Consider the following 92,153-nt stretch of genomic DNA (forward strand, 5'->3'; position numbering starts at 1 on the left):
GACACGGTGCAACCCGTAGCCACGACCGGGGGCGGTCTCAGCGATCAGGCATTGCTCGATTCGATCGACCCGGCACTCCTCGCCAAGCTGATAGATTCGGCGAGGCCCAAATCGGACATTCCGCCGGCCGGACGGCGCAGCCTCGATGTCGTGGGCGTGATCGACCAGAGCGATGGCGGTTTCCCGGTCGGCTCGACGCATTACCTCAACGGCCCGTTCGTCGAGGGCGTGATCACGAAGATGCGCGGACGCTTCGTGTCGCGCTGGGGCCACATCCTCGCACGCAGGGTGATTGCCAGCAGGCTGGCAACACCTGTCGGCATGAACGGGGCGGACTGGGCGGCGATGCGTGCGCAGCTGCTGCTGCGCATGGGCGAAGCGGACGCGGCGCGGGCGATGGTGCAATCGGTCGACAGCGGAAATTTCACCCGTGGCCTTGAGGACGCCGCGATGGCGAGCTTCCTTGCCACGGCGGATCCCGTCGGGCTGTGTCCCATCACAGCGCTAACTGCCGCAGGCCGGCCCGGGTGGGACTGGGAACTTTCGCGTGCGATCTGTTCTGCCTTCACCGACGAAGGGTCGACCGCGATGGCCACGCTCGACAAGGCCTTGCGCAGGGGAACCGGAACCAAGATCGACATCTTGCTGGCACAGAAGTTCGCCGGAGCGGCAACGAACGCGCGGCGTGCTGTCAAGATCGAGTGGAACGATGTGGAGGCACTGACGCCCTGGAGCATCGGCATGTCCTTTGCCACGGGGCTCGAGCCTCCGGAGGACCTGCGCAAGAAGGCTGGCGAGAATTATGCCTTGCTGGCGGCGCGGGCGCCGATGCTCTCCATCTATTCACGGGCCGCGGCTGCCGATGTTGGCGCTGCACGTGGCGTACTGTCGTCGCGGTCACTGATCGACCTCTACAGCGCGATCTATGCTCAGCGCGATGCCGAGGCAGCAGACGCCACTGAGGATGAATGGACCCAGCGGGCAGCGACCCTGCGCACCGCCTATGTGGCCGAGGCGCAGGAAGACCGGCTTGACGCGATCCGCAGCCTGTGGGGCGATGGCAATGATCCGGAGCGGGCCTATGCAAGGCTGGTCCTGACATCTCATGCATCAGCACGGATGGTCCCCTCCGAGGCACTGGCCGATAGCGCGGCGCCCTTGATTTCGTCGATGCTGACCGCCGGACTCGATCGCAACGCGATAAAATGGGCACCGTTCTGCCCGGTTGGAACGGAGGCCTGGGGATTGCTGGTCCTGTCAAATCCGGGCCGGGCGAACCGGACTGGGTCTGAAGGGCTGAACGCATTCGCTGACAATGACGACTCCGATAACGCGATCAGATCGCGCTTCCTGCTTGCGGGCATGATGGGGCTCGAGCGGGTCGACCCTGCCGCCGCGCGCGACTTTGCAGGCAAGCTGGGCGTTGATTTCAACCGGCAGACTCGTTGGACCCGGGCGATCGATCAGGCTGCGGCGTCGAACAATCAGGCCTTGGTGGCTTTGCTTGCGGCCTTTGGCATGCAGGGCGATGGCTGGGGCCGGATGACCCCGTTGCACCTCTATCATGTGGTGTCGGCCCTGCACCGTGTCGGGCTCGGTAACGAGGCACGCATGATTGCTGCCGAAGCCGTCGCTCGCGTCTAAGGGGGTGAAAGCCAGGGCAGAGCCTGCAGTCGAAGATTTTCTGTCGATGCTGGCTGTCCAGCGCGGAGCGGCACCCAATACAATCGCCGCCTATCGCCGCGATCTTGCGGGTGCGGCCGAGGCGATCGGGTGCTTGTCGACAGCAACGCGCGAAGACATTTCGCGGCTTTCGGTCGCCTTTGCGGACCTGGCGCCAGCCTCGCTGGCACGAAAGTCTTCGGCTTTGCGGCAGTTCTACGGCTTCCTTGTCGACGAAGGGGTGAGAGAGGACGATCCGTCCGGCGCCTTGCCACGGCCAAAGACCCGTCGCGCTCTCCCCCGCCTGCTCGGCCATGAGGAGATCGGCGCTCTTTTCAGGCAGGCGGAAGAGGATGCCGCGTCCCGGACTCCGGAGGGTCTGCGGATGCTGGCGCTGTTGGAGCTTCTCTACGGGTCTGGCCTGCGAGCGACTGAGCTGGTTTCGCTCCCATTGGCGGCGGTGCCTCGTGATGCACCGTTCCTGACGATCACGGGAAAGGGAGGGACGCAGCGGATGGTGCCGGTTTCCGCCCGGGCCGTGAAGGCGTTGTCCGATTGGCTGGTAGCGCGGGGAGGGGGCGGGCGATTCGTCTTCCCATCGCCGCGAGGTGGGTTCCTGTCGCGCGTTCGATTGTTCCAGTTGCTAAGGGATTTGGCGCTTCGGGCTGGCCTGGACCCGGAAAAGGTCAGCCCGCATGTGCTGCGCCATGCCTTCGCCACCCATCTCCTGGAGGGCGGCGCTGACCTGCGCGTGTTGCAGACCTTGCTGGGCCACGCCGATATCGCGACCACGCAAATCTATACACACGTTGACTCCGCGCGTCTGGTCGCCCTCGTAAACCAGCGTCATCCGCTTGCCCGGAGTTGACCAAATCCGCGCTCGCGCCTAGCGGATTGGCCATGATTTCCTACCTCGAGTTCGAAAAGCCGGTCGCCGCGCTGGAAGCCCGCATCGCCGAACTGCGCCAGACTGCGCAGGGCGGAGACATCGACATCTCGTCCGAGATCCGCAGGCTTGAAAGCAAGTCGGCCGAATTGCTTGCCAGCACGTACAAGGCCCTGACCCCTTGGCAGAAGACGCAGGTTGCACGGCACCCTTCACGTCCGCATTTCAAGGACTACGTCGAGAAGATCTTTACGGATTTCATGCCCTTAGGCGGGGATCGTCTGTTCGGTGAAGATCAGGCGATCGTCGGTGGTTTCGCCAAGCTGGATGGTCGCCGGGTCATGCTTATCGGCCATGAAAAGGGCAACGATACCCAAAGCCGCATTCGCCACAACTTCGGCATGGGCAAGCCCGAAGGCTATCGCAAGGCGATCCGGCTGATGGAAATGGCGAGCCGATTCGGGCTGCCTGTCGTGACGCTTGTGGATACCTCTGGCGCCTTCCCGGGCGTAGAGGCGGAAGAGCGCGGTCAGGCTGAAGCAATCGCAAGGTCAACGGAGGCCTGTCTTGCGCTGGGCGTTCCGATGGTGGCGACCATTGTGGGCGAGGGCGGATCGGGCGGCGCAGTGGCGCTGGCAAGCGCAGAACGCGTCCTGATGCTTGAACATGCCGTTTATTCGGTCATTTCTCCCGAAGGATGTGCCTCTATCCTGTGGCGTACGGCCGAGAAGGCTGCAGATGCGGCAGAGGCCATGAAGGTGACGGCGCAGGATCTGCTTTCGCTTGGCGTGATCGACCGCATCGTGCGCGAACCTGTTGGTGGAGCGCACCGCGATCCTGACGCGACCTGTGCGCTCCTGGGCAAGGCCATCGGCGAAGAGCTCGATGCCCTCGTCGGAAAGCCGGCGGACGAGCTGCGCCAGATCCGGGCAGAACGCTTCCTGCGCATCGGCGCCTGATCGCGGGCGCCATCTGGCGCTCGGGAACCGGATTTGCGACAAGACGGTTATCGGACCAGTCCCGTAGCGGGCGGGTGTTCTGCACTCGCGTCCCGCTAGACCTTCGCCTTGGGGAGTTGAAGATGCCGTTATTCCGCCGTTCGCGTGCAGCGTTTCTGACTGTGTCAGTCATCGCGATGTCGTCTCTGCCTGCATGTGTCAGTCAAACTGGCAGCCCGGCAAGCGCGCAAGGCGCGACGCAGGCTATCAGCGCAGCCGACAAGAAGCAGGGCGCTGAGGCGCATCCACAACTGCTTCAGGAATTTGGCGGAGCGATGACGGGGGCGCAGGCGACCTATGTCGAAACGGTGGGCAAGAATATCGCGATCCAGTCCGGACTCAGCAACGCGCGCGGTGATTTCACCGTCACCTTGCTGAATTCCCCGGTCAACAATGCTTTCGCCATCCCCGGTGGCTATGTCTACGTAACGCGTCAGCTTGCGGCGCTGATGAACAACGAGGCCGAACTGGCCGGCGTGCTGGGGCATGAAGTCGGTCACGTGGCCGCACGCCACGCGGCCAAGCGCGAAAGCCAGGCGACTCGCAATTCGTTGCTCGGAGCGCTTGGATCGATCCTGTCGGGTGCCTTGCTCGGTAACAGCGCCCTCGGCCAGCTTGGCCAGCAGATTTTCTCGACCGGCAGCCAGTTGCTGACTCTCAAGTATTCGCGCGGGCAGGAAACCGAAGCGGACAACCTCGGGATCACCTATCTTCAGCGGGCAGGCTACGATCCTCGGGCGATGTCGACGGTTCTGCAGAGCCTTGCCAACCAGAACGCACTCGATGCCAGCGTTAAGGGGACGACGAATCAGGTGCCGGAATGGGCCAGCACCCACCCTGACCCCGCGTCGCGTGTCCGGGCAGCATTAACCCGAGCGGGCAACACCACCGGAAGAACGAACCGCGATACCTTCCTCGCTGGCATCAACGGGCTGACCTATGGGGATGATCCTGCCCAAGGCATCGTCGACGGTTCCAGCTTCGTGCATCCCGCTCTGCGGCTTGCCTTCCGGGCCCCCAATGGCTTCTACCTCGTGAATGGCACGCGGGCCGTCTCCATCTCCGGGCAAAGCGGGAAGGGCGAGTTTTCGACCGCAGCATATAGTGGAAATCTCGAGAATTACGTGCGCTCGGTCTTCACCAAGCTGTCAAGCCAACAGCAGCTCGCGCCTGCAACGCTTGAACGGACCACGGTCAACGGCATCCCCGCCGTCTACGGTACAGCCCGCGTAAACAGCGGCAATGGGCAGGTTGATGTTGTGGTGTTCGCGTATGAATTCGGCCCGCAACAGGCCTATCACTTCACGACCATCAGCCAGGCTGGGCAAGCCTCACAGTTCGATACGATGTTCCGGTCCATCCGGAGAATCAGTGCAACCGAAGCATCGGCGGTCAAGCCTCGCCGTCTGTCGGTGGTCACTGTAAAATCGGGCGACACTGTCGAATCCCTGGCGAAGCGGATGGCTTATGCCGACCAGCCGCTGCAACGGTTCCTGGTGCTCAACGGTCTTTCCTCAGGGAGCCGTCTGGTTGCGGGGCAGAAGGTCAAGCTGGTCGTCTATTGACGCTGCTTCTTCTGAATTTTCGACGAACATACGAAAAGAGGCAGGTGCCATGGCACCTGCCTCTACAAATCCTCTGACGAGGAGCCGACTATTAGTTGGCCTGGTCAGCGGTGTCCATGTCGTTCGACACGTCGGTGAAGGTGTTGCTCAGCGAGTTGCCCAGCGAGGTCATGGCGCCGATGGCAGCGACAGCAACGAGAGCAGCGATCAGGCCGTATTCGATCGCGGTTGCACCTTCGTTGTTGGCGAGCAGGTCACGGAAAAGCTTCATGTTCGGTCTCCTAGAGGTGGTGCTTCATTCTTCCCGTCCCGCCCCATTTTGTCCCCGGAGCGAGCATTCGTACTCTTACTTACAAAAGACTAAGGATTCGTTAATCCGTATTCGTCTTCTGGTTAGTGTTTTCATCTACAGTGACGTACAAGTTGTACAAAGCTGCGGTGAAGTTCTTCATGCCAAAGGTGGCAGCAAGGCCGATCAACGAGATAAGTAAACCGTATTCGACAGCTGTAGCGCCGCAATGGTTACGGAAGATTTTCAGAAGAAGGGTCTTCATTTCCGTTTCCATGGTTGCAGCGTAGGTTGGTCTACGTTGCCATTCCTAAGAAAAGGTTGATAGGCGCGCGAAATGGAAAAATTCTCGACAGTCATGATCGTCGTGGCGGTAGCGATCCTTGATCGGGCAGGGCGCGTGCTGATGCAACAACGCCCCCCGAACAAGCCGCACGGCGGCCTCTGGGAGTTCCCCGGCGGCAAGGTGGAGGCGGGGGAGACCCTCGCTGCCGCGGTTGTAAGGGAAATCGACGAAGAACTCGGCCTTGCGATCGACGCAGAAGCCCTGTTCCCGATTTGCTTTGCCAATGATGCGCTGGCCTCCAGCTCCCGGCAGATCCTCCTTCTGCTCTATGGCGCGCGAATCTGGGGTGGCGTGGCAATGGCCAAGGAAGCTGGGAGCGCCATCCGCTGGGTAGACGCCAAGGAACTGGCAGCTCTGCCGATGCCCCCGTTGGACATTCCGCTAGCCCAGGCGGTAATTCCTCTGCTTGGGGGTTGCCAAAGGTGAATCAGCCCCCTAAAGGCGCGTCTCCCAAGCACCCGTAGCTCAGCTGGATAGAGCATCAGACTACGAATCTGAGGGTCGGACGTTCGAATCGTTCCGGGTGCGCCACCTTCCCCCGGGAAGGTGATTCGGGAGGGCTGTGCCGCTGGTTCAGCCACGACATGATGGTGAGCACCCGTAGCTCAGCTGGATAGAGCATCAGACTACGAATCTGAGGGTCGGACGTTCGAATCGTTCCGGGTGCGCCATCACCGTCTCTCGAAAGAGCCCGCCTTTGCGCGGGCTCTTTTCGTTTCTGGCAGCCCATGCATTTGTGCGACCGCGAACTGCGAGCCAGAACGGTTCGCGGAATTTGCATAGGTATCCATAATAGCTTCGTATTGACCGAACAGCGTTGCGAACGGGCTGTGCTAAGGTATAGGCTCGCCTGTGCGTTCCTGACCCTACGGAACCCGAGGCTGCCAGAAAAGGAAACCCAGACTTGGCGAAGTCCCCGAGGCCCAGAGCCAATACATCTGCCACGAAACCAGCCGCTAAGCGTGCGACCACTTCCGTGGTCGGGACCGAGCCGGTGATTGCGTCCGACGTAGCCGAAGAAGCGGCCTTCGCCTTGCGGAGTCTCCAGCAGGCGCATGCGAACAACAAGCGCTACGATGCCAGTGATGAGGAACTGCTCAAGTTCTACGAACAGATGGTTCTGATTCGCCGCTTTGAGGAAAAGGCGGGTCAGCTTTACGGTCTCGGCCTGATCGGCGGGTTCTGCCATCTCTACATTGGCCAGGAAGCTGTCGCCGTTGGCCTTCAGTCCGCCCTCAAGGAAGGGCACGACAGTGTGATCACCGGGTATCGCGACCATGGCCACATGCTCGCTTACGGCATCGATCCCAAGGTCATCATGGCAGAGCTTACCGGACGCGGCGCTGGCATTTCGCGCGGCAAGGGCGGCTCGATGCATATGTTCAGCACCGAGCACAAGTTTTACGGCGGTCACGGCATCGTCGGGGCACAGGTTCCGCTTGGCGCAGGTCTCGCCTTTGCGCACAAGTACCGCAATGACGGCGGCGTCTGCATGGCGTACTTCGGCGACGGTGCGTCGAACCAGGGCCAGGTTTACGAGACTTTCAACATGGCGGCGCTGTGGAAGCTGCCGATCATTTTCGTGGTCGAGAACAACGGTTACGCGATGGGGACGGCGGTAAAGCGCGGTTCGGCGGAAACGCACTTCTATCGCCGTGGCACGGCGTTCCGGATTCCGGGCATGGACGTGAACGGCATGGACGTTCTCGAAGTCCGTCAGGCAGCGGAAGTTGCGCTTGAGTACGTCCGCGCCGGCAATGGCCCGGTCCTGATGGAACTCAAGACCTATCGCTACCGTGGCCACTCGATGTCTGACCCTGCAAAGTATCGCAGCCGTGAGGAAGTGCAGGAAATGCGCGACAATCACGATCCGATCGAGGGCGCCAAGGCCGAACTTCTCAAGCGCGGTGTGACCGAGGAGAAGATCAAGGAAATCGACAAGCGCATTCGCCAGGTTGTCGCCGAGTCGGCGGACTTCGCCGAAACATCGCCCGAGCCGGATGTGGCCGAGCTTTATACCGACGTGCTGGTGGAGAACTATTGAGATGGCCATCGAACTGAAGATGCCTGCGCTCTCCCCGACGATGGAGGAGGGCACGCTTGCCAAGTGGCTGGTCAAGGCCGGAGACGAAGTGAAATCGGGTGACATCCTCGCCGAGATCGAGACCGACAAGGCAACGATGGAATTCGAAGCTGTCGACGAGGGTACGATCGGTGAAATCCTCGTGGCAGAGGGCACCGAGGGCGTGAAGGTCGGCACTGTCATTGCGACCATCAAGGGCGAAGATGATTCGGCTGACGCGGCACCTGCAGCTGCAGCCGCACCCGCAGTCGAACAGAAGGCAGCCGAAAGCGAAGCGCCTGCCGGACAGGACGCCAAGGCCAAGGCAGCGGCCGCGATCGCGCCCAAGAGCGATGCCAAGCCGGCCGCCGATCCCGAGCTTCCCGCTGGCACGGCGATGGTTCCGACCACGGTTCGCGAAGCGCTTCGCGATGCCATGGCCGAAGAAATGCGTGCCGACGATCGCGTTTTCGTGATGGGCGAGGAAGTGGCCGAGTACCAGGGCGCGTACAAGGTAACGCAGGGTCTGCTCGAGGAGTTCGGCCCGCAGCGCGTCATCGATACTCCCATCACCGAGTATGGCTTTGCCGGTATCGGCGCAGGCGCTGCCATGGGCGGCCTTCGCCCGGTCATCGAGTTCATGACGTTCAACTTCGCCATGCAGGCGATCGATCACATCATCAACTCGGCCGCGAAGACCAACTACATGTCCGGTGGCCAGATGCGCTGCCCGATCGTGTTCCGCGGCCCCAACGGTGCTGCCAGCCGCGTCGGTGCGCAACACTCGCAGAACTACGGTCCGTGGTATGCCAACGTCCCCGGCCTCGTCGTCATCGCGCCCTATGACAGCGCCGATGCAAAGGGCCTGCTGCGCGCGGCCATTCGCAGCGAGGATCCGGTAGTCTTCCTCGAGAACGAACTGGTCTATGGCCGCACTTTCGACGTGCCGCAGATCGACGATTTCGTCCTGCCGATCGGCAAGGCGCGCATCGTTCGTCCGGGCAAGGATGTCACGATCGTTTCGTACTCGATCGGCGTCGGCTTCGCGCTCGAAGCAGCCGAAGCGCTTGCCGCCGAGGGCATCGATGCAGAAGTGATCGATCTTCGCACGCTTCGCCCTCTCGACAAGGAAACGGTTCTCGCCTCGCTGGCGAAGACCAACCGCATGGTCGTGGCCGAGGAAGGCTTCCCGGTCTGCTCCATCGCTTCCGAGATCATCGCGATCTGCATGGAAGAGGGCTTCGATCACCTTGACGCCCCCGTCCTGCGCGTATGCGACGAGGATGTGCCGCTGCCTTACGCGGCGAATCTTGAAAAGCTGGCCCTGATCGACGCCAGCAAGATCGCGGCTGCCGTGCGGAAGGTCTGCTACCGCTGAAGTGGTTGATCCGCTGAAAGTTCAGGGGCGCCGGAGCGATCCGGCGCCCTTTTGCATTCAGTCGTATCCGTCATAGACGTTGCATCGTGCGATGGGGTTCGGCGCGGCGGCGTTGCGTTGGTAGATCTGGGTCAGGTCCCGATCCGCACGGACGTTGAAAGTTGCGGTGGTCCGTATCACGGCATCGGGTACGAAGCGTTGGCTTACGAGCGGCTGGTAAGCGTACTCGATCTCGACGAAAATGACCGCATCGCCTTCGGTCGCGGTCACTTCCTCCCCTGCTGGCCCCATTCCTGACAGCGAGCCATCGGTTCCCGTTCCTTCACCACCGTACGAGGATTGAAAGTTCCGCTTACCCTTGCACCGCTGCCAGTGGATGTATTGGGTATCTTCAGTGCCCGGCACCACCTCGAGGCTGCTGATGACCACGCGGCCATGCTCGAACAGATCAAGCTTGCCCGCCTGGATGTTGGCGCCAACCAGCAGGTCGTTGATGTCGCTTTCGTAGATCTTCAGGTTTTCGAGCATCGACTCGTCGCCAATGCGTGACCCGTTATCGGCCAGTTGCATGGCAAGCTGGCTGACACGCATATGAGTGATGGCAAGATTGCCCAGTTCCGCTCCCCACAGCCCGAGAGTTAGCACAAGTGGCGCCCCAAGAGCGAGCTCCACCGCCGCGACGCCGGACCTGTTGCGGACCAGGCCCGCCAGGCGTTCGACAATCAGCTTCATGTACAGTTCCCGAGTTTCGCCCGGCTTTTCTGGGCATCGTAGGGCTGGTTCCGGAGTACCGTGCTGGCGCTGTTGGTCGCTGTTTCGCTCAGGCCAATCAACGACGCCATCGGGAATTTGCGACTGTAGGTCATGGTCGCGGTGTAGACGACAGCGTCGCGCGCTCCTCCCAGACCATTGGCGCCTCTGTCGCGATCCCATGTGCCGCTGCCGTTGGCGTCCTCGTAAGGCTCTCCGTCATCGCAGACGCCGTTTTCGTTGGCGTCGGTATAGTCTTCTTCCAGCCCGATATCCGTGAAGTTTGCATAAGCCTTGCGCGAAAACGCGATGGAAGCGTCGGGGACTACGCGGTGGACCTCTGCCTTCACCGCATCATCCAGCGTGGTCAGCGTGCTTGCTGCCCCTTCGACAGTGGAATCGCGCGCGGCGCGCTGCAGCGCCCCTTGCAGCATGGTGTTTGCATATACCGAGTACCCCATGTCGAAGAGCCCCATCAGCAGGAGCACCAGAACAGGAGATGCCAGCGCGAATTCCACCACCGTTGCGCCATCCGCATCCGTGCCGAGGCTGTGCAGTTGGCGCCTGATCATTGGGCCAGTCTCAGGTCACCGATCGAACGGGCGATCTTCCGGAAGGCGTTCTGCAGCTCTTCGGCATTCTTCGCGCTGAAATAGTGGCCGCTGCCCGCACAGTCGGTCATGATTGGGTTGAGATCGGTGCCGAATGCGACGAACCAGACCGTGACGTTGCGCTTCTTTATTTCCTCGCAGACGAAGGAAAACCGCTTTTCGATCGTCTGCGTGAGCGTGAGGGGCGAACTGGGATGCCAGCGCCGCTGCGCGATCGGTTCCACGCCATAGGAACTGTAACTGATGTCCAGCGAGGAGGTCTGCCCGTCAGTCAGGAAGATCAGGTGGCGACTGGTCCTCTGACGGGTGGAGACATCGGCGTTCTCGGCCGCGAAGATTCCGCTCGGAGACAACAGTCGCGCCGCCCAGATCATGCCGATGTCGTGGTAAGTGCTGCCTGCGGCAACCAGTCCGTCGATGTAGCCGTCGAAGGCGCTCTGGTCCCAGACCTGCAGTTTGCGCGCTGACGTGGGGCAGGCAGCGAATCCGGCAATGCCGGGAGCAAGGAACTCGCTGTTGGTGGTGACTTCGCTGGTGGTGAAGCTGCCCGAGCCATCCCAGAGCCTGGCGCGCTCATAAATCATGGCAGGATACATCGGCCGCCACTGCGTGTCAGGCGCGCCGGCGGTCGGCACGGTGTCGATATCGAGATCGAGAGCGCGATCGAGATCGACATTGTCGTAGTCGTCGATCTCGTAGGTGGATCGCTCTTCAATGCAACCGTTAGACGCTGTGCGCCAGTCGCTCGTGTCCTTCAGCACATCCTTGTAGAGCCAGGAACTGCCTGAAGCGAGACTGGGCTCGGTGATATACTTGAAGGTGTCGACGTAGCTTGCGTAGGTCGTGGTGGAAAGCGTGCAGGTACTGCCTGAACGAGAGACGGAGTAGGTGTTGCCGTTCCTCGTACGATTATAGGTGTAGGTTGTCCTTGTGCCGGACGGATTGCTCACTTGGGCGGTCGTCGTGGACATGAGTTGCGTCGACGTTGTCAGCGTGTTCGCCGGTGCGGAACAGGTATATCCGCCACCGGCCTCCGTCGCGGCAAACGTCGAGGTGGTGGTGTAATAGGTTCCGGAGACTGGAGAGACCGCACTGTAATAGCCATAAAGCCCGCCGCTTCCACTGGTGCCAACCAGGGTCCGCGATGGATAGCGCCACTGCGGGACCACCCACTCGTCCTTGAGCAAGCCGCCGACGTTCACGTTCGTTGAATAGGGAACGAAGCCATAGCGAATCCGGCTTTGTGGCTGGCGATTCGCTTCCATGGTGGCGTAGAAGCCCTTCACCACCGATTTCAGCACGGCGATCTTGGGCGAGGTGTCGTCGGGGTTGCTCTCGGCCATCGAGCCGGTGACATCGAGAGCCATCATGATGTCGGTGTTGGGCACGCTCAGTTCGGCGCGGCAATTTACGGAAATGGCAATTTCGTCCTTGCCGAAGAACTGCATGATGTCGGTGGGAAGGATGACGGACGCAATGCCGCCGACGGATTGATCGTCCTCCAGCGTCATCACGAAGTCTCGGTCGACGGAGTTGTAGATGCCGTCGGCAAAGTTCGCGTTGAAGAAGCGCGTGCCCTTGCTGATGACCGCTGCTCCGTCGATGTCCGGGTCGAAGTCCACGATCGCGCCCAGTTCCTTGCGTGCACCCAGGACGCCGGCATCACAGGCCTGTTGAAGTCGGGATTCGACGAGATAGGCGCGCCCCATGTCTATGCTTGAGCCAACCAGGGCAAGCAGCGGAACGACCGACATCGCAAGCATGATCAGGGCATTGCCTGACTCATCCCGGCAGAGACTGCGCAGGCATCTGACCGTCGAACGATAATGCGTTCGAAGCCACGAATGACGGCAGGAAAGATAAGCGTCTGACGACATGATTAGACGACTACGCAGAAACCCCTAATATTAAGGATAACTTTCATCGTAAAATATTTCCTAAAGTGTCCGGCGCGCACAGAGGAAATCGTATAAGGCGTGCTTAACCCAAAGCCGTGTACGCGATTTCGTGACGCCCCAACGGATATTCAGCTTTCCATCAAAAAAAGGGGCTGAGTATATGTGATGGGAAATGCATCAACCCCAATAAACGACAGCACTGTCGGTATGCTGTAAGTCATGGTTACGGTTTTCTCGACAGTCCCATCTATACGCGGATCGATTACATTCGTTACGCTGATCGCCAGACGCGCGCTTTCCAGCTTGTAGGGGCTCTTTATCGCGATGGAGCGCAGGTAAAACCGGATCTGATCGTTGGTAAGCTCATTTCCGGTCTGATAGTTCACCACAGCATAACGCATCACGTCTGACGCAACCGAACGCATCGCGTTGTAGTTCTGCATGCCAATGCCGATCTGCAAAACCCCGAGCATCAATGCGAGGATCGTGGGTGCGAGAAGAGCAAACTCCGTTACCACGGAACCCTGCTTCTGGCGCAGCAATGCACGGAGCGTTCTGGCCAAGCGTCCGGTAGTCATGCCTTTGTCCTCTGACCGTAGAGAACATAACGATTGACTTGGAGCGAAATGGTCGAGCCCAAGCCGAACTCCGTCCAGATCGGCACGTAATCGTAAGACAACGTGACCTGCACATAGCGCGAAACATTGTCGCCTGTCGCGCAGGTGCTTTCCAAGGCGACATAGGCGTTCGAGGAATTGCAACGATAAGCCGCCGCCACCATCACCTGTTCGGGTTCAAGTCCGGCTGTGGCAACAACCACGTTCTTGAGTGCGTTCAGTTCGTCCGACGTGTCAGGGTCGGTGGCAAGTGCGACGGATTCGGCCAGCGTCATGGCGCTCTGCAACTCGCTTTGCCGCGCAACCAGGCTGCTTACCTGGTAGGCGCCAAGGCTGAACAGCACCATGAGCGGGGCGATGATGGCGGTTTCCACGGCCATCGCCCCGCTTGGATCGCGGATCAGGCGTTGCAGAAGCGATCGGGCTGGGATCATACGATCAGCTTCACCTTGCTGACTTCTTTCGCCACCACGGTGTCTTCAGTCAGTCCGGGCGGACAGAAAGAGCTCATGTTGGCCGTGCCGGAGATCGCGATCGTGTCAGCCGCGATCATCAGGCATTGACTGGTGACCTTGGCGGTCCCGGTAAAGTCGATGCCGCTGTTTGGCAGATAGATGGTCCCGTTCAGAACCGTGTCCGAATCGCCATTGATCTTGCTGCGGTCAGTCCCGGTGGAGTTGCGATCCTCGAAGACCAGCATGCCTGCCAGTGCGTTGGCATCCGTTTCGGACACACCGCGGCTGACCAGTTCCGAAGCCTGAATGGCAGTGAGGTTGATGTTCGAGCCGCCATTGATCTTGATGTACGCACCATTCTTGAGCACGAACATCACACCGCTGCCGACGACGGCGTACTGACCGCTGATCTCGACCCCGCCACCGTCGATGATGTAGACGCCCGGCGCAAACGTCGTGGCGCAAGACACCTTTATGCCCCCGACATAAGTCCCGGGCAGCGCAGAGGCCAGGTCGGCGGTGGTCGTCTTGCTGATGTTGGACAGGGTGGTGGCAACAACCGTTTCCATCTTTTCCCAGACGGTGTTGTTCCCCGAACCGCTGTTCGTCTGGGTCCAGACTACGGTGGTCGCATAGGTCGTGCCCGCCACTACCGTGTTCTCGACAATGACATAGCTGTCGTTGTTCTCGGTCGAATAGTCCTTCTTCGCGTTCTTGTTGCCGCTGACCTGCTCGGTCGCAGTTTGCCAGGTCGCACCCTTCCAGTAGGTATAGGTGACAGTGGTCTTCTTGTTTCGGTCGGCTCGGGTCGTGGTCGTTCCTTTCACGCAGTAGTAGCTGCGTGCCACCTGGCTTTCAGTCGGGTTCGGCGGCGAAAGGTTGGCATAGGGATCGAACAGGCCTTCGAGATAGTCGTGGACCTCGTCGTCCGTGTGGTTGCTGAACCATTCGTCGATGCCGCCGCGAGAAAGCACCCAACCGGCATCGATGTCGGGATTGCCGTCGACGAGGATGGACGAGTCGGAGGTCGAAAGGGCCGCAATGCCGCACTTGGCCTTCAGCACGGAAGTGCCGCCGATCGTGACGGCGCCGCTATCGTCTTCATCAAGCGCAAGCAGGCAGGACGTAAAGGACGTGCCGGACGTATAGGCTGCCTGCGCCGATGCTGTGACCGTGGTGCCTTCTCCCGTCAGAAAGCTCGAGAAGGGCAGGGTGTCCCGCACCGTCGCGCTCACCGTGACGCTGTTGTTGCTGCCACCGGCATAGCTCGACAACGTAACCGAGGGCGGGCCCACGGTGATGTCGTTAACGGTTGAGATGTTGGCGTTGAATTCCTGAAGCGCCCGGTCCGAATAGATGGCGCGCGTCGCGCTCTGCGTTCGGGCCCAGGCGCCGGCCAGAGCTGCCTGATCCACGGCGAACTGCAATTCGCGCTTCCACATGTACCACTGTGCGGTATCGACCGCCAAACCCGCCCCGCCAATGAATGCCGGCATGCCCAGGGCAAGCAGCAGCGTTGCATTGCCGCCCTTGTGCCGGGCAAGGCGCTTGCACAAGTGGACCAACCCCGAGAGTGATCGAAATGCTGAGAGCATGCTGCTACCGTTTTCTCATTCCGTCGGCGGCTGCCGATGCCAATCCCGCGAATCGTTAAGTAGATTGTCGTGGTAAGTTCATCTTGAAGCCATCTGGTTGACGGCCCGTTAAATAATACGGGATTTGCGAGAGTTGTTTCTTAATGTCGAAGTTACCATCGAAACCCGCCGAAACCCTGGATATCACGCGTAAAATTGCCCTTGCCTATGCTCCTGCGGCGGCGCGCCCTGCGTGGCTGGCCCTGTTCATGCTCGAGCAGAAACTGGCCGAGACCGCCCGCCCCGGGCGCGAACCCTTGATGGTCCAGTTGCGGCTGTCGTGGTGGCGGGATCGCTTGAACGAGAGCGGTGAGGCATGGCCGGTCAGCGAACCGGCACTGGCATCGCTAAGGGCGTGGAAGGGGCAGCACGGTCGGCTGGTGGAACTGGTCGACAGCTGGGAGGCTCGCGCCATGGGCGAGGAACAGGAAGACGAATTCGCCTTGGCCCTGACCAATGCCTATCTCGCACTGGCCGAGGTGCTTGACGTTCGAGACAACGGCGCGATCGCGGTTCATGCGCGATATCTGGCGGGTGAGGCAACCTCAGGCGGGCGGAGAGGTGCATTGCCCCGCGCGATGCGGCCACTTGCCGTGCTTTGCGCCATGAAGGACAGTGCCGATAACCCGGGAAAGGGACGCAAACTTATCGATTTCCTGCGGGTGGTCCGCGCAGGGACGCTGGGCTTCTGAGTTCGTGCCAAAGCGGTAGCATCTACCGCTGCCGCAACAAGCCTGCGGCGTTAGACCCTTCATAAAGGAGGGTGAAAAATGGTTCGTGCCTTGCTTGGTGGGCTCGCTGCCCTGATGCTTTGCGCTGCAGGCGTCTTCTGGTGGCAGGGCCGTGCCGAAACACGCGAAGGGACTGCCCCGCCATTGCCGGTCGCCGATGCTGCAGTCGCTCCGGAAGGTCTGCCAAGCGCCGACATCGAAGGGCTTACCGGTGTCGCCCCTCCCGAAGCAACGTCTGTCGGCAAGGAGACCCGCAGGTTCAATCTGGTCGACAAGGACCGGGACAACCGGATCAGCCGCACCGAAATGCTGAGCCTGCGCGCATCGGCGTTCCGCAAGCTCGACAAGGACGGCAACAATCTGCTGACCTTCGAGGAATGGGCCTATGTCACTGTCGACAAGTTCAAGTCGGCCGATGGGAATGGCGACCTGTTTCTCACCCGTGAGGAGTTTGCCACCACGCGGCCGAAGGCAGCACCCAAGCCAAAGCAGAAATGCTCCTGCAAATAGGGGCTTACGCCAGAGAACCGAGCCACCCGGCCATGTCCGCCTTGGCCCGCTCGGTATAAGCTTCCTTACGCGCCTTCTTCTTCACGTCGTGCAACGGCGGGAAGAGGCCGAAGTTGACATTCATCGGCTGAAAGCTCTCGGCATCGGCATCGCCGGTGATGTGCGACAGCAGTGCTCCCAAGGCCGTCGTTTGCGGAGGCGGTGTCCACGCGCGCCCTGCAATCTGCGCCGCCGTCATCAGGCCGGCCAGCATCCCGACCGAACCGCTTTCGACATAGCCTTCGCAGCCCGTGATCTGACCGGCAAACCGGATGTGCGGCGCCGATTTCAGTCGAAGCTGCCGATCGAGCAGCGTTGGCGAATTGAGAAAGGTGTTGCGGTGCAAGCCGCCCAGTCGGGCGAACTCGGCATTTTCAAGGCCGGGGATCGTGCGGAACACGCGAACCTGTTCGGCGTGCTTCAGCTTGGTCTGGAATCCGACCATGTTCCATAGTGTGCCGAGCTTGTTGTCCTGGCGAAGTTGCACCACGGCATAGGGCCAGCGCCCATTGGGGTGTTCCGCCGTCGCCCAATGCGGATTGTCGAGTCCTACCGGCTTCATCGGTCCGAACCGGAGCGTCTCTTCGCCCCGCGCGGCCATGACCTCGATCGGCATGCACCCGTCGAAGTAGGGGGTGTTGGCTTCCCACTCCTTGAACTCGGTCTTCTCACCGGCGAGCAGCTCTTCCCGGAAGGCGAGGTACTGCGGCTTCGTCATCGGGCAATTGATGTAATCGCGCCCGTCGCCGCCGAGCGCGAGCGAGGCCTCCGCGCCCTTGTCCCAGCGCGAGGCCATCCACGCCACATCCATGTCGATGGAATCGCGGTAGACGATCGGCGCGATGGCATCGAAGAAGGCGAGGCTGTCGGCGCCGGTGGTGCCACCGATGCTTTCGGCAAGGGAAGGGCTGGTGAGAGGCCCAGTCGCCACGATCGTCAGCCCCTCTCCGGGCAGTGAATCGATGCGTTCCCTTGCAATCTCGAGCGTAGGCTGCGCGCGCAGGGCCGCCTCCACTTCAGCGGAGAACACGTCCCTGTCGACAGCCAGCGCCGATCCTGCGGGCACCCGCGCCTTGGCCGCTGCCGCCATGAGCAGGCTATCGCACTGGCGCATTTCGTAATGCAGCAGCCCGACGGCGTTCTTCTCATCATCATCGGACCGAAAGGAATTCGAGCAGACCAGTTCGGCAAGGCCATCGCCGTTGTGTGCAGGGGTAGTGTCACCACTGCCGCGCATTTCGGAAAGTCTTACGCGAACCCCGCGACGGGCAAGCTGCCACGCCGCTTCGCTGCCGGCCATGCCGCCGCCGATGATATGGACCTGATGCGTCATGGGCTTGCCCTTGGCATTGCCGCGCCGTTGCGGCAAGAGCGTCCGCAGGGCAAAGGGAGAAGACGCCGGGTGCCGGGACGCGCATTGATCGAGAAACGGCCCTGGCTGGTCGCCAGTCTGATTGCCGGAACGAGTTACTGGCTTGCCGCAAAGGGGCAGGTGCCCGGCCTTTGGCTGATACTCTGGAAAGGCGCGGGCGTTGCCCTGCTCGCTGCATATGCCTGGGCGCACCATCCCTCGCGCAGCGCCCACCTGCTGGCGCTGGTCATGGCGCTGGGCGCGATTGGCGACATGGTGCTGGAAGTGGACTTCACCGGTGGTGCTGCAGCCTTTTTCGCGGGCCACATCGCCGCAATAGCGCTGTATCTGCGCCATCCCCGCGCCAGCCTTTCAGGGCTGGACAAGGCCGTGGCAGTTGTATCTGTCATCGGCGTCCCGGCGCTGTCGTGGGCGCTGTCCGGCCGGATGGACGTTGCAGGCTATGCGCTGTTGCTCGGCGGAACGGCGACGGCCGCATTTGCCAGCGATTTTCCGCGCAGCCGGGTGGCGCTGGGCGCCGCCATGTTCGTCGTGTCCGATCTGCTGATCTTCGCGCGGATGGGGCCGCTGGCGCGCAGCGCGGTCCCGGGGCTGCTGATCTGGCCGCTCTACTACTTCGGCCAGTTCATGATCTGCACCGGCGTGATCGCCACTCTGCGGAGGAGGGGCGAGTTCCCGGCCGTCCGGTAAGGTTCAACCCTGAAGGAGGGCGCGGGTTGCCGCTTCAACGTCTGGCTGACGCATGAGGCTTTCACCGACGAGGAACGTGCGCGCGCCGCAACCTTCAAGGCGCAATATGTCGGCGTGGGTGTTGATGCCGCTTTCGGCAACCAGCAAGGTGCCTTCGGGGGCCAACGGAGCAAGGCGCTCGGTCGTGCCAAGATCGGTCACGAAGCGCTTGAGGTCGCGGTTGTTGACGCCGATCAGGCGCGACTTCAGGCGGCTTGCGCGCTCCATTTCCTCTTCGTTGTGGACTTCGACCAGCGCATCCATGCCCTGTTCTCGGGCAGCGGCTTCGATCTCGGCCATCTGGCTGTCGGAAAGACAGGCGGCAATGATGAGGATGGCATCGGCCCCGATGGCGCGCGCTTCAAGACACTGCCAGGGATCGACCATGAAGTCCTTGCGGATCACCGGCAGTGTGCAGGCAGCACGCGCCGCGACCAGATAGTCCTCATGCCCCTGAAAATACGGCGCGTCGGTCAGCACCGAAAGGCAGGCGGCGCCCCCGGACTCATAGGCGCGGGCATGGTCTGCAGGGGCGAAATCGGCGCGGATCAGTCCCTTTGAAGGGCTGGCCTTCTTGATCTCGGCGATCAATGCATAGCCGGTCTGCGCGCGGGCACGCAGTGCCGCCTCGAACCCGCGCGGGGCGCTCTGCTGCGCGGCGCGCGCGGCCAGCTCGCCGATGCTGACAGCGGCCTTGCGGGCGGCGACTTCAACGCGCTTGGTGTCGCAGATTTCAGTGAGCTTGTCGGTCATGGCAGGGGCGCCTTAGCGAGGTTGAACCCGTTGGGGCAAGTGTATCGTGTGACCTGTAGCGCCAAGCGCTACTTCAGCGCCGCAATCCAGCAATTGAGCAGCGCGTTGGCCAGGCCCTTGTCAATCGCTTCGGCGGCCTCTTCGATGCCCTCGTGCCAGTCGCGTGCCTCACCCGCAACGATCAGCGCGGCGGCGGCGTTGAACAGCACCGCGTCACGGTACGGACCTACTTCACCTTGCAGCAGGGCGCGCAAGGCTGCGGCGTTGAAAGCAGCATCGCCGCCACGAATGGCGTCGACCGGGGTTTGCGGCAGGCCGACATCTTCCGGGCTGACACGGCGCATAAGCACTTCGTGCCCACGCACTTCGGCCAGTTCATTGCCGCCGGCAAGGCTCAGTTCGTCCAGCCCCTCGTCGCCCGAGATGACCATGCTGTGATCTGTGCCAAGGCGCCGGATTGCTTCGGCATAGATCGGTACATAGGCGGGACGCGCAATGCCGACCAGCTGGCGGCACACGCCTGCCGGATTGGCCAGCGGCCCCATAAGGTTGAAGATCGTGCGGCGGCCCAGCGCCTTGCGGATCGGCATGATGCGGCCCATCGACGGGTGATGGCGCGCAGCAAAGAGGAAACAGATGCCAAGGTCGGCCAGCGTTTCCTCGGCAGTTTCGGCGGCGCGATCGAGGTTGAGGCCGAGCGCCTCCAGCGTATCGGCGGCGCCTGCTTTCGAACTCGCCGCGCGGTTGCCATGCTTGGCCACCGGCACCCCGCACGCGGCAACAACGAGGCTGACTGCGGTAGAGACGTTGAGCGTGTGGTGACCGTCGCCCCCGGTACCGCAGACGTCTATGGCATTGGCGGGTGCGCTGACCGGGATCATCCGCGCCCGCATCGCCCGGGCTGCACCGGCAATCTCGCCCGCCGTCTCTCCCCGGTCCGAAAGGGCGACGAGGAACTTCGTGATGGCTTCGTCCGCCACGGTGCCGTCGAGGATCGCTGCGAACGCGGCCTCTGCCTCGGCTTCCTCCAGCGGATGGGTGACGTCAGGCAGGCTCATGCCGGAAGCGGGTTGGTCTTGATGCCGCAGAGCTTCAGGAAATTCGCGACCATCGCGTGGCCGTGCTCGGTGGCGATGCTTTCCGGGTGGAACTGCACGCCATGGATCGGCAGCGAGGTGTGGCGAAAGCCCATGACGTGTGTGTCATCCGACCGCGCGTTGACAGCAAGGCATTCGGGAATGTCGGTCACGATCAGCGAGTGATAGCGCGTGGCGATGAAGGGCGAGGGCAGGCCCTCGAACACGCCCGTGCCATCATGGGTGACCGGCGAGGTCTTCCCGTGCATCAACCCGCCGCGCACGACCTTCCCGCCGAAGTACTGCCCGATGGACTGGTGCCCGAGGCAGACGCCAAGCAACGGCACTTTCGCATCCGCCGCCGCGCCGACGAGATCGAGACTGACTCCCGCTTCATTGGGGGTGCAGGGCCCCGGCGAGAGCAGGAACCCCTGCGCCCCGGTGTTGATCGCCTGTTCAGCGGTGAGCGCATCATTGCGCACGACTTCAACCTCCGCGCCCATTTCCATCAGGTAATGGACGAGGTTCCAGGTAAAGCTGTCGTAGTTGTCGATGACGAGGATCATTGGCCAAACTTCGCTTCTGTTGCCACCCGCACAGCCTCACGCGCCGCTGCGAACAATGCGCCTGATTTCAGTTCGCACTCGCGCTGTTCGTATTCGGGGTTGCTGTCGGCGACGATGCCTGCGCCTGCCTGCGCGTGGAGCACGCCGTCCTTGATCACGCCGGTTCGCAGGACGATGCAGCTGTCGACCGAGCCGTCAGGGGCGAAGTAGCCGACGCCGCCGGCATAGGCGCCGCGGGTTTCGGGTTCGAGTTCGGCGATGATCTCGCAGGCGCGGACTTTGGGAGCGCCGCTGACGGTGCCTGCGGGGAAGCCTGCGAAAAGCGCGTCTACGCAGTCAGCCCGCGAGGTGTCGAGTTGGCCGACCACGTTCGAGACGATGTGCATGACGTGGCTGTAGCGCTCGACGGTGTAGCTTTCAGTGACCTTGACCGTACCTGCCTTGGCCACGCGGCCGACGTCGTTGCGGCCGAGGTCGAGCAGCATGAGGTGTTCGGCGCGTTCCTTGGGATCGTCGAGCAGGCTCAACTCGTTGGCGCGGTCTTCCTCTGGCGTCTTCCCGCGCGGGCGGGTGCCGGCAATCGGGCGGATCGTCACTTCGCCATCGCGGATGCGGACGAGGATTTCCGGGCTCGATCCGGTCAGCGCGAAGCCCGGCATGTCGAGGAAATAGAGGAACGGTGAGGGGTTGATGCGGCGCAGGGCGCGGTAGAGTGCGATCGGCGGCAGGGGGAAGGGCGCGGTGAAGCGCTGGGCCAGTACGACCTGGAAGATGTCGCCTGCCTCGATGTAGTCCTTCGCGGCACTCACCATGCGCGCATAGTTGGCGGCAGGCATGACGGGTTGCGGGGTCACGTCCACCGCCTCGGCCAGACGGGCATCGACCGGAACAGGCTCCGCCAGCTTGCGCAAGGCGTTGTCGATGCGTTCGGCCGCGGCTTCAAGCAGCCGCTCGGGCGCGCCGCCTTCGGCCCAGACCGGGGCAATGGCGAAGAGTTCGTCGGACAGGCGGTCGAACACCAGCACCACGGTGGGGCGGGTGAACAGCATGTCGGGCAGGACAAGGTCGCTCTGCGGAGCACGCGGCAACTTCTCGACAAGGCCGATCGTCTCGTAGCCGAAATAGCCGACAAGACAGGCCAGCGCCGACGGAAGCGCGGCAGGAACATCGATCCGGCAGGCAGCGACAAGGGCCCTCAGCTCTGCAAGTGCGTCGCCGGGAAGCGGCGCGAAGGCGGCCTTGTCGTGCCGCCAGATGCGATTGATCTCGGCGCGTGTGCCGGTGGCGCGGAACACCAGATCCGGGTCGATGCCGAGCAGGCTGTACCGTCCCCGCACTTCGCCGCCTTGCACGGATTCGAGCAGGAAATCGCCCCGCCCGCTCTCCATGAGCTTCAGCGCGGCGCCCACGGGAGTCTCGGTATCGACAATCAGCTTGCGCCAGATCAGCGCAGGCTTTCCGGCAGACAGCTGCGAAAGCGCAGCTTCATGGTTCTCGGGGAGTGCGACGGCAGTTTCGGCGAGGTCGATGGTCATGGGATTTACTGGGCGTTGCTGCCGGTCAGCTGGTCACGGACGGCCTTGATCCCGGCGTCGTTCCGTTCGACTCCAACATCCTTGCGGATCGCCAGGCGGAGCTGCTCGGCATATTCGCCGCCGGCATCCTGTCCGAAGGAGCGGGCAGCCTGCTGGAAGATCTGATCTCCGCGCTTGACCTGGCCGAGGACGATTTCCTTGAGCGAAACGACGTACCAGCCGCCGTTGTTCGGCCCTTCGAGCCGCTTGTTGCTGCCCTTGGCCATGGCAAACATCAGCGCAAGCGGTGCAGGAACCTGTCCCTGCATTTGGGTAAGCGCCTGACGCGGCAGGTCCACGGGCTGAGGAGCGGGCAGAGCGGCGCCGGCGAGCTTGAGAGCTTCGGCCAGCGGCGTGCCCTTGTTCAATGCTGCCAGGATCTTGTCGCTGGCAGCCTTGGCTTTCGCTGCGCCCTGCTGAACGGCCCAGTCCCGGGCAACGACGCTCTTGATCTGATCCAGCGGGGCGGGCGTGGCGGCGACGAGCTGGCCGACATCGTAAACGGCAAACTTCTCGCCAGGCTTGATCTCTGCCAGCTGGGCTTCGCCTTCGCGCTCCATCGAAAACGCGGCCTGAACCAACGGGGCGATGTCGGCAGACACCTTCTCGTCCTGCTTGCCGAACACGCTGCCATTCGCTGTCAGCGGAGCCGTGGTGGAGACGGTCAGGTTCAGCGTCTTGGCGATATCGGCAAGGCCGGTGCCATTGTCGATTTCCTGCTCGACCTGTGCGGCAAGATCGGACAGCGCTGCGCGGCGCTTTTCTAGGGTCAGGGCCGCGACGATCTCGGGGCGCGCCTGTTCGAGAGTCTTTCCGGCATTGCGCTTGACGGCATCGACCTTGAGTACATGCCAGCCGAGGCCCGACTTCGCAGGTGTTGCCAGCGTGCCCGAAGCCGCGGCGAATGCGGCATCGGATACGGCACGCGACGTCTGGTTGGCGAGGGTATCGCGTGTCTGATCGGCAAGCTTGCTGGCGACCAGGCCCTTGGCACGAGCGGCATTGTCGAGCGAGCCGTTGGCGCCGACTTCTGCGGCAAGCGCCTTGGCAGCGGCCTCGGTAGGGACAATGACCTGCGTTACCGAGCGTTGTTCGGATGCGGAGTAGACTGCGCTGTTGAGCTTGTAGCGCTGGGCCACTTCGGCGTCGCTGGGCGCTGCCACGGTCTTCAGGCTCGCCTCGTCAACGATCGCATAGCGGATCGTGCGGCGTTCGGGCTGCATGTAGCGGCTCTTGTTGGCGGTGTAGAACGCGGCAAGAGTGCTGTCGGCCGGGGGCGACGTCGGCGCAAAGGCGAGCGATGGCACCGAAACGATCGTGCCGACGCGCTTCTCCGTCAGCAGCGCAGCATAGCGCTGGACCGCTTCGTCAGCCATCTGGGCGCCGAATGCAGCTGGCAACAGGATCTGGCGGGCCAGCAGGCCCTGACCGAGATCCTTGCGGACGTCCTTGTCTGTCAGGCCGCGCTGGGCGAGCAGCTGCTCATAGGCCGACTGGCTGAACTTGCCATCAGGACCCTGGAAGGCCGGGATCTTGGTGATTTCGCTGTCGATCAGGCGGTCACCTGCCATCAGACCATGCTCGCGGCCCCACTCGGCCATGGCCAGCCGATCGGTCAGGCCGGTGAGCACGGTGTCCATGCCGCCAGCGTCGAGGAATTGCTTCATCGTCAGGCCAGGCTGCTTCTGCCGTTCCTGCTCGAACGCGTTGGTCAGCGCCTTGCCGAGTTCAGCCGTGCCGATGCGATTGGAGCCGACCTTGGCGGCGCGGTCGCCTCCGGCGATTCCGCCAAAGCCACTGCCGGTGACGTCGGCACTGGCGAATGCCAGCGCGATCAGGCCAAGAAAGATCAGGGCAACGGCAACGCCGATGCGCGACTTGAGGAACGAGCGGAAAAAGCCGAGCATTTGTGTAGTTCGTCTCTCGTCTGGGCACGGCAACGCACCCGAAGGTTCGGTTAGCGGTTGCCTTAGGAGGCAAACGCAATTCTCGCAATGGCTCCATGCCATCGATCATCGGGCAATAGGTCGCGTGTGGCAGCGGCGCCTGCGGCAACCGGCGCTATGCCCGCTTATGCGATCAGGCGTTTTGCAGAATCAGTCCGGGTTTGATAGCCGCGCCGACGAAGCAGGGCGATCGATGTCCTGCAACCGATTGTATCTGCGAAATTCAGGGGAACGCGCCGATCATGCCGCACCGTCCTTACATTGTAGGCAACTGGAAGATGAACGGGACGCGCGCCATGCTCGCCGAAGCGCGGGCGATTGACCGGGCGGCAGGGCGCTATCCGGACGTTCAGGTTGCCATTGCCCCTCCGTTCACCCTGATTGGCGCTCTTCGCGAGGCGGTGAGCGCAATGGGGGTTGGCGGGCAGGATTGCCATGTCAACGCAAAGGGCGCGCACACCGGCGACGTCTCTGCGCAAATGCTGGTCGATACCGGAGCCGACTTCGTTATCGTCGGGCACAGCGAACGTCGCAAGGACCATGGCGAAGGCGACGACCTGATAAAGGCGAAGGCCGAAGCCGCACTTGCTGCCGGGCTCGGAATCATCGTCTGCGTGGGTGAGACGCTTGAAGAGCGCGATGGCGGAAAGGCCGAAGCGGTCGTTTCCGCTCAGGTCACTGCCTCGATGCCGGATGCCGATGCTGCTGCAGACGCAGTAGCGTCAGGCAAGGTGGCGGTTGCCTATGAGCCGGTCTGGGCGATTGGGACCGGGCGCGTGGCCGAAGTTGCAGACGTTGTCGCCATGCATGCCCAGATTCGCCAGCAACTGCTTGCTCTCTACGGCGAGATCGGTGCGAAGGTGCGCATCCTTTATGGCGGTTCGGTCAACGCCGGAAACGCCAGGGACTTGCTTGCTGCAGAAGGCGTGGGCGGTGCGCTGGTCGGCGGGGCGAGCCTGACGGCTGAAGCTTTCCTGCCGATCGTGGCCGCGGCCGACAACGGAGAGGCTTGAGCGCCGCAACGCGCGGGTTGCGCCGACGGCGCAGCAAGCCTACATGCCGCTCAAGATTCCCGCGCGGTTTCGCGCACGAGGTGTGATTCATGTCGTTGTTCATTTTTCTAACCGTGGTCCAGGCCATTGTCGCAGCGCTGCTGGTGGTCGTGATCCTGATGCAGAAGTCCGAGGGCGGTGGCCTGGGCGTGGGCGGAAGCCCGGCCGGCTTCATGTCTGCTCGCGGTGCGGCTGACTTCATGACGCGGTTGACGACGATTCTCGCCACAGCCTTTGTCGTGCTCAGCATTGCCTTGGCTGCTCTTGCGGTTGGCACAAACTCGAGCCGCGAGATTGATACTTCGCTGGAGCGCACCACGCCCGTGCAGAACGCACCGGCAGCGGATCCCCTGGCTCCGGCGCAGGGCGTGCAGCCTGGCACGGCTCCGGTCCAGTCGGCCCCGGCCAATGATCCGCTGAACGGCGCCGCCGGCCAGTAAACGGAATACCGCAGAGCGGCTCGCCGCCCCGCGACCGGACAGGTCGCGGGTCGGTTATCGTTTTGCTTTCGTCCAAGGCTTGTGGATTGTGGCGAAGATTGCAGCCGCAACCGCTTGCCTAGTTGCAACTTCTGACGCTAAGGCCCGAATCCCATGGCGCGGTACATTTTTATCACCGGCGGCGTGGTTTCCTCGCTCGGCAAGGGACTCATGGCAGCAAGCTTGGCGGCTTTGCTGCAGGCACGCGGTTTTCGCGTGCGCATCCGCAAGTTCGATCCCTATCTGAACGTCGATCCGGGGACGATGAGCCCCTATCAGCACGGCGAAGTCTACGTGACCGACGACGGTGCTGAAACCGATCTCGACTTGGGCCACTACGAACGCTTTACGGGCGTTTCAGCCCGCCAGGCAGACAACATCACCTCGGGCCGCATCTACCGCGACATCATCGCGAAGGAGCGCCGTGGCGATTACCTTGGCGCGACGGTGCAGGTGATTCCGCACGTGACCGACGCGATCAAGGATTTTGCGCAGGCCGAAACCGAGGATCTCGATTTCGTGCTGTGCGAGATCGGCGGGACAGTGGGCGACATCGAAGGTCTGCCGTTCATCGAGGCGTTGCGCCAGATGCACAACGAACTCGACCGGAACGAGACCTGCTTCGTCCACGTCACGCTGGTGCCCTACATCGCGGCTGCCGGTGAATTGAAGACCAAGCCGACGCAGCATTCGGTGCGCGAACTCACCGGCCTTGGCATTCAGCCCGACATTCTCCTGTGCCGTTGCGAGAAGCCGTTGCCCGAAGGCGAACGGGCCAAAATCGCGCAGTTCTGCAACGTGCGAAAGTCTGCGGTCATTCCGGCTCTCGATGCCTCGAGCATCTACGCCGTGCCGCTGCAGTACCATGCAGAGGGCCTCGACAGCGAAGTGCTGCGCCATTTCGGCCTGACTGCGCCGGAGCCGGACCTGACGCGCTGGGACGATATCGTCGATCGGCACCAGAACCCCGAGGGCGAAGTGACCATCGGCGTCGTCGGCAAGTATGTCGGCCTGCAGGATGCCTACAAGTCGCTCAACGAAGCTTTGGTCCATGGCGGCATGGCAAACCGCGTAAAGGTGCGGATCAAGTGGCTCGACGCCGAGCTTTTCGAGAAGGACGATGCGGAAATCGCAGCGCATCTCGAACCGATGCACGGCATCCTTGTGCCGGGCGGCTTCGGAGAACGTGGCACCGAGGGCAAGATTGCCTCGGTGCGCTTTGCCCGCGAACGCAAGGTACCGTTCTTCGGCATCTGCCTTGGCATGCAGATGGCCTGCATCGAAGGCGCCCGCAACACCGCCGGCATTCCCGGGGCTTCGTCGACCGAATTCGGCCCCACCGATGAACCGGTCGTCGGCATCATTACCGAATGGATGACTGCCGAGGGTCTCGAGAAGCGGTCGGAAGGCGGTGACCTTGGCGGAACGATGCGGCTGGGCGCCTATGATGCCAAGCTTGCAGGCAACAGCCATGTTGCCAACATCTATGGCGCGACCGAAATCAGCGAGCGCCATCGCCATCGCTACGAAGTGAACATCGCCTACAAGGAGCGGCTCGAGCAGGGCGGTCTGGTGTTCTCGGGCATGTCTCCCGACGGTCTCCTGCCGGAAATCGTCGAGCGTCCGGATCACCCGTGGTTCATCGGCGTGCAGTTCCATCCGGAGCTCAAGAGCCGTCCGTTCGAACCCCATCCGCTTTTTGCAGGGTTCATTGCCGCGGCCGTCAAGCAGGCGCGTCTGGTTTAAAAGCTCTTAAGGGACTGGTCATGGCGAGGTTTCCCTGATTATCTGCGCTGCAGCAATCTGGGGGACCTCGACATGGATGCGGCCAAGCTGGCTGAAGCGCTGACGGCACAAAGTCTTTTCGCGGACTGCGAACCGGCCGAGCTGTCCGATATTATCGCGCGTGGCCAGGTCCGCCAGTTCAAGCCAGGGCAGGAGTTGATGGCGCAAGGTGAAGAGGGCAAGACTCTCTTCATCATCCTCAAGGGGCTCGCGCGGGTCAGCATGCTGGCGGCAAACGGGCGCGAGATCATCCTCGACTATGCCGAGCCCGGCCATGTCCTGGGCGAGATCGCCTTTCTCGATGGCGGGGATCGCACCGCCACGGTCGAAGCCATCGAGCCGATCGAGGCGCTGATCCTTACCCGCGGGGCCTTTGGCGATATCATCGACAAGCACAAGGGTCTGGCCCTGCGCCTGCTCAAGGCGATGGCGCGCCGGTTGCGGCAGAACAACGCCGTGATCGAGGCCGACCGGGCCTATACCTCCGGGCCAAGGCTGGCGCGTTTCCTGTTGCGCCTGATGATGGGGGACACGTCTGACACCGGCAATCAGCTCAAGATTGCCCTGAGCCAGGGCGAACTCGGAAACTTTGCCGGCATGTCGCGCGAACAGATCAATCGCCAGCTTTCCGCCTGGGTCGACAATGGCATCATTGCCCTGAAAGGCGGGCGCGTGACCATTCTTGATCGCGAGGCGCTGATAGACGTGGCCGAAGCCTGGTGATTCAGAAAGAGCGGACCGTACTGGCCCGCTCTTCCCTGTTTTTCCTGTAAGAGATCAAGCGGCGGCGGTATTGTCGCCTTCGATCACCTTGAGCTGGTTCTGCGCGCCGATCAGCACCTTCTTGGGCTTCATCGCCTCGGGCACCTCGCGCACGAGATCGATGGTCAGCAGGCCGTCGGCAAGGTCTGCGGCTTCAACGCGGACGAAATCGGCGAGTTCGAAGCGACGCTCGAAACCGCGGTTTGCGATGCCGACATGCAGGAATTCGCGGTCCTGCGGTTCGGGGCGCTGGCCCTTTACCACGAGCAGGTTCTGCTGGGCGGTGATGTCGATGTCCTCGGACTTGAATCCGGCGACCGCCAGCGTGATGCGGTAGGCATCTTCCCCGCTACGCTCGATATTGAAGGGCGGATAATTGTCACCGGCATTGGCGCGGGCCTGGCGTTCGAGCAGGTCGAACAGGCGGTCAAAACCCACGGTGGTGCGGCGATAGGGGGTAAAGTCAAAACGGTTCATGGCAATATCCTCTGATAGAGCAATCTGCACTTGCCTTTGCGAACCCGGAACCCGGCGCCCGCATCGGCGGTTTTACGAACGTATTCGTGATCAGGCCCGGCTTGCGGCGCATGACACGAAAACCCATGTGTGTTAGCGAAAACCGCATTTCAAGACCCAGATAGAGGTACCGATGTCCGATACGCCCAAGGTCGAAGTCTATACGAAGTGGGGTTGCCCCTACTGCGCGCGTGCCAAGCAGTTGCTGGACAGCAAGGGCGTGTCCTACGAAGAATTCGATGTGACGATGGGCGGACCCAAGAAGGCGGAAATGCTGGAACGCGCTCCCGGCCATACCACCGTCCCGTCGATCTTCATTGACGGCATTCATGTTGGCGGATCCGATGATCTTGCCGCGCTCAATGCGCAGGGCAAGCTGGACATGATGCTCGGAAAGTGACGGATCCCTTAAAGGTTGCGCTGTTCCAGATGACCAGCGGGATCGATCCGCTGGCCAATGCAGATGCGATCGTCGGCGCAGCGCGGAAGGCGGCGGACGAGGGGGCGGCGATGCTCTTCACCCCCGAAATGTGCGGGCTTCTCGATCGCGACCGGGCAAGGGCAACCCCGCATATCGTGACCGAAGCTGACAATCCGGTCCTTGCCGCCGCGCGATCGGCGGCACGGGATCTTGGGCTATGGATCGATCTTGGTTCGCTGGCCGTGCTTCGCGATGACGGCAAGGGGGCCAATCGCGGCTTCATCATCGATTCCGACGGGGAAATCGCCGCGCGCTACGACAAGATCCACATGTTCGATGTCGATCTGGCAACGGGCGAGACCTGGCGCGAATCCGCAGCCTACACGCCCGGCGATGCAGTGGTGACTGTCGAGACGCCGCTGGGCCGCCTCGGCATGGCCATCTGCTACGACATCCGCTTCCCGGCCCTGTTCGAGGAACTGGGCCGTCGCCGCTGCGACGCGATCCGCATCCCGGCGGCATTCACCGTGCCGACCGGCAAGGCGCATTGGCACCTGATGCAGCGCGCTCGCGCCGTGGAAGCCAGCGCCTGGGTCATTTCCGCTGCACAGGGCGGCGTTCACGAAGACGGCCGCGAAACCTTCGGTCATTCGCTCGTGGTCGATCCCTGGGGCGAGGTTGTCTACGATGGCGGTGAAGGCAGCTCGCTTGGCTTTGCATATGTCGACCCTGCCCGAACGGGCGAGGTTCGCGCACAGCTTCCCAGTCTTGCCAACAAGCGCGAAATCCCTAGATCGGCGGCATGATTGTCTTTGATCTGCAATGCGGGCCGAACGGGCATCGCTTCGAGGGCTGGTTCGGCTCCTCGCAGGACTATGAAAGTCAACTTGCTCGGGGGCTGGTCTCCTGTCCCTCGTGTGGATCGCCCGATGTCGCCAAGGCGGTCATGGCGCCCAATGTTGGCCGCAAAGGCAACCAGCTTGCGGCACCGGTGCCGGCAAAGCCTGCGGAATCCGCGCCCGTCGCCAATGTCCCGCTGCCGCCCGAGGCCGTGGCCATGCTGCAGGCCGTCGCTGCGATGCAGGCGGAGGCGATCAAGTCATCGACCTGGGTAGGGGACAAATTCGCCGACGATGCCCGCGCAATGCACTACGGCGAGAAGGACCCCGGCGCCATCCACGGCCGTGCGACGCCCGATGAGGCGCGTGAATTGCTTGATGAGGGCATTGCGGTTGCTCCCTTGCTTATTCCCGTCGTTCCGCCGGAAGAAGCCAACTGAAAGAGCGTTGCCAGCGCCCGCGCCCCTGCCTAAAGGAGTGCGCGGGCGCCCGTAGCTCAGCAGGATAGAGCACCAGATTCCTAATCTGGGGGCCATGGGTTCGAATCCCGTCGGGCGCACCATTTTCCTAGAGCATTGATGTCATTGCCGTGGTCGGGGACGCTGAGGTCCCGCCTTCGCGGGGACGCCGCGAGGTGGCGCGAGAGATCATCCGCTGGCGAATGCGGACCATAACGCCTGTGGGAGTTCACAGATCGCGCGACCGGTGCGGTGCCGTTGTGGCACGCAAGGGATGGGGCGCGGGACCGGTTGCGAGTGGCCGGGGGCGGTTCCGGGCCCCTTGTCGGCTCAGCCTGATGGTCGGACACATGCGAAAGGACGAAGCCTTGGCAGCGGCTCGCGTACTGCCTTGGCTTCTGGCAAGCGGCTGCGTGAAAAGAACCTGTCGTTTGTGCTGACACAGTCGCACAATCATGGCGGGTTCCGCATCCGCAGCGTCGCTCAGGGTTCGGCGCCGTGCTATCAGCCCTGGGTTGTCCTGTCTGTCCTTGGGTAACGGCAGGGTTTGCCCGGTGGGTCTTGGGGCTCGCCCCTCGTTGAACCCGCTGCGCACCTGCCGCACCGATCGCGCCGGAAGCTTCGGCAACAGCGTCGGCTTCCGAAGGAGAGGAGCGGGTTGGCCTTGTGCCCTCTCCTGACCTGTGGGCGGAGCATGTAACCTATATGGTTCGTTTTGTCAAGCTTGTCCGCGCCCCTTTCCTTGTCATCCCGTGCTTGACCCGGGATCTCGCTTCCTTGGTTCACAGGAAGCGCAGAAGAAAAGCGGGGCCCCGGGTCAAGCCCGGGGCGACGATTGTGTTTGTAGTGTGGTGGTGGTGTGCAGATTACATTTTTGTCTGTGCCGTTTTACCTATTGTGATGCGGGTGAAGGTGAAGGTCCTTGAAACGGCGCGGGATTTGTGATTCAATCGTGACATGAAATCCCGTCGCCCACTTCTCCCGAAAGACAGCCTTGCGCAGTCGATGGCGCTTGTCGTCCTGCTTGTGCTTGCGGCGGTCGGCGTTGCCGGGCCAAGCGGTCTGCTGGCCTGGGGCGAGAACGCGCGGGTGCTCGAACAGCGGCAGAAGGAAATCGCGTCGCTGACGGCCGAACGGGACCGGATAAAGAACCGTGTCGATCTGCTCGATCCTCGCCATGCCGACCCCGATCTTGTCGGCGAATTGCTGCATAGCAATCTCAACGTGACGCATCCTGACGACGTGGTGATGCAGCTCAAGGATTGAGCGGGTCTCCGCCAATGCAGCGGAGGCTTACCGCCGCTTCTGGAACATGGCGTCACTGTAACTCCCGTCCATGCGCGCATCGTCGGGTCCGTAGAGCAGAGTCATCGGATCGGCGCGCGTGAAGCGAAGGGAGCGCGCATGATAGCGCGCAGCGACGGGAGTATCGCTGAAGCGGAAGTGCGCATTCCAGATCGTGAGCCAACCGCCCGGGGCAAGATGGCGATCCAGCGCGGCAACCGTCTGCGCAAAGCGGGAGAAGGGCAGCCAGGCCGAACAGGACTGCGGCGCCTGGCTTTCCAGGGCGCCGTGTCGAAACACTGCCATGGCCAGAATGGCATCGAACGTCTGGCCTTCAAGCACCCCGACGTCGGCGGCCTCGATGTAGGAAATATCGGGGTCAGGGTGCAGCGCGAGGTGCGCCCGCGCGGTCCGGATCATTGCCGGGTTGGGGTCCAGACCGACAATGCGGGCGTTGGGGAACCACCGCCGCAGGCTGCGGACTTCGCTGCCATCACTGCACCCGAAGGAGAGGATGCGCGGGTTGGCGAGGGTCCACAGATGCGCGTCGAGCGCCGTGAAGATCTCGGGGTAGCGATCCTCGCAGGTCGTCGGCCAAGGTTGCAGGATGGCGCTGGAATGGGTGCGCTTCATGCGCGCGATGGCGCGGCGATCGGGGTCTGCCAGGTCCCTGATCCGATCGATCGTCGAACGCACTTGTGGAACTGCAAGCAGCCCGGTGCGTAGGGACGATATCAGGGTTGAGCCGCTTGCCATGGCTTCTGCATTGCGGTTGAGTTCGCTGCGGTAAAGCTGAAACGGACTTTTCCTTACTAGTGACAAAAAGATAGCAATCTATCGGTATGCAGGGGAATGTCGGTGGTGTGTGCTGGTAACATAATCGAAGTAAGTTTTTGTGGCTGAACACGAAGGCGTGACCGAGCAACAGGCCGGCGGCCTTGCCCGGATGCAGTCGGAATCCGAATCAGTCTGGCGCTATGCGATGGCCGACAGGGCGCATGCGGTGATCGATGCTGCAGATTACTTCGCGCTCATGCGCGAGGCGATGATGCGCGCGCAGCAACGGATTTTCCTGATTGGATGGGATTTCGATACGAGGATCATCATCGGCGGCGGCCGGCGATGGTGGAACCTGCCGCGAAGGCGCGTTTCGCCGGCGCGGCTTGGCCCCTTTGTCGTCTGGCTGGCCAACCGTCGCAAGCAACTCGATGTCAGGGTTCTCAAGTGGAACTTCGGCGCCTTGAAGGCCGTCTTTCGTGGCTCGATGATGCTTGATCTGTTGCGCTGGTGGAGGCACCCGCGCATCGTGTTCAAGCTCGACAGCGCGCATCCGCTGGGGTGCAGCCACCATCAGAAGATTGCGGTGATCGACGATCGCTTTGCCGTGTGCGGCGGGATCGACATGGCGGGCGATCGCTGGGACACGCGACAGCACATCGACGACGACAAGCGGCGCAGACGGCCCGGAGGCAAGCTCTATGGCCCGTGGCACGACTGCACCATGCTGATGGAAGGCGAGGCTGCCGCTGTCCTCGGAGCCTTCGGCAGAAAGCGGTGGGAACAGGCCGGGGGTAAGCCGTTCGAGCCTTGCGAGCCGCAACGGGCCTCTCCCTGGCCAACCACGGTGGAGGCTGAATTCCGCAATGTCGAGATCGGCATCGCGCGGACGCGATCACACTTTGCCGAAGCACGCGAGGTGCGCGAGGTGGAAGCGCTGTTTCTCGAGCATATCGCGCGGGCGAAGAAGTTCATCTACTTCGAGAACCAGTATTTTGCATCGCGCAAGATTGCAGAAGCCATCGTCAGGCGGATGGAGGAGCCGGATCCCCCCGAGATCGTGCTCATCAACCCGCAGAGTTCGGATGGCTGGCTGGAGCAGACGGCGATGGACGGGGCACGCATCCGGCTGGTGCGGGCGATCGAGCAGGTCGATCACGCAGGTCGCTTCTCGGTCTGGCATCCCTTCACCGCGAAGGGCACGCCGATCTACGTGCATTCCAAGCTGACTATCGTCGATGACGAGATCCTGAGGATCGGATCTGCAAACCTGAACAACCGGTCGATGGGTCTTGATAGCGAGTGCGATGTGTTCATCGACTGTGCAAGGCCTGCCAATGGTCACTGTGGCGAGGCAATCCGCCGGTTGCGCGTTTCCCTTCTGGCCGAGCATTGCGGTATCGGGCCAGAGCGGGTAGCGGAACTTCTGGACCAGCACGGTTCGATGGCTGCGGCCATCGCTGCTGCTCCGCAGGAGGGCAAGAGACTGGGGCGGTTCGTGCCGCACGACCTTACCGATGCGGAGAAGGCGCTGGCCGACAACGAGGTACTCGACCCAGAGCGTCCGGAGGAAATGCTGTCCTTCTACCGCCGGGGTCTGTTCAGGAGTCGCTTCCTGCGACGGCCTGCAAGGTAGCGGAGGAACGTGATGAGCAGTCTGGTGGGGCCTGATGAAGATGACGATCTGGCCCAGGGCAAGTCACCTGTTCCCGAAGATGTCCAGGACGCCATCCGCACGCTGATCCGGTGGTCGGGTGACGATCCGGCGCGCGAGGGACTGCTTGATACGCCCAAGCGCGTCGCCCGTGCCTGGAAGGAATATTGTCTGGGCTATGGCGAGGATCCTGCCAGCCATCTGTCGCGCCAGTTCGAGGAAGTAGGTGGCTACGACGAGATCGTGCTGCTGAAGGACATTCCGTTCCAGAGCCATTGCGAGCATCACATGGCGCCGATCATCGGCAAGGCGGCGATCGCGTATCTCCCGCGGCACAAGGTCGTCGGCATTTCCAAGCTGGCGCGGGTCCTTCATGGGTTTGCGCGTCGCCTGCAGATTCAGGAGCGCCTGACCGCCGAAGTCGCGCAGTGCATCTGGGACAACCTCAAGCCGCATGGTGTGGCGGTGGTCATCGAGGCGAGCCACGCCTGCATGACCGCGCGCGGCGTGCGCACGCCTGGTGTTGGAATGGTGACGAGCCGGATGATGGGCACGTTCCTTGACGATACGCGAAGCCGCAAGGAAGTGCTCAGCCTGATGGGCTATTGAGGCAACCTAGCAAAGAAACATTACAAGTCGGTCGGTTGGTTGCACACAATCGCGGTTCTATCTTGCTTGTGTCACCGGAAAAAAGCCGGGACGTTTGCAGGAGACACAACATGAAGACGCTTGGCTTTGCAGGTCTTGCCGTTGCGCTGGGCTTCAGCGCTCCGGCGATGGGCATGGAGCACTCGACCGTCATCGAGCATGCTGCCGGCCCGATCACAGCCGATTACAGCGGAAAGACAAGGGTCGAAATGAAGCAGGTCGGTTCGGCAGGCGGTGCCGGGCGGGCTTCCTCCTTGCGCTGCCAGTGGTCCGTATCGCTTTCGGTCGAGCGGCAGGCACGGGTTGGCGCAAAGATGCAGGCAAGTCGTTCGATGCTGCGCGATGACGTGCTTACGGGATCGTCGCCGGGCTGGTGCTCGGAGCGCGGCAATGGCATCGACCGCGTGATCGAGGCGCGCCGAGATGACTTGCGCAGTGCGATGATGGCCATGGTTGCGCAGGATCGCGAAGTGATCCTCGTTGAAGCAGAAGGAGCCCACGCAAGGCAGCGCGAGGGCTGAGGAGAAATGAGTACATGACCCGCATCCACACTCTGAATGGTCTGGCAGTTCTTGGCGTGATCGCCTCGGTGCAAGCGCCGCAAGCGCTGGCCCAGTCGGTGGAAGTGGGCGTGGAGGCAACCACGGACGAAGTCCGGCGCGGGCTCAGCTGGAGTGATGGGGAAATCTCCGCCTCGGCTGATGCCAGCGTCGGCTTTGCCGGGCTCGATGCCTCGGTGCGCATGGCGGCGCTGCGCAAGTCTGACCGCCATGCTAATGCCGATGTCGTCGGCGACGTGGCTATCGGCAAGGATTGGGAAGCCGGGGCGATCACCCTGCGGACGGAAGCTATCGGGCATTTCTTCGGCGGCGCGGATATCGGTGCCGACTACGGGGAAGTGGGCCTTGGTGCGCGTTATTCGATCGGACCGCTGCAAGTGCGGGCCGATGCGTTCTATGCGCCGAAACAGGACGCGATCGGCGGGGACAATCTCTATCTGAGAGGGTCAGCGAACTTCGGCGTGCCGGCGCTGCCGATCAGTCTTGCCGCATCAGTGGGATACACCACGGGGGACACGAAGGATCTTCGCTCGGCAAGGCTGCGTCCGGCCGGGGACTATGCAGACTGGAGGCTGGGCGTGGAATACAACCAGTTTCCGTTCACGATCGGGCTCGACTACGCTGGCACCGATATCGACACTTCGGGTGTCTCGGTTTCGCCCTATGCCGATCTCAAGCACGCCGGTGACCGGGTGCTGGGGAGGGTCCGGCTTTCGTTCTGAGTGCTCAAGGAAAAAGGCCCCCGCTTCCGGGGGCCTTTTGATAGATCAGATGTTCTCGATCATGTGCTCGGCGGAGCTGACCTTGAAGTCGCCCGGAGCTTCGACGAACAGCTGCTCGACGACGCCATCGTTGACGACCATCGAGAAACGCTGGCCGCGCTTGCCGAGGCCGAAGCCCGAACCGTCCATGGTAAGGCCGAGCGCTTCGGCGAGGTCACCGTTGCCGTCTGCCAGCATGGTCACGTCGCTCGATCCCGAAGCGGCGCCCCAGGCCTTCATCACGAAGGGATCGTTGACGGCGGTGCAGGCGATCTCGTCGATGCCCTTCGCCTTGAGATCGGCGGCCTTTTCCACGTAGCCGGGGAGGTGCTTGGCCGAGCAGGTCGGGGTGAAGGCACCGGGGACGGAGAACAGCGCAACGCGCTTGCCCTTGAAGTAATCGGCTGACTGCACGGCTTCCGGACCTTCGGCAGTCGCCTTGACGATCTTGACGTCGGGCAGCTTGTCTCCAACAGCGATTGTCATCCCCATCTTCCTTTCGTTGCGCCGGGCGAGGGGGCCCGGACGAGTATGGCGGGTTGGATATAGGCGCGCTGCGGTGGTCTGCAACAGTCCGGCAGTGCGGTAATCCCGAATAGCGATATAAAGACATCTTTATATTAAGTTTGCAGAGTGGGGGCGGGCACGCTATGGGCCCTGCAGGAGCGCGCCGGTACCTTGGTCTGCCGCGCAGATGATTTTTCAGGAGAAAGCTTCGTGGCCAGCGTGCTTGACGCCAAGAACGACTACGTGATCGCCGATATCGGCCTTGCCGACTTCGGTCGCGCCGAAATCAAGATCGCCGAAACCGAAATGCCCGGCCTGATGGCCCTGCGCGAGGAATTCGGCGCATCGCAGCCGCTCAAGGGCGCGCGCATCACCGGATCGCTGCACATGACGATCCAGACTGCCGTGCTGATCGAGACGCTGGTCGCGCTGGGCGCCGAAGTGCGTTGGGCCACCTGCAATATCTTCTCCACGCAGGACCATGCTGCGGCTGCCATCGCCGCTGCCGGCATCCCGGTCTTCGCGATCAAGGGTGAAACCCTTGCGGAATACTGGGACTATGTCGGTTCGATCTTCGACTGGGGTGACGACCAGACTGCCAACATGATCCTCGACGACGGCGGTGATGCCACCATGTTCGCCCTGTGGGGCGCGCGCGTGGAAGCTGGCGAGAAGCTGTTCGAGCCTTCGAACGCCGAGGAAATCGAGTTCGTCCGCGCGCTCAACGCTTTCCTCAAGAGGAAGCCCGGCTACCTCACGCAGTCGGTCAAGAACATCAAGGGCGTTTCGGAAGAGACGACCACGGGCGTCCACCGCCTGTATCAGATCGCCAAGGACGGCAAGCTGCCTTTCCCGGCGATCAACGTGAACGACAGCGTTACCAAGTCGAAGTTCGACAACCTGTATGGCTGCAAGGAATCGCTGGTCGACGCCATCCGTCGCGCCACCGACGTGATGCTGGCCGGCAAGGTCGCCTGCGTTGCCGGCTTCGGCGACGTCGGCAAGGGCTCGGCCGCATCGCTGCGCCAGGGCGGCGCGCGCGTGATGGTCACCGAAATCGATCCGATCTGCGCACTGCAGGCGGCGATGGAAGGCTATGAAGTTGTCACCATGGAAGAAGCGGTCAAGCGCTGCGACATCTTCGTGACCGCGACCGGCAACGAGGACGTAATCACCGCCGAGCACATGAAGGCGATGAAGCCGATGTCCATCGTCTGCAACATCGGCCACTTCGACAGCGAGATTCAGATCGCTGCGCTCGACAACTACAACTGGACCGAAGTGAAGCCGGGCACCGACCTCGTCGAATTCCCCGATGGCAAGCAGATCATCATCCTTGCCAAGGGTCGCCTGGTAAACCTGGGCTGCGCCACCGGCCACCCGAGCTTCGTGATGAGCGCCAGCTTCACCAACCAGACGCTGGCCCAGATCGAGCTTTTCACCAAGGCCGAGAACTACAAGAACGAAGTCTACGTGCTGCCCAAGCACCTCGACGAGAAGGTTGCGGCGCTGCACCTCGAGAAGCTCGGCGTGCAGCTGACCAAGCTCAGCAAGAAGCAGGCTGATTACATCGGCGTGCCGGAAGCTGGGCCGTTCAAGCCGGACCACTATCGCTACTGATCGTGCGATAGCAGCCAGAACACCAGAGGGCGGCGCGGGAAACCACGCCGCCCTTTCGGTTCTCGAAATGAGTGATACCGGATCGATCAGTATTGTAGAGCGCCGGATTGTAATTCTTGGGGGCAGGCCCTAGCGAGAGGACGATGCCGCTGCTCAACCAGACCATCATGGTGTTGATCGGATTGCTGCTTGCCGCCTGGACCGCAGGGGCAGGCTGGCTGGTGCTTGTTGCACGAGCGCGCGCGCGCAAGGGCGAGGCGGTGCATCGCCAGGCGCGCCGATTGGCGAGGATGGTCGATGAATCGCCCGCCCTGCCATTGCTGGTGCGCGCCGATGGCAGGATTGAAGGCCCTGCGCGGCTTGCCGGATGGTTCGGCTTCGAGACGATGCCCGGCTACCTGACCGAACTGGACGCAGAAGGTGCAGGCTTTGACGAGGTGCAGCTTTCGCAATTGAGCGACGCTGTGCGAAAGGCGCAAAAGACTGGCGCGTCCTTCAGGCTGGCGCTCACGCCCAAGGATGGCAAACGCAGCCTTTCGGCCCAGGGACACCTGGCCGACCCCCAGATCTCTCCGGGTGGTGCAGCCTTGGTCTGGTTTTTCGACTTCTCGGAAAGCCAGGAAGAGCTGGTCCGGTTACGAAGCGAGACGACTGCGGCACGGGCGGATTTTGCCGGGCTTTCGGGCCTGATCGAGGCGGCTCCCTTGCCGATGTGGTTTCGCGGGCCGGACCTGCGCCTGCGTCTTGTCAACAGCGCCTATGTGAAAGCCGTTGGTGCTGCGAGCGCCGATGTGGTTATCGCTCAGGGCATCGAACTGATCGAACCGGTGGATGGTCTCTCCGCATCCCAGGTTGCCCGCCAGGCGCAGTCTCGCAAGGTGCCGATCGAGCGTTCGCTGCTGGCAACGATCAAGGGGCAGCGCCGCGCGGTGCGCGTGACGGACCTGCCGTTGGGCGAGGACGGCATCGCCGGATACGTCGTCGACATCGAGGAAATGGAGGAGCTGATCCGCCAGTTCCGGCGCTTCCGCGAAGCGCAGCGCGAAATGCTCGATACGCTCTCGGCGGGCATTGCCCAGTTTGACGAGAAGCGAAACCTGGTCTTCGCAAACCAGCCTTTCCTGCGCATATTCGGTGTGCCCAAGGCCTGGGTGGTGGACACACCGCCGTTCGACCGGGTCATTGACCGGATGCGAGATGCGGGCCGGTTGCCGGAAGTCCGCGATTTCCCCGAGTGGCGCCGCGAAAGGCAGGCCTGGTTCCTCGCCCGCGTGCCAATCGAGGAATCCTGGCACCTTTCCGGCGGGACCCATCTGCGCGTGGTCGGCCAGCCCATGCCGGATGGCGGGCTGTTGATGATCTTCGAGGATCGAACCGAACAACTGCAGCTCTCGGCGACGCGGGACACCCTGCTGCGGACGCGAACGGCAACTTTCGACAATCTGTTCGAATCGCTCGCCGTTTTTGCACCTGACGGCAAGCTGCAGCTGTGGAACCGAAGGTTTGCTGCAGATTGGGGGCTTGAGGAGGAGTTTCTCACCACCCATCCGCGGGTCGACGTTCTGCTTAACAGGCTGGCAACGCAACTTAAACGTCCCGCGCAGATTGGCACGATAGCGCAGGTTATCCAGGCGGCGACGCTGGAGCGCAAGCAGCGTTCCGGCCGGTTGACGCTTGCGGATGGACGCCATTTTGCCCTCGCTGGCGTGCCGCTTCCGGACGGGAACGGGATGCTCACGGTCCTGGACATCACCGACAGCCAGAAGGCCGAGGCGGCGCTGCTCGAACGCAATGCGGCGCTGGTCGAGGCCGACGCGGTGAAGACGCGGTTCATAGCGAACATGAGCTACGAATTCCGCACGCCCCTCACTTCGATCGGAGGCTTTGCCGAGCTTCTGCAAAGTGGCATCGCCGGGGATCTGACGCCCCAGCAGGACGAATATGTTTCGGCAATCCTCACTTCGGTCGCGCGGCTTGGGGAGCAGATCGAGAACGTGCTCGACCTTTCGCAGAGCGAGGCCGGAACGCTGCCGCTGGAACAGGAGCCGGTGGAGATATTCCCGTTGCTGACCGAAGTTGTCAGCGAACGCGGAGAGCGGATCACGGCTGCTGGCCTTGCCCTCGATCTGCGCGGCGACAAGAGCGCCGGAACCGTGATCGGCGATGCCCGCAGGTTGCGTCGGGCCTTTGGGCAACTGGTTGACAATGCCGTGGCCGCTACACCCGAGGGCGGCAGGATCCTTGTCGTTGCCTCCCGAAGCAAGGGGGGACCGCTCCAGGTGGTCGTGTCCGACAATGGCCGCGGCATGGAGCCTGCGGTCCTTGCCCGCGCTCTTGAGGGGCTGAAGCTCGATGCCGAAGGCAAGGCGGTGGAGCGCCGGCAGGGGCTCGGCCTGCCGCTGGTTCGCCAACTGGTGGAAGCGCATGGCGGAACACTGGAGCTTGTGTCCGAGCCCGGCCTTGGCACCAGCGCCATCGTGGTGCTGCCGTGATCTTCGAGTTGCCCGACCTGGACAGTTCGGCTGTTCTCGCCCGCGAGATCGCCGCGAAACTGCGCCCGGGCGATGTGATTGCCCTCTCTGGCGGCCTGGGCGCGGGAAAGACAACCTTGGCGCGATCAATCATTGCAGCACTGGGACACGCCGGAGAAGTGCCCAGTCCCAGCTTTGCCATCATCGAGCTTTATGATCCGCCGTCGGTGCGTCTGCCCCTGGTCCACGCAGACTTCTACCGTCTGGACGATCCGTCCGAGGCGGAAGAGATCGGTCTGGATGACTATCGCGAAGGCGCGGCGCTGCTCGCTGAATGGCCGGAAAATGCCGGGGGCTTCGCGCATGAGCCCGGATGCCTTTCGATCGTGCTGGAATCCACGGAAAACGGCAGGCGGGCCATTGTAACGCCGGGGCGCGATTGGATAGAGCGAGTACCATGGACCTGACTATTCCTTCGGGCGTCGACGCCTTCCTGAACAAGGCAGGCTGGATCGGCGCTACCGTCGAGCCACTGCCTGGCGATGCATCGTTCCGTCGTTACTTTCGTATTCGCCGATCAGCGGGCAATGCGATGCTGATGCACGCGCCGCCGCCCAACGAAGATCCCGAGCCGTTCCTTCGCGCTGCCAAGTGGCTCGATGCAAATGGCCTGCGCGCGCCCCATGTCCTCGCCGAGGATCCGGCGCAGGGCTTTGTCCTGCTGGAGGATTTCGGTGACGTGCGCATGCGCGAATACCTCGATGCCTGGCCGCAGGATGAGGAAGAGGTGTATCGCCATGCCATCGACGCCCTGCTGCAGCTGCGCAAGCTGCCTGCGGGGCCTTTCACGGGATATACGCTGGCCGAGTATCAGCGCGAGGCTCGCCTGTTCATCGAGTGGTACGTGCCTACCCAGTCCCTCTATGTCGATGGGCGGGGCTGGAACGCAGCCTGGGAAGAGGTCCTGTCGCACCTTCTTCCGCGTCAGCGCCCCGGGGTCACTGTCCTGCGCGATTATCACGCCGAGAACATCATGCTGCTCAACGGCCTGGATCGACAAGGGCTGCTGGACTTTCAGGATGCCCTGAACGGCCACTCGGCATACGATCTGGTCTCGCTGCTGCAGGATGCGCGCAGGGATGTCTCGCCTGACCTCGAAGCCAGCATGCTGGACTACTACCTGCGCAAGACAGGTGAAGGCGACGATTTCCTCGCGGATTACGCCCGGCTTGGCGCGCAAAGGAATGCCAAGATCGTCGGCATCTTCGTGCGGCTTTGGAAGCGCGATGGCAAACCGCGCTACCTTGACTACATTCCTCGCGTCTGGGCTCTGCTGGAACGCGATCTCGCGCATCCGGCACTGGCTCCGGTTGCCGCCTGGTTCGATGCCAATATTCCGGCAGACCTGCGGGCCAGCATGGGCGGAACGTTTAGGGTATGAGCAAGCCTCTTGTGAGCGACGTGGCCATGGTTCTTTCGGCGGGCCTTGGCAAAAGAATGCGCCCGCTTACGGCCACGCGGCCAAAGCCTCTGGTGCAGGTGGCGGGCAAGCCCTTGATCGACCATGCGCTGGACAAGCTTGAGGAAGCCGGCCTGGCCCGGGCCGTGGTCAACGTCCATTATCTTGCCGACGCGATGGAAGCGTATCTGGCGCAACGCAAAAGCCCGGCCATCGCCATTTCTGATGAGCGGGCACAGTTGCTGGAAACCGGCGGGGGCATGGTCAAGGCATTGCCCTTGCTTGGCACCGATCCGTTCTTCTGCCTCAACTCCGACAATATCTGGCTAGACGGGCCGCGGAACGTCTTTGCCCACCTTTCGGATCACTGGGACGCCGAAAGGATGGATGCGTTGCTGCTGCTCGTGCCCCATGCGCGGGCGTTCAACTATCGCGGGAAGGGGGATTTCCACATGGATGCCCTGGGTCGGATATCGCGCCGTCGGACCGGTCGTGTGGCGCCTTTCATTTACAGCGGCATCCAGATTGTTTCGCACCGCCTGCTCCGTGACGCGCCGGAAGGTCCGTTCGGAACTATGGTGCTGTGGCAACGGGCCATCGAAGAGGGGCGGCTTTACGGATTGTCCCACCAGGGACTGTGGTATGAAGTGGGCGAACCCCAGATGATCGCCCCAACCGAGGCTGCGCTGAAGCGCGACTGACATGGCCGAGTTCTCCACCCGTCCGCGTGTCTGGTCCATCGCGGCGCACAGGGGTTTTGCCGACGCCTTGGTCGCCGGCCTGGTCCCTCGTTATCGCGAGGATCGGTTTGGCCTCGCGCGCCTGACGCTGCTGCTGCCAAGCCAACGCGCAATCCGCACGGTCACCGAAGCTTTCGTTAGGATAAGCGGGCAGGGACTGTTGCTGCCGCGCATGGCGGTAGTGGGCGACCTTGACCTCGACGAGACGCTGGGACCGTTGCTTGACCCGATCGGTGCCGGGGCGGGGATTCCCGATGCCGTGGACCCAGTACACCGGCTGCTCAAACTCTCCGCGCTGATCCGCGACGAACTGGGCGACGAAGCGCCCGGTGAAGCTGCCTTGCTGCGACAGGCCAGAAGCGTGGCACAAAGCATCGACCGGCTCCTCGTTGAAGGGGTGCGTCCCGAGGACATGCTCGACGAAGGCATCCTCGGCCTCTCGTCGGAACTGTCGGAGCACTGGCGGGAAAGCACCAAGCTGTTCGCCACCGTATTCTTCAAGTGGAAGGACGAACTGGCGCGGCTGGGCAGGATCGATGCGCCCGAACGACGCAATCTGCTTTTGGCCCACGCGGCGCAGGTGTGGAGGGAAACCCCGCCTGCCCATCCCGTGATCGCTGCGGGCGTAACCTCGGCCTCGCCTGCGGTCGCGAATTTGCTTCGGGTGATTGCGGATCTTCCGGACGGCGGCGTCATTCTGCCCGATCTTGATCTTGCGATGGATGTATCGGTCTGGGACGCGCTCGGGTCTGCAGGCGGACCTGACGGCAAGGTATTTCAGCGCGGGGATGTCGTAACGCATCCGCAGTATCACCTGAAGCTTCTGCTGAATCGCATGGGCATCGGGCGAGGCGAGGTTGAGCCGTGGCACCGCTCTGGCCTTGCGCCTGCGCCGCCGGAACGCAGCCGCGCAATCTCAAACCTCTTCCTGCCGCCGGAAGCCAGTGCTGCTTGGGCTTCGCTCGAGGCGAGGGAGCGCCGTCTTTCCGGCGTTCGGATGATGGAGAGCGCCAACCAGGATGAAGAAGCGCAGGCCATTGCCGTGTTGGTCCGCGAAGCTCTTGACGAGCCAGAGCGCCGCGTGGCGGTGATCACGCCGGACCGCAGTCTGGCGGCGCGGGTCGTGGCGCATCTTGGCCGCTGGAATATTGGCGTGGACGATACAGCCGGCCGGCCATTGCCGCAGACGGCGGCAGGCAGGGTGATCCTTCAATTGGCCGAAGTCGTTGCCGAGCGGGCCGCACCCGTCCCGCTGCTTGCCTTGCTTGGCCACCCGCTGGTCTGCGCAGGCGAGGGCAGGGCGAAATGGCTCGAGCGGGTGCGACAGCTGGATCTGGCCCTGCGTGGCCCCCGACCCGGCCCCGGACTGGCTGCCATCCGGAGCAAGGCGAAGGAACATGAAAAGCGATATCCGGGTCTTGCAGACTGGTGGTCGGGCGTCGAGGATCTCCTGTTTCCGCTGCTGTCGCTCGATGGCCACGTGTCGCTGGATGCGGCGCTGATAGCTCTGTCCGAAGTGGGAGAAGCGCTGTGCGGGCAGGGGCTGTGGGCACAGGCCGATGGGCGCTGTCTCGCGCAGTTCATCGAGACCTGGCGCGAAGCTGCTTCAGAGCATCCAGGCCTTTTGCCGCCCGAAGAACTGCCGGCACTGTTGCGCGATGCCATGGAGGAAGTCTCCGTCCGCCCGCCCTATGGGGGGCATCCGCGTCTGGCGATCTACGGCTTGCTCGAAGCGCGGATGAGCCGCGCCGATCTTGTCATCTGCGCTGGCCTGACCGAGGGCTCCTGGCCAGGCAGCCCGGCGACTGACCCGCTGCTGGCACCTGCCATCCTCCGCGCGTTGGGCATCCCGGGTGCCGATTTCCGCATCGGTCTTTCTGCACACGACCTTGCTGCTGCATTGGGAGCGCCCGAAGTCGTGCTCAGCCATGCGCACCGCGATGCAACCGGTCCGGTCATTCCTTCGCGCTTCCTGCTGCGAATTCACGCAATGCTTGGCGAGCAGCTTCGGCGCGAGACGCGCGCGGTCAGCCTTGCCCAAGCGTTGGCCGATCCCGAACCGGAGCAGCCTCACCCCCGGCCGCACCCCATGCCCAGTGCGGAGCAGCGGCGCGTTCCGATTGCTGTTACGGCACTGGATCGGCTGCGCGGCGATCCGTACCAGTTCTATGCCTCGGCGATTCTTGGTCTGCGTAGCCTGGATCCGGTCGATGCCGATCCGACGCCTGCCTGGAAAGGCACCGCAGTTCACGATGTGCTGAAGGCATGGCACGATGGCGGCGGCCGTCCCGGCGAACTCGTGCCGCTTGCCGAACGCATGTTCGACGAGATGAGCGCCCACCCCTTCATGCGGGCGATGTGGAAGCCGCGCCTGATCGATGCCTTGCTGTGGATCGAGGAGGAAACGGACCGCCTTGCCGGCGAAGGCCGCGACGTTCTGGCGATCGAGCGCAAGGGCGAGATCATGGTTGACGGCATCCGCATTCACGGCCGTGCAGATCGTATCGACAGGCTGGCCGACGGAACGCTGGCCGTAGTCGACTACAAGACCGGCACGCCGCCATCGGGCAAGATGGTCGCGCAAGGATACGCCCTTCAGCTTGGCCTCATTGGCATGATCGCCCGTGGCGGTGGCATGGAAGACGTCTCGGGCGAGCCAACGAAGTTCGAGTACTGGTCGCTTGGCCGGAACAAGGATCGCGGCTTTGGCTACATGAAATCTCCCGTCAAGGAAACGGCGCGGCAGACCGGCCTGTCGCTTGAAGACTTCCTGCCCGAAACCAAGCGTTTCCTGCGTGAAGCAATTGCGCGTTGGTTGCTCGGCAGCGAGCCGTTCACGGCGCGGCTCAATCCCGATCTTCCGGGCTACAGTGATTTTGACCAGCTGATGCGTCTCGACGAATGGCAGGGTCGCGAAGAGGAAAGCGGCCGGTGAGCAAGGTCTATCCCCTCAGGGACAATCAGGCGCATGCGGTCCATCCGCAGCGCACCGTCTGGCTATCTGCGTCCGCAGGGACCGGCAAGACGCAGGTCCTTTCCGCGCGCGTTCTGCGCCTGCTTCTGCAGGAGGGTGTCGAACCCGAGCAGATCCTTTGCCTGACTTTCACCAAGGCGGGTGCCGCCGAAATGGCGACGCGCGTCAACGAGGTTCTCGCCAGCTGGGTGCGTCTTCCCGAGATCGAGCTCGCCGCGCAGTTGAAGGCGATTGGCGCGCCGTTCGGACCCGAAACCGTGGCCCGCGCGCGCAGCCGCTTTGCCGCCGTGCTCGATTGCCCCGGCGGCGGTCTCAGGATCGAGACCATTCACGCCTTCTGCCAGTGGCTGCTTGCATCTTTTCCCGTGGAGGCGGGATTGCGACCGGGCAGCCGAGCCATGGAGGACCGCGACAGGGCACTGCTGGTTCGGCAAGTGCTGGCCGAATTGCTGGTTTCGGCCGAAATCGAGGGCGACGAGGCATTGATCGACGGTCTTGCCTCGCTCTCGCGCCGGATGAGCGAGGATCAGGTGGAAGCCTTTCTGCTGCGTTGCGCCGGTGCACTGGATCTGTGGACAGGGCCGGGCGCATGGCAACCGCCACTGCGCCCGCGGATCAACCGCGTGATCGGGCTGGGCGAGGATGACGGGCCGGAGAGCCTTGCCGCCATGTGCGCCGATGATCGGTTCGATTGCGAGTCCGTCCGGCGCTGCATGGAGATGAACAGCGCCTGGGGCACCAAGAGTGGTATCGAAACCGCGAACACCCTTGGCGACTGGCTCGCCGCGGGCCCGGAAGGGCGCCTGAACACCTTTGCCGCGCTGAAGAGCCAGTTTCTCACGGCCAAAGATGAAGCCAAGTCGACCACGAACATCGAAAAGAAGCAGCCCGGATATGCCGACTATGCCGCGCGGGTCATTGCCTGCGTCGAGGCAGTAAAGGCCCGCAAGGCACAACTTGATCTTGCCGACCTGCTCGAGACAGCGCTTACCATCGGTCGCCGTTTTTCCCTGGCCTGGAGCGATGCCAAGGCGCGCGAGGGCTTCATCGATTTCGATGACCAGATCCGCACCGCCGCCGACCTTCTGACCAAGCGCACCAGCGCCGAATGGATCCGCTTCAAGCTCGATCGCCGCTTCGACCACATCCTTGTCGATGAAGCGCAGGACACAAATGCCTCGCAGTGGGAGATCGTGCTCGAAGGGCTGGTGTCCGACTTCTTCACCGGCGAAGGCCAGCGTGGCCCTGCCGTGCGCACGCTGTTCGTGGTGGGCGATTACAAGCAGGCCATCTTCGGTTTTCAGGGGACGAGTCCCGAGAACTTCGCGCAGGCGAGCCTTCGGGTCAGGGAGCAACTCGATCAGGTCGCGCAGATCCTCTCCGACCCGGACCGCAAGCTGCTCGAACTCGGGCTGGGCCAATCGTTTCGCACGTCAAGGCCGATCCTCGAATTCGTCGACCGTGCCATCGATCATCTGGGGTGGGATCGGCTGGGCCTTGATCGCAAGCCCGAGCGCCATGTCGGTCTGGATATCCCCGGCACGGTCGGCCTCTGGAAGATCGTCGGCGATGATGCGCCGGACGAGGAGGATGACGGTGGCGGGGGCGGGGGCGACCAGGGAGGGGGAGACGAGGGCGCCGAAAGCTGGCTCTCGCGCCCTGATCGCAAGCTGGCGGACCAGATCGCGCTGCAGGTGAAGGCGTGGATCGACAGCGGCTTCCCACTGGGCAAGGCTCAGCGCCATGCCGGTGCGGGCGACGTCATGGTCCTGGTGCGCAAGCGCAAGGAACTGGCGGGGCTGATCGTGGCACGTCTCCACGCGCGCGGCGTGCCAGTGGCGGGCGTGGACCGGCTGCGGCTTGGCGCTCCGCTTGCGGTGAAGGACCTGGTGACCGCGCTGCGCTTTGCCGCGCAACCACTGGATGACCTGAACCTGGCTGCGTTGCTGGTTTCTCCGCTGATCGGGTGGTCGCAGGAAGACCTGCTCGAACACGGCTATCGCAGGCAGGGCGTGCGGCTGTGGGACTGGCTGCGCCAGAATGAGGGGCCTGCGACTTTCGCAACGATGGAGCAATTGCGCAGCCTGCTTGCCCGGGCCGATTTCGATCCGCCGCAAGTGCTGCTGCATTGGTTGCTGGTGGGGCCTTGGGATGGCCGTCGCAGACTGGTCGCACGCCTTGGGCGTGAGGCCAACGATCCGATCGACGAACTGCTCAACGCAGCGATCGCGTTTTCCAGCGCCAATGTGCCCAGCCTGATCGGCTTCCTGCAATGGTTCGATGCAGGTGAGGGAGAATTGAAGCGCGAGGCAGGCAAGGCTGATGGCCTGGTGCGGGTGATGACCGTGCACGGATCGAAGGGGCTGCAGGCGCCGATCGTGATCCTCGCCGATGCTGCGGATGATCCGGACCTGTCTCCACCCCGCGGTCTTGAGCTTGTCGAAGACGTTCTGGGGTCCGTGCGCAAGGTCCCCCTGCCGTCGCTACGAAAGGAGGAGAAGGCACCCGCTGTTCTCGAGGCGGAGGCAGAAGCCAAGCGCGCCGAGCGCGAGGAGCATTGGCGTCTGCTCTATGTGGCGATGACCCGTGCCGAGGAAGCCCTGTTCATTGCAGGGGCGAAGGGCAAATGGCGCAAGAAGGGGGCGGGCGACCTTCCCGAAGACAGCTGGTACGCACAACTCGAGCCGCTTTTCGAGGGCGATTGGCGCAGCGATCCGCTTTGGGGCGCGGTCAAGCAGATCGGCGGTCCAGCCAGCCTGAAAGGCCAGCCGGCCGAGCGATCCGGACGTTCTGCGCGGATTGAGGTCCCGGAGGTGTTGCGCACTGCAGTCGGCCCCGAACCTCGCCCGCCGCGCCCGCTTGCACCTTCATCGCTGGGAGAGGACGAGGCCCCGGATCCGCCGGCGCCGCCCGGTCCTCATGCCATGCTGGCGGCAAGACGCGGGACGCTGCTGCATCGCCTTATCGAGCGCCTTCCGGAACTTCCGGTCGAGCGGCGACAGGAGGCCGGTCTCGCCTGGCTTGCCCGGATGGCGAGCGATTTCGACAATTCGGACCACGTGGCCATGGTGGCGGATGCCACAGCGGTGATCGACCAACCGGGCTGGAACGACGTCTTCGGCCCGGATTCCCTGGCTGAAGTGCCGCTGGCAGCGGTCGTCGGAGGCCGCGTCGTGAGCGGCACGGTGGACCGCCTTGTCATCTCCGACAACGGCATACGGATCGTGGATTTCAAGACAGCGCGCCGCCCTCCGGCCTCGCTCGAGGAGATTCCTGCGGCCTACATCCGCCAGATGGCCGCCTATGTTGCCGCGCTTGAAGCAATCCACCCCGGCCTGCCGGTTGAAGCTGCGCTGCTCTATACCCACACGCCGCAATTGTTCGTTATTCCCGATGACGTGATCGCAGCGCAAAAGCTGCGCCTTGCCGGGGTTCAGGAATCCTTGTCCGGCTGATCTGTTGCACCGCGCGCGCGAGTGCCTAGATTGCCCTCAACCACACAGGAGTTTCACGCAATGTCGACCAAGGCCGTTTCCGACGCCACTTTTGCCTCCGAAGTTCTGGGCAGCAGCAAGCCCGTCCTCGTCGATTTCTGGGCGGATTGGTGTGGGCCGTGCAAGATGATCGCCCCCGCGCTTGAGGAGATTTCCGAGGAACTGGCCGACAAGGTCGAGATCGCCAAGGTCGACATCATGGAGAACACCGATACGGCCAGCCAGTTCGGCGTGCAGTCGATCCCGCTGCTAATCCTGTTCAAGGACGGTCAGCCGGTCGCCCAGAAGCTGGGTGCTGCGCCGAAGAGCCAGATCAAGGGATGGCTCGAAAGCGTTCTTTGATTTCGAAGCAATTGCCCCCGCGAAAGCGGGGGTTCTTGTATCAGGCCGGCATGCGCGAAAGACGCTCGGCCAGTTCGTCGAACAGCCTGGGACTTGCCGCGCCGATCAGGCCGGGTTCCAGATGGCGATCGACGCGGTAGGCTGAACCATCAGGCCGCGCTGCCTTGCCGCCTGCCTCGTTCAGGAACAGCACGCCTGCGGCGTGATCCCACGCCAGTGTCTTCTCGAACAGGGACACGTCATTCTGGCCAAGAGCTATGCGGGGATACTGCTCGGCGGCGCAACGGGGGATATCGACCAGCGTGTAGTGCGGCGCGATATGCTCCATCAGCGACGCGCGCTTGGACTTGTCGACAAAGACCAGCGAGATCGCGGCAATCGGCGTGTCATTGCCGCTGCCTTGCGCGGTCAGCTTCTCGCCGTTGACCCGAGCGCCCTGGCCGCGATGCGCGGTGCACAGACGGCCCGAGAGCGGGTCGTAGATCCAGCCTGCAACAGTTTCGCCGCCCTGCGCCAGGGCAACCAGGATACCGAACGGCGGCTTGCCGACCGCATAGTTGTTCGTCCCGTCGAGCGGGTCGATGATCCAGCACAGCTTGTCGGACAGGCGCTCGAAGATTGCCGGATCTGCATGGGCCGCTTCCTCACCGACGATCGCCGCCTCGGGCAGGATCCTTGCCAGCCCTTCGGCCAGCATGATTTCGCTTTCGGTGTCGGCAATGGTGACGACATCGTCGACCGCCTTGTTGCTCACCTCTTCAATGGCCAGCCGCTGGTAGTGCTTCAGCAGCGTCTTTTCCGCAGTGTCCCGCATGAGGGCGGCCACTGCATCGTCAAGGGACCGGCTCAAGACCGGTAATCCGCATTGATCGAAATGTAGCCGTGCGTCAGGTCGCAGGTCCAGACCGTGGCCGAGCCTTCGCCCAGGCCGAGATCGACCTCTATCGAAATCTCGCTGCCCTTGAGATGCGCGGCGACGGGCGCTTCGTCGTAATCGGCCAAGGGCTGACCGTCACGCGCTGCCCAAGTGCCGCCGAACCCGATCGAGAGGCGGTCGCGATCGGCTGGTTCGCCAGCCTTGCCCACGGCCATGACAACCCGGCCCCAATTGGCGTCCTCGCCTGCGATGGCGGTCTTGACCAGCGGCGAGTTGGCGATGGCAAGCCCCACCTTGCGGGCGCTCTCGTCGGACACCGCGCCGGTAACGCTGACGGCGATGAATTTCTGCGCGCCTTCGCCATCCTTGACGACGAGGTGGGACAACTCGCGACATACCTGTTCAAGCGCGGCGGCGAAGGCATCGGCACCGGGGCTGTCGAAGCTGATCAGTTCGGCGTTTCCTGCCTTGCCGGTGGCGAAGGCGAGCACGGTGTCACTGGTCGAGGTGTCGCTGTCGACAGTGATGCATGAAAACGTCCTACGGTTTGCGGCCGAAAGGCACTCCTGCAGGAATGCCGGGCTGACGGCGGCATCGGTGAAGATATAGCCCAGCATCGTTGCCATATCGGGCGCGATCATGCCGCTGCCCTTGATGATTGCACTGAACGTCACACGGGTATCGCCGATCATCGCCGAAGCGGCCGCGCCCTTGGTGAAGGTGTCCGTGGTGCCGATGGTCCGGGCGGCGTCTTCCCATGAGCAGACTTCGGCCTGGAGTGCGGCTTCGATCCCCGCACGGGCCTTGTCCTTGGGCAGCGGCACGCCGATCACGCCGGTGGAGGAGACGAAGACCTGCTCCTTTTCGCAGCCGAGGTGTGCGGCGACTTGCGACATGATCTGCTCGACCGCCTCGCGGCCGCGATAGCCGGTGAAGGCGTTGGAGTTACCGGCGTTCACCACCAGCGCGCGGGCCTTGCCCTGCTGGACGTTCTGCCGACCAAGTTCCACTTCTGACGAGCAGCACACGTTGCGCGTGAAGACGCCCGCAACCGCCGTGCCCTCGACAAGTTCGACATAGGTGAGGTCGCAGCGGCCCCAATCCTTGTACCCGGCGCGCGCGATGCGCGGGGTTGCGCCTGCAATGGCGGGCAGGGCGGGGAAGGGCGTTGCGAGCGGGGAAACGGCGTCAGACATGGCGATGCGCCTAGCGCGCAGGCGCTTCCGGTTCAAGTTATGCGCAGAACGCGGGTTTGTCGGCTTGTGCTTTGCAATGCACCTTGTAGCCTCAGTGGATGAATTCGATCCGATATCTTGCGGCCTGCGTGGCCTTTGTCGTTGTTCAGCAGAATGCATCGGCCGCGGAGCCACAATCCCCCAAGCCCATGGGAAACCCGGGCGAGTGGGTTACCACCCAAGATTATCCTTCCGAAGCCCTTCGGAACGAACAGGAGGGCACCGTCGCCTTTCGCATTCAGGTCGGAACGGACGGAGTTCCGTCCGGCTGTGAAGTCACCATGAGCAGCGGAAGTGCATTGCTTGATAGTGCCACGTGCGACCTGATCCAGTCACGGGCGCGTTTCAGCCCTGCCATGGATGGGCAGGGAAGGGCCGTCGTCGGGACCTATTCGAATTCGGTACGCTGGACGATCCCGGATGATCTTGTCCCGGCCTCGATTTCACCCACAACGCAAGTGCTGGCGTTTGTCGCTGACGAGCAGGGCAACGTGATCAACTGCCGCCAATCCATCACTACGCCGTCAGGTACGAGGGAGTTGCCAGGCGCCGGACCGTGTCCCGGCGGGCCCCCGAAAATGGCTCCGTTCAAGGACAAATCTGGAAAGCCGGTAAAAAGGCAGGTGCAGGTCACCACGAAGATAGAGGTGTTTGACGTCGCGCCTTGAGAGCTTTCCATATGGACGAACCGCGACGGAATGCCTATCTGTTGCGGCAATGCGCATGCTTCTTGCCCTTTTGGCCCTGATTACGGGTCTTTCCCTGCCCGAGGCGGCGCTTGCCGTCTCGCGCACGGAAGTGGCCGAAGCAGGCATGGCGACAGGCGCTTCAACTTCTGTCGAGCAGCGCCAGCAGCGTTGCGCGGCCCGCGGTGGCGCGGTGCCGCAGAAGCGCACGAATGCCCGCCGCAAGACGGTGTGGCTGCCCGCTCCGGCACTGATCCGGCCTTGCGGCATTGAATTGACTGACCGCGCGCGCGAATAGCGCCACGGACAGCATACCTTTACCGGCACGACACTGTCCGACGCTGCGCGCCGATGATGCGCATGGCCAACTACATCACAGATTCAACAGGAAAATCCGCCCATGTTCGGCTCTATCGCCAAGGCCTTGTTTGGCTCTTCCAACGATCGTTACGTCAAGTCGCTCGACAAGCTCGTTCGCCAGATCGCGGGTTATGAACCACACCTCCAAGCGCTTTCCGACGAGGAACTGGCTGCCCAGACGCCGAAGCTGCGCCAGATGCTGGCCGAGGGCAAGACGCTCGACGACATCATGCCCGAAGCGTTTGCCACAGTCCGCGAGGCTTCGGTCCGCACGCTCGGGATGCGTCACTTTGATGTGCAGATGATTGGCGGCATCGTGCTTCACCGCGGCGAGATCGCCGAGATGCGCACCGGCGAAGGCAAGACGCTGGTTGCGACACTGGCTGTCTATCTCAACGCGCTGGAAGGCAAGGGCGTCCACGTCGTCACCGTGAACGACTACCTCGCCCGCCGCGACGCCGAGACCATGGGCGTGCTCTACAGGTTCCTCGGGCTGACGGTTGGCGTGATCGTGCCGAACCTCAACGAGGAGCAGCGCCGCGAGGCTTACAATTCGGACATCACTTACGCGACGAACAACGAACTCGGGTTCGACTACCTGCGCGACAACATGAAGCACGAACGATCGCAGATGGTGCACCGCCCGTTCAACTTCGCGATCGTCGACGAAGTGGACTCGATCCTTATCGACGAGGCGCGCACGCCGCTGATCATTTCGGGGCCGACCGACGACAAGAGCGATCTCTACATCTCGGTCGACGCCATCGTGAAGCAGATCCAGCCCGATCTCTACGAGGCGGACGAGAAGACCAAGAACATCACGCTCACCGAAGATGGCGTCGAGTGGGTCGAGCGTGCGTTCGAGGAAGCCGGGTTGCTGGTCGGCTCGAACCTCTATGACGTCGAGAACACGATGGTGGTCCACCATCTCGACCAGGCTCTCAAGGCCAACGTCATGTTCAAGCGAGACATCGACTATATCGTCAAGGACGACAAGGTCGTGATCATCGACGAGTTCACCGGCCGTATGATGGACGGCCGGCGCTGGTCGAACGGCCTGCACCAAGCGGTAGAAGCCAAGGAAGGCGTGCAGATCGAGCCCGAGAACCAGACGATGGCCTCGATCACGTTCCAGAACTACTTCCGCATGTACCCGAAGATTTCGGGCATGACCGGCACGGCTGCCACCGAAGCGCCGGAATTCTTCGACATCTACAAGATGAACGTCGTCTCGATCCCGACGAACGTGCCGGTGCAGCGCATCGACGAGGAAGACGAGTTCTACAAGAACACGCTCGACAAGTTCGCGGCCATCGCGAAGCTGATCCGCGACAAGTACGAAAACGGACAGCCGGTGCTGGTCGGCACCGTGTCGATCGAAAAGTCGGAGCTGCTTTCCGAATTCCTGACCAAGGAAGGCGTGAAGCACAACGTCCTGAACGCCCGCTTCCACGAGATGGAAGCGCACATCGTGGCGCAGGCGGGCCGCCTTGGCGCGGTGACCATTGCCACCAACATGGCGGGCCGCGGCACCGACATCCAGCTTGGCGGCAATGTCGAGTTCCGCATCGAGGACGAACTGCGCGATCTGCCCGAAGGCCCGGAGCGCGATGCCGGGATCGCCCGGATCAAGGCTGAAGTCGCCGAGGAAAAGGCCAAGGTGCTTGCCGCCGGCGGTCTGTGCGTGATCGGCACCGAACGCCACGAAAGCCGCCGCATCGACAACCAGCTGCGCGGTCGTTCGGGGCGTCAGGGTGACCCGGGCATGAGCAAGTTCTACCTCTGCCTCGAGGACGACCTGCTGCGTATCTTCGGTCCTGACACGCTCTTCGCCAAGATGATGAACAACAACCTTGCCGATGGCGAGGCGATCGGTTCGAAGTGGCTGTCGAAGGCTATCGAGACCGCGCAGAAGAAGGTCGAGGCGCGCAACTACGACATCCGCAAGCAGGTCGTCGAATACGACGACGTGATGAACGACCAGCGCAAGGTCATCTACGAGCAGCGCGCCGACATCATGGATGCCGAAGCCGTGGGCGATGTCGTGACCGACATGCGTCACGATACGGTAAACGCCATCGTCGGCGACGCCTGCCCTCCCGGCTCCTATCCCGAACAGTGGGATGTCGAAGGCCTCAAGGGCAGGGTGCGCGATGTTCTGGGCCTCGAGGTTCCGATCGAGGACTGGATGCAGGAAGAGGCGATCGAGCCGGATACCATCGAGGAGCGCATCCAGACGCTCGCCGACGAGCATATGGACCGCAAGATCGGCGAGATCGATCCGGTGGCCTGGCGCAGCCTCGAGAAGTCGATCCTGCTTGAGCGGCTTGATCATCACTGGAAGGAGCACCTCGCGACGCTCGACGCGCTTCGCCAGGTCGTGTTCCTGCGCGCTTACGCACAGAAGACGCCGATCAACGAGTACAAGCAGGAAGCGTTCGGCCTGTTCGAGAAGATGCTCGATGCCATCCGCGAGGATGTTACGCGCATTCTCACGACCAGCGAGATCCGCCTTCGCCCGTCCGAGGAATTCCAGCTGCCCGAACTGCCGGATTTCCTTACGAGCCACATCGATCCTTTCACGGGTGAGAACGACGCGGCTCCTCTGGCGCCGGCGCCAACCATGTTCGGCGCTCTGCCTCCGCAGGCTGGCGGCGGGCTGACCGTCGGTTCGTCGGCGGTGGATCCCTATGCGGGCCAGGGCATCAGCCGCAACGCGCCCTGCCCATGTGGTTCGGGGCAGAAGTACAAGCACTGCCATGGCGTTGCCGCCTGACCACTGGTTTCAGGTTTGCCGAGGGCATCTCGGTCAAGCTGATTTGATTCAAGGGCTTGAAACAAATGTTATTGTGCAATCGCCGGTCCTCGGCGATTGCACGATCCGCATTTGTTGCTAAACATGAACGAGCGATAAACAGAACAGAACGGGCCGCGTCGAAGAGTTATCCGACGGGGGCACTTGCAGAATGACGTTCAGGGAGATGCGCAAGCGGAGCTTGCTGGCAAGCGGAGGCGTTCTTGCCTTTGCGGCGATGGCCTCCACTACAGTTCCGGCGCTCGCGCAATCGGCACCCGGCCAGGCTACCACTCCGCCATCGCGCGATGAACTTCGCGGCATCACAGGGCAGGCTCCTCAATCTGCGCCACGCCTTTCGGTCAGGAACGAGATCGAGCGTTCGCCCTGTCCGCTGGAAGACCCGCAATATGCGGACATCAGGGTTACGCTGAGCGAAGTTACCTTCAACAACCTGAAGGAGATCGCACCGGACGAGCTTTCCGAGACGTGGAAGCCGCTTGCGGGAACGCCGCAGCCGATCTCTGTCCTGTGCCAGATCCGTGACGCTGCAGGAACCATGCTGCGCAACAGGGGCTACCTTGCTGCCGTTCAGGTGCCGACCCAGAAGATCGAGAACGGTCAGGTCCGGATGGAAGTGATCTATGCCCGGATCACCACCGTCCGAGCCCGCGGTGAGACTCAAGGGGCCGAGAAGAAACTGCAGCAATACCTTGGCGCCCTGACCGGCGAGGAAGTGTTCAATCAGCGCCGCGCCGAACGCTACCTTCTGCTGGCCCGCGATCTGCCGGGATACAATGTCCAACTTACGCTGAAGCCCGCAGGCACCGGAGCGGGCGATCTCGTGGCCGAGGTGAGCGTATTGCGCGAACCCTATGCTCTCGACCTGACGATCCAGAACCTTGCGTCTGAGGCTACCGGTCGATTCGGCGGACAGCTCCGCGGCCAGTTCTACGGGCTGACGGGAATGGGAGATGTCACGACGCTGTCCTACTATGCGACGTCCGATTTTTCGGAGCAGCATATCCTGCAGGGCAGCCATGAGTTCCGCCCCGGCTCACGTGGCCTCGTCGTCGGTGGCCAGTTCACCTATGCCTGGACCAAGCCCGATGTGGCGGGGCTTCCGGCCAATGTCTCGCTCGACGCGCGTACGCTCTATGCCAGCCTTCATGCCCGTTATCCGCTCCAGCGCTCGCTCGCTCAAAACATCTGGCTCAGCGGTGGATTCGATCTGGTCAATCAGGACGTCAACCTGATCGTGCCACTCACGCAGGACAAGATCCGCGTGGCATGGGGCCGACTGGACATGGACGCCGTCGACACGTCCCACGCCCAGCCGAGATGGCGCCTCGCGTCTTCGTTGGAAGCGCGCCAGGGGCTCGCCATCCTCGACGCGACGCGGCCGTGCGCAGGCGCTGCATGTGCCACGGCACTACCTGCCAGCCGTGCTGATGCCTCGCCAACCGCTACGGTCGTGCGCTGGCAGGGTGAATACGAGCGCGCGCTTGGCAAGGTATCTTTTCTTCTCGCCCCTCGTGCCCAGTACGCCTTCAAGCCGCTGTTCGCGTTCGAGGAATTCTCGACCGGCAACTTCACGATCGGTCGCGGGTTCGATCCGGGAGAGCTGATCGGCGACGATGCCGTGGGCGCCACGGCTGAATTCAGGGGACCGCGCCTTCCGATCGGGAGCAGCCGGGAAATCCGCGTTCAGCCGTTCGTGTTCGCCGACGCCGCGTGGGTCTGGAACAAGGGGCTTGCGGGATCCGACCGCCTGACGTCTGCAGGTGGCGGTTTCCGCTCCGACATTGGCTCCCGCTTCCGTCTGGAGGCGACGCTGGCTGTGCCCCTGGAAAAGGTCGGCCTCCAGGCCCGCCGTTCCAAGCCCCGCTTTCTCATGACTTTGACCACGCGATTGCTGCCGTGGAGGAACTTCTGATGCGCGCTCATGTAAAGGCCCCCCGCAAGCAACTGCTTTCAGCTTCCGGAATTGCGCTGGCGACGGCACTGGCGGCATCGGGTTCGGTTGCGCAGGCGCAATCGTTCCAGGCTACGCCGACATCGACGTTCGGCTCTGTCTCGATCAACACCGGTTCGGGCACGACCGACATCGTCGTTTCAAGCCCGAGCGCAGTCATCAACTGGACGCCGAACGATACCGCAGCAACGGGCGGGCCAATCATATTTCAGTCGGCCGGCACGACGGCTACGTTTACCAATAACCCTGCATCGAACGGCGACTTTGCGGTGCTCAACCGCATCATCCCTTCGGGATCGACACGTGCAATCCAGTTTGATGGGACGGTCGTTTCTCGTCTGCAATCAGCTGCGGGCGGCTCTGCTCCGGGCGGGACTGTCTTCTTCTACAGCCCCGGCGGCATCCTCATTGGCGCATCGTCGGTCTTCGATGTCGGCAATCTGGTTCTCACCACATCGGATCTCAATTACAGCACGACCGACGGCAGCTTTGACACCAGCGGCGCCTATGTCTTTCAGCCAGTCAGCGTGGCTGGCTCGCAGATCGTGGTCAGCGCAGGCGCTCAACTCGGCGCGACGACGGACGGCTCCTACATCGCCATGGTTGCGCCGACGGTTACCAACAACGGCACCATCACTGTCAACGGTTCCGCCGCGCTCGTTGCTGCCGATGCTGCCACAATCACCTTTTCTCCCAACGGCCTGTTCGACATTCAGGTCGATTCCGGAACAAGCGCAACCGGCACAGTTGCGAGCAACAACGGTACGATAACCGGCCCGGCGGCGTCCAACCCGGACTTCTTCCATCGCATCTACATGGTTGCCGTCCCCAAGAACGACGCGATCACCATGGCCATCGGGGCCGGCAGTTCGCTGGGATTCGACATCGCAGGCGCGGCGGATGTCATTGGCAACACCGTCGTGCTTTCGGCTGGCCGCGATGTCATATCAGGAAACGTCTCCACTCCATCCGGGGGTGGGGGGACGGGCCTTGCAAGCGTGATTGGTGGCGATGCCGAGATAACCTCTGATTTCACTGCTCGCGCGACCGGATCGGTAAGCCTTGGTTCTGGAACCAGCGCGGGTCTGAATTTTGCCGCGAATGTCCTGATCGAGGCTACTGGGGGCGCCTCAGGCCTCTTCGCAAATGCCGGTGGCTCGGTCAATGTGGCGGGCAATGTCGAAACGCATGTTGATGTTGCGGGAACTGACCCGGCAGTAAGTGCTGTCGCATTTCGCACTGAGCTTTACGCGACCGATGGCGGGGTAATCAACGTTGCAGGGGATGTGCTCCTCACCGCAATCGGATCTGGCGCATCACAATTTTCTCCCGGCTTCAATGCCGGGACGGGTCAGGGTGGCTTCGCAATCATCCAAGCCAACAACGGTGGCCAAATCAACGTCGGAGGCAGCGCGAGCCTGCAGGCGAACGGATTTGGCGGCATTGGACGCACGATCGGAGTCGGGGGAGGAGCTGCTCTTGGTGGAACAGCCGCCATACTTTCCACGGGAGCGGGAGGGGCCGGGGTCTCGATTGACGGCCCAGTAGAAGTCCAAGCGTTTGCGAACGCTTCCGGAGGCTCCGGTTGCGTTACCTGCGTGGTAGATGGGGGCAATGCCGTCGGCGGCTTGGCTGCAATCAGAGCATCGGGCGATGCGTCGATCGCTATAGGTGGCCTGTCGTCACTCACGGCATTTGGCGGTGCAGGTGGTTCGATAACGGCGGCAGGGGGCAACGCTACGGGGGGACAGGTCAACCTGATGGCAAGTGACACGGCGTCAATTTCCTTGGCGGGTGTCTCTGGCTTTGCCGATGCCTCATCTGGCATTGGGGCAACTTTCGGTGGAACAGCCCAAGGCGGGGACGTCTCGGTCGTTACCACCGCAACCAGCGGGATTGGCATAGGCATTGCCGGTCAGGCTCACTTCGACGCGTCCGCGTACAACAATGCTGGTGGTGGACCGGGCGGGCAGGCCGGTGCCGCCACAGGTGGTACAGTCACATTGCTGTCTGACACGACGGGTATCACAGTCAGCGATGACCTCACGGCAGCTGCAAGTGGCTTTGCCGGGCCGGGCTCTCCAGGAACCCTCCAGGTCCTGGGAGGAAGCGTCTCCGTCGAAGCCCGAAACGGTGGTTTCCTGTCAGCTGCAACCGGTATCACCATGACAGCGAACGCAATCGGTGCGGATACCGGCGATGCCACGAACGCAGGGAGTGCGACTGGTGGCTCGGTTGATCTTTTCGCCAACGGCGGCACCATCCAGACCACCGACTTGTTCATGTCTGCCAACGGCAGTGGCGGCGCTCAGTTCGGCAGCGGTGCCTCCGGGGACGGAACGGGCGGACTCGCGCGGCTGCGAGTATCGACCGGAGGATCGCTGGCGGCAACCGGGGATATCTCCGTCGCAGCAACCGGACGCGGCGGGGATGCGTCTGACGGTACCGGCGCGGGAGGCGTGGGCACAGGCGGCACCGCGCGGATAGCCATGACTGGCGGACAATTATCGGCCGGCGGTTCGTTTTCCTTTGTCGCAGAAGGTTATGGCGGCCCGGGGATGATCGCCGGTTTCGGCCAGGGTGGTCTGGTCGATATTGGTATCGCTGACGCTACGTTCGCGACCAGCGGCATCTCCTATATCGGCGCGATCGGTTCAGGCGGTGACGTGTTTGGCTTTGCGTCCGGCGGCAGCGCTGGCGGCGCGACCGGCGGGGCGATTTCGTTCAATGCCAACCGCAGTACGGTTCACCTCAGCCAGACTGGCAGCATTACCTTCGAGGCGACCGGTTACGCCGGTAGCGGTCGGTCCAGCGCAGAGGGGCAAGGCGGAACGATTACGTTCACAGCCGGGAGTTCGACCGTCGATTCCTTCGACGGCCTGAACCTTTTTTCCGAAGGAGTAGGTAGTGATGGCCAGTCCGGAGGAAATGGCGGCACCGGACGCGGCGGCACCATCTCTCTGAATGCCAACGCCAGTCTGACCGCGCCCACGCTTATCACCGCGCCTACAGTCTCGATCAGCACGACTGGCCGTGGCGGAACGGGCGGGACGGGTGAACCCATAGGAGAAGTCGGCGGCGACGGCGGCCTCGGGCAGGGCGGCACGATCAATCTGAATGCGGCTGTCGACGGTGGCTTGATCAGCACTGGTCAACTCAACGCAAATGCGTCCGGCGTTGGCGGCAGCGGCGCTCTGGGAACGATGAACTCTCCCACCGGTGACCGCGGTGGAAACGGCGGGGCCGCGCTTGGCGGACAGATCAATCTCAATTCCCTCGCAGCGTCAGGCGGCAGCGGAGCAGGCGGATACGAACTCGGTTTCGTCATCATCAACGCGGGTGCGCTTGGCGGCGCAGGCGGAGACGGAGGCGAAGGTCCGACGCCCGGCGCTGGCGGAAATGGCGGCTCGGCAACAGGGGGGACGATCAACCTGCTGTTCGACCGTGGCGGCAGTCTCCTCTCCTCCACTGACGGGTTCAATGCGCTTGCCGATGCCACCGGCGGCAACAGCGGAACTTGCGGCGTTACATGCAGCGCGGCTGGTGGAACGGCTGTGGGCGGCTCCATCAATCTGGGTTCGAACGGCGCGACCACCGGGAACGAGGTATCGTTCACCGCAGGTCTCAATCTTTCGGCGTTCGGCAGCGGCGGCGGATCGTCCGGCGGGGCAGGCGGCAATGGCACGGGTGGCAACATCGCCGTGCGGCTCGGATCGGGCCTGTCCTTCGCTGCCGACGATGTGACGATTTCGGCGACAGGCGAAGGTGGCGATCAGTTTACGTCGCTCAGCGGTGGCAACGGCGCGGGTGGCAACGCATCCTTCACCGCGTCGGGGACAAGCACCGCGGGCATCTCTGGCACATTGGCCATCTACTCGGACGGCACGGGAGGTGCTGGCCGCGATGTCGGGGCCAACGGTGGTAACGGAACCGGCGGTACAAGCCGTCTTTACAGCGACGGTGGAAGCATCACCATCGACGGCGGCGCAACCATCGAAGCGAGCGGCTTTGGTGGTGCCGGATACCTCAACGGACCGAGCGGACTCGGCGGCGCGGGTACCGGGGGCACCGCATTGCTGACGGTCGGCACGCCTGATGACCTTGGCAACAACGGTAGCATCGACATCGGCGGGTTCACGTTCGTGACTTCCGAAGGCACCGGCGGCGACAGTTTTGCCGGCGGCGTCGGTACCGGCGGGTTCGTCGGAATTTCGGCCAGGCAGGGAACGCTCGTTCTCGGCCAGACATTCGCAACCGCTGACGGATTCGGCGGCTTCGGCCAGTTCGGCGGCGCAGGCGGCGCTGCGCAAGGTGGCGAGGTCGAAGTGTTCGCCAACAGCGCGCTCGAAGGCGCGAGTTCTGTAACCATCAGCAATCTTGTTGCCGATTCATCGGCATTTGGCGGTTTTGGCGGATTGGCCTCGTCTCCCACCGGCAATGGCGGCGCGGGTGGCGATGCTACTGGCGGAACGGCCTTGATCTTTGGCACTGCAGGCAATGGCCAATTGCAGATCAATTCCGTCAACGTCTCTGCCGGTGGCTTCGGCGGCGGCGGGGGTGACGGATTGAACGGCGGAGCAGGTGGTACTGGTGCCGGCGGCAGAGTCCAACTCGGAACCGCCAGCGGGTTCGCTACAGGCGCGATCAACTCCGGATCGGCCACCTTCGGGTCTGTGCTTACCAGCGCTTCGGGCGTCGGCGGGGATGGCGGTGCGGGCGATCTGTCCTTTGGAACGGGCGGCAGTGGTGGCCTTGGGGCGGCAGGCGGATCGACATTGCTCGTTCGCGGCAGCCAGGTGACCATCACCGGCAGCGGCAATTTCAACGCCCATGGGACAGGCGGCAATGGGGGGGACGGCGCAACTGCAGGTTCCAGTGGCAATGCGACTGTAGGCACTAATGTCGCGACCGACCGGGTTTCTGGTGCGGCCCTGGTGGTTACCCACCGGTTCCAGCAGCCGGGCCAACTTGGCAGCCTGACCGCAGGCGATCTCAGCTTCAGCGCGATTGCGGTCGGAGGCACGGGGGCCACCGCTGGAACCGGCACCATCATCGGCGATGCCATCGACATGGAGATGAATGGCGGCAGCTTGACCGGTACGAATGCTTCGTTCGTTGCGATCGCCGATAACGTGGCTGCAGGCGCTCTTGCGGACTACGTTTCGTTGACCAACTCCACCGCGGACCTATCCGGCAGCCTGTTCCTCTCGACGCCCAATGCATTCTCGATCCTGCTCGATCAGTCCACGCTGACAGCCGCAAATGTGGCAATCGACGCGGGCAACTGGGTTCTTCAGGGCACGGCTCCGGCAAGCGTCGGGACTTTGACTGGCACCAATTCGCTGAGCCTCTCTTCGGGCCAGGATATTGTCGGCTATGCCAACCTGTCGACGCAGGGCTCGCTAACGCTGCAGGCACTGGGGCGGATTGATCTGGGTTCTCTCTTCGCCGTCGGCGCAATCGACGTGACGGCGGGAGGGGCCATAAGCCTTGGCGACCTTACATCGAGCGATTCCATAGATCTCGAGACGCTGGGCGTCACCGCGACCGGCAACATGACAGCGGCGACATCGGTCACCGTGCAGTCGGCAGGTAGCGTGACGACTGGCAATATCTCGGCCGGGACGGGCACGCCCAGCGGTGGCAACGGCGATCTCTATTCGGTCGGGATCACGTCTGGTGGCAGCGTCCAGACAGGCTCCGTCTTTGCAGCTTCGGACGCTGGAATCAGTGCCGTTGGCAGCGTGACGACGGGCTTCGTGCGAGCCTATGACACCCTGCTTCTGGCCGGAACTGGCGTCACCATCGACAGTCTTTCGATCGTCAATCGCACCCTCATTGCCAACGCTTCGATGGCCGCGCTGGGCCAGACGGCCAATGGCTTCGACAAGGAACTGGTATTTGGAGCAGCGCCCGTCGCAGTAGGTGGAGCAGTCCGGATCACAAACTCGTCCGGCTCCGGCAGCCTCACAGCAGCCGCGGGAGGCGATCTGACAACCGGCAACCTGTCGGTTTCCAACTCATTGAGATTTTCCGCGGGCGGAAGCCTGACTGTCGGGCAAGTCTCGGCGGGCTCGGGCACGCCAACCGCCAGCGGAGCGGGGCTGATCTCGATCGCGGCCGATGGCAATGTCAGCACTGGCAACCTGACCTCGAGCGGAGACGTCCGCGTTGCGTCCGGTGGCGGTCTCGGCACTGGTACCGTTGTCGGGTATGACGTACTGCTCGGCTCGGTTGGTGACCTCTCCATAACCGGTCTCAATGTCATCAACCGCGCGCTCGTCGCCAACAGTTCGATGCAGGCTTCGGGGCAAACCGCCAACGGGTTTGACAAGGAGCTCGTGTTCGGTGCGACGCCGGTGGCGCTGACCGGGGCGGTGACGATCTCCAACAATTCAAGCGTCGGTTCGTTGCGGATCGCCGCCGGGACCGGGGTGACCACGGGCAACGTGTTTTCTGGCGGCCGGATAGGGATAACGGCCAACGGTCCATTGACCTTCTCGAGCCTTCAGGCGCAGAACGATCGCATCGAGATTATCTCGCGCAATCAGTCGATTACCGCAGCCTCACTCGTTTCGGGAAGCGACATCCTGGCAAGTGGCGCCACGGCGCTTAATCTCGGGACGGTGCGAGGCCGGGATGTGGTGCTGCTTTCAGGGGGAACCGCATCCGTCCAGACCGCTCTGGCAGGGGCCGTGTTCAGCGCGACGGGCCAACTGACGAATGCCACAGGCCGCTTGTTGATTGCGGGCAGTTCCATGCTGCCGACCACCGCGCAGCCCGGAAGTATCAACTACCCGGCAATCTTTGCGGCGACCCCGGCAGCTACCGGCAGCAATGTCACCATCGGCAATGTAGCGATTGCCGGGCGGATCGCAGTAGCCACGGAGGGCGACTTCTCCGGCGCAGGGATGCGGTCCTTCAACGACATCAAGATCGAGGCCGCCGGAACAGCGACGGTGGCACGGCGCTGGTTGGCCACGCAGGTCCGGATCGTGTCCGGCGACATTTCGATTATCGACAACGGTAACGCGACCCTTCCGACCGGCCAGACAATCCTTTCGGGTATCCAGACGGCGGAGACGGGCTTTGTCGACCTGATCTCCAATTCGACCAGGACCGCGCTGATCGGGGATGGGCTAGCCGCAAATGGCGGATACGCACTGAGCAATGCCGAGATCGGCCTCGTCTCGACCGGCGAGTTGGTCATCGCTGCGGTGGATCGCTCTGCCAACGCAACGGACATGTTGATTGGTGACGTTTCGCTGGTGGCGGGGGGAGCCATCTTATCGACCAATGTGGCGGGCACCACCGGCAGAGTCATCTTTGCCTCGGGCGAACTGCAGACGGAGATACCGGGCGGCGCAATCCGTGTTGTCGGCGCGATTACCGGGACCGGCTTTGCTCAGTCCAACGTTCTCGAATTCACGACGGGCCGTTTCGAGCTGGATGCCGCGACAGGATCGATCAATCTTACTTCGGCCAGCCAACTGGGGAGCACTGCCCCCCTCGGTGGCGTTCTGGAGATCAATGCGGACCATATCCATGTAGCGTCGAGCAGCATTCTCGAAAAACTTGCGGCAGATCCATTCTACGAAGGCAGGATCGCCGAACTGAATGCGCCGGCATCTGTCCAGCGACCGGAAGGGGTGCTTCGCAGCCTGGGGCTGGACCTTTATCCGACAGGCACGCTCTATATCCAGAACACCGGCACGACGCTCAATCCGGCTGGCTTCCTTGCAGATGCCGACCTGACCGATGTGACCGCGCCGACCAACTCGGCGGCAGGATCAATTTCCATTGTCGTCAATGGCGCTTTCCAGACCCCTGACGGGATCGTTACCGGAGCGGCGGCACACGGCCTTGTGGTCAATTCGCCGGACGCCGACTTCACGCCCTTCACGGCTGACAGCCAGATCAACGGCTGCCTGTTCTCCGTGGCGTCATGCGCTTCTGCCATGGAGGGCCCCGATACCATCGGGTCTATTTCGGGCCAGATTGAAATTATCTCCAACGAAACGCTGGGAAGCACGCCGGCGTTTGTCGAAGAACCGTCTGGGCCGACCTCTGACGAGAATAGCGATGATCCTGCACAGGAAGAGCAGCAGCAGCAGGAGGAGGAGCGGGCTACCGAAGGGGAGGATGCAGCCTCCAGCCCAATCGCTCCGCCACCGCAGCTGATCGACAGCAAGCCTCTCGATCCCGTGGGGCAAATCGAGCAACCGGTGGCCGGCAGTGGCAATCCGGCCCTGATCGGGTCGGTCGTGAACGAGGACAGCGCGGAAGGAGACGCCCAGTGAACGCGCGCATAAAGATAATTCGCAGCAGCGCCATGATGGCGGCACTCCTGGCATCGGCGGCAACGCCGTTGCAGGCGGCCGAAGGGCAGCAGCCTCTGTCGATCCGCAACTCGTTCCGTGTTGGCAGTTCGGGTGTGACCTGCACCGCGCAGAATGCTCCGCTGGACAAGCGGCTGGGCGGTATCTTCGATCGTGGTTACCGGGTCAGTTGTCGAGACGCCGCCGGGGCAGTGGGCAGTCTGATTGCCGTGAGGCGGGACATCTCCATGGGCAACGAGCCCACCGGCCTTCCCGGCGTGACTTTGGCTTGCGGAGGCGAAGGCAGCGTCGCGATCGAAACGCTGGGCCGGGTTAGCGCAGTGAACTGCCGCGACCAGAACGCCAATGTCGAATACAAACGCTATGCGGTGAAGCGCGGCGGGACCACCTACTTTGTTGAAGGGCTTGCAGGCTATGATCCGGCGCTGCGACTGGCTCTCGCGAGCGTTGTCAGCGACAGTCCGGTGCCGGGCGAAATCCGCGTGGCGACGACCGAGGTCAGCGATCCTGCCGCCTTCGCGCGCGTGCAGGCGGGGCAACTGGATCGCCTCGGTGCGCGGGACGAAGGGTATTTGCGCAACAATGGCGGCCGCTTTGCCGAATCCTCGGAGTTTTTCGAGGCGTTGGCCAGTCGTGATCGCTCGACCGGTGGGGCAGGACTTGCAGAAGCCCTGGCCAATCAGGGCCTGCAGCAATCCAATCTCGGCAACTTCACGGCAGCCGACCGCCTGCTTTCACAAGCAGCTGGAGCGCTTTCGCGGGGGGACGGCGTGACGCAGCGCCTGATCCGCAACTATCGTGCAATCAACCGGCTCAACCAGCGCAAGGCTGCGGCTGCGCTGAAGGAACTGGCAACGCCCGTAAGCGCCGTCGGGGACGTCTATGATCGGACCAGCCTTGCGGCTGGGTTGATCAATGCGCCGCTGGCCGAACAGATCAACCGCGAGAGTTCGTCGCTCAAGCGGCTGGGGGCGGTCGATCCCGGGCTTACGGACCTTGAGCGCGCAGAGATCCTCGATGCGCAAGCCGATGCCCTGAAGGCAACGGCGGCGCGCGTTCAAGGCAGGCTGGATGAAGCAGTGTCAGGATTTGAAGGCGCCAGCCGGAGGCTCGAAGCGGTAAGGGGCGGGCGTGTGTCATCCGCTGGCTGGCTGCGTGCAGAAATCCAGATAGAGCTGGCATTGCTGGCCGAAGCGCAGGGCCGCAAGGCTGACAGCGGTGCGGCTTTCGACCGGGCAATTGCCCTGATCGGCGCATCCTTCCCGCAGTCACCGGCCTTGCTGGCCACGCAGGCCCGCAAAGCGGCGTGGCTTGGCCGCAGCGGCGACGAGGCCGGAGCCCTGGCGCTTTATGGAAAAGTCGTCGAGGAAAGCCTGTCGGTCCCCGATGCCGGGACGACATTGCGCGATCTGCTCGGACCCTATTTCGGGTTGCTGGCCAATAGCAACGGACCAGATGCAGCCAAGGCAACGTTTGTGGCCTCGCAAGTGCTTCAGCGTCCGGGCGTTGCCCAGACGCAGGCAGTGTTGGCGCGCCAGATGTCAGAAGGCAATGACGAGGCAGCGGCGCTGTTCCGTCTGTCGCTGGTCCGCACCCGTGACATCGCCCGCACCGAGGCTCTGGTCGAACAGGTTTCAGCGGTTGCCATGCCTGACGAGAAGCAGAGAGCCGCGCTGGTTGCGGCACAGGACAACCTTGCCTCATTGCGTCGCGACCAGACGGCGTTGGTAAGCAAGTTGGCGGCGTTTCCGCGCTATAACGTGCTGGCACCGCGTGGCGTTGAGCTGGCTGAACTGCAGGCCGCACTCAAGCCGGGGGAATCCTATTACAAGCTGATGCTGGTGGGCGACCGCGCCTATGGTCTGTTTGCGACAAGTGGCGATGCGCGCGTCGTGGACCTTGGCCTGACGCCAGCGGCCTTGGCCAGGCAGGTTCAGGACATTCGCGATACGATCGTGAAGGTCGAGAATGGCCAACAGGTCAACTATCCCTTCGACCTCGACAAGTCCCGCGCGCTCTACAAGGCCGTGTTCGGACAGGTTGAGGACTTGCTGCCCGGCACGCGTCATCTGATCTTCGAACCGGATGGCGCCATGCTGCAGCTTCCGCCAACGGTTCTGGTAACCGGCGACAAGGGCATCGCGGAATACAAGAAGCGGATGGAGAGCCCGGACGGCGATCCCTTCGACTTCACCGGTGTCGAGTGGCTGGGCCGTGGGCGCGAGGTTTCGATTGCGGTGAGCCCGCGCGGATTTCTCGATATTCGCAAGCTCGCAGCCTCCGGGGCGCCGCGAAATTACTTGGGACTAGGGCATAATGCCAAGCCCACGCAACGGCCGATGGCGGCGGTGGCGGATGAATGCGATTGGCCGCTGGCCACTTGGCAGAATCCGATCTCTGCCGACGAGCTGTTCTTCGCGCAGAAGAAGCTCAGCCTGGGTGGTAGCGCGGTGAAGACCGATGCGCAGTTCAGCGACAGCGCCCTACTGAGCGAAAGTGACCTCGATCAGTATCGCGTGCTGCACTTTGCGACGCACGGCCTTGTCACGGCTCCGCGCGCGGATTGCCCGGCACGCCCCGCGCTGGTGACCAGTTTCGGGGACATGGGTTCCGATGGTCTGCTGAGCTTCCGCGAAATCTTCGACCTGAAGCTGAATGCAGACCTTGTGATCCTTTCAGCCTGCGATACGGCCGGGATGGCAACGGTGGCAGCCAGCCGGGAGGCGGGCGTCACCACGGGCGGCAATTATGCGCTCGACGGGCTGGTCCGCGCTTTCGTCGGCGCGGGTGCGCGTTCGGTGATTGCCAGCCACTGGCCGGTGCCGGACGACTTCGACGCCACCAAGCGTCTGATCGGCGGTGTCATCGATTCCAAGCCCGGGCAGGAACTCGCAAGTGCTCTGGAGGGGGCTCAGGAAAAGCTGATGGACGATCCCAATACGTCCCATCCTTTCTATTGGGCTGCATTCATCATCGTGGGCGACGGCGCAAAGCCGCTGGTAACCGGCAATGCACCGATGACGACGCAGGCTTCGCGATAAGCGCAGCTTTCGATGCTGGTACGTAAAGGCCCGCAGGTGATCCTGCGGGCTGAACTTTGCGGTTAACGGGCCGTCCTCAATCCTGTCGGGAACACAGGATCGGAGATGCGCAATGTGGCTTGAGAACAACGGCACGGCACGCCGCTCTCCCTACTCTGCAGGCGTTCCAGAGGGTCCGATCCCGGCGGCCTATCGCCGCGGCATCTTCAGGGCCAAGGTTAACGCCCACGAATTGACCGGTACGCACGCGCAGATCGAATGTCTGGAGAATCCAAGCCCGGGCAGCATGGTATGGCTGACCTTCACGGGGCTCGAATCACGGGCGGCGATTGTCGAGGAAAGTGCAGCGTTCAGGATCAGGCTGCGGTTTGTCGAACCATTCCATCCCGCAGTGCTCGATGCCATCCTGCAGGGCAGGTTAGGCGTGTTTCACTGAGGCAAGGGCAAAGCCAGCCAACACCGGCGCGGCCGCTACGCCCCGAATGAAGGGCGGGGCATGATGCTGAATTGCTTGGAAAAAAGTGGCTCCCTGAGTAGGATGGTCGCATCATGGCTTAAAGTCCTGTAAATATAGCGATTTATTTTTCTAGCGGGAGCATCATGACACCAGTCGTGCCATCATTTTGGCGTGGCTAGCTCTCCGTTGAGGGCGCGTTGTTTCCAGGCTTCGATGTCAGCTTCAGCCCATGCGACTCGGCCACCGCCGAGGGCGCGGTTCTTGGGGAAGGTGCCCTGCTCCATGCGGCGGTAGATCGTGCTCACGCCGAGTGAGGTTTCGGCCTGGACGTCTTTCAGCTTGAGCAGGCGACCGGGCGATCTAAATTCTGGGGTGGCGCTCATAGGAGGGCTCCTTGGGCTGCAGATTGGTCCTCTTGGGTTCTGATGCGCCGATCGCAGGCGCCGCACATCCACGGCCCATGCGAGCCGGAGTGGCTAATGACGGGATGCTTTGCCCCACAGGCGCAGCGGTCGGGTTTCCAGCTCAGAAGCATGCCGCGACTCCATTCTGTGCCTCGACTTCCGCAAGCGTGCGGTGGGACCCAAAAGGGAAGGGGTCGATGCTAGGCTTGGGGCCGTCTTCGCGCGCGGCGAAGCTGGCGAGGTATTGCTGGCCTGCAGGGGTGACTTCCAGCTTCAGCCGGAGGGAAGGGCGGGCGATCGGTGAGATGAAGGCGCCGGGCATCAGTCGATCCCCAGTGCGGTTTTGTAGGTTTCGAGGACCGCTTCCATGTCGCGGCGATCGTCGGGCCGCATTTTGCGCAACCGGACGATCTGGCGCATGATCTTGGCGTCGTAGCCGGTGGCCTTTGCCTCGGCATTGACATCCTTGATGTCGTCCCCGATGCCCTTCTTTTCCTCTTCCAGGCGCTCGATCCGTTCGATCAGCAGCCGCAACCGATCATCGGGAGCGCGATGCTGTTCCGGCAGGTCGATTGGGATTGTGATCTGCGCATCGCCGTCGGAGTTGGTCTGGATGCGAGCACCCTTGCGATACAGATCCTCGGCAAGCTTCTGCAGCTTGCCATCGGCCTGCTGAAGTACCATGCGGCGCCCAACGTGATCAGGAGCGGAAACCAAGCCTTCCGCTTCCATCAGTTCGACGTGGCGCGCGGCCACGTTGTATCCCACGCCCATCTGGCGCTGAAGCCAGCTGATCGAGGCTTTCTGATGATGCAGCACGAGGCCCTTGGCAGCATCATAATCCGCAATCGCATCAATGGGTGCGGTGGCAGGTGGGGCAGCGGCAGTCTGGACAGACATGGTGAGTCCTTCCGTGAGGCGGGGTCTCAAGGGACCGGGTTAGTCGAGCCACCAGCGGCGCGGGGCCTCTGGTGTTGTGAGGGCCGGTTCCACAACAGGAGCCGGGGCGGTTTCGGCGGCGGGGCGCCGCAGGGGCCGGTTCATCGCTGCGCGCAGGCGTTCGCCTGATTCCTGCCACTGGCGATCCGCTTCTTCGCGGCGGCGAGCCTCGCGCGCCTGGGCGGGCAGGCAGCCCATCTGCATTGCCAGGTCGAAGCTCTCGCGCGCGGCGCGAAAGCGCTGGGCGAGAGTGACGGCTTTACGCGGCATCGCGGTGCTCCTGTTCAAAGGGGATGGCGGGATCGCCTTCGATGCAGGCCCGCTCGCGCAGCGCGCCGCAAATCGCACGCGTCAGCTCAGCCCCGGTCAGGTGCCAGCGCAGGGCGCGGCGCATGAAATCCATCGTGGCGCGGCGATTGGCGGGCACGCGGTAGCGGGCACACATGGTGACCAGCTCGGCCTGCCACAGCATGTCGAGCGCAGCAGAGGGCAGGGCCTCCGCAAAGACGGGGCGAGGCGCGGTCCAAAGGTACTCGGTGTGCGAAAAGCACTCTGCCGAGAGCGCCCGGTTGCGTAGAGGGTTGGTGCCCCAGCGGTCAATCACCTCGGGCAATGCAGCACGGTAGTACTTCCCGTCACGCTCGCTGTGCGCGGCCCACTTGTTGGTCGGCTGTTCGACCAAGAACTTCTCGTGCAGAGCCACGATCACGTGATGCGCAACGCCCATCATTGCGGTCAGCTGCGCCGGAAGCCGATCGAGCTTGTCCTTCTTCGACTTGATCTCGACCGCGACGATCTCGGCCTTGTCCACTGCCAGTACATCGATGCGATTGCCAAAGCTGGCCGCGTTGACCTCGTGCATTATGCGTGCACCGGGCATCATGTTGCGCAGGCGCTTGACTACAGCCTCGCGGATCTCGGCTTCGTCAGGGGAGCGATAGGCTGGCATCAGAGCAGCGCCCCCTTCGCTTCGGGAAAGAGGCGGGAATAGTCCGGATAGTCGCCTTCGCGGGTCAGGCGGGCGCTGGTGCCGGGGGGTATCCAGCGGTGGCGCGTGTCGTGGTCCGGGCCGCGCCAGATGATCCAGCTGTAGGCCGTGGCCGAGCTGGCTTTCTTGGGTTCGCCGTTCTCATCCAGGTTGAAAGGATCGGGCTTGTTGCGCTCGATCAGTCGGCCCTTGAGCAGCACCACCCGTTCGCAAAACGTGGCGATGCAGGCGGGGCGCTGTTCGGGCGAGAACAAGGGCTCGTAGCGGTCCTCGGATTCGGTAAAGGCGGAGCGGGCAAACACGGCCACACCGCGCCGTGCGATGCGACGGGCACGCTCGATGAAGCGTCGCGCAGGCACGAACGGCGGGTTGAGGAAGATCCAGTCAACGTCCAGCACCGGGGGCGCAGCGCTGAGATCGAGGAAGTCGAAGATGCCGTGCTCAAGCGAGTAACGGTGGACGTCGGTGGCATGGACCTGCGCGAAGTACTCGCGCATCGGGCGCGCCATGTGCAGCTCACCGCAGCAAGGCTCCCACGCGCGCTGCAGTTCGAGAGGCTCGCCATATTCGGCCTGCAGCAGCTCGCACACCGCGCGGGTGGCCCAAGGCGGCGTGGGGAAGTACTCAAGGCTGTCATGTGGCTCGATGCGCCGCTGCATGACGGCGGTGGAGCGGTTGGGACCGGTCATGCCAGTTGTTCCGGCATGCCGTTGTGTTCGACGCCATCTAGTAGGCGACCGGCGCGCTTCTTGCCGACCTCGAACATCGTCATTGCGCCGGTGCCCTGCCAGAAGGCTCCGGGCTCATGCATGGCCCTGCCATCGAACCGCTTGCCGTCCCGGTGCAGGACGCACTGGTCAACCTTGCATCGGCGCGAGGCTTCAGGATCGTGCTTCGGGGCCGGGTGATAAATGTCCTCGAGCAGTTCCTCGGGCATTTCACAGACGGGTGCCCAGTTGCCCCACTGCTTGAAGTGAAACGGGACGCCAGCGGCGATGCTGCATTGATCGCGGAGGGAGCGTGCCCAGTCGGGGTGCATCGGGCGAGCACTCGGCCCGCTTTCGCCGCCAGCAATTACCCAGTCGAGACGGACTAGATCGCAGGGATCAAACTCAACCGGCCCGAGCAGCGGTTCGCAGGAGAGGAAGCGGACGGCGGCGGGGGTGGCGAGCAGATCGGGGATGCGCTCGTCGGCGCGGGTCTGGTCCTCGACGCTGACGCCCAGCCAGACGTTGGGGAGTGGCCAAGCCTCAGCAGTGGTGTGAGGGATGCCGTCAAGCCAGAAGTCGCCAAACCGCTCCCAGCCCCCGTACTGAGCATGAACTCTTTCGGAAAGGGCAGACATGTATTCCCGCATGCGCTTGCTTCGCTTGGTCAGGATCATGTGGATGTGCTGTGGGGTCGCTACCGCGCTCGCGAACACGCGGTCGATCCACTCGTCGGGCACGGCATCGTGAAAGGGATCGCCGTGGGCGTTCCAGAAGATGCGGCGCGGCTTTGACCAGGACAGCGGCTGCAAGAGCGCCTTTTCGTTGAGGCGCACTTCGCCGTTCCAGATGGGACCGGCCTTGCTTTCGATCGTCAGGCCTGCCCGCGTCGGGTGCGTCTTCATCCGCGTGCCTGCCAGCTTCATGGCATAGCAGTTCGTGCAGCCGGGGCTGGTGACGCTGCAGCCGTTGATGGCGTTGACCGTAGCATCGGCCCATTCGATCTTGGTGTGGTCAGCCATCACCGCACCCATGCGTAGACGAGGCCGCCGAGCACGGCAGCGAGGGCGATGCCGACAAAGATGCAGGCACGGGCAAGCATGACAGCCGCGTCGATCTCCGATTGCGACGACTGCTTTCGGGCAGGGTCGCGCTCGGTCTCGATCGAGAGGTAATAGTCTCGGAAGGGATTGCCGCTCATTGGAACACTCCCGGCAGGAGGGTTGGGCCACATTTGCCGAGCATCCAGATCAGGCCGACGATGGCAGCGGCGATGCCAACGGTTCCGGCACCCTCGCCAAGCTCGGCGCGGCGCGTCCGCTCAACACGGTTCGCCAGGTGCGGATTATCGGCGTCGAGCTTCCACGCGGGCGAGGCGGGCTTCCACGCTGCGCGGTTGTTAGGCGCGCGGCGCATCAAGCGGCACTCTGCCGAACGTCGGCCAGCAGGGCGTTAACCCGCTGCACCCAGTCGATTCGCACCGCGGCGCCGGGCGGCATCAGGTTGGCGCCTTCAACCAGCAAGTCCATGACTTCGCCGCGCAGGCGGACCTTGTCCGATCGCGCATCGGGGCGGCGCGTTTTTATTTCCCGCACAGGGATGCCGAGGCGGGTGCAATCGAGGCAAAACACGGCTCCGGCCGATTGCGTCCAACCGACCGGAAGCTTGCCATCAGCGGCGTGGTGAAGCGTGCCGCAACCACACTGAAACGATGGCACGGCCGCGAGTGCAGGGCGCGGGGAAGCGGTCTTGGCGATGGAAGGCTTGTAGCGAGGCCGGGATTGCGTCTTGGGCATTGCGGGCTCCGGAAACTGGCAAGGTGATGGCGCATCCGGAATCGCGTCCGGCAAAGCGCAGCGGGGAGCAGGGAATTGATCCGGGCCGATCAGCCCGGCGTCATGGCGTCAGCCGCACCCGGTATCGGGTGCGATCAGATCTGGCGTCGTGACGTCAAACAGCTCGGGCTGGGCCGGATCGCGCTCGCGCATCAGTTCGAGGACTTCGGCCCGGGTGGGCTGGCGCATCTTGAGATCGACGCGAGGGTCGGGGATGGCGCTGGGGCGCAGGCCGTGGTCGTAGATCTCGCTGGACTTCCAGGCATGGCCGCAGAACAGGTTGGTGCACTCGTAGTAGAGTTCGCGGTTGGTGATCGCGATCTCGCGGCTAGAGCGGCAGTTCGCGGCGCTCTGGCAGTGCGGGCAGCGCGCGCGGGCGCGGCCCTTGTGGAAGAACGGAGCCTCGGCCGTTGCGGCGGGCTGTCCGGAAACTGCTGCTGCTGCCCCTCCCATGACGATCAGCTCTCCCGCTCATTGCCGTGATGTGGGCCGCGCTCTTGCGCGTCCAGCGCGGCAATGCCCTTGGTCAACGATGCGATGGCTTCCTCGCCCTCTTCCCGGGCGCGGCGGCGCATCTCCGGGTCCTTGGACGTGGCCGCGTCGATCATCGCCGATACTGCCTCACCGGTTTCCTTGGCAGCTTCGGCAGCAACCTTGATAAGGTCTGCATGTGGAACGTTCCGCTCGGCCAGTTCGAGCCGCAGCGCGAACAAACGGTGGAACGGGGCATGATCACCGCCTTCATCCATGAAGGCGCGGTCAAGCCGCTCGGCGTCGATCATGCGGATAGCTGCCTGGGTGTCGGGCTCGGACCAGTTGCTGATCGCCCGACGGCCGACGCCGCAAATCGCGGCGCAATTGTCCCACCCGATCACGCCCGCAACTGTCGCCAACGTGCGCTCATAAGTAAGGGGCTCGCGGCGCTTGGTCATGCGGCGGCTCCCAGATCATTGTTGCGATGCAAAATGCCACCGTTTTGGAAAGAGACGCGGCCATCGCCGATGTCTACGCCATGCCATGCGGGCGGTGCGTGGGGCACTTCCACAGGGTAGATATCAGGGCGCAGGACATGGCGAGACACGCCGCACTTAGCTTCCGCAGCAAGTACGTGCTGGGGTGGAAGCTGTTTCGATTGGTTAAGCCAACGCCAAACAGTCGGCTGAGAAACCTCGAAAAAGTCTGCCATCTCCTGCTCCGTCTTGAAGCATGCGCGGACCGCCATCAGGGCTTCGTACCGGGTCGAATATCTGTTCATGTATGGCTGAATATACGACGACGTATTAATGGTCAACGCAAAAGTTGCATGCTCGATTATGCGGGCGCGTATAATGATGCCGCATGGCTGAGGTAGTTGGTGAGCGCGTAGCTAAGCGCATGAAGGAACTGGGTCTAACCCAGTCCGCTCTTGCTCGCGCCGTCGGTGTGAAGCAGCCGTCTATCGGTCGATTGATAGCGGGAGAAACGCGGCAGACGCGGCATATCGTTGAATTGGCCCAAGCGCTTCGAACTTCTCCGGAATATCTCACCGGTGAGCTGGTCGAGCCAGACGTTGCGAGCGCCAATGACCGGCGGGATTCCTTCGGCGCCTTCCCGGTTCAGAACTTCGAGGAAATGGCGGCCGAACGGGGGCTCCTGCCCATCCGCCACATCGATCTAGCGTTCGGTATGGGGGCGACTTACCTCGACAATCCAGTTGAGGAGGAAATGCGCTTCTTCCCCGAAGCATTCATCCGCGCATTTACCAAAGCGCCGCCATCAATGATTTACTTTGCAGAAGGCGCCGGCGATTCGATGATGCCGACGATCCACTCAAACGACGTCGTGATCATCGATACTTCGGCCAACCGGATCACGATGGCTGACCAGATCTGGGCATGCACTTATGCGGGCCTCGGAATGATCAAACGGCTGCGGCCGATGCCAGATGGTGGCGTGAAGATCCTGTCCGACAACCCGAGCGTGCCAGCAGATACCGCTTACGACGGCGAGCTTAGCCTGGTCGGGCGTGTCGTTGGCGTTGCGAGGAAGATTTGAGGCAGAGCGGGGATATTTGATGGCTTTGCCTGGAATGTCTTTGGCCGTGGTGGGCGTTCGGCATCCCAACCGAGACAAAAGCAACCGACAATTCGAGATCGCGATCTGCAAGCCGGGTGAGCCCGTTGAACTTCGGCCGGAGCCCAAGAATCCCGCAGACGAGAACGCGGTAGCGGTCTTTTCCGTGCGGGGGGTGCAGATCGGTTATCTCACTGCAGAACGTTGTGGGCGTATTGGCGCTTTGATCCGTCAGGGGCGGGAGGTCGAAGCGGTCTTCCAGAGAGAAGCGCAACATGGCGCGTGGATACGCGTTGCGTTTGACGGCGAGAAACCAGTCGTCGATCTGGATCCGCCAGCATTTGTACGCGCACCGCTTCGAGCTGATGGCATTGATCCTGAGCCTGACTTTTACCCGGACCCGGAATGGGAAGACTGAAGCTCCAAGTGCAAGTAAGATAAAAGAAAAGGTAGGTCCGTCGAGTCGCGGTTAGTTCTTCATGGGGGTAGATGATGGATTTTGAAGCGAGCATCGCGGAACTCCAGTCGCGGCTGCGCCAGCATCGCGAGATATTGGAGACGGAAGAATCGGCCAAGACCACTTTGGTTCTTCCTTTCCTGCGCGCACTAGGGTTCGATGTCTTCAATCCCGCCGAAGTGAAGGCCGAGTTCACTTGCGATGTGGGGACCAAAAAGGGCGAAAAGGTCGATTATGCCCTTTGCGTCAATGGTGAGGTCACGGTCCTGGTCGAATGCAAGCCGGTTTCGAGCGAGCTGTCGATCAAGCATGCCAGCCAGCTGTTTCGGTACTTTGCGGCCACCAATGCGCGCTTCTCGCTGCTCACCAATGGGGTGATCTACAAGTTCTTCACGGACAGCGACAAAGCGAACATGATGGACGAGGCACCGTTCTTCACGTTCAATCTGGACGACTACCGCAAGGCCGATCTGCGCAACCTCTCAGCTTTCCAAAAGAGCGAGTTCGACGTGGAGCGCATTGTCGCCCAAGCCGGCACGCTCAAGCTGCAGTCGCAGGTGATGATCGAACTCAAGAAGGAGTTCGACAACCCATCGGATGAGTTCGTGCGCGTGATCGCCTCGCGCCTGCACGATGGCATCCTGACCAAGCCAGTGCGGGACAGATATCAGGCCGCAATATCCGTCGGCATCGAGACCATGATCCGCCAGCGCATCGACGAGCGCCTGCAGAATGCCATGGCACGGAACGATGAACCCGCACCGCTCGCCGAGCCCGATCCTGTCGCTGCGGCGGACGAGATCGAAACCACGCAAGTCGAGATCGATGGCTTCAACATCATCAGGGCGATCTGCGCCAAGCTCGTCTCGCCCGATCGCATCGTGATGCGCGATGCCAAGTCTTATTGCGCGGTGCTTCTGGATGACAACAACCGCAAGACGGTGGCGCGCATGCACTTTAACAGCGCGAAGGCGCGATATGTGGGCGTGTTCTCTGGCAAGGATGAAGAGAAGAAGCCTGTGACCGGCCCGATCGACATCTACCAACACGCAGATGCCATCGTTGCGCGCATCCAGGAGCTTGAGGCGAGCAAGTGAAGACGATCCCCTTCCTGTTCGCCGCTGCCGCCGCAGTTGCCCTCACTTCGTGCGGCGGCAGCACTTCTGATCCTAGCGCGACCAATGCTACCGCGCCGCGCCTGCAGGGCGAGCTGGATGTGGATTGGCAGCAGGCGCGATACCAGGCCTGCATGAAACGGATGGAGCATTACCAGCAGCTCGGCGTGTGGAAGCACGGCGGCGCGCGTCCCGGTGTGGCTCGTGCCGCTTGGGACCAGCTGACTGACGCAGAGAAGAGCGAGGTCTTCGACGTGGCTGGCTGCATCACCGCCGCAGGCCAGCTGGGCGAGCGCATGGTAACGGTCAGCGAAGAGGGCAACGGGCCAGAGATCGAGACGCGACGGGTGGCTAATGATCGGGATTTTGTGGCGGAGGCTGGATGAGTCTTTGATCCGCATGCCTCAGGCAACTGAATGAGCTGATTGCGAATGGGACCAGCACAAATGGGCTCCGAAGATACTGCTGAAGCTGCCATGCATCGCGTGACCTTCGAGCTCGATGGTCACATGACTGCCCTTTCGCTTTGGCATCCGTGCCAGCCTCAAATCGGAGACAAGATCTTTCTGGCTTCGAGCGAGTGGACCGTATCCGTGGTCAAGACAGAATGTGTGGACGCCGGGGACAGGCAGGTGATGCTGACGCGGTACGTTCTTTCGGATGAGACGCCGGTCACGGGCATCCAATATGGCAGCGGGCCCGGGACCAACACTCGGAGCGACTGACCGATTTTTCAGAAGGAACCAAGCTTATGAACCAAGAAGAAAGTTCGCTCGGAAAACCGCTCCACCGAGATGAGATGGCACTCGATTCCTATCGCCCGATAGTCAACAAGATGATGTCGAACGACCGCCTCGACAAGTCTAGTCGCCCTACACCAGCGCCCTCGCGAGACGATGGAGCATCCGTGCAACCACGCCCCGCGCCCGCGCCGTCCAGCCCGCCGCCTCCGCAGAGGAAGTAGCCCGATAGGGGGCAGACGGCGCAAAGCGGATAGCGATACGCCGCACCTGATTTGATGGGATGTAGGTGATGTTCGCACCCCATTCCGGATCAATCAAGCCTTCCACCGGAGCCGGTTCGGCACCCGGGGCCTGCGATTGATCAGCATACATCAGCACATCGCCGGTGCTGCCAAGGACGTAGGGGCCGAAGGGCAAGTCTCCAACGGGTGCGGTGTTGGAGCAGAAATAGGTGTAGCCATCGGTGGTCTCCACGCAGAGCTGACGGGGGTGGTGCCGGTCATTCTCCTGCAGGTGATCCATCGCGCTGATTGTTTCATCGGCCCACGAGTATCGCGTGGTGCGCAGCAGCGCGCGCAGCGCGGTCCGCCCCAGCTTTCGCCAAATCACCCCAGCAAAGAGGCTTGCGGCAAGGGCACTTGCCACTCGCGCTGGAAACACCAACATTGGTGTTAGCCACAGGGAAATCATGGCAACGAGGCCAAAGGCCACCGTAAGAAATACGGCATCTACCGGCTTGTGGTTATGCCGGATGCCTACGTAGGCAAGCAGATAGGCAAGGTATCCGCTGCCAATCACAGTCTGGAAATCCCACGGCAGCTTGGCCAACTTGCTTATGACATCAGCGTCCATTGCTAGTTCCTTTGCATGCAGTTGACATCTGCCTCACATTTCATAAGGTGAGAACACCAAACGACATGGCCTCGGGGTTGCAGCCTCGGGGCCTTCTTCGTTTCAGGCTGCCACTTCCATCTCGACCCGCGTCTTCAACCCGCTGCTGTCCATTGCATGTTCGGCGCTGCTGATCAGCCAGGGCGTGGCGTCGATCATGGATTTGAAGCCGATGGCGGTGATCTTCATGCCGGGGGAGAGCAGGGGATTGCCCCAGGCGAGGCTCGCCGAGAGAGTGGCGGCGGCGCGTTTCAGGCGTTTGCTTTCGGCCTCGGCAGCGGCCTTTGCATCGTCCTCGCTGGCATAGGTGCGCTTGAGGCGCTTGCGGTTTTGACCGCCTGTGCTGACCGTTTTGCGCTTGGCATCGGCGGGATCGTGCCACTGGGCCTCGGCCCCGTCCTGCGCCTTTTCGCGCGCGGCGCGTTTCCAGTCGATCGAACTGCAGCGCTCTTTCAGCAGGACTGCCTCCGGGATGGCATTGCCGGTGGCGGTGGTGCTGGCGCCCTTGGGCGCGAAGATCAGGCATCCGGCCTTTACCACCGCGCTGGCATCGTGCCGCCGCGCCAGATCGCGCAGGAACTGCATGTCGCTCCGACTCGCCTGCTCGGCCACCTTGATCGCGCGGGCGGCAAGGCTTTCGTGGCAGCGGGGTTCGAGGCCATGCTCCTGCGCGATCACGCCGACGATATCGCCCAGCGTGCCATCGCTCCAGGTGCGGTTGCGGCGGGTGCGGAAGCTCTCGGCCAGATCGGCGCTGCGCGCGGTGAGGGTGATGCGATCCGGCGGGCTGCTGTATCCCGCTTCGTCCACCTTGAAGCTGCCCTTGTAGACCCACCCTGTCGTCACATCGGTGCCGCGCTCCCAGCCCAGCCACACCTGCAGCGTTGCGCCTTCGGGCGGGATAGGCACGTTGCCCTTTGAATCGTCGAGCACAATCTCGAGCTGGTCGGCTTCCTCGCCGTCCTTTTCCGACAGGCGCAGCGAGACCAGGAGCGGATCGAGCTTTGCCGTCAGGTCTTCAGTGATCCCGGTGGTGCCGGTGACGACAACGCGCCATTGGGCCTTGGGCTGGACGTAGTTCGATCCGTAGGTGGGCGTGACGCTGGCCATCACTTTACGCGGGTCAGTTCGATCGTGAAGTCCTTCACCCGGGCCATGCCGTTTTCGGTGAAATTGTCGTGGCCTTCATCGACGCGATCGATGGTGAAATCGCCAAGCACGTTTCCGCGCCCGTCCATGAGGGTATAGGCATCGCCGGTGTCAGCCATGTCCACCAGCGTTTCGAGCGCGCCGTAGCGGCCCAACACCTCGGGCACGAGCCGACCGGTGAGGGTGATCTTCTCTGCGCCGGGGCCGACGAACTGGCTGGCGGCGATTGCGCCGAACCGCTCGGTGCGCTCGTGCCGCCATTCGCGGCTGCGCGTGAGCTTGTCGAACAGGGTGCTGTCGGTTGTGAAGGCGAACATGCCCAAGGCGGCGAGCTGCATCTGCATCAGAAATCATCCTCCTGAGAGCGGAGGCGCTGACTACGCTCGGCCCGGCGCACCAGTTCGGCAACGCGTTCGGCCAACGCCTGCGCATCCTCACCGGGCTGCTGATACACGTTGATGGTGACCGGGCGGGGCTGCGCTGCAGCGGCGGCGGGAGCGGCACCAGGGGCGGGGGCCAGCGCCATGGCGCCAGCGCCTGCCACCGCGCCTGCCATGCGCCCCATGGCGCGCACGGGCTGTCCCTTGGCCTGATCGAGGCCCATGCCAAGGCCGGTGGCGACGTGCCCGCCCATTTCCATCATCAGGCGCGAGGGGCTCTTGATCCCGAGGTAGGTCTTGAAGGCGGTGATGCCGTTCTTTGCCATCTGGATCAGCTTCACGCCCAGCGCCAAAGGATTGATCGCGAGCAGCAGGCCATCCATCATCATCCGGCCGATGTTGGTGAGCTCGGGAGGCAGACTACTGAAAATTCCCTTCACCGCCGCCACGCCCGCGGAGAATACGCCGGAGATGGCCTGCCACTTGGCAGAGAACCACCCGGAGATGCCGTCCCAGTTCGAATAGATCTGGTAGGCAGCATAGCCAATCACAGCAGCCAGAGGCAGCCATACCCCGGCAAACATCGCGACGCCCGCGCCTGCGCCAGCGAGTATCGGTGCCAGCGTGGCAATTGCCCCAGCAATGCTCGCTACGCCGATCAGGATCGGGCCGACCACAGCTGCAATGCCGCCGACGATAACGATCCACTTGCGGGTTTCCGGCGAGAGTGTGGCGAACTTCTGGATGATGCCGGTGAAGGTCTGGATCAAGGGCGTGATCGCGGGAATGAGCTGCTGCCCGACGATCAGCGACATGTTCTGCCACGCCGCCTCGGACGCGCGCAGCTGGTTGGCGGTGCTGCCCGAGGTTCGCGCCAGGTCGCCCTGCGCCGCCGTTGTCTGGGCCATGATCAGGCCCGCGCGGGCCATGATCTTCTGCTGCTCGGTCAACTCGCCGTTTACCGGCTTAAGCCCCATTTTTAGGGCCTGCGCCTTCACCGCGGCTTCGGTCATAAACACACCGAAGTCGCGCAGCGGCTCGCTCTCGCCCGTGAGGCCCGAGCGCAGCTTCTCGAGCGCGGTGCCGGGATCGACGTTGTAGAAGCTCGAAAGGTCCTGCGCGAGCATGGCGAACTGCTGGCTCATGCCTGCCGACTTTGCTGGGTCAGCCTGGTTGAAGAAGATCCCGAAGGTGTTTGCGGCCTGCATCAGTTCGACATTGGTGCGGCCAACGGCAGCGCCTGTCTTTGCAGCCCAGGCTTCCATCATCGCCCCGTTCTTGCCGAAGGTGACGTTGAATGCGCTGCGCAGCTCTTCGGCATCCATCGCCGCGATGAAGGCACTGCGCCCGAAGGCGACGAGCGGCGCGGTGACCGCAACCGATGCCGCTGCGCCCGCCTTGCCCGATGCCGCTGCGATGCCGGAAAACCGGCTCTGGATACCGGCGATGCGTTCGAGCTTCGTCTTCTGCGCGTCGATCTTCCCGTTGGTCTCGGCAATCGCGCGCGAGAGCGACTGTTCGGCAAGGACAAGGCCCATGCTGGTCGAGCCGCCCTTGAGCAGCTCGCGGACGCGCTTCAGTTCCTTCTCGTTCTCGCGCACTTCGGCCCGCATGGTGCGCAGCGATTGCGTGCTGGCCTTGCTGGCGCCGACGATGTTGCGAAGCCCGCCCGAGAGCTTGTCGATCCCGGTGAACTTGACCAGCAGGTTGAGCTTGTTGTCGGCCATCGGGAAACTCCTGCTATCGAGACCGCTGCAGCAGTCCGCATTGCGGCGGGGCGATACGGGCAACGGCAAGACCCTGCCAGTAGATCAGTTCGTCGACGTCCATCGACATCAGCTCTGACAGGGGCCAGTGGAACACCGCCGCGATGTCGGCCATGACTTCGCCTAGCTGTCCGAAGGTTGCGTCCCCGCGAAGTGCTCCCTGATCGCCGCCTTCATCTCGGCGCTCATAAAAAAACCCTTCACGGCACCGGCCAGTTCGATCAGGTCTTCGCTTTCAAGATCCAGTATCTCGGCCTCGATCAGCGTCGGTTCCGTGATGCGAGGGAGCAGCACGAGGAGCGAGTTGACGTCAGTCGAGTATAGGTCCTCGATCTTGAGGCCGCGCAAGGCGCCCGCCTTGGGCTTGCGCAGTGTGACTTCGGTGATGTCTCCACCCTTGCGCTTGATCGGGGTGGAGAGGCGGACCTTGACGGTCTGTGGGTTGGCTTCGGCTTCGGACATGTGCGGGGTCCTTCAGATTGCGCGGGGTTGCCTGATCTCCCGACCGACGGCCCCCGCTGACCGCCGGCCGGAAGTGCTTTACCCGCCGATGGCGGCGCGGATTGCTGCGCGTCGATCGACACCGAAAACGATGAAAATGCCTGCGATAAAGTCGATCTCGATCCAGTCCTCACCGTCCACGGTCAGCTTGTAGTAGCTGCAGGTTGTCTTGAAGGTCTGCTCGGTATCGTCACCCACCTTGGCCGTGCCCATGTCGATCTCGGCAGTGCGGCCCCGCGTGACGATCTCGCAAGAAAGGACCGCACCGGTGTCGTCGTCCTGATAGGCCCCGGCGAAGCGGTTCAGGTTCGAGGAAAGCGATGTCGCGCCGAACTGCTTGAAAAGGCCACGCACCAGACCGCCCGCCTTGAACTCGAGCTCGATCTTTTCCATGCCGAAGTCGATCGGCACGGGGCCCAACATGCCGCCAGCGCGATAGTCCTCGAGCTTCATGGTCAGCTTGGGCAGGGTCACTTCCGGGATCTGGCCCTTGTAGCTGACCGCATCCTCGAAAAACTGCATATCCTTGAGCTTGGAAGGGAAACCCATGGTGTGATTCCTTGTGGTCGACCGGGCTAATGCCCGCTTTGCGGTCATGCCGCCGGTCTCCGGGGCGGACTTCGCCGCCGGTTTCCGACGAGGTGTTGCGTTACGCCGCCAACTGCGCGGAAAGGTCCGCGTAGTACTTGTCGGTGATGCGCTGGTTGAGCTCGAGGCCTTCGAGCGGGGCGGCAGGAGTGAACTCGTAGTCGATCACCAGCTTGCCTGCGGCGAGGTTGGCCTGCGAATTGAGGGCCGGATCGAACCATGCCCGCCCGCCGATGAGGCGCTGCTGGACGACCAGGCTGCGGATGCGCGCGTTGATCGTTTCGAGCACGTCCTTGACCAGGAAGGCGGTGAGCGGTTTGTCGGACGCCCAGATCAGGCCCGCCGCGATCTCGTCCTGCAGAATCTGCGAGGTGCGCACCGCAGATTCGAACGCGAACAGCGGCTCGTCGGAACAGGTGCGGTTGCCCCAGTAGATGAACCCGCCCGAGGGGCTGCGCACCAGCGTGGTGATCTGCGCATCGTTCAATGCCGCAACATCGGTGGTCGGGTCCTGGATGTCGAAGAACAGGCTCTGCGACACGCCCGTGACGCCGCCGACCGCGACGTTGGACAGCGTCTTGTGCCAGCCCGTCTCCTCGTCGATCTTCGCGCGCAGGCCAAGCGCACGCGCCACGGCATCGCCCGGGAAGTCATTCGACCAGTTCGGCCAGAGCAACATCAGCTCGCGCGCAGCGAAGTTCTCGCGATAGGTCACCGCTTCAGCCACGGTAGCACCCTCGGCAGCGGCATAGACCATCGCGCGCAGCTTGCCCGCGACGGTGGCAAGGGCGGTGGTGACGGCCTGCGTATCGAGCCCCGGAGCGCCGATCACGCGCGGGCGGAACCCGGTCACGCTTTCGGCGGCGAGCAGGGCATAGAGGACCCGAGTAGTCCACCCGCGCTGCCGATCGTCGCCGTGTCCTGGTCCTCTTCGTCCACAGCCACCGCGCACCACGATCACGATCGGGCTGCACTGGTCATAGATCGCCTCGAGCGAAGGCAGCAGCGTGCCGCCGGTGCCGGCCTGGCCGATCGCCTTGCGCACGTCGGTTACCAGGACGGGCGTATCGAGCGGGAAGGCAGCGTTGAGCGCGTCGGTTGCGGCACCGGCGGCGGCAGTGGCAGTGCAAACAAGGCCGATAACGCCGCTGGCCACGGCAGCAATCGTGCGGGTGCCTTCGGTGAGCACGTTGGTCTTGATACCGTGCATGAGATTAAGTCCTTCTGGCGATGGGGATGGACAGGGCGGGTCAGGGTGTTGGCAGTGGAGCCGGTGCGGGTGCCTTTCGATCGTGACGCTGGCCTGTCCGCTGGCGAACTCGCCCTCGATGCGCACCGTCTTAAGCTCGATGCGCGGCTCCCAGCGCGCGAGCGCGATGGCGATGGCCATCGAGCAGAGCAGCATGGTCGCAGGACCGAGCGGACGGTCGAGCAGTTCGAACAGCAGGCAACCGTAATCGCGGCGCATGGTGCGGCTGCCCAATGGCGTGGTGATGATGTCGGCGATCGACTGGGCGAGGTGCTCATCACCCGAGATCGCAACGCCGCTGGTGCGGGACATGCCGGTCAGGCTGCTCATACTGGGGTTCCGGTCTGGCTTCCGCCTGCCGAGACGCCGCTGTGGCGATGGCTCTTCAGGCTCTTGCCGCCGCCGATCACGTCTTCGCTGGCGGTGAGGATGCCGGTGACGGACACATCGCCCTGGATATCGACGCCGCCATCACTGACGAGCACGGTGGTCGCGCCCGAGGGCAGCTGCATCAGCAGCTCGTGCGCGTCGGGATCATAGGAAAATACCGCGCCGTCCTTGAACCGCACCAGCGCAACCGGTTCATCGATCGGCGGGGGATTAAGCGCTGGAATGAAGCCCGCCGACGAAGATCCCGGCACCGAGTTCGCCACCGGGGCAGAACAGGCAGGCCCTGTTCGCCCACCGCAGGCGGAAGCCAGGCGCGGGGTTTCACCCATGCGGGGATGCAGCCAGCGCACCGGCGGGGTGGACGGCATCGTCGCCCCCGCTTTCCGGATCATCGAGCCGGATGGTGCAGGTTCCGCCTTGCAGATCGACCGATGCGACCACGCCGACGCGGATCAGGGCGTCAACATCGGTCGGGGCGTCTTCTGGCGTTCTGGACATGACGGCAAACATGCCGCCCGCGCCGCCCCGCGCCACCCTGCTGCGTTGTAAGCTCCACCTCACAACGCGCCGCGGGTGGCGGGATTGCCGTGCTTTGCCGAACACAAGCGGCATGGTCAGTTCCATCGCCTCCGGCCCATCCATCGATCTTTCCGCGCTGCCCGCGCCGGAGGTGATCGCACAACCGACGTTCGAGGGGCCCGCCTTGCCGCCAAGCTGGCGCAGCTGGTGGCGCAGGCCCCGGAATTCACCGCGCTGGTCGGAAAGCGACCCGGCGATGAAGCTGCTGCAGGCCGACAGCTACGGACGAGATGATCCTTGCGCAGGCCTTCGCCGATGCGGGCGCGCGGGCTGCTGCTGGCCTATGCCACCGGGGCCGCGCCTTGATCACCTTGCCGCGCTGTTTGCCGTGGAGCGGCTTGAGGGTGAAACCGACAGCGCACTGCGCCAGCGCGTGCAACTCGCGCCGCACAGCTTCTCGGTCGCAGGGCCGGAACTGGCTTACGTCTACTGGGCTCGCACCGCCCATCCCGACGTTGCCGATGCTACGGCCGTTTCTCCGACGCCCGGGCAAGTGGTGGTGACCGTGCTTTCCGCCAGCGGCGATGGAGTGCCGGGTCGGGCGTGCTTGATGCCGTGACCGAGCTGCTCACCGGGCCGGTGCGCCCGCTGACCGATGAAGTGATCGTGCAGCCTGCCACGCTGGTGCCATTAAACGATCGAAGCCCAGCTCACCGTCTTTGCCGGGCCTGACCAGGCGCTGCTGCTGCAGACCGCGCTCGCCAGCTTGGACGCCAACCTTGCCACCGCGCGCAAGCTTGGTCGCGACGTGACCCGCTCGGCGCTGATCGCCGCGCTCCACGTCGCCAACGTCCAGAAGGTCGAGCTGCTCTCGCCGGTTGCAGATCTCGATATCGACCCCAGCGAGATCGCCTCCGTCACCGATATCGACGTGACCATCACCGGGACGGTGATCTGATGACCTCTCTCCTGCCTCCCAAATGCGACCAGCGCCGAGCGTGCGCTTGAGCAGGCGATGCGCGCCGGGATCGACCTTTCGGCAGTCGGCACGCTGTGGAACCCGGCAACCTGCCCGGCAGACGTGCTGCCGTTCCTCGCATGGGGCCTCGCGATCAGCCACTGGGACGCGGCGTGGACCGAGGCCGAGAAGCGCGCCGCGATCGCGCAGGCCATCCCCGTTTCACCAGATCAAGGGCACGCGCGCCGCTGTCGAGCAGATCCTCGCTCGGTTTCACCCCCTGCTTTCGATCGTCGAATGGTGGGAAGCCAACCCGCGCCGCAATCCCCACACGTTCGAAGTGCGCGCTCCGGCAGGTCCGGGCGGGGATCGATGCGAGCTTCCTCACTGACGAGACTGCCAATGCCATTATCCGGGACGTGGCGGCAGCGAAGCCGTTGCGCGCCCACTTTGATTTCGTCTTCGCGCTCGAGGCGCAGGCCTCGCTCTACATGGCAGGCGGCGTGATGGCGGGCACGATCTCGCGCCGGGATTACGAAGCCATCCTCGATGAAAGCCGCGATTGGACGATCGTGCTCCAGACCGAGGATGGCGAGCCGATTTACACGCCCGATGGGCTGGACCTTCTGGAGACATCCTGATGAGTGCCATTCTCCTCTCGCTGACCAGCGCGGGGCTTGCTGCGGTGCAGGCTGCAGCGGGCACTGACCCGGTGGTTATCGCCGAAGTCGGCCTCACCAACACGCCTTTTGACGTTGCGCCCACGCTCACCGCCCTGCCGGGCGAGTTCAAGCGCATCGGCGCGGTCTCGGGCGTGGCGGCGGCAGACAATGTCACCCACATGACCGCCTACGACACCAGCGATGATGTCTGGGTGGCAACCGGCCTCGGCCTCTGGCTGAAGACGGCACGCTGTTCGCGGTGCACAGCTCGGAAGAGCCGATCCAGGAGCAAGGCTTCGATGGCCTTCGCCCTGATCAGCTTCGACATCGCCTTTGCGGCTGATATCGCCGGGTCTATTGCGTTCGGCGATCCCGTGTTCACAAATCCGCCGGCGACCGAGGAAGATGCGCGGCCTGATCCAGCTGGCGAGTGCTCTTGAAGCCCTGGCAGGCACTGATGAGCTCAAAGCCCTGACACCAGCTCGGGCCAAAGCTGTCGTTCTCGCCTGGCTACTCACGCAAGACGGTTCGGGCTGTGGCCTCGATGCCGATCTGCTCGATGGGCAGCACGGTGCATGGTACGCCGATATCGCCGCGCGCCTCGGGTACACGCCGCTCAACGCCACCGCCTACACCGCTGCCGATGTTCTGGCCAAGCTGCTGACGGTCGATGGTGCGGGTTTCGGGCGTGGAATGCCGACACGGTCGATGGACACCATGCCGCTGCCTTTCGCCGCGTTGTCTCTTCAAACATCACCGCGAACGGCGGGTACATCGAATATTCCGATGGCCTCAAGGAAACATGGGGCTGGGTCGATTGCGGGGCCAACACCTCGGCCTGGTACAATGTGCCGCTTCCGCACACGAGCTGGATCATCCCGACGCTGGGCATCGAGGTGCAGCCGGGTGACGACAACAATTCGGAAAACACCGGCCTCGGCGTGATCACGCTCGGCCTCCCACCACTATCGAGATCTACAGCGCGGAAAACTTCACCGCGCGTGTCTTCATCCAGACCAAGGGCGTTTGACCATGAGCGAAGCCATGAAGATCACCGTCGGCCGCTTCGATGCCGCAACCGGCACGGTCCGGTCACTTTCGAACAGAACGGCAAGAGCCACTCGCGCGCCGTCAATGCCGTGATCGGAAACGACGGCAAGCACGATCGCGCCGCACGCTGGCCCGCGTCGACGAGGTTGCGGCAGGCGTGGCTAACAAGTTCGCGCTTGGCCTGCTCGGCGATCCTGGCAGGGGGAGGCCTGATCGATGGCCAAGATCACCGAACTCGATCCGCCACCTTCGCCAATCGATGGGACCGAGCTTGTCCCGATCGTGCAGGATGGTGCGATGTGGAAATCGCCTATCGGGCAGCTTGTCGACGTATTGGCACAAACCATTTGTCGATGAGGCGCAAGCCAACGCTGAAAACGTGCGCGGCACCCTGGGCGTCGAACGTCTCGGTCGCCCCGTCATTACCAGCACTGCCGGCAACGGTTCGAACGCCGGGCTGTTTATTCTTGTTGAACCCGTAAAGCATTCCGGCACGTGGCGCCGGATTCATATTCGTAATGGCACTGCTGGTGCGAAAACGCTCAAGATCCGGGCGCTATCAAATTCTCGAAGATGGACAGTTCGAGCGTGTGCCCGGATCCGAGCTCACAGCTTTCGATGTTCCCGGGGAATGAAACGAGCCAGATCACAGTCTCGGCGATCAGAAGGCCTGGCGAGTTTACCGGGATTTCTGTCCCCACCAATGGCCATGGCCCTGCATACGAAGGTTGGCACTCCGGGCGACAGTGGCGGCTATTGGTACCACAACGTTGCTGAGCCTGTCGGGGCATTCATGCCTTCTGGAGGCAGCAATCCTCAGGTGAACATCCAGCTTCAGTTCGGCATCGAAGGCGACTATGCGCTGGCATATGATGATCTCAAGTCAGAGCTTGAACCTCGCATCGGGGCACTCGAAGGGCCGGTAGAGCTCACGACTGCAACGGTCTCACAGGTTATCGAGACGGTACCAGTTGTTGCTCTTTCGCGGATGGATCCGGCCAATGTCAGCTGGGTAACGGGGGCGCCGGCAGCAACGGCATGGGCGCCCGGATTTTTGGGAACCAGTTTTGGGGCAGATCTCGCTATTCGCGCCTTGAAGCTCAGGCCCCATCGTGCTGCAGGAGTTGTCTCTTTCAGGGTGCAGCTTTTCAGCAGACCAATCGCCAACTCCGGCGTCCCCGCCATAACAGATCGGGCAGATTGGCCAGATGCCGTTAGTATCTCGGCAGTATCGATCGCCGAAAATGCCTTCGGTGATGTTGTTGTGCAAAGTCCCGTCGATGTCTTGAATGACCAGACACGGTCGTACTACGCCATTGTCGAAGGACTTGATGATGGCGGGGACTGTTGTAAGCTTTGGCTATTGCGCGTGGCGGTGATGGCACCAGCCTTGCGCAAATGCAGCGCGGGGTTTTACCGGATGCCCAACGGTGCATGGAGTGCCGTCGGCACAGCCTCAGCAGCAGCGATCGAAGTTTTGACAGACAAGGCCCAGATCAAGGCCAGTGCCCTTCCAGCAACGACGCCCACTACAACCACATCTTCAGGCCCGAGCAAGCGGACGCGGCTTGCTCCTGATGCTGGGCAGGACAAACCTCGTCTTTGATAATACCACGCCGACTACCCATCGGCGTGCGTTTACGCTGCCAGCCAATGCCAAGCGCATCCGTGAGGTGATTTTCCAGCCATTCCTCGGCTTTTCAGGTGCCTGTCACTCTGGCTGCGATCACATCTGTTACTTCGGTTGGGAACTTCGCCGCGGCAGGGGCGGCGTGGCAGCCGTTGACGTTCAACGGTGGCGCGCCCACCGGCAACATGCCGCCGCGTGCTGGCGCCAATCGCTACGCCATGCTTGCCTCTGATTCCGCCAACTTTGCTTTGCTCGATCGCACAGATGTAGTGGGCGCTGGTAAAATCGTGATTGTTTCGCGTTCCCTTGGTGGTGGCGGGTCGCCAGTTTCTGCTCGGCCAGGCAGGAACTGACGATTACCGAACGGACTGGGAAGCGCGAGCGGACTTCCCATCGGTCATGCGTTGGAACACTGGCGATTGCGTAACCAATCCCGCAAACTTCACGAGCACAGAGAACCGCGTTAACGGCACCTGCATCGCTGGACTTGTGGTGAATGCGACGACGGCGAACTGATGAGCATCGGCTTTGTCGGCGACAGCATCACCAATGGCGCGGGCATCACCGGAAGCCAAAGGGAGTGCGCTATGGCCAAGGGTGGGCAGAAAAGCTGGCCTATGGCCTGAATTCAAAGCATCGCGGAGTGCTTCCTACGCTGCTCGGGTGGTCTGGCACCAGCATGGCGAACATCCGCGCCAATGCGCTCGACCTATACGATTTCTGCGCGGCGCGCGGCTTGCCGGTGCCAAACATCCTTTTCACACCAACGCTTCGCCGAACTCGATGGGCACTCCGCTGCTGGAAAGCCAGATGACGGCCCAGCGCGCGCTATCGGATGACATCGTGAACCGTGCACTGGCGGCAGGATCGCAGGTGGTAAAGTGGCTTTGCCTGCCGGTTGATCCGACCACAAAGGATCTCGATCCCAGCGCAGACCCGAATGATGGCGACAAGTTCCGGCAATTACAACGATGCCGACAGGGCATTGGCTGCACTGCAGACCGGAGCGGTCATCGCTGACTACGACGCCGCCATGGCCCTTGGTTTCGATGCAGATGGGCAGGCGCTGTTCAACGATGCCTTGGAGGATGATGGCATCCACCCGAATGCTGCTGGGCATGATGTGCTGCATGACATTGGCCGAAGTGCTGCGCGCGTTGTCATGCCAGCGGCGGGGTATGCCGTCGGTGGACTGGTGACCGTATGAACTGGCAAGAGATTATGCAGATGTGACATTATGCCTCCGCCTTGTTCCGGTGCCGATAAGGTCCTCGGTGACGCTCATCGATCGGCATTGGTTTTCCGTTCGAGATGGATGTCGAATGAAGGTTGTGGCAATTGTCGCAGCAAATGGCGCGCGCAGTTC

At 62.8% G+C, this 92,153-nt stretch carries 93 protein-coding genes, 3 tRNA genes and 3 pseudogenes (1 of these 99 cut by a window edge); 55 read left to right on the forward strand and 44 right to left on the reverse strand.

Annotated elements, in window-relative coordinates; genetic code table 11:
- The 4 genes from AC3WLM_RS16335 to AC3WLM_RS16350 all read left to right on the forward strand — a co-directional run.
- Nucleotides 1–1,644 carry the 3' portion of a hypothetical protein gene (locus tag AC3WLM_RS16335; protein WP_492478006.1) on the forward strand. Its footprint begins 36 nt before the window's first position, so only the last 1,644 of its 1,680 coding nucleotides appear in the window; its start codon lies off the left edge, out of view; it ends in the stop codon at nucleotides 1,642–1,644.
- A gap of 46 nt (nucleotides 1,645–1,690) precedes the next feature.
- Nucleotides 1,691–2,530, forward strand: coding sequence for a tyrosine recombinase (locus AC3WLM_RS16340; RefSeq protein WP_052242050.1), 840 nt, complete (start codon nucleotides 1,691–1,693; stop codon nucleotides 2,528–2,530).
- Between the two features lie 32 nt (nucleotides 2,531–2,562).
- Nucleotides 2,563–3,507 carry an acetyl-CoA carboxylase carboxyltransferase subunit alpha gene (locus tag AC3WLM_RS16345; RefSeq protein ID WP_062346828.1) on the forward strand — a complete coding sequence of 315 codons (945 nt, stop codon included), beginning with the start codon at nucleotides 2,563–2,565 and terminating at the stop codon, nucleotides 3,505–3,507.
- Between the two features lie 176 nt (nucleotides 3,508–3,683).
- Nucleotides 3,684–5,111: a M48 family metalloprotease gene (locus tag AC3WLM_RS16350; RefSeq protein WP_492478007.1), complete on the forward strand. Its 1,428-nt coding sequence runs from the start codon at nucleotides 3,684–3,686 to the stop codon at nucleotides 5,109–5,111.
- Nucleotides 5,112–5,202: 91 nt separating this feature from the next.
- Here AC3WLM_RS16350 and AC3WLM_RS16355 read toward each other — a convergent pair whose 3' ends face one another.
- A complete protein-coding gene (locus tag AC3WLM_RS16355; protein WP_039332182.1) occupies nucleotides 5,203–5,382 on the reverse strand; it encodes a Flp family type IVb pilin in 180 nt (59 codons plus the stop codon).
- A gap of 100 nt (nucleotides 5,383–5,482) precedes the next feature.
- Nucleotides 5,483–5,665, reverse strand: a complete 183-nt coding sequence (locus AC3WLM_RS16360) for a Flp family type IVb pilin (protein ID WP_193826635.1) — start codon at nucleotides 5,663–5,665, stop codon at nucleotides 5,483–5,485.
- Between the two features lie 72 nt (nucleotides 5,666–5,737).
- Here AC3WLM_RS16360 and AC3WLM_RS16365 point away from each other — a divergent pair, with 72 nt between their 5' ends.
- The 5 genes from AC3WLM_RS16365 (at nucleotide 5,738) to AC3WLM_RS16385 (ending at nucleotide 9,186) form a co-directional block, all read left to right on the forward strand.
- The gene (locus AC3WLM_RS16365) at nucleotides 5,738–6,172 is read left to right on the forward strand and encodes a (deoxy)nucleoside triphosphate pyrophosphohydrolase (RefSeq protein ID WP_492478008.1); all 435 of its coding nucleotides are present in this window, start codon (nucleotides 5,738–5,740) and stop codon (nucleotides 6,170–6,172) included.
- Between the two features lie 28 nt (nucleotides 6,173–6,200).
- Nucleotides 6,201–6,277: transfer RNA gene (locus tag AC3WLM_RS16370), tRNA-Arg, on the forward strand.
- Between the two features lie 63 nt (nucleotides 6,278–6,340).
- Nucleotides 6,341–6,417: transfer RNA gene (locus AC3WLM_RS16375), tRNA-Arg, on the forward strand.
- A gap of 362 nt (nucleotides 6,418–6,779) precedes the next feature.
- The gene (pdhA, locus tag AC3WLM_RS16380; RefSeq protein ID WP_236727073.1) at nucleotides 6,780–7,790 is read left to right on the forward strand and encodes a pyruvate dehydrogenase (acetyl-transferring) E1 component subunit alpha; all 1,011 of its coding nucleotides are present in this window, start codon (nucleotides 6,780–6,782) and stop codon (nucleotides 7,788–7,790) included.
- 1 nt (nucleotide 7,791) lies between these two features.
- Nucleotides 7,792–9,186 (forward strand): pyruvate dehydrogenase complex E1 component subunit beta, encoded by a 1,395-nt coding sequence (locus tag AC3WLM_RS16385; RefSeq protein WP_039332188.1) that lies wholly within the window; start codon nucleotides 7,792–7,794, stop codon nucleotides 9,184–9,186.
- A 57-nt stretch (nucleotides 9,187–9,243) separates the two neighbouring features.
- On the opposite strand, the gene AC3WLM_RS16390 is transcribed toward AC3WLM_RS16385, so the two are convergent.
- From AC3WLM_RS16390 to AC3WLM_RS16415, 6 genes are all read right to left on the reverse strand, one after another.
- The gene (locus AC3WLM_RS16390; protein ID WP_492478009.1) at nucleotides 9,244–9,918 is read right to left on the reverse strand and encodes a TadE/TadG family type IV pilus assembly protein; all 675 of its coding nucleotides are present in this window, start codon (nucleotides 9,916–9,918) and stop codon (nucleotides 9,244–9,246) included.
- Nucleotides 9,915–10,508: a TadE/TadG family type IV pilus assembly protein gene (locus AC3WLM_RS16395; RefSeq protein WP_492478010.1), complete on the reverse strand. Its 594-nt coding sequence runs from the start codon at nucleotides 10,506–10,508 to the stop codon at nucleotides 9,915–9,917. Before AC3WLM_RS16395 ends, AC3WLM_RS16390 begins: the two co-directional genes overlap by 4 nt.
- Entirely contained in the window at nucleotides 10,505–12,424 is a 1,920-nt protein-coding gene (locus AC3WLM_RS16400; RefSeq protein ID WP_492478011.1) for a pilus assembly protein TadG-related protein, read from the reverse strand. The genes AC3WLM_RS16395 and AC3WLM_RS16400 overlap by 4 nt, the downstream gene beginning before the upstream one ends.
- 149 nt (nucleotides 12,425–12,573) lie before the next feature.
- Nucleotides 12,574–13,023, reverse strand: coding sequence for a TadE/TadG family type IV pilus assembly protein (locus tag AC3WLM_RS16405; protein ID WP_039332197.1), 450 nt, complete (start codon nucleotides 13,021–13,023; stop codon nucleotides 12,574–12,576).
- A complete protein-coding gene (locus tag AC3WLM_RS16410; protein ID WP_039332200.1) occupies nucleotides 13,020–13,496 on the reverse strand; it encodes a TadE/TadG family type IV pilus assembly protein in 477 nt (158 codons plus the stop codon). Before AC3WLM_RS16410 ends, AC3WLM_RS16405 begins: the two co-directional genes overlap by 4 nt.
- Nucleotides 13,493–15,073, reverse strand: a complete 1,581-nt coding sequence (locus AC3WLM_RS16415; protein WP_052242054.1) for a TadE/TadG family type IV pilus assembly protein — start codon at nucleotides 15,071–15,073, stop codon at nucleotides 13,493–13,495. The genes AC3WLM_RS16410 and AC3WLM_RS16415 overlap by 4 nt, the downstream gene beginning before the upstream one ends.
- A 182-nt stretch (nucleotides 15,074–15,255) precedes the next feature.
- Here AC3WLM_RS16415 and AC3WLM_RS16420 point away from each other — a divergent pair, with 182 nt between their 5' ends.
- Together AC3WLM_RS16420 and AC3WLM_RS16425 are read left to right on the forward strand one after the other, a co-directional pair.
- Nucleotides 15,256–15,843: a hypothetical protein gene (locus AC3WLM_RS16420; protein WP_492478012.1), complete on the forward strand. Its 588-nt coding sequence runs from the start codon at nucleotides 15,256–15,258 to the stop codon at nucleotides 15,841–15,843.
- 78 nt (nucleotides 15,844–15,921) lie between these two features.
- Nucleotides 15,922–16,392 carry an EF-hand domain-containing protein gene (locus AC3WLM_RS16425; protein ID WP_039332202.1) on the forward strand — a complete coding sequence of 157 codons (471 nt, stop codon included), beginning with the start codon at nucleotides 15,922–15,924 and terminating at the stop codon, nucleotides 16,390–16,392.
- Nucleotides 16,393–16,396: 4 nt separating this feature from the next.
- Here the strand turns inward: AC3WLM_RS16425 and trmFO are convergent, their stop codons facing one another.
- Nucleotides 16,397–17,764: a methylenetetrahydrofolate--tRNA-(uracil(54)-C(5))-methyltransferase (FADH(2)-oxidizing) TrmFO gene (gene trmFO, locus AC3WLM_RS16430; RefSeq protein WP_039332203.1), complete on the reverse strand. Its 1,368-nt coding sequence runs from the start codon at nucleotides 17,762–17,764 to the stop codon at nucleotides 16,397–16,399.
- On the opposite strand from trmFO, the gene AC3WLM_RS16435 reads away from it, so the two are divergent.
- A complete protein-coding gene (locus AC3WLM_RS16435; protein WP_492478013.1) occupies nucleotides 17,756–18,493 on the forward strand; it encodes a lysoplasmalogenase family protein in 738 nt (245 codons plus the stop codon). The two genes, trmFO and AC3WLM_RS16435, sit on opposite strands and share 9 nt — an antisense overlap.
- 3 nt (nucleotides 18,494–18,496) lie before the next feature.
- Here the strand turns inward: AC3WLM_RS16435 and trpC are convergent, their stop codons facing one another.
- From trpC to AC3WLM_RS16460, 5 genes are all read right to left on the reverse strand, one after another.
- The gene (trpC, locus tag AC3WLM_RS16440) at nucleotides 18,497–19,285 is read right to left on the reverse strand and encodes an indole-3-glycerol phosphate synthase TrpC (protein WP_492478014.1); all 789 of its coding nucleotides are present in this window, start codon (nucleotides 19,283–19,285) and stop codon (nucleotides 18,497–18,499) included.
- Between the two features lie 68 nt (nucleotides 19,286–19,353).
- Nucleotides 19,354–20,343, reverse strand: coding sequence for an anthranilate phosphoribosyltransferase (gene trpD, locus AC3WLM_RS16445; protein ID WP_492478015.1), 990 nt, complete (start codon nucleotides 20,341–20,343; stop codon nucleotides 19,354–19,356).
- Complete coding sequence (locus tag AC3WLM_RS16450; protein WP_492478016.1) at nucleotides 20,340–20,927, reverse strand: anthranilate synthase component II; 588 nt, start codon at nucleotides 20,925–20,927, stop codon at nucleotides 20,340–20,342. The genes trpD and AC3WLM_RS16450 overlap by 4 nt, the downstream gene beginning before the upstream one ends.
- The gene (locus tag AC3WLM_RS16455; RefSeq protein ID WP_492478017.1) at nucleotides 20,924–22,462 is read right to left on the reverse strand and encodes an anthranilate synthase component I family protein; all 1,539 of its coding nucleotides are present in this window, start codon (nucleotides 22,460–22,462) and stop codon (nucleotides 20,924–20,926) included. The genes AC3WLM_RS16450 and AC3WLM_RS16455 overlap by 4 nt, the downstream gene beginning before the upstream one ends.
- A 5-nt stretch (nucleotides 22,463–22,467) precedes the next feature.
- Complete coding sequence (locus AC3WLM_RS16460; RefSeq protein ID WP_492478018.1) at nucleotides 22,468–24,408, reverse strand: peptidylprolyl isomerase; 1,941 nt, start codon at nucleotides 24,406–24,408, stop codon at nucleotides 22,468–22,470.
- Between the two features lie 281 nt (nucleotides 24,409–24,689).
- Here AC3WLM_RS16460 and tpiA point away from each other — a divergent pair, with 281 nt between their 5' ends.
- The 4 genes from tpiA to AC3WLM_RS16480 all read left to right on the forward strand — a co-directional run bounded on the left by tpiA (nucleotide 24,690) and on the right by AC3WLM_RS16480 (nucleotide 28,486).
- The gene (gene tpiA / locus AC3WLM_RS16465; protein ID WP_039332210.1) at nucleotides 24,690–25,460 is read left to right on the forward strand and encodes a triose-phosphate isomerase; all 771 of its coding nucleotides are present in this window, start codon (nucleotides 24,690–24,692) and stop codon (nucleotides 25,458–25,460) included.
- A gap of 95 nt (nucleotides 25,461–25,555) precedes the next feature.
- Complete coding sequence (secG, locus tag AC3WLM_RS16470) at nucleotides 25,556–25,939, forward strand: preprotein translocase subunit SecG (protein ID WP_492478146.1); 384 nt, start codon at nucleotides 25,556–25,558, stop codon at nucleotides 25,937–25,939.
- A 153-nt stretch (nucleotides 25,940–26,092) separates the two neighbouring features.
- The gene (gene pyrG, locus AC3WLM_RS16475) at nucleotides 26,093–27,724 is read left to right on the forward strand and encodes a CTP synthase (RefSeq protein WP_492478019.1); all 1,632 of its coding nucleotides are present in this window, start codon (nucleotides 26,093–26,095) and stop codon (nucleotides 27,722–27,724) included.
- Nucleotides 27,725–27,796: 72 nt separating this feature from the next.
- Nucleotides 27,797–28,486 (forward strand): Crp/Fnr family transcriptional regulator, encoded by a 690-nt coding sequence (locus AC3WLM_RS16480; RefSeq protein ID WP_039332214.1) that lies wholly within the window; start codon nucleotides 27,797–27,799, stop codon nucleotides 28,484–28,486.
- Nucleotides 28,487–28,540: 54 nt separating this feature from the next.
- Here the strand turns inward: AC3WLM_RS16480 and AC3WLM_RS16485 are convergent, their stop codons facing one another.
- Nucleotides 28,541–29,002, reverse strand: a complete 462-nt coding sequence (locus AC3WLM_RS16485) for an Hsp20 family protein (RefSeq protein ID WP_492478020.1) — start codon at nucleotides 29,000–29,002, stop codon at nucleotides 28,541–28,543.
- Between the two features lie 172 nt (nucleotides 29,003–29,174).
- Here AC3WLM_RS16485 and grxC point away from each other — a divergent pair, with 172 nt between their 5' ends.
- From grxC to AC3WLM_RS16510, 5 genes are all read left to right on the forward strand, one after another.
- On the forward strand, nucleotides 29,175–29,441 hold the full coding sequence (grxC, locus tag AC3WLM_RS16490) for a glutaredoxin 3 (protein WP_039332218.1): 267 nt from the start codon (nucleotides 29,175–29,177) through the stop codon (nucleotides 29,439–29,441).
- Nucleotides 29,438–30,268 carry a carbon-nitrogen hydrolase family protein gene (locus AC3WLM_RS16495; protein WP_492478021.1) on the forward strand — a complete coding sequence of 277 codons (831 nt, stop codon included), beginning with the start codon at nucleotides 29,438–29,440 and terminating at the stop codon, nucleotides 30,266–30,268. The genes grxC and AC3WLM_RS16495 overlap by 4 nt, the downstream gene beginning before the upstream one ends.
- Nucleotides 30,265–30,741 carry a DUF1178 family protein gene (locus AC3WLM_RS16500; protein WP_062344759.1) on the forward strand — a complete coding sequence of 159 codons (477 nt, stop codon included), beginning with the start codon at nucleotides 30,265–30,267 and terminating at the stop codon, nucleotides 30,739–30,741. The genes AC3WLM_RS16495 and AC3WLM_RS16500 overlap by 4 nt, the downstream gene beginning before the upstream one ends.
- 45 nt (nucleotides 30,742–30,786) lie before the next feature.
- A tRNA-Arg gene (locus tag AC3WLM_RS16505) sits at nucleotides 30,787–30,863 on the forward strand.
- Nucleotides 30,864–31,716: 853 nt separating this feature from the next.
- The gene (locus AC3WLM_RS16510; protein WP_193826622.1) at nucleotides 31,717–32,025 is read left to right on the forward strand and encodes an FtsB family cell division protein; all 309 of its coding nucleotides are present in this window, start codon (nucleotides 31,717–31,719) and stop codon (nucleotides 32,023–32,025) included.
- A 27-nt stretch (nucleotides 32,026–32,052) separates the two neighbouring features.
- Here the strand turns inward: AC3WLM_RS16510 and AC3WLM_RS16515 are convergent, their stop codons facing one another.
- Nucleotides 32,053–32,799, reverse strand: a complete 747-nt coding sequence (locus AC3WLM_RS16515) for a class I SAM-dependent methyltransferase (protein WP_062780395.1) — start codon at nucleotides 32,797–32,799, stop codon at nucleotides 32,053–32,055.
- 139 nt (nucleotides 32,800–32,938) lie between these two features.
- Here AC3WLM_RS16515 and AC3WLM_RS16520 point away from each other — a divergent pair, with 139 nt between their 5' ends.
- From AC3WLM_RS16520 to AC3WLM_RS16535, 4 genes are all read left to right on the forward strand, one after another.
- Nucleotides 32,939–34,456, forward strand: a complete 1,518-nt coding sequence (locus tag AC3WLM_RS16520) for a phospholipase D-like domain-containing protein (RefSeq protein WP_230487615.1) — start codon at nucleotides 32,939–32,941, stop codon at nucleotides 34,454–34,456.
- 12 nt (nucleotides 34,457–34,468) lie between these two features.
- Nucleotides 34,469–35,083 carry a GTP cyclohydrolase I FolE gene (gene folE / locus AC3WLM_RS16525; RefSeq protein ID WP_492478022.1) on the forward strand — a complete coding sequence of 205 codons (615 nt, stop codon included), beginning with the start codon at nucleotides 34,469–34,471 and terminating at the stop codon, nucleotides 35,081–35,083.
- A gap of 110 nt (nucleotides 35,084–35,193) precedes the next feature.
- On the forward strand, nucleotides 35,194–35,643 hold the full coding sequence (locus AC3WLM_RS16530; protein WP_492478023.1) for a hypothetical protein: 450 nt from the start codon (nucleotides 35,194–35,196) through the stop codon (nucleotides 35,641–35,643).
- A gap of 14 nt (nucleotides 35,644–35,657) precedes the next feature.
- Entirely contained in the window at nucleotides 35,658–36,404 is a 747-nt protein-coding gene (locus AC3WLM_RS16535; RefSeq protein ID WP_492478024.1) for a TorF family putative porin, read from the forward strand.
- Between the two features lie 45 nt (nucleotides 36,405–36,449).
- Here the strand turns inward: AC3WLM_RS16535 and AC3WLM_RS16540 are convergent, their stop codons facing one another.
- Nucleotides 36,450–36,929, reverse strand: coding sequence for a peroxiredoxin (locus AC3WLM_RS16540; protein WP_039332231.1), 480 nt, complete (start codon nucleotides 36,927–36,929; stop codon nucleotides 36,450–36,452).
- A 231-nt stretch (nucleotides 36,930–37,160) separates the two neighbouring features.
- Between AC3WLM_RS16540 and ahcY the strand changes: the two genes are divergently transcribed.
- The 8 genes from ahcY to trxA all read left to right on the forward strand — a co-directional run bounded on the left by ahcY (nucleotide 37,161) and on the right by trxA (nucleotide 50,050).
- Nucleotides 37,161–38,570, forward strand: a complete 1,410-nt coding sequence (gene ahcY / locus AC3WLM_RS16545) for an adenosylhomocysteinase (RefSeq protein ID WP_039332440.1) — start codon at nucleotides 37,161–37,163, stop codon at nucleotides 38,568–38,570.
- 143 nt (nucleotides 38,571–38,713) lie between these two features.
- Nucleotides 38,714–41,062, forward strand: coding sequence for a sensor histidine kinase (locus tag AC3WLM_RS16550; protein WP_492478025.1), 2,349 nt, complete (start codon nucleotides 38,714–38,716; stop codon nucleotides 41,060–41,062).
- Complete coding sequence (gene tsaE, locus AC3WLM_RS16555) at nucleotides 41,059–41,508, forward strand: tRNA (adenosine(37)-N6)-threonylcarbamoyltransferase complex ATPase subunit type 1 TsaE (RefSeq protein WP_039332235.1); 450 nt, start codon at nucleotides 41,059–41,061, stop codon at nucleotides 41,506–41,508. The genes AC3WLM_RS16550 and tsaE overlap by 4 nt, the downstream gene beginning before the upstream one ends.
- The gene (locus AC3WLM_RS16560; protein WP_492478026.1) at nucleotides 41,499–42,482 is read left to right on the forward strand and encodes an aminoglycoside phosphotransferase family protein; all 984 of its coding nucleotides are present in this window, start codon (nucleotides 41,499–41,501) and stop codon (nucleotides 42,480–42,482) included. The genes tsaE and AC3WLM_RS16560 overlap by 10 nt, the downstream gene beginning before the upstream one ends.
- Nucleotides 42,479–43,201, forward strand: coding sequence for a nucleotidyltransferase family protein (locus tag AC3WLM_RS16565; RefSeq protein ID WP_492478027.1), 723 nt, complete (start codon nucleotides 42,479–42,481; stop codon nucleotides 43,199–43,201). Before AC3WLM_RS16560 ends, AC3WLM_RS16565 begins: the two co-directional genes overlap by 4 nt.
- A 1-nt stretch (nucleotide 43,202) precedes the next feature.
- Entirely contained in the window at nucleotides 43,203–46,175 is a 2,973-nt protein-coding gene (locus tag AC3WLM_RS16570; RefSeq protein ID WP_492478028.1) for a PD-(D/E)XK nuclease family protein, read from the forward strand.
- Nucleotides 46,142–49,669 (forward strand): double-strand break repair helicase AddA, encoded by a 3,528-nt coding sequence (addA, locus tag AC3WLM_RS16575; protein WP_492478029.1) that lies wholly within the window; start codon nucleotides 46,142–46,144, stop codon nucleotides 49,667–49,669. The genes AC3WLM_RS16570 and addA overlap by 34 nt, the downstream gene beginning before the upstream one ends.
- A 60-nt stretch (nucleotides 49,670–49,729) precedes the next feature.
- Nucleotides 49,730–50,050, forward strand: coding sequence for a thioredoxin (trxA, locus tag AC3WLM_RS16580; RefSeq protein ID WP_039332242.1), 321 nt, complete (start codon nucleotides 49,730–49,732; stop codon nucleotides 50,048–50,050).
- A gap of 40 nt (nucleotides 50,051–50,090) precedes the next feature.
- Here the strand turns inward: trxA and AC3WLM_RS16585 are convergent, their stop codons facing one another.
- Both AC3WLM_RS16585 and argJ read right to left on the reverse strand, forming a co-directional pair.
- On the reverse strand, nucleotides 50,091–50,864 hold the full coding sequence (locus AC3WLM_RS16585) for an inositol monophosphatase family protein (protein WP_492478030.1): 774 nt from the start codon (nucleotides 50,862–50,864) through the stop codon (nucleotides 50,091–50,093).
- A gap of 32 nt (nucleotides 50,865–50,896) precedes the next feature.
- The gene (gene argJ / locus AC3WLM_RS16590; RefSeq protein WP_039332246.1) at nucleotides 50,897–52,123 is read right to left on the reverse strand and encodes a bifunctional glutamate N-acetyltransferase/amino-acid acetyltransferase ArgJ; all 1,227 of its coding nucleotides are present in this window, start codon (nucleotides 52,121–52,123) and stop codon (nucleotides 50,897–50,899) included.
- A 98-nt stretch (nucleotides 52,124–52,221) separates the two neighbouring features.
- On the opposite strand from argJ, the gene AC3WLM_RS16595 reads away from it, so the two are divergent.
- The 7 genes from AC3WLM_RS16595 to AC3WLM_RS16625 all read left to right on the forward strand — a co-directional run bounded on the left by AC3WLM_RS16595 (nucleotide 52,222) and on the right by AC3WLM_RS16625 (nucleotide 69,793).
- Nucleotides 52,222–52,830 (forward strand): energy transducer TonB, encoded by a 609-nt coding sequence (locus tag AC3WLM_RS16595; RefSeq protein WP_492478031.1) that lies wholly within the window; start codon nucleotides 52,222–52,224, stop codon nucleotides 52,828–52,830.
- A gap of 49 nt (nucleotides 52,831–52,879) precedes the next feature.
- Entirely contained in the window at nucleotides 52,880–53,146 is a 267-nt protein-coding gene (locus tag AC3WLM_RS16600) for a hypothetical protein (RefSeq protein WP_039332248.1), read from the forward strand.
- 102 nt (nucleotides 53,147–53,248) lie between these two features.
- A complete protein-coding gene (secA, locus tag AC3WLM_RS16605) occupies nucleotides 53,249–55,984 on the forward strand; it encodes a preprotein translocase subunit SecA (protein WP_492478032.1) in 2,736 nt (911 codons plus the stop codon).
- A 256-nt stretch (nucleotides 55,985–56,240) separates the two neighbouring features.
- Entirely contained in the window at nucleotides 56,241–57,938 is a 1,698-nt protein-coding gene (locus AC3WLM_RS16610) for a ShlB/FhaC/HecB family hemolysin secretion/activation protein (protein WP_492478033.1), read from the forward strand.
- Nucleotides 57,938–66,277 carry a hypothetical protein gene (locus AC3WLM_RS16615; RefSeq protein WP_492478034.1) on the forward strand — a complete coding sequence of 2,780 codons (8,340 nt, stop codon included), beginning with the start codon at nucleotides 57,938–57,940 and terminating at the stop codon, nucleotides 66,275–66,277. Before AC3WLM_RS16610 ends, AC3WLM_RS16615 begins: the two co-directional genes overlap by 1 nt.
- Nucleotides 66,274–69,357, forward strand: a complete 3,084-nt coding sequence (locus AC3WLM_RS16620) for a CHAT domain-containing protein (RefSeq protein ID WP_492478035.1) — start codon at nucleotides 66,274–66,276, stop codon at nucleotides 69,355–69,357. Before AC3WLM_RS16615 ends, AC3WLM_RS16620 begins: the two co-directional genes overlap by 4 nt.
- 112 nt (nucleotides 69,358–69,469) lie before the next feature.
- Entirely contained in the window at nucleotides 69,470–69,793 is a 324-nt protein-coding gene (locus tag AC3WLM_RS16625) for a hypothetical protein (protein WP_492478036.1), read from the forward strand.
- A 182-nt stretch (nucleotides 69,794–69,975) separates the two neighbouring features.
- On the opposite strand, the gene AC3WLM_RS16630 is transcribed toward AC3WLM_RS16625, so the two are convergent.
- The 14 genes and pseudogenes from AC3WLM_RS16630 to AC3WLM_RS16695 form a co-directional block, all read right to left on the reverse strand.
- Nucleotides 69,976–70,197, reverse strand: a complete 222-nt coding sequence (locus AC3WLM_RS16630; protein ID WP_492478037.1) for a helix-turn-helix transcriptional regulator — start codon at nucleotides 70,195–70,197, stop codon at nucleotides 69,976–69,978.
- 142 nt (nucleotides 70,198–70,339) lie between these two features.
- On the reverse strand, nucleotides 70,340–70,540 hold the full coding sequence (locus AC3WLM_RS16635; protein WP_492478038.1) for a hypothetical protein: 201 nt from the start codon (nucleotides 70,538–70,540) through the stop codon (nucleotides 70,340–70,342).
- On the reverse strand, nucleotides 70,540–70,785 hold the full coding sequence (locus AC3WLM_RS16640; protein ID WP_492478147.1) for a DUF2312 domain-containing protein: 246 nt from the start codon (nucleotides 70,783–70,785) through the stop codon (nucleotides 70,540–70,542). The genes AC3WLM_RS16635 and AC3WLM_RS16640 overlap by 1 nt, the downstream gene beginning before the upstream one ends.
- A gap of 117 nt (nucleotides 70,786–70,902) precedes the next feature.
- Nucleotides 70,903–71,118 (reverse strand): annotated as a pseudogene (locus AC3WLM_RS16645) (DNA translocase FtsK); the annotation flags it as partial.
- 39 nt (nucleotides 71,119–71,157) lie between these two features.
- A complete protein-coding gene (locus AC3WLM_RS16650; protein WP_492478039.1) occupies nucleotides 71,158–71,427 on the reverse strand; it encodes a hypothetical protein in 270 nt (89 codons plus the stop codon).
- Complete coding sequence (locus AC3WLM_RS16655; RefSeq protein WP_492478040.1) at nucleotides 71,417–72,106, reverse strand: hypothetical protein; 690 nt, start codon at nucleotides 72,104–72,106, stop codon at nucleotides 71,417–71,419. The genes AC3WLM_RS16650 and AC3WLM_RS16655 overlap by 11 nt, the downstream gene beginning before the upstream one ends.
- Complete coding sequence (locus AC3WLM_RS16660; RefSeq protein ID WP_492478041.1) at nucleotides 72,106–72,834, reverse strand: hypothetical protein; 729 nt, start codon at nucleotides 72,832–72,834, stop codon at nucleotides 72,106–72,108. The genes AC3WLM_RS16655 and AC3WLM_RS16660 overlap by 1 nt, the downstream gene beginning before the upstream one ends.
- Complete coding sequence (locus AC3WLM_RS16665) at nucleotides 72,831–73,874, reverse strand: phage Gp37/Gp68 family protein (protein ID WP_492478042.1); 1,044 nt, start codon at nucleotides 73,872–73,874, stop codon at nucleotides 72,831–72,833. Before AC3WLM_RS16665 ends, AC3WLM_RS16660 begins: the two co-directional genes overlap by 4 nt.
- Nucleotides 73,874–74,053 (reverse strand): hypothetical protein, encoded by a 180-nt coding sequence (locus tag AC3WLM_RS16670; protein ID WP_492478043.1) that lies wholly within the window; start codon nucleotides 74,051–74,053, stop codon nucleotides 73,874–73,876. Before AC3WLM_RS16670 ends, AC3WLM_RS16665 begins: the two co-directional genes overlap by 1 nt.
- Complete coding sequence (locus AC3WLM_RS16675; RefSeq protein ID WP_492478044.1) at nucleotides 74,050–74,268, reverse strand: hypothetical protein; 219 nt, start codon at nucleotides 74,266–74,268, stop codon at nucleotides 74,050–74,052. Before AC3WLM_RS16675 ends, AC3WLM_RS16670 begins: the two co-directional genes overlap by 4 nt.
- Nucleotides 74,268–74,648: a hypothetical protein gene (locus AC3WLM_RS16680; RefSeq protein ID WP_492478045.1), complete on the reverse strand. Its 381-nt coding sequence runs from the start codon at nucleotides 74,646–74,648 to the stop codon at nucleotides 74,268–74,270. The genes AC3WLM_RS16675 and AC3WLM_RS16680 overlap by 1 nt, the downstream gene beginning before the upstream one ends.
- Before the next feature lie 108 nt (nucleotides 74,649–74,756).
- Nucleotides 74,757–75,140, reverse strand: coding sequence for an Ogr/Delta-like zinc finger protein (locus tag AC3WLM_RS16685; RefSeq protein WP_492478046.1), 384 nt, complete (start codon nucleotides 75,138–75,140; stop codon nucleotides 74,757–74,759).
- A 5-nt stretch (nucleotides 75,141–75,145) separates the two neighbouring features.
- The gene (locus tag AC3WLM_RS16690; RefSeq protein WP_492478047.1) at nucleotides 75,146–75,619 is read right to left on the reverse strand and encodes a hypothetical protein; all 474 of its coding nucleotides are present in this window, start codon (nucleotides 75,617–75,619) and stop codon (nucleotides 75,146–75,148) included.
- Nucleotides 75,616–75,942 (reverse strand): YdaS family helix-turn-helix protein, encoded by a 327-nt coding sequence (locus AC3WLM_RS16695; protein ID WP_492478048.1) that lies wholly within the window; start codon nucleotides 75,940–75,942, stop codon nucleotides 75,616–75,618. Before AC3WLM_RS16695 ends, AC3WLM_RS16690 begins: the two co-directional genes overlap by 4 nt.
- 83 nt (nucleotides 75,943–76,025) lie before the next feature.
- On the opposite strand from AC3WLM_RS16695, the gene AC3WLM_RS16700 reads away from it, so the two are divergent.
- From AC3WLM_RS16700 to AC3WLM_RS16720, 5 genes are all read left to right on the forward strand, one after another.
- Nucleotides 76,026–76,721 (forward strand): XRE family transcriptional regulator, encoded by a 696-nt coding sequence (locus AC3WLM_RS16700; protein WP_492478049.1) that lies wholly within the window; start codon nucleotides 76,026–76,028, stop codon nucleotides 76,719–76,721.
- A gap of 19 nt (nucleotides 76,722–76,740) precedes the next feature.
- On the forward strand, nucleotides 76,741–77,157 hold the full coding sequence (locus AC3WLM_RS16705) for an HIRAN domain-containing protein (RefSeq protein ID WP_492478050.1): 417 nt from the start codon (nucleotides 76,741–76,743) through the stop codon (nucleotides 77,155–77,157).
- Between the two features lie 74 nt (nucleotides 77,158–77,231).
- Nucleotides 77,232–78,293, forward strand: a complete 1,062-nt coding sequence (locus tag AC3WLM_RS16710; protein WP_492478051.1) for a type I restriction endonuclease — start codon at nucleotides 77,232–77,234, stop codon at nucleotides 78,291–78,293.
- Nucleotides 78,290–78,697 (forward strand): hypothetical protein, encoded by a 408-nt coding sequence (locus AC3WLM_RS16715; RefSeq protein ID WP_492478052.1) that lies wholly within the window; start codon nucleotides 78,290–78,292, stop codon nucleotides 78,695–78,697. Before AC3WLM_RS16710 ends, AC3WLM_RS16715 begins: the two co-directional genes overlap by 4 nt.
- 60 nt (nucleotides 78,698–78,757) lie before the next feature.
- The gene (locus AC3WLM_RS16720; RefSeq protein WP_492478053.1) at nucleotides 78,758–79,036 is read left to right on the forward strand and encodes a hypothetical protein; all 279 of its coding nucleotides are present in this window, start codon (nucleotides 78,758–78,760) and stop codon (nucleotides 79,034–79,036) included.
- 147 nt (nucleotides 79,037–79,183) lie between these two features.
- Here AC3WLM_RS16720 and AC3WLM_RS16725 read toward each other — a convergent pair whose 3' ends face one another.
- The 10 genes from AC3WLM_RS16725 to AC3WLM_RS16770 all read right to left on the reverse strand — a co-directional run bounded on the left by AC3WLM_RS16725 (nucleotide 79,184) and on the right by AC3WLM_RS16770 (nucleotide 86,466).
- Nucleotides 79,184–79,906, reverse strand: coding sequence for a hypothetical protein (locus AC3WLM_RS16725; protein ID WP_492478054.1), 723 nt, complete (start codon nucleotides 79,904–79,906; stop codon nucleotides 79,184–79,186).
- Nucleotides 79,907–80,008: 102 nt separating this feature from the next.
- Nucleotides 80,009–81,055, reverse strand: coding sequence for a contractile injection system protein, VgrG/Pvc8 family (locus AC3WLM_RS16730; protein WP_492478055.1), 1,047 nt, complete (start codon nucleotides 81,053–81,055; stop codon nucleotides 80,009–80,011).
- The gene (locus AC3WLM_RS16735; RefSeq protein WP_492478056.1) at nucleotides 81,055–81,438 is read right to left on the reverse strand and encodes a phage tail protein; all 384 of its coding nucleotides are present in this window, start codon (nucleotides 81,436–81,438) and stop codon (nucleotides 81,055–81,057) included. Before AC3WLM_RS16735 ends, AC3WLM_RS16730 begins: the two co-directional genes overlap by 1 nt.
- A complete protein-coding gene (locus tag AC3WLM_RS16740) occupies nucleotides 81,438–83,201 on the reverse strand; it encodes a hypothetical protein (protein WP_492478057.1) in 1,764 nt (587 codons plus the stop codon). Before AC3WLM_RS16740 ends, AC3WLM_RS16735 begins: the two co-directional genes overlap by 1 nt.
- A 13-nt stretch (nucleotides 83,202–83,214) precedes the next feature.
- A complete protein-coding gene (locus AC3WLM_RS16745) occupies nucleotides 83,215–83,355 on the reverse strand; it encodes a GpE family phage tail protein (protein ID WP_492478058.1) in 141 nt (46 codons plus the stop codon).
- Nucleotides 83,356–83,363: 8 nt separating this feature from the next.
- Nucleotides 83,364–83,702, reverse strand: a complete 339-nt coding sequence (locus tag AC3WLM_RS16750) for a phage tail assembly protein (RefSeq protein ID WP_492478059.1) — start codon at nucleotides 83,700–83,702, stop codon at nucleotides 83,364–83,366.
- Nucleotides 83,703–83,780: 78 nt separating this feature from the next.
- Nucleotides 83,781–84,290 carry a phage major tail tube protein gene (locus tag AC3WLM_RS16755; RefSeq protein WP_492478060.1) on the reverse strand — a complete coding sequence of 170 codons (510 nt, stop codon included), beginning with the start codon at nucleotides 84,288–84,290 and terminating at the stop codon, nucleotides 83,781–83,783.
- Nucleotides 84,291–84,390: 100 nt separating this feature from the next.
- A complete protein-coding gene (locus tag AC3WLM_RS16760; RefSeq protein WP_492478061.1) occupies nucleotides 84,391–85,908 on the reverse strand; it encodes a phage tail sheath subtilisin-like domain-containing protein in 1,518 nt (505 codons plus the stop codon).
- Entirely contained in the window at nucleotides 85,905–86,219 is a 315-nt protein-coding gene (locus tag AC3WLM_RS16765) for a phage baseplate assembly protein V (protein ID WP_492478062.1), read from the reverse strand. The genes AC3WLM_RS16760 and AC3WLM_RS16765 overlap by 4 nt, the downstream gene beginning before the upstream one ends.
- Before the next feature lie 70 nt (nucleotides 86,220–86,289).
- Nucleotides 86,290–86,466 (reverse strand): hypothetical protein, encoded by a 177-nt coding sequence (locus tag AC3WLM_RS16770; RefSeq protein WP_492478063.1) that lies wholly within the window; start codon nucleotides 86,464–86,466, stop codon nucleotides 86,290–86,292.
- 112 nt (nucleotides 86,467–86,578) lie between these two features.
- Between AC3WLM_RS16770 and AC3WLM_RS16775 the strand changes: the two genes are divergently transcribed.
- From AC3WLM_RS16775 to AC3WLM_RS16800, 6 genes and pseudogenes are all read left to right on the forward strand, one after another.
- On the forward strand, nucleotides 86,579–87,106 hold the full coding sequence (locus tag AC3WLM_RS16775) for a hypothetical protein (protein ID WP_492478064.1): 528 nt from the start codon (nucleotides 86,579–86,581) through the stop codon (nucleotides 87,104–87,106).
- A gap of 78 nt (nucleotides 87,107–87,184) precedes the next feature.
- Nucleotides 87,185–87,445, forward strand: a complete 261-nt coding sequence (locus AC3WLM_RS16780) for a hypothetical protein (protein ID WP_492478148.1) — start codon at nucleotides 87,185–87,187, stop codon at nucleotides 87,443–87,445.
- A 30-nt stretch (nucleotides 87,446–87,475) separates the two neighbouring features.
- A pseudogene (locus AC3WLM_RS16785) lies at nucleotides 87,476–87,652 on the forward strand (phage tail protein I); the annotation flags it as partial.
- Nucleotides 87,653–87,671: 19 nt separating this feature from the next.
- Nucleotides 87,672–87,836 (forward strand): annotated as a pseudogene (locus tag AC3WLM_RS16790) (phage tail protein I); the annotation flags it as partial.
- Nucleotides 87,837–87,864: 28 nt separating this feature from the next.
- Nucleotides 87,865–88,086, forward strand: a complete 222-nt coding sequence (locus AC3WLM_RS16795) for a hypothetical protein (protein ID WP_492478065.1) — start codon at nucleotides 87,865–87,867, stop codon at nucleotides 88,084–88,086.
- Entirely contained in the window at nucleotides 88,086–88,547 is a 462-nt protein-coding gene (locus AC3WLM_RS16800; RefSeq protein ID WP_492478066.1) for a hypothetical protein, read from the forward strand. The genes AC3WLM_RS16795 and AC3WLM_RS16800 overlap by 1 nt, the downstream gene beginning before the upstream one ends.
- A 70-nt stretch (nucleotides 88,548–88,617) precedes the next feature.
- Here AC3WLM_RS16800 and AC3WLM_RS16805 read toward each other — a convergent pair whose 3' ends face one another.
- Nucleotides 88,618–88,857: a hypothetical protein gene (locus tag AC3WLM_RS16805; protein WP_492478067.1), complete on the reverse strand. Its 240-nt coding sequence runs from the start codon at nucleotides 88,855–88,857 to the stop codon at nucleotides 88,618–88,620.
- Nucleotides 88,858–89,373: 516 nt separating this feature from the next.
- Between AC3WLM_RS16805 and AC3WLM_RS16810 the strand changes: the two genes are divergently transcribed.
- The 4 genes from AC3WLM_RS16810 to AC3WLM_RS16825 all read left to right on the forward strand — a co-directional run bounded on the left by AC3WLM_RS16810 (nucleotide 89,374) and on the right by AC3WLM_RS16825 (nucleotide 91,994).
- Nucleotides 89,374–89,514 carry a hypothetical protein gene (locus AC3WLM_RS16810; RefSeq protein ID WP_492478068.1) on the forward strand — a complete coding sequence of 47 codons (141 nt, stop codon included), beginning with the start codon at nucleotides 89,374–89,376 and terminating at the stop codon, nucleotides 89,512–89,514.
- 346 nt (nucleotides 89,515–89,860) lie between these two features.
- A complete protein-coding gene (locus AC3WLM_RS16815) occupies nucleotides 89,861–90,763 on the forward strand; it encodes a hypothetical protein (protein ID WP_492478069.1) in 903 nt (300 codons plus the stop codon).
- Nucleotides 90,764–91,078: 315 nt separating this feature from the next.
- Nucleotides 91,079–91,303, forward strand: coding sequence for a hypothetical protein (locus tag AC3WLM_RS16820; protein ID WP_492478070.1), 225 nt, complete (start codon nucleotides 91,079–91,081; stop codon nucleotides 91,301–91,303).
- A 427-nt stretch (nucleotides 91,304–91,730) separates the two neighbouring features.
- Nucleotides 91,731–91,994 carry a hypothetical protein gene (locus AC3WLM_RS16825; RefSeq protein ID WP_492478071.1) on the forward strand — a complete coding sequence of 88 codons (264 nt, stop codon included), beginning with the start codon at nucleotides 91,731–91,733 and terminating at the stop codon, nucleotides 91,992–91,994.
- Nucleotides 91,995–92,153 lie beyond the last annotated feature (159 nt).

Source organism: Novosphingobium sp. FW305-C-30-35 (assembly GCF_058783135.1).

Excerpts from the sequence above, each read along its gene's own strand:
- AC3WLM_RS16340 (WP_052242050.1), top strand. The coding sequence starts at position 1,691 with ATGCTGGCTGTCCAGCGCGGAGCGGCACCCAATACAATCGCCGCCTAT.
- AC3WLM_RS16345 (WP_062346828.1), top strand. The coding sequence starts at position 2,563 with ATGATTTCCTACCTCGAGTTCGAAAAGCCGGTCGCCGCGCTGGAAGCC.
- AC3WLM_RS16350 (WP_492478007.1), top strand. The coding sequence starts at position 3,684 with ATGTCGTCTCTGCCTGCATGTGTCAGTCAAACTGGCAGCCCGGCAAGC.
- AC3WLM_RS16355 (WP_039332182.1), bottom strand. The coding sequence starts at position 5,382 with ATGAAGCTTTTCCGTGACCTGCTCGCCAACAACGAAGGTGCAACCGCG.
- AC3WLM_RS16360 (WP_193826635.1), bottom strand. The coding sequence starts at position 5,665 with ATGAAGACCCTTCTTCTGAAAATCTTCCGTAACCATTGCGGCGCTACA.
- AC3WLM_RS16365 (WP_492478008.1), top strand. The coding sequence starts at position 5,738 with ATGGAAAAATTCTCGACAGTCATGATCGTCGTGGCGGTAGCGATCCTT.
- AC3WLM_RS16385 (WP_039332188.1), top strand. The coding sequence starts at position 7,792 with ATGGCCATCGAACTGAAGATGCCTGCGCTCTCCCCGACGATGGAGGAG.
- AC3WLM_RS16390 (WP_492478009.1), bottom strand. The coding sequence starts at position 9,918 with ATGAAGCTGATTGTCGAACGCCTGGCGGGCCTGGTCCGCAACAGGTCC.
- AC3WLM_RS16395 (WP_492478010.1), bottom strand. The coding sequence starts at position 10,508 with ATGATCAGGCGCCAACTGCACAGCCTCGGCACGGATGCGGATGGCGCA.
- AC3WLM_RS16400 (WP_492478011.1), bottom strand. The coding sequence starts at position 12,424 with ATGTCGTCAGACGCTTATCTTTCCTGCCGTCATTCGTGGCTTCGAACG.
- AC3WLM_RS16405 (WP_039332197.1), bottom strand. The coding sequence starts at position 13,023 with ATGACTACCGGACGCTTGGCCAGAACGCTCCGTGCATTGCTGCGCCAG.
- AC3WLM_RS16410 (WP_039332200.1), bottom strand. The coding sequence starts at position 13,496 with ATGATCCCAGCCCGATCGCTTCTGCAACGCCTGATCCGCGATCCAAGC.
- AC3WLM_RS16420 (WP_492478012.1), top strand. The coding sequence starts at position 15,256 with ATGTCGAAGTTACCATCGAAACCCGCCGAAACCCTGGATATCACGCGT.
- AC3WLM_RS16425 (WP_039332202.1), top strand. The coding sequence starts at position 15,922 with ATGGTTCGTGCCTTGCTTGGTGGGCTCGCTGCCCTGATGCTTTGCGCT.
- AC3WLM_RS16435 (WP_492478013.1), top strand. The coding sequence starts at position 17,756 with ATGCGTCATGGGCTTGCCCTTGGCATTGCCGCGCCGTTGCGGCAAGAG.
- trmFO (WP_039332203.1), bottom strand. The coding sequence starts at position 17,764 with ATGACGCATCAGGTCCATATCATCGGCGGCGGCATGGCCGGCAGCGAA.
- trpC (WP_492478014.1), bottom strand. The coding sequence starts at position 19,285 with ATGACCGACAAGCTCACTGAAATCTGCGACACCAAGCGCGTTGAAGTC.
- trpD (WP_492478015.1), bottom strand. The coding sequence starts at position 20,343 with ATGAGCCTGCCTGACGTCACCCATCCGCTGGAGGAAGCCGAGGCAGAG.
- AC3WLM_RS16450 (WP_492478016.1), bottom strand. The coding sequence starts at position 20,927 with ATGATCCTCGTCATCGACAACTACGACAGCTTTACCTGGAACCTCGTC.
- AC3WLM_RS16455 (WP_492478017.1), bottom strand. The coding sequence starts at position 22,462 with ATGACCATCGACCTCGCCGAAACTGCCGTCGCACTCCCCGAGAACCAT.
- AC3WLM_RS16460 (WP_492478018.1), bottom strand. The coding sequence starts at position 24,408 with ATGCTCGGCTTTTTCCGCTCGTTCCTCAAGTCGCGCATCGGCGTTGCC.
- tpiA (WP_039332210.1), top strand. The coding sequence starts at position 24,690 with ATGCCGCACCGTCCTTACATTGTAGGCAACTGGAAGATGAACGGGACG.
- pyrG (WP_492478019.1), top strand. The coding sequence starts at position 26,093 with ATGGCGCGGTACATTTTTATCACCGGCGGCGTGGTTTCCTCGCTCGGC.
- AC3WLM_RS16480 (WP_039332214.1), top strand. The coding sequence starts at position 27,797 with ATGGATGCGGCCAAGCTGGCTGAAGCGCTGACGGCACAAAGTCTTTTC.
- AC3WLM_RS16485 (WP_492478020.1), bottom strand. The coding sequence starts at position 29,002 with ATGAACCGTTTTGACTTTACCCCCTATCGCCGCACCACCGTGGGTTTT.
- grxC (WP_039332218.1), top strand. The coding sequence starts at position 29,175 with ATGTCCGATACGCCCAAGGTCGAAGTCTATACGAAGTGGGGTTGCCCC.
- AC3WLM_RS16500 (WP_062344759.1), top strand. The coding sequence starts at position 30,265 with ATGATTGTCTTTGATCTGCAATGCGGGCCGAACGGGCATCGCTTCGAG.
- AC3WLM_RS16510 (WP_193826622.1), top strand. The coding sequence starts at position 31,717 with ATGAAATCCCGTCGCCCACTTCTCCCGAAAGACAGCCTTGCGCAGTCG.
- AC3WLM_RS16515 (WP_062780395.1), bottom strand. The coding sequence starts at position 32,799 with ATGGCAAGCGGCTCAACCCTGATATCGTCCCTACGCACCGGGCTGCTT.
- folE (WP_492478022.1), top strand. The coding sequence starts at position 34,469 with ATGAGCAGTCTGGTGGGGCCTGATGAAGATGACGATCTGGCCCAGGGC.
- AC3WLM_RS16530 (WP_492478023.1), top strand. The coding sequence starts at position 35,194 with ATGAAGACGCTTGGCTTTGCAGGTCTTGCCGTTGCGCTGGGCTTCAGC.
- AC3WLM_RS16535 (WP_492478024.1), top strand. The coding sequence starts at position 35,658 with ATGACCCGCATCCACACTCTGAATGGTCTGGCAGTTCTTGGCGTGATC.
- AC3WLM_RS16540 (WP_039332231.1), bottom strand. The coding sequence starts at position 36,929 with ATGACAATCGCTGTTGGAGACAAGCTGCCCGACGTCAAGATCGTCAAG.
- AC3WLM_RS16550 (WP_492478025.1), top strand. The coding sequence starts at position 38,714 with ATGCCGCTGCTCAACCAGACCATCATGGTGTTGATCGGATTGCTGCTT.
- AC3WLM_RS16560 (WP_492478026.1), top strand. The coding sequence starts at position 41,499 with ATGGACCTGACTATTCCTTCGGGCGTCGACGCCTTCCTGAACAAGGCA.
- AC3WLM_RS16565 (WP_492478027.1), top strand. The coding sequence starts at position 42,479 with ATGAGCAAGCCTCTTGTGAGCGACGTGGCCATGGTTCTTTCGGCGGGC.
- AC3WLM_RS16570 (WP_492478028.1), top strand. The coding sequence starts at position 43,203 with ATGGCCGAGTTCTCCACCCGTCCGCGTGTCTGGTCCATCGCGGCGCAC.
- addA (WP_492478029.1), top strand. The coding sequence starts at position 46,142 with ATGGCAGGGTCGCGAAGAGGAAAGCGGCCGGTGAGCAAGGTCTATCCC.
- trxA (WP_039332242.1), top strand. The coding sequence starts at position 49,730 with ATGTCGACCAAGGCCGTTTCCGACGCCACTTTTGCCTCCGAAGTTCTG.
- AC3WLM_RS16585 (WP_492478030.1), bottom strand. The coding sequence starts at position 50,864 with ATGCGGGACACTGCGGAAAAGACGCTGCTGAAGCACTACCAGCGGCTG.
- argJ (WP_039332246.1), bottom strand. The coding sequence starts at position 52,123 with ATGTCTGACGCCGTTTCCCCGCTCGCAACGCCCTTCCCCGCCCTGCCC.
- AC3WLM_RS16595 (WP_492478031.1), top strand. The coding sequence starts at position 52,222 with ATGAATTCGATCCGATATCTTGCGGCCTGCGTGGCCTTTGTCGTTGTT.
- AC3WLM_RS16600 (WP_039332248.1), top strand. The coding sequence starts at position 52,880 with ATGCGCATGCTTCTTGCCCTTTTGGCCCTGATTACGGGTCTTTCCCTG.
- secA (WP_492478032.1), top strand. The coding sequence starts at position 53,249 with ATGTTCGGCTCTATCGCCAAGGCCTTGTTTGGCTCTTCCAACGATCGT.
- AC3WLM_RS16610 (WP_492478033.1), top strand. The coding sequence starts at position 56,241 with ATGGCCTCCACTACAGTTCCGGCGCTCGCGCAATCGGCACCCGGCCAG.
- AC3WLM_RS16615 (WP_492478034.1), top strand. The coding sequence starts at position 57,938 with ATGCGCGCTCATGTAAAGGCCCCCCGCAAGCAACTGCTTTCAGCTTCC.
- AC3WLM_RS16625 (WP_492478036.1), top strand. The coding sequence starts at position 69,470 with ATGTGGCTTGAGAACAACGGCACGGCACGCCGCTCTCCCTACTCTGCA.
- AC3WLM_RS16630 (WP_492478037.1), bottom strand. The coding sequence starts at position 70,197 with ATGAGCGCCACCCCAGAATTTAGATCGCCCGGTCGCCTGCTCAAGCTG.
- AC3WLM_RS16635 (WP_492478038.1), bottom strand. The coding sequence starts at position 70,540 with ATGCCCGGCGCCTTCATCTCACCGATCGCCCGCCCTTCCCTCCGGCTG.
- AC3WLM_RS16650 (WP_492478039.1), bottom strand. The coding sequence starts at position 71,427 with ATGCCGCGTAAAGCCGTCACTCTCGCCCAGCGCTTTCGCGCCGCGCGC.
- AC3WLM_RS16655 (WP_492478040.1), bottom strand. The coding sequence starts at position 72,106 with ATGCCAGCCTATCGCTCCCCTGACGAAGCCGAGATCCGCGAGGCTGTA.
- AC3WLM_RS16660 (WP_492478041.1), bottom strand. The coding sequence starts at position 72,834 with ATGACCGGTCCCAACCGCTCCACCGCCGTCATGCAGCGGCGCATCGAG.
- AC3WLM_RS16665 (WP_492478042.1), bottom strand. The coding sequence starts at position 73,874 with ATGGCTGACCACACCAAGATCGAATGGGCCGATGCTACGGTCAACGCC.
- AC3WLM_RS16670 (WP_492478043.1), bottom strand. The coding sequence starts at position 74,053 with ATGAGCGGCAATCCCTTCCGAGACTATTACCTCTCGATCGAGACCGAG.
- AC3WLM_RS16675 (WP_492478044.1), bottom strand. The coding sequence starts at position 74,268 with ATGCGCCGCGCGCCTAACAACCGCGCAGCGTGGAAGCCCGCCTCGCCC.
- AC3WLM_RS16680 (WP_492478045.1), bottom strand. The coding sequence starts at position 74,648 with ATGCCCAAGACGCAATCCCGGCCTCGCTACAAGCCTTCCATCGCCAAG.
- AC3WLM_RS16685 (WP_492478046.1), bottom strand. The coding sequence starts at position 75,140 with ATGGGAGGGGCAGCAGCAGCAGTTTCCGGACAGCCCGCCGCAACGGCC.
- AC3WLM_RS16690 (WP_492478047.1), bottom strand. The coding sequence starts at position 75,619 with ATGACCAAGCGCCGCGAGCCCCTTACTTATGAGCGCACGTTGGCGACA.
- AC3WLM_RS16695 (WP_492478048.1), bottom strand. The coding sequence starts at position 75,942 with ATGAACAGATATTCGACCCGGTACGAAGCCCTGATGGCGGTCCGCGCA.
- AC3WLM_RS16700 (WP_492478049.1), top strand. The coding sequence starts at position 76,026 with ATGGCTGAGGTAGTTGGTGAGCGCGTAGCTAAGCGCATGAAGGAACTG.
- AC3WLM_RS16705 (WP_492478050.1), top strand. The coding sequence starts at position 76,741 with ATGGCTTTGCCTGGAATGTCTTTGGCCGTGGTGGGCGTTCGGCATCCC.
- AC3WLM_RS16710 (WP_492478051.1), top strand. The coding sequence starts at position 77,232 with ATGGATTTTGAAGCGAGCATCGCGGAACTCCAGTCGCGGCTGCGCCAG.
- AC3WLM_RS16720 (WP_492478053.1), top strand. The coding sequence starts at position 78,758 with ATGGGCTCCGAAGATACTGCTGAAGCTGCCATGCATCGCGTGACCTTC.
- AC3WLM_RS16725 (WP_492478054.1), bottom strand. The coding sequence starts at position 79,906 with ATGGACGCTGATGTCATAAGCAAGTTGGCCAAGCTGCCGTGGGATTTC.
- AC3WLM_RS16730 (WP_492478055.1), bottom strand. The coding sequence starts at position 81,055 with ATGGCCAGCGTCACGCCCACCTACGGATCGAACTACGTCCAGCCCAAG.
- AC3WLM_RS16735 (WP_492478056.1), bottom strand. The coding sequence starts at position 81,438 with ATGCAGATGCAGCTCGCCGCCTTGGGCATGTTCGCCTTCACAACCGAC.
- AC3WLM_RS16740 (WP_492478057.1), bottom strand. The coding sequence starts at position 83,201 with ATGGCCGACAACAAGCTCAACCTGCTGGTCAAGTTCACCGGGATCGAC.
- AC3WLM_RS16745 (WP_492478058.1), bottom strand. The coding sequence starts at position 83,355 with ATGGCCGACATCGCGGCGGTGTTCCACTGGCCCCTGTCAGAGCTGATG.
- AC3WLM_RS16750 (WP_492478059.1), bottom strand. The coding sequence starts at position 83,702 with ATGTCCGAAGCCGAAGCCAACCCACAGACCGTCAAGGTCCGCCTCTCC.
- AC3WLM_RS16755 (WP_492478060.1), bottom strand. The coding sequence starts at position 84,290 with ATGGGTTTCCCTTCCAAGCTCAAGGATATGCAGTTTTTCGAGGATGCG.
- AC3WLM_RS16760 (WP_492478061.1), bottom strand. The coding sequence starts at position 85,908 with ATGAGCAGCCTGACCGGCATGTCCCGCACCAGCGGCGTTGCGATCTCG.
- AC3WLM_RS16770 (WP_492478063.1), bottom strand. The coding sequence starts at position 86,466 with ATGTCCAGAACGCCAGAAGACGCCCCGACCGATGTTGACGCCCTGATC.
- AC3WLM_RS16775 (WP_492478064.1), top strand. The coding sequence starts at position 86,579 with ATGGTCAGTTCCATCGCCTCCGGCCCATCCATCGATCTTTCCGCGCTG.
- AC3WLM_RS16800 (WP_492478066.1), top strand. The coding sequence starts at position 88,086 with ATGAGTGCCATTCTCCTCTCGCTGACCAGCGCGGGGCTTGCTGCGGTG.
- AC3WLM_RS16810 (WP_492478068.1), top strand. The coding sequence starts at position 89,374 with ATGGCCAAGATCACCGAACTCGATCCGCCACCTTCGCCAATCGATGGG.
- AC3WLM_RS16815 (WP_492478069.1), top strand. The coding sequence starts at position 89,861 with ATGGCCATGGCCCTGCATACGAAGGTTGGCACTCCGGGCGACAGTGGC.
- AC3WLM_RS16825 (WP_492478071.1), top strand. The coding sequence starts at position 91,731 with ATGGCGACAAGTTCCGGCAATTACAACGATGCCGACAGGGCATTGGCT.